Source organism: Actinocrinis sp., assembly GCF_035653575.1.
In the GTDB taxonomy this organism is placed as follows: Bacteria; Actinomycetota; Actinomycetes; order Streptomycetales; family Catenulisporaceae; genus Actinocrinis.
The window spans coordinates 1-115,343 of the sequence record NZ_DASRBQ010000078.1 but is presented as its reverse complement, the minus strand read 5'-3'; the positions used below and the strand labels follow the sequence as shown (position 1 = coordinate 115,343).

At 70.7% G+C, this 115,343-nt stretch carries 92 protein-coding genes (1 of these 92 running past the window's edge); 53 read left to right on the top strand and 39 right to left on the bottom strand.

Features of this window, described 5'->3' with window-relative positions:
* Window positions 1-356 carry the start of a YafY family protein gene (locus tag VFA06_RS11405; protein ID WP_324840461.1) on the bottom strand. It extends 607 nt beyond the left edge of the window, so 356 of the gene's 963 nt are visible here — the first part of the coding sequence; it begins with the start codon at window positions 354-356; its stop codon lies beyond the left edge, outside the window.
* Window positions 357-420: 64 nt separating this feature from the next.
* Here VFA06_RS11405 and VFA06_RS11400 point away from each other — a divergent pair, with 64 nt between their 5' ends.
* Window positions 421-1,593: an epoxide hydrolase gene (locus VFA06_RS11400; protein ID WP_324840460.1), complete on the top strand. Its 1,173-nt coding sequence runs from the start codon at window positions 421-423 to the stop codon at window positions 1,591-1,593.
* Window positions 1,594-1,662: 69 nt separating this feature from the next.
* Here the strand turns inward: VFA06_RS11400 and VFA06_RS11395 are convergent, their stop codons facing one another.
* Entirely contained in the window at window positions 1,663-2,547 is an 885-nt protein-coding gene (locus VFA06_RS11395) for an SRPBCC domain-containing protein (RefSeq protein WP_324840459.1), read from the bottom strand.
* A gap of 137 nt (window positions 2,548-2,684) precedes the next feature.
* Between VFA06_RS11395 and rfbB the strand changes: the two genes are divergently transcribed.
* Window positions 2,685-3,704: a dTDP-glucose 4,6-dehydratase gene (gene rfbB, locus VFA06_RS11390; protein ID WP_324840458.1), complete on the top strand. Its 1,020-nt coding sequence runs from the start codon at window positions 2,685-2,687 to the stop codon at window positions 3,702-3,704.
* Between the two features lie 62 nt (window positions 3,705-3,766).
* Here rfbB and VFA06_RS11385 read toward each other — a convergent pair whose 3' ends face one another.
* The 4 genes from VFA06_RS11385 to VFA06_RS11370 all read right to left on the bottom strand — a co-directional run bounded on the left by VFA06_RS11385 (window position 3,767) and on the right by VFA06_RS11370 (window position 8,023).
* A complete protein-coding gene (locus tag VFA06_RS11385; protein ID WP_324840457.1) occupies window positions 3,767-4,192 on the bottom strand; it encodes a cupin domain-containing protein in 426 nt (141 codons plus the stop codon).
* The gene (locus VFA06_RS11380) at window positions 4,189-5,304 is read right to left on the bottom strand and encodes a Gfo/Idh/MocA family oxidoreductase (RefSeq protein WP_324840456.1); all 1,116 of its coding nucleotides are present in this window, start codon (window positions 5,302-5,304) and stop codon (window positions 4,189-4,191) included. The genes VFA06_RS11385 and VFA06_RS11380 overlap by 4 nt, the downstream gene beginning before the upstream one ends.
* Before the next feature lie 31 nt (window positions 5,305-5,335).
* Window positions 5,336-6,445 (bottom strand): winged helix DNA-binding domain-containing protein, encoded by a 1,110-nt coding sequence (locus VFA06_RS11375; RefSeq protein WP_324840455.1) that lies wholly within the window; start codon window positions 6,443-6,445, stop codon window positions 5,336-5,338.
* A gap of 114 nt (window positions 6,446-6,559) precedes the next feature.
* Window positions 6,560-8,023: an alpha/beta fold hydrolase gene (locus VFA06_RS11370; RefSeq protein ID WP_324840454.1), complete on the bottom strand. Its 1,464-nt coding sequence runs from the start codon at window positions 8,021-8,023 to the stop codon at window positions 6,560-6,562.
* A 232-nt stretch (window positions 8,024-8,255) separates the two neighbouring features.
* On the opposite strand from VFA06_RS11370, the gene VFA06_RS11365 reads away from it, so the two are divergent.
* On the top strand, window positions 8,256-8,579 hold the full coding sequence (locus VFA06_RS11365; protein WP_324840453.1) for a 2Fe-2S iron-sulfur cluster-binding protein: 324 nt from the start codon (window positions 8,256-8,258) through the stop codon (window positions 8,577-8,579).
* Here VFA06_RS11365 and VFA06_RS11360 read toward each other — a convergent pair.
* The 5 genes from VFA06_RS11360 to VFA06_RS11340 form a co-directional block, all read right to left on the bottom strand.
* Window positions 8,566-8,775: a hypothetical protein gene (locus VFA06_RS11360; protein ID WP_324840452.1), complete on the bottom strand. Its 210-nt coding sequence runs from the start codon at window positions 8,773-8,775 to the stop codon at window positions 8,566-8,568. The genes VFA06_RS11365 and VFA06_RS11360 overlap by 14 nt on opposite strands.
* Entirely contained in the window at window positions 8,768-9,022 is a 255-nt protein-coding gene (locus VFA06_RS11355; protein ID WP_324840451.1) for a hypothetical protein, read from the bottom strand. Before VFA06_RS11355 ends, VFA06_RS11360 begins: the two co-directional genes overlap by 8 nt.
* A 119-nt stretch (window positions 9,023-9,141) precedes the next feature.
* Window positions 9,142-9,750: a condensation domain-containing protein gene (locus tag VFA06_RS11350; RefSeq protein WP_324840450.1), complete on the bottom strand. Its 609-nt coding sequence runs from the start codon at window positions 9,748-9,750 to the stop codon at window positions 9,142-9,144.
* Between the two features lie 94 nt (window positions 9,751-9,844).
* A complete protein-coding gene (locus VFA06_RS11345; protein ID WP_324840449.1) occupies window positions 9,845-10,612 on the bottom strand; it encodes a hypothetical protein in 768 nt (255 codons plus the stop codon).
* A 65-nt stretch (window positions 10,613-10,677) separates the two neighbouring features.
* Window positions 10,678-12,261, bottom strand: coding sequence for a sialidase family protein (locus VFA06_RS11340; protein WP_324840448.1), 1,584 nt, complete (start codon window positions 12,259-12,261; stop codon window positions 10,678-10,680).
* A gap of 255 nt (window positions 12,262-12,516) precedes the next feature.
* Between VFA06_RS11340 and VFA06_RS11335 the strand changes: the two genes are divergently transcribed.
* Both VFA06_RS11335 and VFA06_RS11330 read left to right on the top strand, forming a co-directional pair.
* Window positions 12,517-15,135, top strand: a complete 2,619-nt coding sequence (locus VFA06_RS11335; protein ID WP_324840447.1) for a fibronectin type III domain-containing protein — start codon at window positions 12,517-12,519, stop codon at window positions 15,133-15,135.
* 239 nt (window positions 15,136-15,374) lie between these two features.
* A complete protein-coding gene (locus VFA06_RS11330; RefSeq protein WP_324840446.1) occupies window positions 15,375-18,797 on the top strand; it encodes a GH92 family glycosyl hydrolase in 3,423 nt (1,140 codons plus the stop codon).
* Window positions 18,798-18,805: 8 nt separating this feature from the next.
* On the opposite strand, the gene VFA06_RS11325 is transcribed toward VFA06_RS11330, so the two are convergent.
* From VFA06_RS11325 to VFA06_RS11315, 3 genes are all read right to left on the bottom strand, one after another.
* Window positions 18,806-20,743, bottom strand: a complete 1,938-nt coding sequence (locus VFA06_RS11325; protein WP_324840445.1) for a DUF2207 family protein — start codon at window positions 20,741-20,743, stop codon at window positions 18,806-18,808.
* 11 nt (window positions 20,744-20,754) lie between these two features.
* Window positions 20,755-21,315: a LemA family protein gene (locus VFA06_RS11320; RefSeq protein WP_324840444.1), complete on the bottom strand. Its 561-nt coding sequence runs from the start codon at window positions 21,313-21,315 to the stop codon at window positions 20,755-20,757.
* Window positions 21,316-21,453: 138 nt separating this feature from the next.
* On the bottom strand, window positions 21,454-21,933 hold the full coding sequence (locus VFA06_RS11315; protein ID WP_324840443.1) for a hypothetical protein: 480 nt from the start codon (window positions 21,931-21,933) through the stop codon (window positions 21,454-21,456).
* Window positions 21,934-22,132: 199 nt separating this feature from the next.
* Here VFA06_RS11315 and VFA06_RS11310 point away from each other — a divergent pair, with 199 nt between their 5' ends.
* From VFA06_RS11310 to VFA06_RS11285, 6 genes are all read left to right on the top strand, one after another.
* Entirely contained in the window at window positions 22,133-23,791 is a 1,659-nt protein-coding gene (locus VFA06_RS11310) for an APC family permease (RefSeq protein WP_324840442.1), read from the top strand.
* 23 nt (window positions 23,792-23,814) lie between these two features.
* Window positions 23,815-24,042, top strand: a complete 228-nt coding sequence (locus VFA06_RS11305) for a hypothetical protein (protein WP_324840441.1) — start codon at window positions 23,815-23,817, stop codon at window positions 24,040-24,042.
* Window positions 24,043-24,170: 128 nt separating this feature from the next.
* Window positions 24,171-25,112 (top strand): ABC transporter ATP-binding protein, encoded by a 942-nt coding sequence (locus VFA06_RS11300; protein WP_324840440.1) that lies wholly within the window; start codon window positions 24,171-24,173, stop codon window positions 25,110-25,112.
* The gene (locus VFA06_RS11295; protein ID WP_324840439.1) at window positions 25,109-25,762 is read left to right on the top strand and encodes a hypothetical protein; all 654 of its coding nucleotides are present in this window, start codon (window positions 25,109-25,111) and stop codon (window positions 25,760-25,762) included. The genes VFA06_RS11300 and VFA06_RS11295 overlap by 4 nt, the downstream gene beginning before the upstream one ends.
* A gap of 227 nt (window positions 25,763-25,989) precedes the next feature.
* The gene (locus VFA06_RS11290; protein WP_324840438.1) at window positions 25,990-27,576 is read left to right on the top strand and encodes a rhamnogalacturonidase; all 1,587 of its coding nucleotides are present in this window, start codon (window positions 25,990-25,992) and stop codon (window positions 27,574-27,576) included.
* Between the two features lie 168 nt (window positions 27,577-27,744).
* A complete protein-coding gene (locus VFA06_RS11285) occupies window positions 27,745-28,545 on the top strand; it encodes a C1 family peptidase (protein ID WP_324840437.1) in 801 nt (266 codons plus the stop codon).
* Between the two features lie 64 nt (window positions 28,546-28,609).
* Here the strand turns inward: VFA06_RS11285 and VFA06_RS11280 are convergent, their stop codons facing one another.
* Window positions 28,610-29,146 (bottom strand): SRPBCC domain-containing protein, encoded by a 537-nt coding sequence (locus tag VFA06_RS11280; RefSeq protein ID WP_324840436.1) that lies wholly within the window; start codon window positions 29,144-29,146, stop codon window positions 28,610-28,612.
* Window positions 29,147-29,362: 216 nt separating this feature from the next.
* Here VFA06_RS11280 and VFA06_RS11275 point away from each other — a divergent pair, with 216 nt between their 5' ends.
* Window positions 29,363-29,833: a nuclear transport factor 2 family protein gene (locus tag VFA06_RS11275; RefSeq protein WP_324840435.1), complete on the top strand. Its 471-nt coding sequence runs from the start codon at window positions 29,363-29,365 to the stop codon at window positions 29,831-29,833.
* 121 nt (window positions 29,834-29,954) lie between these two features.
* Window positions 29,955-30,605 carry an FMN-dependent NADH-azoreductase gene (locus VFA06_RS11270; RefSeq protein WP_324840434.1) on the top strand — a complete coding sequence of 217 codons (651 nt, stop codon included), beginning with the start codon at window positions 29,955-29,957 and terminating at the stop codon, window positions 30,603-30,605.
* A 136-nt stretch (window positions 30,606-30,741) separates the two neighbouring features.
* Here the strand turns inward: VFA06_RS11270 and VFA06_RS11265 are convergent, their stop codons facing one another.
* Window positions 30,742-31,932 carry a winged helix DNA-binding domain-containing protein gene (locus VFA06_RS11265; protein ID WP_324840433.1) on the bottom strand — a complete coding sequence of 397 codons (1,191 nt, stop codon included), beginning with the start codon at window positions 31,930-31,932 and terminating at the stop codon, window positions 30,742-30,744.
* Window positions 31,933-32,139: 207 nt separating this feature from the next.
* Here VFA06_RS11265 and VFA06_RS11260 point away from each other — a divergent pair, with 207 nt between their 5' ends.
* Entirely contained in the window at window positions 32,140-33,285 is a 1,146-nt protein-coding gene (locus tag VFA06_RS11260) for a glycosyltransferase (protein WP_324840432.1), read from the top strand.
* Between the two features lie 95 nt (window positions 33,286-33,380).
* The gene (locus VFA06_RS11255) at window positions 33,381-34,580 is read left to right on the top strand and encodes an acyltransferase (RefSeq protein WP_324840431.1); all 1,200 of its coding nucleotides are present in this window, start codon (window positions 33,381-33,383) and stop codon (window positions 34,578-34,580) included.
* A gap of 120 nt (window positions 34,581-34,700) precedes the next feature.
* Here the strand turns inward: VFA06_RS11255 and VFA06_RS11250 are convergent, their stop codons facing one another.
* Entirely contained in the window at window positions 34,701-35,690 is a 990-nt protein-coding gene (locus VFA06_RS11250) for an NAD(P)-dependent oxidoreductase (protein ID WP_324840430.1), read from the bottom strand.
* A 193-nt stretch (window positions 35,691-35,883) separates the two neighbouring features.
* Between VFA06_RS11250 and VFA06_RS11245 the strand changes: the two genes are divergently transcribed.
* Window positions 35,884-37,413: an MFS transporter gene (locus VFA06_RS11245; protein WP_324840429.1), complete on the top strand. Its 1,530-nt coding sequence runs from the start codon at window positions 35,884-35,886 to the stop codon at window positions 37,411-37,413.
* Window positions 37,414-37,628: 215 nt separating this feature from the next.
* The gene (locus tag VFA06_RS11240) at window positions 37,629-38,858 is read left to right on the top strand and encodes an acyl-CoA dehydrogenase family protein (RefSeq protein ID WP_324840428.1); all 1,230 of its coding nucleotides are present in this window, start codon (window positions 37,629-37,631) and stop codon (window positions 38,856-38,858) included.
* A gap of 66 nt (window positions 38,859-38,924) precedes the next feature.
* On the opposite strand, the gene VFA06_RS11235 is transcribed toward VFA06_RS11240, so the two are convergent.
* The 5 genes from VFA06_RS11235 to VFA06_RS11215 form a co-directional block, all read right to left on the bottom strand.
* On the bottom strand, window positions 38,925-40,151 hold the full coding sequence (locus VFA06_RS11235; RefSeq protein WP_324840427.1) for a cytochrome P450: 1,227 nt from the start codon (window positions 40,149-40,151) through the stop codon (window positions 38,925-38,927).
* A 186-nt stretch (window positions 40,152-40,337) separates the two neighbouring features.
* Window positions 40,338-41,096, bottom strand: a complete 759-nt coding sequence (locus VFA06_RS11230; protein WP_324840426.1) for an SDR family oxidoreductase — start codon at window positions 41,094-41,096, stop codon at window positions 40,338-40,340.
* Between the two features lie 6 nt (window positions 41,097-41,102).
* Window positions 41,103-42,137 (bottom strand): NADP-dependent oxidoreductase, encoded by a 1,035-nt coding sequence (locus VFA06_RS11225; protein ID WP_324840425.1) that lies wholly within the window; start codon window positions 42,135-42,137, stop codon window positions 41,103-41,105.
* A gap of 64 nt (window positions 42,138-42,201) precedes the next feature.
* Window positions 42,202-43,449 carry a cytochrome P450 gene (locus VFA06_RS11220; RefSeq protein ID WP_324840424.1) on the bottom strand — a complete coding sequence of 416 codons (1,248 nt, stop codon included), beginning with the start codon at window positions 43,447-43,449 and terminating at the stop codon, window positions 42,202-42,204.
* 138 nt (window positions 43,450-43,587) lie between these two features.
* Window positions 43,588-44,709, bottom strand: coding sequence for an epoxide hydrolase (locus tag VFA06_RS11215; RefSeq protein WP_324840423.1), 1,122 nt, complete (start codon window positions 44,707-44,709; stop codon window positions 43,588-43,590).
* A gap of 315 nt (window positions 44,710-45,024) precedes the next feature.
* On the opposite strand from VFA06_RS11215, the gene VFA06_RS11210 reads away from it, so the two are divergent.
* The 3 genes from VFA06_RS11210 (at window position 45,025) to VFA06_RS11200 (ending at window position 49,404) form a co-directional block, all read left to right on the top strand.
* On the top strand, window positions 45,025-47,682 hold the full coding sequence (locus VFA06_RS11210) for a discoidin domain-containing protein (RefSeq protein WP_324840422.1): 2,658 nt from the start codon (window positions 45,025-45,027) through the stop codon (window positions 47,680-47,682).
* Window positions 47,683-47,798: 116 nt separating this feature from the next.
* Window positions 47,799-48,611: an SAM-dependent methyltransferase gene (locus VFA06_RS11205; RefSeq protein ID WP_324840421.1), complete on the top strand. Its 813-nt coding sequence runs from the start codon at window positions 47,799-47,801 to the stop codon at window positions 48,609-48,611.
* 115 nt (window positions 48,612-48,726) lie between these two features.
* Window positions 48,727-49,404: a DUF998 domain-containing protein gene (locus tag VFA06_RS11200; RefSeq protein WP_324840420.1), complete on the top strand. Its 678-nt coding sequence runs from the start codon at window positions 48,727-48,729 to the stop codon at window positions 49,402-49,404.
* Between the two features lie 27 nt (window positions 49,405-49,431).
* Here the strand turns inward: VFA06_RS11200 and VFA06_RS11195 are convergent, their stop codons facing one another.
* The 3 genes from VFA06_RS11195 to VFA06_RS11185 all read right to left on the bottom strand — a co-directional run bounded on the left by VFA06_RS11195 (window position 49,432) and on the right by VFA06_RS11185 (window position 53,041).
* The gene (locus VFA06_RS11195) at window positions 49,432-49,959 is read right to left on the bottom strand and encodes a hypothetical protein (protein WP_324840419.1); all 528 of its coding nucleotides are present in this window, start codon (window positions 49,957-49,959) and stop codon (window positions 49,432-49,434) included.
* Between the two features lie 208 nt (window positions 49,960-50,167).
* On the bottom strand, window positions 50,168-51,181 hold the full coding sequence (locus VFA06_RS11190; protein ID WP_324840418.1) for a hypothetical protein: 1,014 nt from the start codon (window positions 51,179-51,181) through the stop codon (window positions 50,168-50,170).
* Between the two features lie 372 nt (window positions 51,182-51,553).
* The gene (locus VFA06_RS11185; RefSeq protein ID WP_324840417.1) at window positions 51,554-53,041 is read right to left on the bottom strand and encodes a glycoside hydrolase family 6 protein; all 1,488 of its coding nucleotides are present in this window, start codon (window positions 53,039-53,041) and stop codon (window positions 51,554-51,556) included.
* Window positions 53,042-53,491: 450 nt separating this feature from the next.
* On the opposite strand from VFA06_RS11185, the gene VFA06_RS11180 reads away from it, so the two are divergent.
* Window positions 53,492-53,881 (top strand): YccF domain-containing protein, encoded by a 390-nt coding sequence (locus tag VFA06_RS11180; RefSeq protein WP_324840416.1) that lies wholly within the window; start codon window positions 53,492-53,494, stop codon window positions 53,879-53,881.
* Between the two features lie 28 nt (window positions 53,882-53,909).
* Here VFA06_RS11180 and VFA06_RS11175 read toward each other — a convergent pair whose 3' ends face one another.
* From VFA06_RS11175 to VFA06_RS11165, 3 genes are all read right to left on the bottom strand, one after another.
* The gene (locus tag VFA06_RS11175; protein ID WP_324840415.1) at window positions 53,910-54,530 is read right to left on the bottom strand and encodes a DUF5134 domain-containing protein; all 621 of its coding nucleotides are present in this window, start codon (window positions 54,528-54,530) and stop codon (window positions 53,910-53,912) included.
* Window positions 54,531-54,605: 75 nt separating this feature from the next.
* Window positions 54,606-55,346 (bottom strand): DUF899 domain-containing protein, encoded by a 741-nt coding sequence (locus VFA06_RS11170; RefSeq protein WP_324840414.1) that lies wholly within the window; start codon window positions 55,344-55,346, stop codon window positions 54,606-54,608.
* 119 nt (window positions 55,347-55,465) lie between these two features.
* Complete coding sequence (locus VFA06_RS11165) at window positions 55,466-56,458, bottom strand: sigma-70 family RNA polymerase sigma factor (RefSeq protein ID WP_324840413.1); 993 nt, start codon at window positions 56,456-56,458, stop codon at window positions 55,466-55,468.
* 64 nt (window positions 56,459-56,522) lie between these two features.
* On the opposite strand from VFA06_RS11165, the gene VFA06_RS11160 reads away from it, so the two are divergent.
* From VFA06_RS11160 to VFA06_RS11100, 13 genes are all read left to right on the top strand, one after another.
* Window positions 56,523-56,951 (top strand): protein-tyrosine phosphatase family protein, encoded by a 429-nt coding sequence (locus VFA06_RS11160; RefSeq protein ID WP_324840412.1) that lies wholly within the window; start codon window positions 56,523-56,525, stop codon window positions 56,949-56,951.
* 171 nt (window positions 56,952-57,122) lie between these two features.
* Window positions 57,123-58,430 (top strand): GAF domain-containing protein, encoded by a 1,308-nt coding sequence (locus VFA06_RS11155; protein ID WP_324840411.1) that lies wholly within the window; start codon window positions 57,123-57,125, stop codon window positions 58,428-58,430.
* Between the two features lie 135 nt (window positions 58,431-58,565).
* Window positions 58,566-60,089, top strand: coding sequence for an aldehyde dehydrogenase family protein (locus VFA06_RS11150; RefSeq protein ID WP_324840410.1), 1,524 nt, complete (start codon window positions 58,566-58,568; stop codon window positions 60,087-60,089).
* 52 nt (window positions 60,090-60,141) lie between these two features.
* Complete coding sequence (locus VFA06_RS11145; RefSeq protein ID WP_324840409.1) at window positions 60,142-60,513, top strand: DUF779 domain-containing protein; 372 nt, start codon at window positions 60,142-60,144, stop codon at window positions 60,511-60,513.
* A gap of 194 nt (window positions 60,514-60,707) precedes the next feature.
* Window positions 60,708-61,469, top strand: coding sequence for a DeoR/GlpR family DNA-binding transcription regulator (locus VFA06_RS11140; RefSeq protein ID WP_324840408.1), 762 nt, complete (start codon window positions 60,708-60,710; stop codon window positions 61,467-61,469).
* A complete protein-coding gene (gene pfkB / locus VFA06_RS11135; RefSeq protein ID WP_324840407.1) occupies window positions 61,466-62,404 on the top strand; it encodes a 1-phosphofructokinase in 939 nt (312 codons plus the stop codon). The genes VFA06_RS11140 and pfkB overlap by 4 nt, the downstream gene beginning before the upstream one ends.
* Before the next feature lie 145 nt (window positions 62,405-62,549).
* Complete coding sequence (locus tag VFA06_RS11130; protein WP_324840406.1) at window positions 62,550-63,722, top strand: PTS mannitol transporter subunit IICB; 1,173 nt, start codon at window positions 62,550-62,552, stop codon at window positions 63,720-63,722.
* Between the two features lie 3 nt (window positions 63,723-63,725).
* Entirely contained in the window at window positions 63,726-64,034 is a 309-nt protein-coding gene (locus tag VFA06_RS11125; protein WP_324840405.1) for a PTS lactose transporter subunit IIB, read from the top strand.
* Window positions 64,027-64,479: a PTS sugar transporter subunit IIA gene (locus tag VFA06_RS11120; protein WP_324840404.1), complete on the top strand. Its 453-nt coding sequence runs from the start codon at window positions 64,027-64,029 to the stop codon at window positions 64,477-64,479. The genes VFA06_RS11125 and VFA06_RS11120 overlap by 8 nt, the downstream gene beginning before the upstream one ends.
* Window positions 64,480-64,557: 78 nt before the next feature.
* A complete protein-coding gene (locus tag VFA06_RS11115; RefSeq protein ID WP_324840403.1) occupies window positions 64,558-65,598 on the top strand; it encodes a zinc-dependent dehydrogenase in 1,041 nt (346 codons plus the stop codon).
* Window positions 65,599-65,623: 25 nt separating this feature from the next.
* Entirely contained in the window at window positions 65,624-65,914 is a 291-nt protein-coding gene (locus VFA06_RS11110; RefSeq protein WP_324840402.1) for an HPr family phosphocarrier protein, read from the top strand.
* Complete coding sequence (gene ptsP, locus VFA06_RS11105) at window positions 65,907-67,562, top strand: phosphoenolpyruvate--protein phosphotransferase (RefSeq protein WP_324840401.1); 1,656 nt, start codon at window positions 65,907-65,909, stop codon at window positions 67,560-67,562. Before VFA06_RS11110 ends, ptsP begins: the two co-directional genes overlap by 8 nt.
* 122 nt (window positions 67,563-67,684) lie before the next feature.
* Entirely contained in the window at window positions 67,685-68,452 is a 768-nt protein-coding gene (locus tag VFA06_RS11100) for a G1 family glutamic endopeptidase (protein ID WP_324840400.1), read from the top strand.
* Window positions 68,453-68,459: 7 nt separating this feature from the next.
* Here VFA06_RS11100 and VFA06_RS11095 read toward each other — a convergent pair whose 3' ends face one another.
* Window positions 68,460-69,206 (bottom strand): class I SAM-dependent methyltransferase, encoded by a 747-nt coding sequence (locus tag VFA06_RS11095; protein ID WP_324840399.1) that lies wholly within the window; start codon window positions 69,204-69,206, stop codon window positions 68,460-68,462.
* Window positions 69,207-69,258: 52 nt separating this feature from the next.
* Here VFA06_RS11095 and VFA06_RS11090 point away from each other — a divergent pair, with 52 nt between their 5' ends.
* Window positions 69,259-70,020, top strand: a complete 762-nt coding sequence (locus VFA06_RS11090) for an inositol monophosphatase family protein (protein ID WP_324840398.1) — start codon at window positions 69,259-69,261, stop codon at window positions 70,018-70,020.
* A gap of 172 nt (window positions 70,021-70,192) precedes the next feature.
* On the opposite strand, the gene VFA06_RS11085 is transcribed toward VFA06_RS11090, so the two are convergent.
* Window positions 70,193-71,236: a phospholipase D-like domain-containing protein gene (locus VFA06_RS11085; RefSeq protein ID WP_324840397.1), complete on the bottom strand. Its 1,044-nt coding sequence runs from the start codon at window positions 71,234-71,236 to the stop codon at window positions 70,193-70,195.
* A gap of 353 nt (window positions 71,237-71,589) precedes the next feature.
* On the opposite strand from VFA06_RS11085, the gene VFA06_RS11080 reads away from it, so the two are divergent.
* Window positions 71,590-73,209 (top strand): serine/threonine-protein kinase, encoded by a 1,620-nt coding sequence (locus VFA06_RS11080; protein WP_324840396.1) that lies wholly within the window; start codon window positions 71,590-71,592, stop codon window positions 73,207-73,209.
* 82 nt (window positions 73,210-73,291) lie between these two features.
* Here the strand turns inward: VFA06_RS11080 and VFA06_RS11075 are convergent, their stop codons facing one another.
* Together VFA06_RS11075 and VFA06_RS11070 are read right to left on the bottom strand one after the other, a co-directional pair.
* A complete protein-coding gene (locus tag VFA06_RS11075; protein WP_324840395.1) occupies window positions 73,292-74,752 on the bottom strand; it encodes a glycoside hydrolase family 16 protein in 1,461 nt (486 codons plus the stop codon).
* Between the two features lie 264 nt (window positions 74,753-75,016).
* The gene (locus tag VFA06_RS11070) at window positions 75,017-76,312 is read right to left on the bottom strand and encodes a serine/threonine-protein kinase (protein WP_324840394.1); all 1,296 of its coding nucleotides are present in this window, start codon (window positions 76,310-76,312) and stop codon (window positions 75,017-75,019) included.
* A gap of 376 nt (window positions 76,313-76,688) precedes the next feature.
* On the opposite strand from VFA06_RS11070, the gene VFA06_RS11065 reads away from it, so the two are divergent.
* Entirely contained in the window at window positions 76,689-78,053 is a 1,365-nt protein-coding gene (locus tag VFA06_RS11065; protein ID WP_324840393.1) for a glycoside hydrolase family 6 protein, read from the top strand.
* A gap of 106 nt (window positions 78,054-78,159) precedes the next feature.
* Here the strand turns inward: VFA06_RS11065 and VFA06_RS11060 are convergent, their stop codons facing one another.
* Window positions 78,160-81,201: a glycoside hydrolase family 9 protein gene (locus tag VFA06_RS11060; RefSeq protein WP_324840392.1), complete on the bottom strand. Its 3,042-nt coding sequence runs from the start codon at window positions 81,199-81,201 to the stop codon at window positions 78,160-78,162.
* 408 nt (window positions 81,202-81,609) lie between these two features.
* Here VFA06_RS11060 and VFA06_RS11055 point away from each other — a divergent pair, with 408 nt between their 5' ends.
* The 9 genes from VFA06_RS11055 (at window position 81,610) to VFA06_RS11015 (ending at window position 91,908) form a co-directional block, all read left to right on the top strand.
* Window positions 81,610-81,942, top strand: coding sequence for a hypothetical protein (locus VFA06_RS11055; protein ID WP_324840391.1), 333 nt, complete (start codon window positions 81,610-81,612; stop codon window positions 81,940-81,942).
* 34 nt (window positions 81,943-81,976) lie between these two features.
* Entirely contained in the window at window positions 81,977-84,103 is a 2,127-nt protein-coding gene (gene glgX / locus VFA06_RS11050; RefSeq protein ID WP_324840390.1) for a glycogen debranching protein GlgX, read from the top strand.
* Window positions 84,093-86,630 carry a malto-oligosyltrehalose synthase gene (treY, locus tag VFA06_RS11045; protein ID WP_324840389.1) on the top strand — a complete coding sequence of 846 codons (2,538 nt, stop codon included), beginning with the start codon at window positions 84,093-84,095 and terminating at the stop codon, window positions 86,628-86,630. Before glgX ends, treY begins: the two co-directional genes overlap by 11 nt.
* Window positions 86,631-86,709: 79 nt before the next feature.
* On the top strand, window positions 86,710-88,506 hold the full coding sequence (treZ, locus tag VFA06_RS11040; protein ID WP_324840388.1) for a malto-oligosyltrehalose trehalohydrolase: 1,797 nt from the start codon (window positions 86,710-86,712) through the stop codon (window positions 88,504-88,506).
* Window positions 88,507-88,513: 7 nt separating this feature from the next.
* Entirely contained in the window at window positions 88,514-88,963 is a 450-nt protein-coding gene (locus VFA06_RS11035; RefSeq protein WP_324840387.1) for an SRPBCC family protein, read from the top strand.
* A 201-nt stretch (window positions 88,964-89,164) separates the two neighbouring features.
* The gene (locus VFA06_RS11030; RefSeq protein WP_324840386.1) at window positions 89,165-89,677 is read left to right on the top strand and encodes a hypothetical protein; all 513 of its coding nucleotides are present in this window, start codon (window positions 89,165-89,167) and stop codon (window positions 89,675-89,677) included.
* A 149-nt stretch (window positions 89,678-89,826) separates the two neighbouring features.
* Window positions 89,827-90,201, top strand: coding sequence for a YciI family protein (locus VFA06_RS11025; RefSeq protein WP_324840385.1), 375 nt, complete (start codon window positions 89,827-89,829; stop codon window positions 90,199-90,201).
* Window positions 90,202-90,208: 7 nt separating this feature from the next.
* Window positions 90,209-91,495 carry an RNA polymerase sigma factor gene (locus VFA06_RS11020; RefSeq protein WP_324840384.1) on the top strand — a complete coding sequence of 429 codons (1,287 nt, stop codon included), beginning with the start codon at window positions 90,209-90,211 and terminating at the stop codon, window positions 91,493-91,495.
* A gap of 158 nt (window positions 91,496-91,653) precedes the next feature.
* Window positions 91,654-91,908 (top strand): S1 RNA-binding domain-containing protein, encoded by a 255-nt coding sequence (locus tag VFA06_RS11015; RefSeq protein WP_324840383.1) that lies wholly within the window; start codon window positions 91,654-91,656, stop codon window positions 91,906-91,908.
* A gap of 67 nt (window positions 91,909-91,975) precedes the next feature.
* Here VFA06_RS11015 and VFA06_RS11010 read toward each other — a convergent pair whose 3' ends face one another.
* The 3 genes from VFA06_RS11010 to VFA06_RS11000 form a co-directional block, all read right to left on the bottom strand.
* Window positions 91,976-93,064, bottom strand: coding sequence for a Gfo/Idh/MocA family oxidoreductase (locus VFA06_RS11010; protein ID WP_324840382.1), 1,089 nt, complete (start codon window positions 93,062-93,064; stop codon window positions 91,976-91,978).
* Window positions 93,061-94,395: an MFS transporter gene (locus VFA06_RS11005; protein WP_324840381.1), complete on the bottom strand. Its 1,335-nt coding sequence runs from the start codon at window positions 94,393-94,395 to the stop codon at window positions 93,061-93,063. The genes VFA06_RS11010 and VFA06_RS11005 overlap by 4 nt, the downstream gene beginning before the upstream one ends.
* 104 nt (window positions 94,396-94,499) lie before the next feature.
* Window positions 94,500-95,360 carry an aldo/keto reductase gene (locus VFA06_RS11000; RefSeq protein ID WP_324840380.1) on the bottom strand — a complete coding sequence of 287 codons (861 nt, stop codon included), beginning with the start codon at window positions 95,358-95,360 and terminating at the stop codon, window positions 94,500-94,502.
* Window positions 95,361-95,477: 117 nt separating this feature from the next.
* On the opposite strand from VFA06_RS11000, the gene VFA06_RS10995 reads away from it, so the two are divergent.
* The 3 genes from VFA06_RS10995 (at window position 95,478) to VFA06_RS10985 (ending at window position 100,206) form a co-directional block, all read left to right on the top strand.
* Window positions 95,478-96,365, top strand: coding sequence for a LysR family transcriptional regulator (locus VFA06_RS10995; RefSeq protein ID WP_324840379.1), 888 nt, complete (start codon window positions 95,478-95,480; stop codon window positions 96,363-96,365).
* 86 nt (window positions 96,366-96,451) lie between these two features.
* Complete coding sequence (locus VFA06_RS10990; protein WP_324840378.1) at window positions 96,452-98,890, top strand: FUSC family protein; 2,439 nt, start codon at window positions 96,452-96,454, stop codon at window positions 98,888-98,890.
* Between the two features lie 110 nt (window positions 98,891-99,000).
* Window positions 99,001-100,206 carry a glycosyltransferase gene (locus tag VFA06_RS10985; protein WP_324840377.1) on the top strand — a complete coding sequence of 402 codons (1,206 nt, stop codon included), beginning with the start codon at window positions 99,001-99,003 and terminating at the stop codon, window positions 100,204-100,206.
* Window positions 100,207-100,270: 64 nt separating this feature from the next.
* Here VFA06_RS10985 and VFA06_RS10980 read toward each other — a convergent pair whose 3' ends face one another.
* From VFA06_RS10980 to VFA06_RS10970, 3 genes are all read right to left on the bottom strand, one after another.
* Window positions 100,271-102,073, bottom strand: a complete 1,803-nt coding sequence (locus tag VFA06_RS10980) for a sialidase family protein (RefSeq protein ID WP_324840376.1) — start codon at window positions 102,071-102,073, stop codon at window positions 100,271-100,273.
* A 212-nt stretch (window positions 102,074-102,285) separates the two neighbouring features.
* Entirely contained in the window at window positions 102,286-104,115 is a 1,830-nt protein-coding gene (locus tag VFA06_RS10975) for an NAD-binding protein (RefSeq protein ID WP_324840375.1), read from the bottom strand.
* Window positions 104,116-104,220: 105 nt separating this feature from the next.
* Entirely contained in the window at window positions 104,221-105,867 is a 1,647-nt protein-coding gene (locus tag VFA06_RS10970; RefSeq protein ID WP_414639872.1) for an MFS transporter, read from the bottom strand.
* Between the two features lie 287 nt (window positions 105,868-106,154).
* Here VFA06_RS10970 and VFA06_RS10965 point away from each other — a divergent pair, with 287 nt between their 5' ends.
* The 4 genes from VFA06_RS10965 to VFA06_RS10950 all read left to right on the top strand — a co-directional run bounded on the left by VFA06_RS10965 (window position 106,155) and on the right by VFA06_RS10950 (window position 115,064).
* Window positions 106,155-110,534, top strand: a complete 4,380-nt coding sequence (locus VFA06_RS10965; protein WP_324840373.1) for a HAMP domain-containing protein — start codon at window positions 106,155-106,157, stop codon at window positions 110,532-110,534.
* A gap of 59 nt (window positions 110,535-110,593) precedes the next feature.
* Window positions 110,594-113,134: a SpoIIE family protein phosphatase gene (locus tag VFA06_RS10960; RefSeq protein WP_324840372.1), complete on the top strand. Its 2,541-nt coding sequence runs from the start codon at window positions 110,594-110,596 to the stop codon at window positions 113,132-113,134.
* Between the two features lie 64 nt (window positions 113,135-113,198).
* Window positions 113,199-114,146 carry a GNAT family N-acetyltransferase gene (locus tag VFA06_RS10955; protein WP_324840371.1) on the top strand — a complete coding sequence of 316 codons (948 nt, stop codon included), beginning with the start codon at window positions 113,199-113,201 and terminating at the stop codon, window positions 114,144-114,146.
* A gap of 15 nt (window positions 114,147-114,161) precedes the next feature.
* On the top strand, window positions 114,162-115,064 hold the full coding sequence (locus tag VFA06_RS10950; protein WP_324840370.1) for an aminoglycoside phosphotransferase family protein: 903 nt from the start codon (window positions 114,162-114,164) through the stop codon (window positions 115,062-115,064).
* Window positions 115,065-115,343: the final 279 nt, after the last annotated feature.

Sequence of the window (115,343 nt, the reverse complement as noted above, 5' to 3'; positions counted from 1 at the left end):
CGTCCGCGCAGCCGGGTGGGAAGCACCTGCTGGATCTTGGCCAGGGCCCGAAGCGCCGCCTCCCCGATCCCGACGGCGCCCCCGGACGCGGCCGTGCGCAGGCTGATCACCACGGCCATGGCCTCCTCGTCGTCGAGCACCAGGGGCGGCAGCGCGGCGCCGACGCCGAGCCGGTAGCCGCCGGCGGCGCCCGGCGTCGCGCTGACCGGATAGCCCAGTCCCCGCAGCCGGTCTATGTCGCGGCGCAGGGTCCGCAGACCGACTCCGAGCCGGTCGGCCAGTTCGGCGCCGGTCCAATCCGCGCGAGACTGGAGCAGCGAGAGAAGGCGCAGCAAGCGAGCCGAGGTCTCCAACACGTCTTACATCATCTCGCCGGATTGGTGACAGTTTCTGTCACCAATGATCGATAGCGTCGGGCTCATGACCAGTGGCCCCAATTCTCGCCTGATCGAACCGCACGTGATCGACGTCGCGGAGCGCCAGCTTGAGGATCTGCGCGACCGGCTGCGCCGCACGCGCTGGGCACCGCAGCTTCCCGGCACCGGATGGGAACGCGGCGTGCCGACCGACTATCTGCGCGGGCTGGCCGAGTACTGGGCCGACGGCTTCGACTGGCGCGCCCAGGAGGCCGCGCTCAACAAAATCTCCCAGGGCGTGACGACGATCGACGGCGCGCGCGTGCACTTCCTGCACGTGCGCTCGGCCGAGCCGACGGCGACCCCGCTGATGCTCATCCACGGCTGGCCCGGCTCAGTGGTCGAATTCCAGGATCTGATCGGGCCGCTCACCGACCCGGTCGCGCACGGCGGCCAACCGTCCGGCGCCTTCCATCTCGTGATCCCGTCGCTGCCCGGCTACGGCTTCTCCGGGCCGCTGGCCGCGCCCGGTTGGACCGACGGGCGCACCGCCGCCGCGCTCGTCGAGCTGATGTCCCGGCTCGGCTATGAGCGCTACGGCGTGCAGGGCGGGGACGTCGGCGCGTTCGTCGCACCGCTGATGGCGCGGCAGGCTCCTGATCACGTCATCGGCGTGCACGTCAACGGTCTGCCCACCTTCCCGACCGACGACCCGGCGGTGATGGCGACCCTGAGCGAGGACGAGCGGCAGCTGCTGGTCAGGATGCGGCAGTGGCAGGAGAAACTCGGCGGCTACCTCCAGATCCAGGGCACCAAGCCGCAGACCATCGCCGCGGCGCTGCACGACAGCCCGGCCGGGCAGCTGGCCTGGATCGTGGAGAAGTTCCGGGACTGGACCGATCCGGCGGCCGAACTGCCCGAGGACGCGGTGGACCGCGACCGCATCCTGACCAATGTGAGCATCTACTGGTTCACCGAGACCGCGGGCTCCTCGGCGCACACGTATTACGAGCGCTTCAACGACCCCTCGATGTGGGCGCCCAAGGAACGCGGCACGGTGCCGACCGGGGTGGCGGTCTTCCCCACCGACTTCTCGGTCCGGACGCTGGCCGAGCGCAGCCACAACATCGTGCACTGGTCCCAGTTCACCCGGGGCGGTCACTTCGCCGCCATGGAGGCCCCTGATCTGCTGATCGCGGACACCCGCGCGTTCTTCCGCTCGCTGGGCCTCGGCTGACCGCCGTGCCGCGGCCATAGCTGGCCGGCGGCGCGGGAGGATGCGGCGTCCCGCGCCGCCGGCGGCTCGTCACGCCGCCTGCGCTTCGGTGCTGAAGCAGACCGAGAACAGCTTCGGGTTGGAGACGGCCAGGGCCCGCAGCGCGGCCTCGTGCTGCTGGAACTCGGGGCGCGCGACCGCCTGCCGCAGCGAGCGCTGGTCCGTCCAGCGCGCCACGTTCACGTACGCCCCAGGCTCGTCCAGCTTCTTGAGCAGCGAGTGTTCGATGAATCCGGGCTGCTGCGCGAAATAGGCCGAGGTCTCGTGGAAGGCCTTCTCGAACGCTTCGCCGGAACCGCTCACCGTGAAGCTGTTGAGCAGGGTCACCGCCGCGCCGGACGACTCGGCGCCGTTCGAATCAAGGCTCTTCGAACCAGTGCGCTCCGAATCAGCGCTGTTTGAATCAACACCATTCGAATCAGCACCGTTTGAATCAGCACTGTGGCGGCGCACCACCTCGCGGTACCGCTCCAGGGTCTCTCCCGGGTCCGGGCCGTTGAGCGCCGCGTAGATCGCGGCCGCGGCTTCGCCGTGCCGGTGCAGATCGGCGTGCGTGAGCGACACCCGGGTGGCGGACGGCCCGACCGGTTCGAAGTCGACCTTGATCAGGCTCGCCTTCTCGTCGTCGAAGACCGGCTGCCAGTTCGCGCCGACCCGCCAAGTCAGCACGATGCGGCGCGGCGGGTCCCACTCGAGCACGGTGCCCCAGGCGATCTCGGTGCCGTCGGCGCCGCGCTCGTAGTAGCGGCCACCGACCCGGGGCTCGATCGCGAGGAACACCCGGTCCTTGACGAACACGTGCGCCTCGGGGAACCACTCGAGCGGATACTCGGCGAAGACGGCGAAGGCCCGCTCGGCGGGCACCTCCACCGTCACCTTCTTGCGAACGTCGGGCACGCTGCTGGGCTCGGTCATCACCATCTCCTCGGCCATGGCGGAAAACGCCAGCCAAGGGTGCGCAGCGGCCCTCGACCACGGATGGAACCCGGGTCGAAGCAGGCCATCGACCCGCCGTCCACCTGCCGTCGAGCGCGCGCGGCGATGGTCGGGCCATGGACATCCTGGTCACCGGCGGCGCCGGTTTCATCGGCTCGCACTTCGTGCGCGGCCTGCTGAACAACGAGTTCCCGCTCGCACCGGGCGGCGCGTTCACAGACGCCGCGGTCACCGTGGTAGACAAGCTGACCTACGCCGGAAACCGGGCCAACCTGCCCGAATCCCATCCGCGGCTGCGGTTCGTGCGCGGCGACATCTGCGACAGGGAACTGATGCTAGAGCTGAGCCGCGGCCAGGACGCAGTGGTCCACTTCGCCGCGGAGTCGCACGTCGACCGGTCGCTGGTAAGCGCGGACGATTTCGTGCAGACCAACGTCGTCGGCACGCACTGCGTCCTCGAGGCGGCCATGGCGGCGCGGGTGGGGCGGGTCGTGCACGTCTCCACCGACGAGGTCTACGGCTCCATCGCGGAGGGTTCCTGGACCGAGGAATGGCCGCTGAGCCCGAACTCGCCTTACGCGGCGTCCAAGGCCGCGAGCGACCTCATCGCGCTCGCGTACGTGCGCACCCACGGCCTCGACCTGTCGATCACGCGCTGCACCAACAACTACGGACCGTATCAGCACCCGGAGAAGTTCATCCCGCTGTTCGCCACGAACCTGCTGACCGGACGGCCCGCGCCGCTGTACGGCGACGGTTCCAATCGGCGCGAGTGGCTGCACGTCTCAGACCACTGCCGCGCGATCTTCGCGGTGCTGACCAAGGGGCGCGCCGGCCACGTGTACAACGTCGGCGGCGGCACCGAGCGCAGCAACCGGCAGATCGCCGATGAGTTGCTGCGGCTGTGCGGCGCGCGGCCGGAGCTGGTCGCCAGGGTCGCGGACCGCAAGGCGCATGACCTGCGCTACGCGCTGGACGACTCGAAGATCCGCGCCGAACTGGGCTACCAGCCGCTGGTGCCGTTCGAACAGGGGCTGGCAGACACCGTGGCCTGGTACCGAGAGAACGCGGCCTGGTGGCGTGCGCTGGCCGCGGCGCGCGATGCGCAGATCTCGGACGGCGCGGCGGCGGCCTGAGTCGGCGGTGCCATCTGAAGGCTGGAAGATCACCTTCCGGTCTTCATACTCGCCTTCGCCGGTCAGAGCAAGGCGTGCGGGTAGACGTCGCTCTGCGCGTAAGGACGGGTCGCCACTTCCACCACCTGCGTGGCGGCGAGCGCGAGATAGGCGTGCACCAGCCGCGGGCGCACCCGCACCAGATCGCCCGCTTCGAGCACGAGGTCGATCCGCTCGCCCGAGTCCAAGTCTTGATAGGCCGCCTGGAGCCGACCAGAGATGACGTACAAGACCTCGGTCTTGTCCAGGTGGTAGTGATTCCCCCGGCACGGTCCGCCGGGATGGCAGTCCCAGTACACGGCGAACTGATACGTGCCGCCGTTGGCGAACCTGACCAGCTCGCCCGCGCGGGATGTGACTCTCCCGGCCTCGCCGTCTATAACGCGCTCGAAGGTCTTGAGGCGTTCGTGGTCGAGTTTGTCGGTGCGATACAGCGACGTGGCATTCATCTTCCGGCTCCGCTTCCAGTCTGCACGCGGCCATCCGCGCGGCTTAGTCCGTCGGCGGGCGGCGCCCCGATCGGCCGGCGCGCCGCGGTCGCGCGATCTGCGGCGTCGACGTCCGCAAGCAGCTGCGCGAGCGCCACAGAACGCTCCCAGTCCGTGGCGCGCGACCGTTCGCGTATCGCGGCGCTGAACGCGCGCACGGCGTTGCGCACCTGGTCGTCGGGTTCCAGGACCAGCTCCTCGGTGCCGCTCGCGAGCTCCAGTCGGATCACCGGCCGATAGTCGGCCGGCGGTGCGTATGCGCGCTCGACGGTGATCCGACCCGAACTGCCCCACAACTCGTAGGCGGCGCGGTAGCCGTGTTCCATCCCGAAGACGACCTGCGCTGTAACGCCGTCCGACGCGGCCAGCAGGATCGCGCCGCCGGTGTCGACCTGGTGCTGCGCAGGCCGGCGCAGGCTGGCGCCGCATACCCGCACCCGCGGCCCCAGGAAGTGCTGGACCGCGAACAGCGGTTGCACGGCGATGTCCAAGAGCGCGCCGCCGCCGAGATCGGGCCGGTAGCGGATGTCGCCGGGGGGCGGTGGCGGGATCGCGAAGACGGCGGTGAGATGGCGCAGCTGTCCGATGGTTCCCTGCGCGAGCAGTTCCCGCACCCGCGCATGCGCGCTGTGGTGCCGGAACATGAAGTTCTCCACGAGCACCAGGCCGCGCGCCCCGGCCAGCGCGTACAGCCGCGCGGTGGCGGCCGGCGTCGAGGTGAGCGGCTTTTCGCCGAGCACGTGTTTACCCGCCAGCAGCGCGCGTTCGATCCACTCGGCGTGCAGAGCGATGGGCAGTGGCACATACACCGCCTCCACCCGCGGATCCGCGAGCAGCCGCTCATAGCCGGTGACCGCGGCGCAGTCGTACCGGCCCGCCAGTTCCCGGGCTCGCTCGGCGTCCCGGCTGGCGATCGCCACGATCTGGCAGCCGGGCTCGGCCGCGAAGGCGGGCAGCAGGCGGCGGCGCGCGATGTCCGCGCCGCCGATGACGCCGATGCGCACCGGCTCGCGCGCGGCGGCCGGTGCGGACTCGCCGGCCATGTCGGTGCCGGGGCTGCGCTGGATGGGCAACTCGCCTCCTCGCAGTATCTGGCAAGGCGTTTCAGCCTACTGATTCGAACCGAAGGCCATGGCTCTGCGCATCAGGCGCGGCGAACCCGAGCAGTCGCTCCCCTTCCTCGGCCAGAGCGGCGCGGGTGCGCTTCGACAGTGGGGCGAACGGCTCGACGACCAGGGTGGCCGTGTCTCGGGCCCGTTCGATCCGCCACAGGCCGTGCACGAACCCGTCGACGAGGATGGTGGCGCGGATGATGCCGTTGCTGGTGAACACGCGCGGCCGGAACCGCGCCGCCATGATCCGGTCGCGATCGGCGTGAGAGAGCAGGATGTTGTCGAACTCCGGCAGGTAGCGGACCGGAACGTCGCAATCAGGGTCCGGAAGCTGCGTCTCGGCGAGGTCGTAGAGCGTCGCGCCGTGCTCGTCGCGATAGACACGCAGCATCGGCGCGAGCCTGGCGAAGGCGTCCTTCAGGCGGGTGAGGCCGGACCACTTCTGCATGTCCATCACGCTGGCGGGGCCGAACGCGGCGAGATAGCGCAGCACGTACTCGTCGATCGACGGGTCCTGCTCCAGCGGCCGGCCCAGCCACGCGGTGGCGGTGGTGTGCGCCGCCGCGGTGCTGTTGTTCCAGTAGCCGCGCGGCGGCACCTGCACCAGCGGTACCAGGTTTCGCACCGTCTGGGCGAGCGCGGCCGGGTCGCGCCCCGGCCAGTGCAGTGCCAACTGCCGGCCCAGCTCGGCGAACGTGAGCGGGCCCTGCTCGGTCAGCTTGGCGCCCAGTCGCGCGAGCTCGGCCGGGTCGATGCCCTCGGTCTGCCGGCCGAACTGACCCTTGGCAGCGCGGCTGAGCATCTCGGCCAGCAGCGGGGCGAGGTTGAGGCAGTCGCGGGCGGTGACCAGATGCAGGGTGGAGCGCATCAGCGCTACACGCACCAGGACGCGGTCGCGCAGCAGCCCGGCGAGGTCCTCGGTGGTGAACTCGGCGAGCCGGGTCCACAACCCGAGGTACGGCGGATTGACCGCCTGGGCTTGGAGACCGACCAGATGCTCGACGGCTCGCTGCGCCGGCAGCGCGGCACGCCGCGTCAGCAGCTGACGGTCCAGCAGGGCCCGATTAAGCGCCCTTACTGTGAGCTGCGGCGCCACAGTCACCACCGCCCTCCCTTCTGCACGGTCTTCAGGCAACCGTCCTTGTGCAACCGTCATTGCGCAACGGTCTCTTGCGCGGCATTCGCAGCTGATTCGCAGCCGAGCGGTGCGGTCGCCTCAGTGCGCGTCAGCGGGCACGTCCGGCCGGGGCGTGGTGGGGGCGACGACGACGTCACCGTCCGGGAGGACGCCCTCGACGAGGTAGCGGGTGCATATTTCGTCCACCGCCTTGTTGTTACCCAGCAGGTAGACCTCGTGATCGCCGGAGTCCGCCACGGTGATCAGGCGGTGGTTGAGCCGCTCGGCCATGCCCACGCCGCCCTCGTAGTTGTCCAGCGGGTCGCCCTCGGCCTGGACCACCAGCCCGGCCGGATAGCCGTCACGGACCGCTCGGACCGGCGGCTCCGACGGCTCGTACGAGCGGAAGGCGCCGATCCACGGCTGCGCGCGCAGCACGCCGTAGCCATACGGGTAGCGCTCGCGGAACACGCGCATGTCCGCGTAGTACTCCTCAAGGTCCTGCGGCCAGTAGGTCTCCAGCGTGGTGGCTTCCAGGACACCCTCGCGCAGATCCCCCTCCTGGTCGCCGGGACGCCAGGTGGAGGTTCCGGCCAGCAATCGCTTGAAGGTCGCCGCGTCGCCGGCCTGCGCCGCGGCGCGCACGTCGCGCACCAGGCCGGCCAGGTCGGCCCAACGGGCCCGGTCAGCCGCCTGGTTGCCGACCGCGCCGTCGAAGAGGGTGCGCTGTGGCACGGTCTCCTGCTGCGCTCCGAGCGCGGCCGCGACCGATTCGACCGCCTGGAGCACCTGCTCGGCTGTGCGGCCGAGGGCGAAGACCCGGTCGCGCTCGCCGGTCCACTGCGCCCAGGCCTCGACATTGTTGCGAATCGCCTCGGCCTGCTTCAGGAACAGCTGGCGCCAGGTCCAGTCGGGGTGCACGCAGGAGTCGAGGACGCTGCGGTCCAGCCGCTGCGGGAACAGCGTGCCGTAGGCCGCGCCGACGACGGTGCCGAAGGCGTAGCCGATGAAGTTGACCTTCTCCTCGCCGAGCACGGCCCGGATCAGATCGATGTCGCGGGCGGTGTTGCGGGTGTTGATGTGCGGGCGCAGGTCGCCGCCGCCCCGACGGCAGGCTTCCTCCCTGGCCCGCATGTCCTCGGCGATGGCCGGGAACAACTCGTCCGGCGGCCGCGAGTCGAACGGCACCTTGGGCATCGCGACGTATGCGAGCAGGCGGGTCGAGGCACCGCTGCCGCGCGGGTCGAAGCCGATCAGGTCGTAGACCTGCGCGAGCGCCGCGCATTCGCTCAGCTTCGCCGCGAAACCGCGGCCGAGACCGTCCACGCCGCCGGGGCCGCCGTTGACCGCGAGCAGGATGCCGCGCCGGCGCGCCGGGTCGGCCGCCTTGATCCGGGTGACCGCCAGGTCCAGGGTCCGCCAGCCCGGGTTGGCGTAGTCGGCGGGCACGCGGAAGGTAGCGTGCTCGAGCCGCGGCAGGTCGCCGTCCGCGGTCCACCGCACGTTCTGTTCGAGGAAATCGCTCAGCGCCGCCGCCGGCGCATCGTCGGTTCGGACGCTCAACTCAGGCTCTCCTTCGGTCCGCCGGGCAGGCCCGGCTTCATCCGTCCGGTCGCGGTGCGTCCGCAGCATCCCGACCGGCGCTCGAATCGGCCTGGAAGCCGTGCTGACCCGCGCCCCTCGTGCCCGGCTCAAGGTCCGTTCCACCGGCCGCTGCGACATTCGCGGCGCAAGCGAACCGGCGAAGTTTCGAAGAACCCTAAGACGCAGGCGCCGGCAGACCCTGGAGGCTCGAATGGCGAGGATCACATACGTGCAGCCGGACGGTGTGGCACGGACGATCGACGTCCCGGCTGGAAACACCGTGATGCGAGGCGCCGTCATCAACAGCGTGGACGGCATCGTCGGGCGGTGTGGCGGCGGCGCCATGTGCGGAACCTGCCATGTTTACGTGGATGAGGGTTCGACGGTTCCGCTGCCGTCGATGCACCCGGTGGAGGACGAACTGCTGTACGACACCGCGGCCCCGCGCAAGGCGAACAGCCGGCTGTCCTGCCAGCTGCCGGTGACCGACGAGATCGACGGGCTGGTCGTCAACCTTCCGATCAAGCAGCTCTAAGCTGCCGCTCCGCGCGCCGCTGCCGCGTGGTACCCGCCTCGTGCACACCGCCGGGTACGCGCTCAGCGGCGCGCGCGGCGTAAAAGGCCGTGACCAGCGCGGCGGTCTGCTCCGGCGAGACCGCCCGCCGCAGCGCGCTGATGATCTCCGCGGCTTGCGCAGCCGCCGCAGCGCCGGGCGCCTCGTGCTCAGCCATCCTGCGGTCCGTGTCCGGTGAGCTGGGCCACCAGGTGGTTCCACATCTCCTCTTCGGCGCTGCTGAGCCGGCCGCCCGACACCTGCCGGCCCACGGAGATCAGCAGCGCGGCGGGCCGCGACTGGGCCACGGCGCTGCCGGAGACGTATTCGCGGCAGGCCGCCAGCGACGGGACGTGCAGCGCGATCAGCCCCGACTCGCGCAGCCCCCGGTGCAGGAACCGCAGCACGCACTTCACCACGTTCATGCTCTGCCTCCCTGTGGCATCGCGTCCGCCTTCGGAATCAGGGGGCGACCGTACGTCGCGGCCCTCGGGTCCGGCTCGAAGAGCAGTCCCGATCCGGCGGCTTTGTGAACGGCCGCCGGCTAGGCGGCCCGCGCCGGAAGGACCCGGTCCGGGCGGTCGAGCGGGAACGGCCTGGCGTCGTGCTTGCTCAAAGTCCTGATACGAATGCCGAGGCGCGGCAGGCCGGAGCAGAACTCGTCGATCAGGGCACTCACGAATTCGCCGTGCGACCAGCTGTCCAGCAGGATCCGGTGGCTGGTCACCACCAGCCGCCGCTCGCGGTCGGCGATCCGGATCAGCAGCAGCCTGATCAGCGGTGGCGCGCCGAGCGGGAACTCCTCCGAGCGCTCGTGTTCTTCGAGCCGCTGCGCCGCGACGGCGCGGTCCGCGGAACTGAGCTCGCGCAGGTTCACCGTGCGCAGGCGCAGCGTCGCCTCGCGCGGCTGGAAGGAGATCGGCCGGCCCTCGGCGTCGTAGCCGAAGCCGGACAGCACCAGCGGATCGGCGCGCACGACGGCGTCGACGGCCCGCTGCAGCGCCGCGATGTCGACGAAGCCGATGATTTCCAGCACCGTCTGCACGTTACAGGTGAGCGCGCCGGTGCGGCTTTCACTGGCCTGCCTGGACTCGAACAGGATGGCTTCCTGCGCGGGCGGCAGCGGCCGCGCGTCCCTCTCGCGTACTGTCATCGCCGAATCCCTCCGCCTGGCGGCTGGGTCTCCTGCGCGGGACCCGTTGCGGGATCACTGTGCGCACGAGGGCTCGACGACGCCTCGACTGCGGTTAGGCGCCTGCAGCGGGGGACGCGGTGCCGCTCGGCTGGTCGTTCGGTGTCGCGATCTCGGATGCGATCACCGTGGCCACGACGGTCCCGTCAGCGTCCTTACGCAGCCGCGCGACGACCTTCGCGCCCGGCACGAGCTGCGCCCGCGTGAAAGGCCGCGCGGCGGTGCCGAACCGCGTCTCGGAGGTGATGTGTACGACTACTGTCTCGCCTCGCGTGGTGGTTGCGGTGAAGGAGTCAGAGCCCACGGACGTGACCGTGAGGCGCGCGTTGACGGCCTTGCCTGCTTTCCCCGCCTTCGGTCCGGGCGAGGCGGAGGCGCTCGCAGACGGCGTACCGGCTGCCGCCGCCGGTGCCCCTCCGGACGAACCGGTCACCGCCCAAACGCCCGCGCCCACGCCGATGACGAGCGCTGCGACGCCGCCGAACACGATTGCCGAACGCAGCCGGCGGCGCGGCGCGCGTGAGGCCGCCTCATCGAATGGAACCGGCGGCACGACTTGGGTGTACTCGTGGTACGGCGGCGGAGGCTCCGGCGGGGCGTAGGCGCCGTCATACGTTTCCGCGCTCGGTCCGATCGTCCTGGCGGGTTCGCTCGCGAGCGCCTCGGGGAACGGCGCTTGCTCCGCGCGTTCCTGCGCCCGCCGCGCTCGGAAGGCGTCGAAGGGGTCGACGGAGCCGGCTGCGTCTGGCTCGCCGGATGTGGCCGGCTCGCCGGGAGCGGCGCGCGTCTCGCCGTACGGATCGTGTTCGTCGTAGTCGGGCACGGTGGCCTTCCCGGAAATCGATGGTCCTCTCCGGCTAGTGCACCGTGCCCGACATAAAGATGACGTCAGTGCGCGGTCTTGCGCTCCGCCAGATGCGCGGCGATGCGCTGCGCGGGACTGGTCGGTCCTGCCGCGTGCGGCGTCGTGGTCCCGGGGTTCAGCTGGCTGAGCGCGAACGGGTCGCCGAAAGGCGTCTCGAAGGTGCCGCTGAACACGTTGGTCTGCGGCGCGTTCAGCGTCGTGGAGAAGAACGGCCGCACCGAGTCCAGCCCGGCGGCGGCCAGACCCTCGTAGTCGCCGAGGAAATGCCCGCCGGCGCTCGGCGCGAGCAGCCAGTCGAAGTCGGGCGCGATGCGGCGCTCGACCGCGTCCTGCTGGTGGCCGCGCGGGAAGGAGTAGAGCCACGTGGAGGTCGGCAGCGTGGTGGTGTCGCCGGGCTTCAAGTCACGCACGTCGTAGTACGTCACGCTTACGGTCCCGGTCGGGTCCACCGCGATCGACGGCGTGTACGAGGGGGCCTGCGGTCCATGGCTGATGCGGACGGGAGCGGACCAGGTGCGGCCGTGGTCCGTCGAGTGCACCAGTTCGACCTGGTCGGTCGCGCCGCCGGTGAAGGTGGTGCCCTCGAAGGCCAGGTAGAGCTCGCCGGTCACCGGGTCGATCGCCACGTTCGGCAGGCCGGCGCCGGTACGCAGGAACTTGGTCGGGTCGTTCGGGTCGACGTCGCCGACCGAGGTGTCCGCGGTGATCCTGGACGGCGCGGACCAGGTACGGCCGCCGTCCGTGGAAGTGATGAAGGCGTAGTGCGCGTCGATCACGCCGTCGGTGTTCGGATCGGTGTACGTGATCTGATCGAAGAAGTCGTATAGGCGCCCGGAGCGGCCGTCGGCCACGATGATGTTGCCGATCGTCTGCATGTTCGGCGTGCCCGAGGTGTTCACCAGCACCCGGGGCGCGGACCAGGTGCGGCCGTGGTCGTGCGTGATCGAGACGTAGGCGGGGCCGTCGAAGGAGATCGCGTGGCCGCTCGCGTCGAAGGGCTGGTCGAGCCGGTCCCAGACCTGGTACGCGGTGCCGGGCCGGCGCGGATCGGCGGTGACCGAGTTCTTGTCGTTGAAGTGCGCCGTGTCGTCGTCGGCGATCACCGGCTGGGCGAACTTCCAGGTGCGGCCGCCGTCGAAGGAGGTCGCGGCGCCCACGCCGTTGCGGTTGTCGGCGTCGTCGAACTCCAGGCCGCTGGAGTACGCGGCGCCGTCCGGGCCGAAGCTGACCCAGAGGTCTGAGACGCGCTCGTAGTCCGTGCCGCCGGGCGCGCCGCAGGTGCCGAAGGGCAGCAGCCCCTCCGCGTAGTGCACGCCGTCGCGGGTCCACACCACGCCGCCGGCGTGCGCGCCGCCGTCGGTCCACCGGTCCTGCTGGAAGACCCCGATGGCTTGGTGCGGGTTCCACGGGTTGACCGCGATGTACGGCTCCACCTCGGTGTTCGGGAAGTTGGTGCCGCTTTCCGCCCCGGCGGTGCACGCGGCGGTCGGATCCCCGGACGAGGCCTGCACCAGGCCCGAGCCGGTGTGTGCCCAGGCTGCGGTCGGCCCAAGAGCAAGCGGCGCGGCCGCCAGGATCACTGCCGTCGCGCGTCGTCGTGCTCGCATTTTCGCTCCCTTATGCCCGACAAGTTCGCTGAGGGTTCTTGCTCACCCGACCACCGTAACGGCCGATCACGGGATGGCAACCCTACGAGCTGGGTGAATCGACGAACGGCATAGATCCTACGAATTACCCTTGTTAGGGAGATTGACAATGGGGTCAGCTGCTCATACGGTCCCTACCGGCGCCACACATCCGATGTATGTCGTGATGGCTCCCGCGCGCTGTCCTGCCCGGCGCGGGCGCCGTGGAGGAAACCCATGCCCTTCTCTCGCCCCTTGACTCTCGCGGCCGCGGCGTTGCTGGCCGCGGCGGCACCGGCGTATCTATCGCCTGCCGCGAATGCGTCGACCGCCGGGACCTCGTTCCCGACGATCCTGTTCGCCTCGCCTGACGGCTCCGGCTCGTCCTGCGCCCTGTGGCACCCCTGCTCGATCAACGGCGCCCAGACCCGCGTGCGCGCCCTCGACCAGGACATGCGCGCGGATATCAGGGTTGAGCTGTTTGGTGGCACCTATCGGCTGTCGGCACCGCTGCAACTGGACGCGCGTGACTCGGGCACCAACGGTCACAGCGTCGTGTGGGCGGCGCTGCCCGGTGCGAAACCTGTGCTCAGCGGCGGCGAGCGGATCACCGGCTGGCATCAGTCCGATCCGTCGAAGAACATCTGGTCCGCGCCCGCCCCGGCCGGGCTGCAGACCCGCCAGCTCTACGTCGACGGCGCGCGCGCCGATCGCGCCAGCGGACCACTGCCGGTGCACCTGACGAAGACCACCGCGGGTTACACCGCCGACTCGGACACGATGGCGAGCTGGCGCAACCCGAGCGACATCGAGTTCGTATACAGCGGCGGCGCGCCCTACTGGTCGCTGAAGACCGGCGGCGAGGGCGCCTGGACCGAGCCGCGCTGCCCAGTCGCCGCGATCTCGGGCACCAGCATCACCATGGCGCAGCCCTGCTGGAACAACTCCACGCTGCGCATCCAGCGCACCGACGGCTCCGGCCGCAGCTACAACCTGGTGCACAACGGCAACCTCGGCAACGGCTCGATCCCCGCCTATGTCGACAACGCCTACGAACTGCTGGACCAGCCGGGCGAGTGGTACCTGGACCGGTCCGCGAACACCGTCTACTACATCCCGCGCGCCGGGGAGGACCTGCGCTGGGCCGACGTCGAGGCGCCGGTGCTGGAGCAGCTCGTGGTCGGTCAGGGCACTGCGACCGCTCCCGTGCACGACATCACGTTCTCCGGCATCCAGTTCTCGTACGCGACCTGGCTCACGCCGAACACCGGCGAGGGCTTCAACGAGATCCAAGCCAACTACACGCTCACCGGCCCGCACGGCTACGACCAGGAGGGCCTGTGCCAGTTCATCGCCGGCGGCACCTGTCCCTACGGCGCGTGGACCAGGGAGCCGGGCAATCTGAGCCTCGGCTACGACAGCGACCTGCGCTTCGAGAGCGACGCCTTCGTGCACCTCGGCGCCGCGGGCCTCGATCTCGGCGACGGCTCGCAGAACGACACCGTCGAAGGGTCCGTGTTCACCGACATCTCCGGCAACGGGCTGGAGATCGGCGGCGTGGACATGCCCGAACCCGCGACGCAGGCCGACCACACCTCGGGCGTGCAGGTGCTCGACAACCACCTCTACAGCCTGCCGGTCGAATACCACGGCGGCGTGGCGATCGACGTCGGCTATGCAGAGCACACCCTGATCAGCCACAACCAGATCGACCACACCGCGTACACCGCGATCTCGCTCGGCTGGGGCGGCTGGCCGGACAAGATCAAGGTGCAGGCCACGCCGAACTACTCGAACAACAACACCGTCTCAGACAACTACATCACCGACGCGATGCAGTTCCTCGCGGACGGCGGCGGGATCTACACCCAGGGCATCACCGGCAGCTCGATGGACACCGGCGAACACCTGACCGGCAACGTCATCACCGACACGCTGGACAACGGCCACGCGATGTATTGCGACAACGGCTGCACATACTGGACGGCCAGCGGCAACGTGCTGACCGACAACGTGTCGAACGACTGGGGCGCCCGGCACACCGATTACCGGCCCGGCGCCAGCGGCCCCGATCCCCTGCTGGTGAGCGGCAACTACTGGTGGCAGGGCGACCGCGATTCGGCGGACGGCAACGCGGTCGTCTCCGGCAACCACGTGATCCAGAGTGTTTCGCAGGCTCCTGCGTCGATCGTGCGCGATGCAGGGCTCGAGCCGCGCTACCGGTGGGTCTTGGCCGAGCGCTTCGGCGCCGGCGTGCCCGAGGCGCCGGGACAGGTAGCTGCATTCGCCGCGAACGGAACCGCGTACGTCGGCTGGAACCCGACCTTCGTCGACAACGGGCTGCCGGTCACCTCCTACACGGTCACGGCCTCTCCCGGCGGCGCGAGCGCGACGATCTCGCCGGCCGACCTCGCCAAGATCGGGTACACCACCATCAGCGGCCTGACGAACGGAACCCCGTACACGTTCACCGTCACCGCGCACAACCGGATTGGCGATAGCGTCCCGTCGCTGCCGAGCGCCGCCGTGACGCCGACGGTGACGACGACGGCCGTGCCCGGTTCGCCGACCTCCGTCAGCGCCGATCCGGGCGATGGCACGGTCAGCATCCACTTCACGCCACCGGCCGCGACCGGAGCGACACCGATCATCGGCTACACCATCACCGCACCGGGCATCGCCCCCGTGCACGTGACAGGGCACGACTTCCTGTGGGCGGGCAGCGGAAACGGCCTGTACACGGTGATCAGTGGTCTGACTAACGGCACCGCGTACACGTTCCAGATCACCGCAGACAACGCCGTCGGTTCCAGCGCCCCGGCTTCGGTCACTGCGACGCCTGGCCTGACACCGTGACGTCATAACAAAAAACGTGACACTAAAACACAGTGAGGCATCGCGGCGGTGGCACCTGACGGTTAGTGAATGACTGTCAGGAGCCACCGCCGCTTCACCAGCAGCGCGCCCGCCGCAGCGGCGGACACGAGCCGCCATTTCGATGCGTACCCTTGCGCCCGCAGCGAGTGATCCGGTACAACGTTGAAAGCTCTGACAACGTTGTCATGCTGCCGAACAACACCGGGAGGTCGTCCCGAATGCTCTTTCGCCCAGGACAGACAGGACGGCTGCGCACCGCGGTGGTGGCGGCCGCGTGCGCGGGGCTGATCGCAACAGGCGGCGGTGCAGCCCACGCGCAGACCGCGATTCAGGGTTCGGACAGCGCGGCCGGGGACGCCCTCGTCGGCGACCCCGCCGCGCTGGTCGATCCGCTCATCGGCACCGGCTCCGGGGGCGCGACCGTCGGCCAGGTGGACACCTTCCCCGGCGCCTCGGCCCCCTTCGGCATGCTGACCTTCAGCCCGGACACGCCTTCGCGGCCGGACGGCGGCGGCTACAACTACGACGACTCTTCGGTCACCGGCTTCAGCCTCACCCACATGTCCGGCCCCGGCTGCGGCGCCTTCGGCGACGTGCCGATCCTGCCGACGGTCGGGGCCATCGGAACCGACCCGGTCAACACCACCGCCGCCTTCAGCCACAGCAGCGAGCACGCGACCCCCGGTTCGTACTCTGTGACGCTGAATCCGGGCACCGCCAACGCGATCCAGTCCGACCTGGCCGCCACTGCGCGCACCGGAATCGCCAAGTTCAGCTATCCGGCGAGTACGTCCTCGAACGTGCTCTTCAAGATGGGCGACGCGCAGTCCGGCAACGTGGCGGCCCAGGTGCAGATCCTCAACGACCACCAGATCGCCGGCACCGAGACCGCCGGGCAGTTCTGCGGCTCGCCGGGCACCTATCCGCTGCATTTCGTCGCCACCTTCTCCCGCCCCTTCTCCTCCTACGGGACCTGGCACACCGCGCCCACCGGCGCGAACGTCTTCACCCAGCCGACCGGCGACCTGCCGTGGAGCTACCACGAGGTCAGCAGCGGCGGCACCGCGGCCACAATCAGCCCGACCACGACCTCGGACGGCCAGAGCGCCGTCGCCTGGCAGCAGAGCAACGCGCTGCCGAACACCTGGATCCAGGCCACTCCACCGGCCTTGACACAGGGCGCGAGCTACGAAGCCAGCGTCACGCTCCAGGGCACCGGCAACGTCTATCTCGACTTCTACAACGGGCAGGTGGACGTCGGCAGCCAGCCGGTCACCCTGAGCTCGACGCCGGTGACGCTCACCGTGGACGCCGCGGTGCCCACCGGCTCGATCCGCGACCCGCAATTCCAGGTCCGCACCGCCGGAACCGGACCGGTCGACCTCGTCGCCTCCGCGGCCTCGCTGCGCCAGGAGTCCGTGGTGGTGACCTCCGGCTCAACGCAGGCCTCTGTCAAGGTTAAGGGCTCCTCCGTGCACCGTCCGCAAATCCCGAGCACGCGGACCACCAGCCCTCAGATCACGGGCACGCAGGGGCTGCAATCCGGCGCGTGGGCCGGCTTCGACACCACCACCCGCCACGACGTGACGATGAAGGTCGCGATCTCCTACGTCAGCCAGGCCGACGCGACCGCCAACCTCAACGCCGAGGACCCGGGCTGGAGCGTCGGCGCCGTCAGCCGGCAGACCTACGCCAAGTGGAACGACCTGCTCAGCCGGATCCGCATCGGCGGCGGCACGGCCGCTCAGCGCACTGAGTTCTACTCAGCCCTTTACCACACGTTGCTCGAACCGAGCATCTTCTCCGACGTCAACGGCGACTATCTCGGATTCGACAACCAGACCCACCGCACGGCGCACGGCCAGGTCCAATACGCGAACTTCTCCGGCTGGGACGTCTACCGCTCGGAGATACCGCTGCTCGCGCTCATCGCGCCGGAGCAGACCAGCCAGATGATGACCTCGCTGCTCGACGACCAGGCACAGGGCGGCTGGCTGCCCAAGTGGGGCTTCGCCAACGACTACACGGACGTCATGAACGGCGACGCCGCGGACCCGATCCTCGCCGAGGCCTACGCCTTCGGCGCTCGTGACTTCGACGCGCGCGCCGCGCTGGCCGCGATGGTCAAGGGCGCCTCGGTCGTGCCGACGCAGAGCCAACTGGGTCAGGGCACGTACACCGAGCGGCCGCAACTGGCGGACTACCTGTCGCTCGGCTACGTGCCGAACACCACCGAAAGCTCCCTGTCCCCCACGAACAACGGCGCGTCGGAGACGATCGAATACGCCATCGCGGACTTCGGCATCGCGCAGCTGGCCAAGTCCCTCGGCCAGGACGCGACCGCCGCGACGTACCTTCAGCGCTCGCAGGACTGGACCAACCTGTTCAACGTCGACACCGGCTACATCCAGCCGCGCGACGGAAACGGTCAGTTCCCTGAGTTCGACCCGACCACCGACGGGATGGGCAGCTTTGGTCAATCCGGCTTCCAGGAGAGCAACGCGGCGCAGTACACCTGGGTGGTTCCGCAGAACCTCAATGGCCTGATCACCGCCATGGGCGGCGACGCGGCGGCGATCACCCGGCTGGACAGCTTCTTCCAGCAGCTGAACGCGGGCCCGAACCTGCCGTACGAGTGGGCCGGCAACGAGCCCTCGTTCGGCACGCCGTGGATCTACGACTACGCCGGGGCGCCGTACAGGTCCGAGGCGATCGTGCACAGATTGCTGACGGAGGTGTACGCCGACTCCCCCGGCGGCGAGCCGGGCAATGACGACCTCGGCGCGATGAGCTCCTGGTTCGTGTGGTCCGCACTCGGCATGTACCCGGAGACCCCCGGCTCACCGGCGCTGGCTCTCGGCGCGCCGATCTTCCCGAAGGCCACGATCGCGCTTCAGGGCGGCCACCAGGTCGTCGTGAGCGCTCCGGGCGCGTCGACGAGCACTTATGTGCACAAGCTGTCGGTGAACGGCAGGAGCTGGGCCCCGGTGTGGCTCGACGAGAACCAGCTCGTCGGCGCCGGCGCGCAGTCTCAGCACTCTCCCTTCAGCCGGGTCACCCGCCTCGACTACACCATGACCTCGACCCCTGACACGGCCTGGGGCGCGGCCGCGGCGGACGCGCCGCCGTCCTACCCCTCCGGCCCGCTGCGGTTCCCGCCCGGCCGCCAGCCGACGATCCTGGTGCCGACCGGGCCGAACCTGCTCGGCGACGCCCCCACCGGCCAGCTGAACTGGCAGGGTCCGGTGGAGAACGGCGTGGGCTCGGTCCCGGGCACCCTCGCCGCCGCCACCACGCCGCAAGGCGCCAGCGCCATCCACTGGACCGAGACCAATGCCGCGCCGAACACGTGGATCTGGGTCGATCCCGCGAGCCAGCTGCCGGCCGGCCAGAGCTATCAGGCCTCGGTCACCCTCCAGGGCACCGGCGTGGTCTACGTCGACTTCTGGAACGGCCAGCAGGACCTGACCAGCGCGGCGGTCCAGCTGTCCGGCACACCCCAGACGCTCACCGTGCAGGGCGTGGTGCCCTCGTCGGCCGACACCCACGTGCAGGTCCGCACCGCCAACCCCGGCCCGGTTGGCCTCTACGCCTCCGCTGCCGAACTGCAGCTGCTCACCGCGCAGCAGCAGGGCGGCTGACCGATGTCTCAAAGCCGGACTGCGGCCGCGGACGCAAGTCGGCGCGGGGCATCGTCCGCCATTGCACCTGCGACGCGGATGATCACAATGGTTTCGCCGCGTCGCAGGGCAACGGTCTGGTCCCGTGCGTATGCCTCCTCGCCCAGTCCGGGCAGTGGTTGCCCGTGGCGCGCGAAAGCGGCGAACATGCGACGGGCGACTGGGCCGGTGGCGCTCTGTACGACGACGCGACCCGAGCCGTTCGACCCGTTCGATCCGTGGCCTGTCTGGTAAACGCGAACCCTCGCGTTGAGCAACGGCACCGCCGCAGCGGCCGCCCGGGACCGATCCGTCAGCGGGACGCCTAGGATCGCCGCAGCCTCTTCGCAGGGCACGAGGTCTCCCGGATCGGGGACCGCGCTGGTGAGCAGGGCGGTCACCCCACCCGACGCGGCGGAACTCGGCATCTCGTCGTCGGCCTCGAAGACCTCACCGCGCCCTGACGCCTTGGTCACGTCGATCGAGTAGGTGTACCCCAACCAGGATCCGCGCACCGCTCTGACCGTGTCCCCCTCGTTCAGCTTCTGATACACCTCGTACCGCAGCGGCCAGGCCAGCACCCGCCGCACGCCGCCCGGGTCGATCGCAGCATGGTAGGTGCTGCTGTCCTCGCCTTGGATGTGGCGCAGCCGTACTACCTCGCCGGTGATTTCGTCGCGCACGATCAGGTCGTGCACCGCCGCGATGAGAATCAGAAGGTTGCGAACGGCGATCAGTCCCGCGATCACGCCGACGCCGAGCAGCGTGAGGGACTCGGTGGAGCGCGGGACTCCGGAAACGCTCTTGCCGTCGAGCACGATCAGGCCCTTGATGGCGGCGCTCCAGGCCGCGGTCCAGAACGCCGCGCCCACGGCGGTCCAACCCGGGCGCCGCAGCCGGCGCGCGCGCACCGGCTGATAGCGCAGACGCACCTCGTGCCAGGCTCCGCCGAAGGTGGACCAGGCCCGATGCTCGTCGCGCGGCCCGAACGGCAGCGCGGCCGAAGCCGTGCGCGCCACTCCGACGGCCGCGCCGTAAGCGAGGTAGCGGTCCCACATGGTCACGGACGCGGGCGGTAGCGTCGGAAACACCTCGTCTGCTCCGAGCCAGGCGCGCACCCCGAGCCAGTGCGCGCAGGCCGCCTTTCCGTCCGGGGTCTCACGCTGTCCCTGGAGACTGCCGACCACGGCCAGCGCGACGAAGAAGACGCCGCCTGCCGTCGCGATCGGTCCCTCGCCGTGCCCTCCGGAGGCCAGCACGGCCGCCCCCGCGAGCGCCGCCGGGCCGAGCGCCAGCAGGCCCAGCGCGAGGCGCAGTCCGGGCCGGTACCGGTCCCGCGAGAGCCCGCGCTGCTTCGCGTCGATGACCACTTGCTTCGCGAACGCCTTCCACCAAGCGCGGTCCTGTGACTCGGTGCCCTGCGCGAGTGCTCCGGCAGGCAGCACGCCGCCGCTCGTGAGCGCCTGCACGCGGTGCAGTACCCGCTGCTCGTAAGGCAGCAGCGGCGTGTCCTGGGTCGAGGCGGCCACGTCCTGCCGTACCCGGATGACAGTGCTCTTCGGGTCCGGGCCAACTTGCTGGAACTCGATCAGGTGCCGGGCGGCCAGGTCGATCAGGGTCGCCACCACGGCGCTGCGGCCCGGCTCCCACTCGCCGATGAGGAATTCCACCAATGCGGGCGGCTCAGGCCGCAGATCCATCGTGGACGGGCCGCTCTTGGGCATCGCGGGGCGGGTCGCCCACCGCGTCGCGAGGACCACGCCGTACCAGATCGCGAGCGCGGCCACCGCGGCGCCCACCCACGGCACGCTCAGTTCACGCAGGTTCCAGGCCCCCGACCGATGAGTGTTCGTATACGTCGGAATGAGGCCGGCCAGGCGGCCCGGGCCGCCGGCGGCGAAGCCGGCGAAGTTTGCGAATGCGGTCACGGCCGGCGCCGCTAGAACCGGACGCTGATCGGACCGCTCTGCCCCTCCGGAGCGCGGAAGAACTCACGCGCCCCGAAGCCGAGCATGCCCGCGATCAGCACCGTCGGGAACGTGGCGACCTTGGTGTTCAGGCCGAGTACGGCGTCGTTGTAGTACTGCCGGGCGTAGGCGGCCTTGTCCTCGGTGGTAGCCAGTTCCTGCTGGAGGGAGAGGAAGTTCGTGTTCGCCTTCAGCTCGGGGTAGGCCTCGCTGACGGCGAAGAGCGTCTTGAGCGTTCCGCCGAGGGTGGCCTCGGCCTCGGCCCGGTCGGCCGGGCCGCTCGCGCCGAGTGCGGCTGTGCGGGCACGGGTCACCGCGTCGAAGGTCTCGCGCTCATGGGCCGCGTACCCCTTGACCGTCTCGACCAGGTTCGGAATGAGATCGTGGCGCCGGGTCAACTGGACCTCGACCTGCGCCCAGGCGTTGTCCACCTGCGTGCGCCTGCGCACCAGACCGTTATACGACCCGATGAGCCATATCAGAATCACGACCACTATCGCCGCGGCGACGGCCGCGCCAATCACGAGCTGCATCCCACACCCCATAGCTTCGAGCGCCACGACCGTTCTGGCTCGAAGAATAGGGCGGCGCCGGGACCGATCCGAGGGCTCTGGCGCGGTCCTGCCCGAAGGGGCATTCAGCCGCGCCCGAACGCACGCCGGGGTCGATCCTCAGGCGGGGCCGAGCAGCACGGCCGCTGCCAGGCAGATGCCCGCCAGGGCCTCGGCCTGGCGGGCGGCCGCCTCCTCCAGCGCGCGCAGCCGGTCGCGGTCCAGCCGCGGATCGCGTTGCGCGGCGACGGAGAGCGATCGCCAGCCCTGCAGCTTGCCGAGCACGCCGAGCCGCAGCGCCTCCAACTCCACGAGGGTGCTCAGCTGCGAGCCACGCACCACTCGCCCGTTGAGCTTGAGCCGACCGAGCCGTTCGCCGAGCCGGCCGAGCCACGCGAAGCTGCGGCGCGGCGTCACACCGACCGAGTGCATGACCTCGACCAGTGCCGCGTAGTCGTCGCTGATCTGCGCGGCGATCCCATCCAACTCGCGACCAAGCGGCGTACCGCGCTGCGCGCCCGCGGTACGCAGTGCCAGCTGCACGTTCGCCGCCGCGCCCATCAGGTGGTCGTTGAGGTACACCTGAAGCCGCTTTTGCACCGCCCGACGACCACCCGCGCCGGCGAGACGCTGCACCGTATCTGCGTGAACGCGGTCGCCTCCGATCGGACCGATGCCCATGCGCAACCTCCCGCACCCAGCCGCCGACGACCGCTCGGCTCGTGTAGCCACTCCACTACTCGGTGAATGCTGATTTGAAACCCGATTGATTCCGCCGCGACGTGGTATTTCGAGGCCTATGGCCCAAGACGTCCTCCAGCCCACGTACGCTCCGGACCACCTGCTCAAACGGCATCTCGGCTTCTGGCACCTGACCGCCGCCGGATTCAGCGGCGTCATCGGGTCCGGCTGGCTGGTGGGCGCGCTGTACGCCGCCCAGGTCGCCGGGCCGGCGGCCGTGCTGACCTGGGGCATCGGCGGCATCGCGTTCCTCGTCATCGCGCTGGTGATGGCGGACCTCGGCTCGACCCACCCGGAGTCCGGGGCGCTGGTGCGCTGGCCGCTGCACACCAACGGCCGGCTCGCCGCCACCATCGTCGGCTGGGGCATCTGGATCGCGTACTGCACCAACCCGCCCAGCGAGTCGGCGGTCGTCGTGCAGTACGCCTCGCAGCACATCTCGGGCATCTACCGGAACAACCGGCTGACCTGGGCCGGAATGCTCATCGCGCTGGCGCTGATGGTCGTCTTCATGATGATCAACTGGTACGGGATCCTGCTGCTCGGCCGGGTCAACGGCGCGCTGTCCCTGATCAAGTGGCTGGTGCCGACGCTGACCATGGTCGTGCTGCTGGCGACCTCCTGGCACGGCGGGAACTTCACCGACCACGGCGGCTTCGCGCCCTACGGCTACTCGGCCGCGCTCTCCGCGATCTCGACGGCGGGCGTCATCTACGCCTACACCGGCTTCCAGGCGCCGCTCGACCTGTCCGGCGAGGCCCGCGATGCGCACCGGGACGTGCCGCGCGCGATCATCGTCGGCCTGCTGATCGCGATGGCGCTGTACATCGGCCTGCAGATCGCCTTCATCGCCGCGGTGCCCGGCTCGCATCTCGCGCACGGCTGGGGCGGCATCGACTTCACCTCGCCGTTCGCGCAGCTCGCGGTGGTGCTCAACCTCGGCTGGCTGTCCTGGGTGCTCTACGGGGACGCGATCGTCTCGCCCTCCGGCTCGGCTCTGGTCTTCACCGCGGCGATCAGCCGGGAAGCGCGGGCGATGGGCAAGAACGAGTCGATTCCGCGCTGGTTCGCGGCCATCCACCCGGGCTCGGGCGTGCCGCGCCGGGCGCTGCTGCTGAACTTCGTGCTCGGCGCGGCGTTCCTGCTGCTGCTGCCCAGCTGGCACGACATCATCAAGGCCACCAGCGAGCTGGGTCTGTTCGTGTACTCCATCACCATGGTCTGCCAGGCGGCGCTGCGCATCGCCGAGCCGTCCCGTTCCGCGGTCTGGTTCCGCGGCACCTCGGTGCTCGCGCCGATCGGCTTCGTCCTGGCCACGCTCATCCTCTACTGGGCGAAGTGGACCAACCTGCGTATCGCGCTGCCGCTGCTGGCCGTCGCGGTCGCCGTCTATCTCTGGAACACGCGCAGCAACCGGCACACGCCCGGGCAGGTACGCGTGGACGTGCGCGCCGGGGCATGGCTGGTGGTGTACGTCTGCGCGGTGCTGCTGATGTCCTGGCTCGGCAGTTTCGGCGGACGCGACTGGATCGCGCAGCCGTGGGACTCGGTCGTGGTCGGCGTCATCGGCGCCGGCGGATACATGTGGGGCGTGGCCGAGGCCGTCCGGTTCCTGCGCTCGCACCCCGCCGATTACTGGCAGCAGCCGTCCGACCTCGACGCGACAGAACCGGGCGCGGACAGCGGTATCGCGCCGGACCCGACCGAGCCCGTATGAGACCTCTTCGAAAGGAACCCGAGATGTTCGATCCGTTCACGGCCAGCGACCCGCCGGTGCTCGTCCACGAGGTGGACGGCCCCGACTTCGAACGCTCCTGGCACGGCTTCGAGCGCGCGGACGAGGGCTGGCGGTGCCCGGTGTGCGGCGAGGGCAAGCAGCGCGACCGCGGCGTGTCCGAGCACAACCAGCGCCCCTGGATCCGGTACTCGTGCGGCGACGTGGTCGCGCAGGAGATCACCGCGGGCTGACCCGCCGCCCTGATCGAGTCCTAAGCCAGGGTTAACAGAACCCTGTCATTCGCGCCGGGCCGATTCCGATGGTCACGGTTGTCTAATGACCTGTACGAAGTCGCCGGGGTTCCGGCTAGGGTGTCCGCATGCGGCTGAGCGCAGTCGGATATCGCTATGGCTGGCGGGCACCCTGGGTGCTCGGCCGAGTCGACCTCGACGTGCAACCGGGCGACCTGGTGCGCATCGGCGGATACAACGGCTCCGGCAAGTCCACCCTCATGCGGATCATCGCGGGGGCGCACCGGCCCGGCCGCGGCACGATCACCGGCCGCCCGGACCGGGTCGCGTACGTGCCCGGGCAGCTGCCGCCGCTGCCGTTCAAGGCGAACGACTATCTGCGGCATTTCGGCCGGATCCACGGGCTCTCCGGCGAGGAGGCCGAGGAGCGCGCGCTCGGCTGGCTGGAGCGGTTCGAGGCGCTGAGCTACCGCAAGCACCGGATCGGTGACCTCTCGCGCGGTACCGCGCAGAAGATCGCGATCATCCAGGCGCTGCTGGCCGAGCCGGACCTGCTGATCCTGGACGAGGCCTGGACCAGCCTTGACGCGACCGGGCAGCAGACCCTCGACGAGGTGGCCCGCGAGACGACGCGGCGCGGCGGCCGGGTGGTGTTCGTCGACCACGACCCGGAGCGGCTGGCCGACGACGCGACCGCGGCCTATGTGCTGCGCGACGGGCTGCTGCATCAGGCCTCCGCGGTCGACTTCGAGATGCCGCTGGTGCTCATCGACCTGGAGAACGCGCCGGATCCGTGGCCGGGTCCCGGACGCGGCCGGGTCCTCGCGGACGACGTGCTGCGCATCGAGGTCGAGCCGGACGGCTCGGACCGGCTTCTACACGACATCCTCACGGTGCATCGCGATGTCCACGTGCTGTCGGTGCGCACGGTGGACGGCCGGGCGGTTGAGGCGGCCAAGCAGCAGCAAAAGCAGGCCGTGCCCAAGCAGGGCGAGCGCGGCCGAACCGAGCATCAGCAGTCAGCGATGCCGAGGGCTTCGGTGCCGCAGCAGAGCAGGAGGCAGCCGTGACGACTCGTGACGCCGCCGTCGCGCGCTACTACGTCGTCCTGCTCGCCCGCTCGCAGCGCTGGCTGCCGCCCGTGCTCTTCTACGCGATCGCGCTGGCGATCGACTCGGCGGGCGGCGACAGCGCGGCGGACGCGTTCGCCTACAGCGCCGCCTTCCTGCTGCCGGTGAGCGCCTGGCTCACCCGCGCGATCCTGACCACCGAACCCGCCGAGGCCGCCGCGATCACCGCCACCGTGGCGGGTCCGGTGCGCGCCCGGCTGGCCGCCCTCTGCGCCGCGACCGGCTACGGGCTGCTGTGCGCGCTGGTCGGCGCGGTCGTCGCGGCAGCCACCGGCGCGCTGCCCGGCAGCGGCTCGACCCTGCTCACCGGCTTGAGCACGGAACTGGTCTGCGTGCTGCTCGGCACCGCGGCCGGGGTGCTGTCCGCTCCGCCGCTGGTCCCGGCCGCCGGCTGGGGCGTGCTGCTGGCCGGATTGCTCGCGCTCGGCCTGCTGGTGGCCCGCTTCTCCCCCGCCGCGATGGGGATCCGGGCCCTGACGACAGCGAACGGCGCCGCGCCGCACTACCCGCTCGCCGCGCTACCCATCGCGCTGCTCGTGGTGGCCGCGGCCTGGGCCGCCTCGACCGCCGCGGCCGTGCGCCACATCTGACGCCTGGTCAGCCGCCGTGACGGACGGCGAACGATGAAACATCCGATGTAAATGATCGTGAGCGCGCCCCGTCCGCGCCTTCTGACATCGTGGCTTCGGACTGCGGAAATACGAGCCGGGACCGCGATCGGCGCGCCCAGTCCGCGACCTTCGTCGTGGACAAGAGATCGGATCTCACCTTAAGTGGTCTGCGCACAAAGCCGTGCAGATCACCGAAGGGAGACGTCATGTCCAACCCGGTCAGCCGCCGCCGGCTCGTCGCGTTCGGCGCGGCGGGCGCGACTGGAGCCGCCCTGCCTCTCGCCGGCACGGCCGGCGCCCGCGCCGCCTCCGCCCCGGCCCCCGCGCCAGGTCTGAGCGACGTCTTCGACGTGACCGCCTTCGGCGCCATCGGGGACGGGACCACGATTGACAGCGACGCGATCAACCGCGCGATAACCGCGGCGGCGGCGCACAACAACGGCGCAGGCGGCACCGTCTACTTCCCTGCCGGAACCTACGCCAGCTACTCGATCCGCTTGGCCAGCAACGTCGCGCTCTACCTCGCCAACGGCTCGCGGATCCTGGCGGCCACGCCCACCGCGACCCAGGGCTACGATCCCGCCGAGCCCGGCGCGGGCAACCCGTATCAGGACTATGGGCACAGCCACTGGCACAACAGCCTCATCTGGGGCGAGAACCTGCAGAACGTCACCATCTGCGGCCCCGGCACCATCGACGGCAAGGGCCTGGTCAGCGGCGGCAGCAAGGAATCCGCGCCGCGGCAGGGCAACAAGGCGATCGCCCTCAAGCTGTGCCGCAACGTCGGGATCTACGACGTGACGATGGTCAACGGCGGCCACTTCTGCATCCTGCCGACCGGCGTGGACAACTTCCGCATCGACGGGCTGGTCATCGACACCAACCGGGACGGCATCGACATCGACTGCTGCAAGAACGTGCGGATCTCCAACACCGTGGTCAACTCGCCCAACGACGACGCGATCGTGCTTAAGAGCTCGTACGCGCTGAACGAGGCGCGCTCCACCGAAAACGTGTACATCGACAACTGCATGGTCAGCGGCTACGACCTGGGCACGTACGTGGACGGCACGTTCAAGGTCGGGCCGTACGGCCGCACCGGCCGGCTCAAGTTCGGCACCGAGTCCAACGGCGGCTTCCAGAACATCGCCGTCTCCAACGTCGTCTTCGAGCACTGCCGCGGCCTGGCGCTGGAGACCGTGGACGGCGCGCTGCTGCAGGACGTGACGATCAGCAACCTGACCATGCGCGGCGTGCAGACCCCGATCTTCCTGCGGCTCGGCGCGCGCATGCGCGGACCGGCCGGCCTGGCGATCGGCAGCCTGCGGCGGGTGAGCATCAGCGACGTGACCGTGATCGACGCCGACCCGAGATACCCCTCGACGATCGCCGGCATCCCGGACCACCCGATCGAGGACGTACGTATCAGTGGCCTGCGTCACATCATGGTCGGCGGCCTGACCCCGGCGGCCGCGGTCAACCCGGTGCCGGAACTCGTCAACGCCTATCCCGAGAACTACATGTTCGGCACGCTGCCCGCGTACGGGTTCTATGTGCGGCACGTGTCGAACATCGCCTTCGACGACGTGACGGTGGCGTTCGAGCAGCAGGACACCCGCCCCGCGTTCGCGCTCACCGACGTGACCGGCGCCGACTTCCACCACGTGCGCGCCGAGAAGGTGCGCGGGGTGCCGACCTTCTCCCTCAGCGGGGTCGAAGGGCTGCGCATCAGCGACAGCTGGCCGGTGGAGGACGGTCGATTCGACACGAAGATCCAAAACCGCACGCTCTGAGGTCAATCCGGCGAAACGCCTGTACCTAGCGCCACCGCGGGGTTACTCTCGGATTCAGGCGGCGTTCGGGGCCCGCGCGGGGGTGGGGAGATCCCCCGCGGTGGGGCCGGCGCGGCAGTGCGGCCGGCACACCAGGGCGCGCCGCCTTCCGAATGGGGGGAGCCATTCATGGGACGAACCGTTTCCCGCTACGGCTGGGTGCCGGACCTGCCCGACGCGCGCGACCACGTCTATTCCGCGCCGCGCCTCGGCCTGGTCAACCCGCCGCCGAGCGTCGATCTGCGCCCGCAGCTGCCCGCGGTCTACGACCAGGGCAAGATCGGCAGCTGCACCGCCAACTCCATCGCCGCCGCGGTCGAGTTCGAGCTGCTGCGCCAGCAGTTGCCGGACTTCGTGCCGTCGCGGCTGTTCATCTACTACAACGAGCGGGCGGCCGAGGGCCACGTGGAGTACGACTCCGGCGCCCAGATCCGCGACGGCATCAAGTCGATCGCCTCGCTCGGGGTGTGCCCGGAGACCGAGTGGCCTTACGACGACACGCCTCCGGCCACGGACGGCGGGGCATGGCCGCCTCAGGCGCGCGCCGGGCAGCGGCCGTCGCAGAACTGCTACGAGGACGCGCTCAAGACCAAGGCGCTCTCCTACCGCCGGGTGCTGCGCTCGATCGAACAGCTCAAGGGCTGCCTGGCCGAGGGGTTCCCGTTCGTGTTCGGCTTCACGGTCTACGAGAGCTTCGAGAGCCAGGCGGTGGCGCAGAGCGGGGACGCGCCGATGCCGAGCGCGGGCGAGCAGGCCCTCGGCGGGCACGCGGTGCTGGCGGCCGGGTACGACGACGCCACCGGGCGTTTCCTGGTGCGCAACTCCTGGGGACCGGAGTGGGGCAAGGGCGGCTACTTCACCCTGCCCTATGCGTATCTGACCGAGCCGGGCCTGGCCTCGGACTTCTGGACCGTGCGCCTGGTTTCCTAATCGCCGCACCTTGCCGCCCTGAACGGCCTCGGCGGACTTAGAACTTTGAGTCCGCCGAGGCCGTTCAGGCGTTCGCGCCCGAACCGCTGGGCGTATCGGGGGCGGCCTTGGCTACGGCCGCGGCGAATGCGCTGAGCGTTTCGCCCAATCCGGGCGCGTCGAGCGCTGCGCGCATTCCCGCGGCGTCGGCCCCGTAACGCTCGAGGCGCGTGTGCGCGACAGTGACCAGCGTGCTCGCACCGTCCTGCGCCGGAGTAAAGCCGACCTCGATCTCGCTCGCCCCGGCGTCATCCGGCAACGGCTGCCAGCGCCCGCTGATCCGCCAGGTCAGCGCGAGCCGACCTGGTGGCTCCCAAACCAGCACCGTGCCCCATTGCGCCTGCGCGCCGTCGCGGTCCTCCTCGTACCAGCGCCCGCCCACGGCGGGTTCGATCACCATGCGCGTCCTCTCGCCGGCGACCAGCCGGTGCCGGTCGGGCCACCACCGCAGCGGCCGGCCGGTGAAGAACTCGAAGGCCTGGTGCGGCGTGAGGCTGACCGTCGTCGACTTCACGACCGGCGGGCACTGCGGCTGCGCCGAGGGCGCTTGATCGGTCTGCATGCTTCGGCCTCCCTAGGCTGCGCCCTCGGTCCGGTCGGGTTTGGCGCAGAGACAGTCAGCGTGTCGGCGCGGCCTCGACGCACCGTCGAGAGCGGCCGGACGGCGGGGCCGCCGCGGCGTGTACCGCGCGGCGCGGCGCGAGTCGGCGACGACCGGACGTCAAGCGGGCTGCTGCATCGTTCGGGCACCCGCTACGCGCCGCGAAACGGAGAATCGATGTCCCGCCACGACACGCCTTGGTCCCGGGCCCAGGCCGACCTGTATGCCGAAGTCCAGCGCTTCTACGCCTATCAGATGCCACTGCTTGAGGACCGGCGCGTCGATGATTTCGCCGACACCTTCACCGGCGACGGCGTCTACGCCCACGCCAAGGACGGCTGGGAGATCACCGGGCGGGAGAAGCTGAAGGCCGAGATCGGCGCCGCGGTGCCGCATTACGGGAACAGCGTCTTCCGGCACTGGTTCGACAAGCTGTTGATCGAGCCCTGCGACGAGAACACGCTGCGCGTCCGGCTGCGCGCCCTGGTGAGCGTCACCGCCGAGGACGGTTCAGTGACCTTCGAGCCGAGCTCCACCATCGAGGACGTGCTCGTGCGCATCGACGGCCTGCTCTACACGAAGTCCCGCGTCGTGCGCCACGACATCCCGGACCCGGCCGGCTACTGGAGCGAGAAGCTCGCGGCTTAGCGCCGACGCGGGCCGCGAGGTCCGCGCGACCCGCCTTCGAGCGGCCGGCGGCAAGGTCGTCGGGGACCGTCTAACAGCGCGGCGGTCCCACGGACGGCTCTCAACCCTAAGGACGACGACAGTGGCGCATCTTCTGCACATCGACTCCTCCCCGCTGGCCACCGGTTCTACCAGTAAGGCGCTCGGCCAGATCTTCCGCCGCGTGTGGGCCGAGGAGCAGCCGCAGGACACGGTGGCCTACCGCGACCTCGGCCTGAACCCGGTGCCCTACCTCGAGGAGGCGGGCATCCACTCGCAGTTCATCCCCGAGCACGCCCGCACCCCGGAGCAGAGCGCGGCCCGCGCCCTGCGCGACGAACTGGCCGCGGAATTGGTCGCCGCGGACACCGTGCTGCTCGGCGCGCCGATCTACAACTGGACCGTGCCGGCGCAGCTGAAGACCTGGATCGACCAGGTCACGGTCGCCGGCAGCGTGCTGGCCTTCGGCGACGCGCCCAAGCCGCTGGCCGACCGGCCGGTGACCATCCTGCTCGCCTACGGCGGCGACTTCCGCCCCGGTTCCGAGGACGAGAAATACGACTACCTCGGCCCTTATCTGCGCACCCTGTTCGAGCACACGCTCGGCATGAAGGCGACCATCATCAGCGCGCACCTCACCATCGCGGGCAAGGCGCCCGGCCTCGACCACCTCGTGGACGTGGCGGCCGAGTCGCTGAAGCAGGCCGAGCAGGAGGTCGAGGAGCAGGCGCGCAAACTCGCCACGCAGTTTTGATACCGCCGCATTGTGACGTCGCCGGGTTATGACGTCACCAGGTTGTGACGTCACTGGGTTCGACGCCACCTACCCGCACAGCTGACGCACCCCGCGGACCGGGTCCGCGGGGTGCTTCCGCAGAACGCGGACAACGTCAAGCCCGCGCCGCGGCAACCTCGGTGCGCCGCGAACCGGCCTGCGGAGCGTAGAAGGCGAGCAGGGCGTCTCCCTCGGCCTCGACGGCTGCCAGGTCGCGTCGGCTCACGGTCTCGAACGGCTCGACGAAAACCGTGAACGCGTCCAGCTTCGCGTCACGCTCGATCCGCCAGGTGCCGCCCAGGTATCCGTCGAGCAGCAGCATGCCGCGCGCCACCCCGCCCCGGGCGCTGAGGAAGAAGCCGTACTTCTTCGCGCTCTGGGCGAAGCTCAGGCCGCCCGGGATGATGCGGGCGCGATCGGCGTGCGACAGGAATACGTTGTCGTATTCAGGCAGGAAACGCGGCGGGGCCGGCGTATCGGGGTCCGCGATCACACCGTCGGGCACGTCGAACAGTTCGCGACCGTGCGCGTCGCGATAGGCCACCAGGCGCGGCCGCAGTCGCTCGACTACCTCGGCCAGCTTCGTCAGGCCGCACCAGGCCTGCACGTCGGCGACGCTCGCGGGCCCGAAGGCCGCGAGATAACGCAACACCAGCGAAGGAACGTCCGCGCGATCAGGCGCCGAGCGTCCCAGCCAGTGCTCGGCCGTGGCGTGCACCGGCTGCCCCGAACCGCCCCACAGACCGCGCGGCGGGATCTGCACCAGGCCGACCAGGTTGCGCACCGCGTACGCGAGCGTCTCCGGCTTGACTTCGGGCCACTGCTCCTGGAGCCGTTTGCCGAGCTCTCCGGGGCTGCGCGGCTGCTCGTCCAAGAGCCGGCGCCCGGCATCGGCGAGCTTCGCGAGGTCCATCGTCTTGGCGGCCCGCCCGTGTGCGCTGTTACTGAGCAGGTCCCTGTCCAGCACCGGCTGGACCGCCGAGCGCAGCCGCATACAGTCATCCGCGGTAACCAGGTGGATCGTCGAACGCATCAAGGCGATGCGTACCATGGCGCGCTGCGCGACCAGCTCGGACAGCACTTCCGGGACGAAGCCGACGAGGCGGGCCCACAGCGCGAAGTAGGGGCCGGGTGGAATCTGCGCGTGCAGGCCCACCAGGTACTCGACCGCGTCGGCCACCGGCCGGTCCACCCGCGCGTCGAGCAGCTGGCGGCGCACCAGGGTCCGATTCAGCGTCCGCTCGTCGAGCACGGCTCCCGAACCGGCTCCACCGGCCTCGGCTCCGCGATCGCTGCCCACCGTCATCCCGCCACCTGTCGCCCGGTACCCGCCATCCCCGTATTCTCCCCGACCCGGCTCGAGCCCGAGTCGAGCGACGCTCCCGCGAGCCGCCTTCGATTCCGCGTGTAGTCGCTCCAGGTAGACGGGGACACGCCTGTGCCGCAGGCGCGGGCCGTCGCGCCCGGGGCGTCACCCGCGACCCCGGGCACGCAGCAGACGATGGAGGAGACCGTGAAGATAGTGATTCTCGCCGGCGGCAGCGCCGCGACGGTGTTCGCGCTGGCGCCGTTCGCCACCGCGGCCCGCAACGCAGGGCACGAAACCCTCATGGTGTCGACGGAGGAGATGGTCCCGTACATCGCCGGCATGGGCATCCCGCCGGTGGCCGTCACGGCGCTCACCCCGCCGCAGTACATGTTCACCGACCGCTCGGGGGCACCGGTGCCGCCGCCGACCGGGCCCGAGGACGAGAAGCTGTTCGCCGGCCGCGGGTTCGCCCGTCTCGCCGCCGCCAGCCTGGAGCCGCTGGACGCCCTCGTGCAGGTCTGGCGGCCGGACGTCGTCGTCGGCGGCGCGCTGTCCTACGCGGCCGGGATCTTCGCCAGGCGGGCCGGCCTGCCGTACGTCCGCCACGCCTGGGACCCCAGCGAGACGACGCACATGGACGCCGGCGCCGTTGAGGAGCTTCGCCCGGAGCTGGCGCAGCTCGGCCTTGACGACCTCCCGCGGCCCGACCTGGACATCGACATCTGCCCGCCGAGCCTGCGGCCCGAAGGCGCGCCCGTCGCGCACCTGATGCGCTGGATCTCGGTGAACAAGCAGGCGCGGCTCGAGCCGTGGATGTACACCCGGCCGGCCCGCCGCCGCGTGGTCGTCACCTCCGGCAGCCGCTCCTCGGACGGCCCGGTGCGCGAGCGGGACCTGGCGTTCCTGCGCGGCCTTATCGACGCGGTCGAGGCGCTCGACGGCGAGATCGTGGTCGCCGCGCCCGAGGGCGTCGCCGCCGACCTGCGCGCCGAGCGCCCCGAACTGCGGGCCGGCTGGATCCCGCTGGACGTGCTCATCCACACCTGCGACGCGGTGGTCAGCCACGGCGGCGGCGTGACCGTGATGACCGCGCTCAGTGCCGGGGTGCCGCAGCTGGTCATCCCGCAGCTCAGCCACTCGCTGCCGCCCGCGGTGCGGATGAGCGACTTCGGGGCGAGCATCACCCTGCCGCCGGCCCAGGCCACGGCGCAGGCCGTGCGCACCGCCGTCGGCGACCTGCTCGACAAGCCCGGTTACCGCGAGCGCGCCGGCGACCTGGCCCGCGAGATCGCCTCCCTCGCCACCCCGGCCGACACGGTGCGCGTGGTCGAGCAGCTCGTCGAGCGCTGACATAAACCCGGCTCCGGTCGTTTTCGAGCGCGCGTCCAGGACCCGCGGCCACAGTGCGCCGTCAGTGCCGAATTCCATCCTCTTGAGGAAAGGACATGCCCGTGACGCTAGATCCGTCTCAGCAGTCGAAGTCAAGACTGCCCTCGCTCACCGGAATGCGGTTCATCGCGGCCGCGCTCGTGTTCTTCTTCCACGGCGCCACCGACTTCCTGTTCAAGAGCCCGCGCATCACCAGCGACTACCTGCGCACGGTGAGCAACGCGGGCTCGCTGGGCGTGTCCTTCTTCTTCGTGCTCAGCGGCTTCGTGCTGACCTGGTCGATGCGCCCCGGCGACACCACGCTGCGGTTCTGGCGGCGCCGGGTCTTCAAGATCGTCCCCAACCACGTGGTGACCTTCAGCGTGGCGCTGATCCTCATTGCGTTCGCCGGCGAGGCGATCGCGCTGTGGCCCACGCTGATGAACCTTTTCCTGGTCGACTCGTGGGTGCCGAAGTACTCGTACATCAACAGCGCGGACGGGGTCAGCTGGTCGCTGTCCTGTGAGGCGCTGTTCTACCTCTGCTTCCCGCTGCTGATCCTCGCGATCCGCCGGATCCGCCCGGCGGCGCTCTGGGGCACGGCCGGGGCGCTGGCCGGCGTGTCGATTCTGCTGCCGTACATCTCATTGCACTTCCTGCCGAGCACCCCGGTCTGGCCGTGGGGCCCCTCGTCCTGGGCGCAGATCTGGTTCGTCTACGTCCTGCCCGCCACCCGGATGGTCGAGTTCGCGCTCGGCATCGTGATGGCGCGCATCGTGCTGACCGGAAAGTGGATCAAGCTGCCGCTGCCGGTGGCGGCGCTGCTGCTGGCCGGCGCGTACGTCGCGACGCTGTACGGGCCCTGGCACTTCCTCTACAACTACGTGGCGGTCACCATCATCCCGGTCGCGCTGCTGATCCCCGCTGCCGCAGCGGCCGACGTAAAGGGCCTGCGCACCGGTCTCAGCGGCCGGACGATGGTCTGGCTCGGCGAGATCTCCTTCGCCTTCTACCTCGTGCATTGGCTCGTGCTCTCCGAGGCGCAGCGCCTTTTCGGGGTGAAGGCGAACCCGTTGGGCCTGCTCGCCGGGCCCTCGCTCAGCACCTGGGGCGCGGTCGCGTTCCTCGCCGTCTGCTTCGTCGTCTCGATCGCGCTGGCATGGCTGCTGTACTCCAGCGTGGAGCGGCCGATGATGCGCCGGTTCGCCAATCCCAAGCGGGTGGATCAGGCCGCGGCGGCCGAGGCGGACCTGGTGCCAGCCGGGCAATTGCACTGAACGGATAAGGAAAGCAACCAAGAAGACGGTGGTTCCCCCGGTCCGGCAGCGACCGGGGGAACCACCGTTTCGCGGCTTTGATGACGAGGCCGATCATCCAGCCGGCGCAGTCCTTCACGATCATCTGACGACGTCGACGCGGTGATGCGCGGCAACCGTCTCCCGCCACAGGTCGCGCAGCGCCTCGACCGGCTCGCGTCGGGCGCGCCAGCCGAACGCCTCGTAGGCGTGGTCCGGGTCGACCTGCATCCATTCCTGCGCCGTGTGGCCGAGTCCTCGTTCGCCGGCGTCCGGCTCCCGCTCGACTATCCGCGCCGGGACCGCGCTGATCCGCACCAGCGCTTCGACCAAGTCGCGAACGGCCACCGCCTGGCCCCGGCCGACCGCCGCCACGGTGCCGCTCTGCGCGCGCGCCGCGGCGGCGACGACCGCGTCGGCGACGTCGCGCACGTCGATGTAGTCCCGCTTGGCGCGAAGCGGATCAAGCAGCACCGTGGCAGTCTCGCCCTGGTCCGCGGCTGCCAGCACGCCGGCCACCCGGCCGAACAGGCTGAGCGCGGGGGCGCCGGGACCCGCGGCGTTCGCGACCCGCAGCGCGACCGCGTCCACGGCGCCGTCCCCCGCCCGGGCCGCGACGGCTTGTGTCGCGGCGAGCTTCGCCCGCCCGTATGCGTCAGCGGGCCGAGGCTCAAGCTGCGGGCCGACCGCCGTGCCCGCGGGGACCGGCCCATATTCAAGCACCGAACCCAGGTGGATCAGCCGCGGCCGCGTGGGCTGGCACGCGACGGCGTCGAGCAGCCGAAGCACGGGATCGAGCATCGCCGGCCGCATCTGCTCCGGCGTCAGTCCCCAGATCCCGCCGGTGCAGTTGACCACGATCCGCGGCGCGAGCCTGCTCAGCAGGCCGGCCAGCTCGTCGGCGTCGACCCGGGCAAGGTCGAGTCGCAGCTGCCGATCCGGTGGCGTCGCGCCGGCCGCGACGCCGCGCGAGGCGACGAGCACGGCCCGGCCGTCCGCCTCGAACGCCGCGCGCACGTGCCGCCCGATGAAGCCCGTGCCGCCCAGGATCAGGACCCCGCCGCGGCGGTGCGCGAACTCTTCCTCCGACACGGCTGACCTCCTGTGCTTTGGCCGGATGCGGATGCTCCAGCGTCGCCGGGTCCGGTCGAGCGGGGCTCGGGCCGCCCGCCCGGCCGCCGCTCCGAGCCTGGCTCCACCGCTTCTCGAGCGCCCGGCGCCAGACTGATGCGTCCACCCTTCCGTCACGGCACACGTGTGCCCGGCATCCGGCGGAGCAAGAAAGATGACCACCACAGACGTTCCCACCACCCGGTCAGGCGCGCTCGATCCGACGCGGCGCAACCAGACCATCGCCTTGGTCACCCTGCTGGTCGCGGTGTTCATGGACATGCTCGACGGCAACCTGGTGAGCGTGGCCCTCCCATCGATCCAGCGCGACCTGAAGGCCAGTTACACCGCGGTCCAGTGGATGTCCGCCGGATACGTGTTCGCCTTCGCGCTGCTGCTGATCACCGGCGGCCGGCTCGGCGACCTGTTCGGCCGCAAGAAGGTGTTCCTCATCGGCGTCGGCGGATTCGCGGCGGCCTCCCTGCTGTGCAGCCTCTCCGTCGATCCGCAGATGCTGATCGTCTCGCGGCTCTTCCAGGGCGCCTTCGCCGGGATCATGGTGCCGCAGGTGCTGTCGATCATCCATGTGACGGTGCCCAAGGAAAAACAACCCGGCGTATTCGCGATCTACGGCACGGTCGGCGGCCTCGCGGCCACCAGCGGCCCGCTGATCGGCGGGGTGCTGGTGCAGCTCAACGTCGTCGGCCTGGACTGGCGGCCGATCTTCCTCATCAACGTGCCGGTCGGCCTGCTCGGCCTCTACTTCGGAGCGCGGCACATCAGCGAGTCGAAGGGCCCGGCGGACACCCGGCTCGACCTGGTCGGCGTGCTGCTGGCGACGGTCGGCCTGCTACTACTGCTCTACCCGCTCACCGAGGGCCGCGATCTGCACTGGCCGGCCTGGTGCTACGCGTCGATGGCGCTGGCGGTCCCGGTGCTGGCCCTCTTCGCGTGGTTCGAGCGCCGCAAGGCCGCCGCGCAGGGCTCCCCGCTGGTGCCGCCGCAGCTGTTCCGCGCGCGCAGCTTCGTCGCGGGCCAGGGGCTGCAGCTGGCAATCTTCCTGTTCACCGGCGCCTTCTTCCTGGCCTGGTACCTGTTCATGCAGATCGGCCTGAACTGGACGCCGCTGCACGCCGGCCTGACCGCGCTGGCGTTCTGCCTCGGCGCGTTCATCTCCTCGGCGCTGTCCGTGACCGCGCTGGTGCCGAAGTTCGGCCGCGCCGTGCTGCAATTCGGCGCGATCGTCCTGCTGGCCGGGCTCGGCGCGTTCCTGGCCGTGGTCGAGGCGCGGGGAGCCCGGATCGGCACCTGGGACATGGCCGGGCCGTTGCTGGTCATCGGGATCGGCTTCGGCGCGGTGGCCTCCCCGATCCCGATGTTCGCGCTGGCCGATGTGCGGCACGAGGACGCCGGATCCGCCTCCGGGCTGATCAACACGATGCAGCAGCTGGGTCTCACCCTCGGCATCGCCCTGGTGTCAGTGGTCTTCCTCACTCCGCTCGGCGGGTACGCGAACATCACTCCGGGCCCGCGCGGCCAAGCCGAGTCCGCGGCCGCGGCCGCCGCCTTCGCCTCGGCGTTCAAGCCCGCGTTGATCGCCTCGCTCGCGGTGATCGCGCTCACGTTCGCGGTGTCCTACGGGCTGCCGCGCCGGGTGGCCGGCCACGGTCCGGCGGCGCAGCCCGAGCCCGCCGCGGCCGGCTGAGCCGCCCGCCGCACCGCTCGCCTGCCCGTGACGCCGGCCCGGTCCCCGAAATGGGACCGGGCCGGCGTCGGCTTTCGCCGCGAGCCCTGGTGCAGCCCTTCTCGAGCCGGTGTCAGCACACTGGCTCGCGGCACGTCCGGTCCGCCTTCCTCGGCGCCGGGGCCCCCGGCCGGCCGCCGGGACGCGCTCGTCCATGTCAGGGTAGGAGATCATAAATGTCCGTTGTGTCTGAAGTCACCACACCCGGCGCGGGTCCTTCGCCCAGCGCGCTGGATCACACGGCGCTGGACAGCGCAGGGAACAACAGCGCCGGGCTGGACAGCGCGGCGCTGGCTCGGGCCGTGCAGATCGCCGCGCGACACGCCGCCGAGGCCGACGCGACCGGACGGCTGGCGCCGCAGGTGGTCGAGGCGCTGCGGGAGGCCGGGTTCGCACGGCACTTCGTCGGCGCGCGCTGGGGCGGCGCCGAGGGCACCTTCACCGACCTGACCGCCGGGGTGCTTGCGCTCGGCCGTGCGTGCGCCTCGGCAGCCTGGACGGCGTCGCTCAGCGCCTATTCGTCCCGCTACGCCTCCCACCTGCCGGAGGAGGGCCACGCGGCGCTGTGGGGGCCGACGCCGGACGCGTTCGTCGTCGCGGGCCTGGTCCCGGGAGGCAGCGCCGAGGCCGCGGACGGCGGCTGGCGGCTGAGCGGCAGCTGGGGCTACGTGAGCGGGGTCGAGTTCGCCGACTGGGCGTTGCTGTGCGCCCCGGCGTCGGTGTCCGGCGCCGATCCCGAGCCGTATTTCTTCGCGCTCGCGCGCGGCAGCTTCAAGATCCTGGAGACCTGGGACTCGGTGGGCATGCGGGCCACCGGCAGCCACACGGTCGTGGCCGACGACGTATTCGTGCCGGCCCATCTGGCGTTCCCGCGTTCACACATGATCACCGGGGTCAGCCCGGCCTCATCCGCGGCGTGCCACAACGTGCCGTTCCAGGCCGTCGGCGGCCTGACGTTCATCGCGCCCGCGGTTGGCGCGGCGGAGGGCGCGCTCGCGGCCGCTTCGGCGGCTCTGGCCGGCAAGCGTCGCACGCCGGGGACCGACATCGAGCTCGTACGTGCTTCCGGACAGGTCGACGTCTCCCGGCACCTGGTCGAGCAGAACGCCGCGATGCTCGACGCGGCCACGTTCACGCCGGCGCTGATGGCCCGCAACGAGCGCAACGCCGTCTTCGCGGCGGAGCTGGTCGCGCAGGCTGTGGCCGCCCTGGCGACCGCCGCCGGTACGAGCGGGTACAGCGAGTCCGCGCCATTGCAGCGCTTCTGGCGGGACGTGACGGTGATGTCGAGCCACATCGCGCTGCGGTACGAGACCGCCGCGGTACGCACCTATCCGCCGGTACTTTTCGCCGGGCACCGAGAAGGAACACAGCGAAGAAACACAACAGGAAACGAAGACAACTGAGAAGGCCGGGCCACCGACGTGGCCCGGCCTTTCAGACTTGCGCGACGTTCCAGCCGGCCCGCCCGCTCAATTACCCCACGCGACCGGAAGCGCCACGAGCGTGTGGTTGACCTCCCCGGTGTGCCATTCGAGTTCGGATTCGGGCACCGCCAACCGCAGGTCCGGGAAGCGGCGCAGCAGGCCGTCCAGGGCGATCTGCAGCTCGATGCGGGCCAGCTGCATCCCGAGACAGTGGTGGATCCCGTGGCCGAAGGCGATGTGCGGATTGGGCGTGCGAGCCAGATCGAGCCGGTCCGGGTCGTCGAAGACGGCCGGATCCCGGTTCGCCGCCGACAACACGATCATCACCGGCTCGCCCTCCCGGATGGTCTCCCCGGCGACCTCGATGTCCGCGGTCGCCACCCGCGGGAAGCCCGTGGTGTCGGTCGCGAACAGGTTGACCGCGCGCAGCAGCTCCTCCACCGCGGCCGGAACGCGGGAGCGGTCCTCGGCCAGCCACCGCCACCACTGCGGGTGGTCGGCGACAAGCGTCAGCACGCTGTTGGCCAGATGGCTCGCGGTGGTATCGAAGCCCGCGCCGATCAGGGTGAAGCCGAAGGTGACCAGCTCGGCCTCGCTGAGCCTGTCCTGCTGGTCGCGGGCCGCGATCAGCGCGGAGAGCATGTCCTGGCCCGGCTCGGCGCGCTTTCTGGCGATCAGCCCGACGATGTACTCGCTCAGCTTCGCGAGCCCCTCCTGCGCGGCCTGCCCGTCGCCGCCGACCGTCGCGAACGCGCGGGCCCAGCGGGCGAAGTCGGCCAGGTCCTCGGACGGCACGCCGAGCAGCTCGCCGATGACCGCGGAAGGCAGCGGCAGGGTGTAGCTCTCGACGAGGTCCGCCGGGGCGCCGCCGGCCGCCACGGCGTCGAGCAGCGTGTCAGACATCTGCTGTACGCGTGGGCGCAGCTCCTCCACCCGCCGCGCGGTGAACGCCCGCACGACGAGTTTGCGCAGCCGCGCGTGTTCGGGGTCGTCCAGGGAGATGATCATGTCCGGCGGCGTGAACATGGTGCCGCCCACGTGTGCGGCACCCGGGGCGCAGGCGGCGGCCCGGCTCAGCCGCGGATCCGCGGACAGCGCCCGTGCCTGCTCGTACCCTGTCACCACCCAGGTGTCCGCCCCGCCGTCGGAGGGCACGCGGGTCACCGGGCAGCGGGCGCGCATCTTCGCGTACTGCGGCGCCGGGCCGCGATAAGACGATCCGGGCAGCGGGAAGACCTCGGCCGCGGTGTCAGCGTCGTGCGGGGTGGGCAAGGGGCACCTCCGTGAGTCACCATCCCGGGCGGCTGGCCGCCGTCGGCACCGTCGGGTGAACGGGGCGCCGGCACCTCGGACGGTACGCAGCCGCCCTCGAGCGCTGGTCGCCGTGTCCTCGACGTGACGAAGCGGGGCGGGCGGCCGGCACCGGCCACCCGCCCCGCCGCCGCGTCCCGGCGGATCTCAGGCCACGTCCATGCCCCCGTCGACGGTCACGATCTGACCGGTGAGCAGATCCTCGGTGGGATCGGCGAGGCGGGTGATCCAGGAGGCGATGATCTCCGGCTCGGCGACCCGGCCGAGCGGGATCTCCTGCGTCACCGACTGGAAGAGCCCTTCGACGGCCTCCGGCGGCAGCCCGTTCGCCGCGTACGCCTCGGTCCGCACGAAGCCGGGCGCGACGGCGTTGACCCGGATACCGCGCGGCGCCAACTCCGCGGCCCAGGTGCGGGTCAGGCTGTGCGCCGCGGCCTTGCTGGCGGCGTACACGGCCGCGCCGGGCGCCGGGTTGTGCCCGGCGCGGCTGGAGACCACCACGATGGCGCCGCCCGGCGCGCGCAGCAACGGCAGGAGCTGCGCCGTCAACAGCACCGGGCCGAGAACGTTGGTTTCCAGGACCGCCCGCGCCACTGCGGCGTCCATCGCGTCGAGCGGGCTGAAGCGGAAGATCCCCGCGTTGTGCACGAGGACGTCCAGTACGCCGCCGTGCTCCCGCACCGCTGCCGCCGCGGCCTGTGCGCCCGCTTCGGTCGTCACGTCGGCGGGCACCGGCACCACGCTCGGATGCAGCCCGGCGACCTCGGCGAGGCGGTCCGGCCGGCGGCCGGTCACCAGTACCCGGTCGGCGCCGAGCGCCGCGAAGCCCAGGGCCGCGGCCCGGCCGATGCCGGTGCCACCGCCGGTGACCAGCACGGTCCGGCCCTCGAAGGTGCGATCGGCCACGGCCGCTCAGCCCCTTTCCGGTGCGACGAGGCGCGCCACCGCCGTGCCGCGCGAGCGGCCGGCCAGCAGGCCGAGGAAGGATTCCGGCAGCCCGGCGACGGAGCCCTCGAACACGGTGTGCGGGTAGACCAGCGCGCCCTGCGCCAGCAGCTCGGCGAACCGCCGGTTCCAGTCTTCGATCTGGTCGGGCGTGTGCAGGGTCGCGAACGGCCGCAGCACGGGCTCCTTCGGGAAGGCCCGCATCAGGTCCAGGCGCGGGCGCCCGCCGTCCCCGCGGCCGAACTGGCCGGCCAGCGCGCCGCACAGGGCGAACCTGGCGCCGTGGGCGGCCACGGTGAGCGCGGCCTCGAACTGCTCGCCCCCGACGTTGTCGAAGAACACGCTGATCCCGTCCGGGGCGAGTGCGGCCAGGCGCTGCGCGACCGGGCCGTCGTGGTAGTCGAACACCGCGTCGAAACCCAGGGACTTGAGATAATCGACCTTGTCCGGAGAGCCGGTGCTGCCGATCACCAGCGCCGCCCCGCGCACCTTGGCCAGCTGCCCGGCCAGCGCGCCGACGCCGCTGGTCGCGCCGGACACGAAGACGACATCGCCGTCGTGTACGTCGGCGATGTCGACCACACCGCGCCAGGCGGTAGGACCCTGCGACAGGAAGTATTCGGGGGCGGGCAGCAGGTCGCGGTCGCGCTTGAAGAACGCCTGCGCCGGGCCGAGCGCGTACTCGCGCCAGCCGAAGAAGTGCTCGACCAGGTCGCCGGGGGCCAGCAGCGGGCTGTTCGAGCGCAGCACGGTGCCGACCGTGCGGCCCCACAGCGGCTGGCCGACCTGGAAGGTGGGGATCGGCAGGTCGGTGTCGGGGTCCAGTTGGTCGCGGTAGACCGCGCCGAGCGCCATCCACTCGTTGCGGACCAGCACCTCGTTGTCGCCGGGTTCGGCGATCGGGATTTCGACTACCTCGAAGTCGTCGGCGCGTACCTGGTCGCCCGGATGGGCGCGCAGCCGCACTTCGAGGCCGGTGGCGGGGATCGTCTCGTCGGTCATCGGGGCTTCCTCTGGCTCGATTTCAGGGAGGGGAACAGGTCGGCGAGGTCGGCGAGGCCGCCGCTCAGCGGGACGCGTCGTCGAGCCCTGTGACGGGCAACGCGGCCAGGCCGTGGTTGACCTCGCCGGTGCGCCAGCGCAGCTGCCCGACGGGTACGGCGAGGCGCAGCTCGGGAAAGCGGCGGGCCAGCGTGCTGAGCGCCACGGCCAGTTCGAGCCGGGCGAGTGGCGCGCCGAGGCAGGAGTGCGGGCCGTGGCCGAAGGCGAGGTGGCCGCCCTGGGCCGCGGGCAGCCCGCCGGAGGGAAAGCGGCCGAAATCCAGCCGCTGCGGTTGCGCGAATACCTCCGGATCCCGGTTAGCGCAGGTCAACCCCAGGAAGACGGCCTCGCCCGTTGGGATGACCGCACCGCCGATGGCGACGTCCTGAGTCGCGATCCGGTGCAGGCCGGAGGTGTCCGTCGCGTTGAGGTTGACCGCGCGCAGCAGCTCCTCGACGATCGGGCCCGCCGCGCCGGGATCGGCGCCGAGCCGCCTCCACGCCTCCCTGTGGTCGCTCAGCAGCGCGAGGACGCAGTTCGCGATCTGCGACGCCGTCGAGTCGTAGCCGGCTCCGAGCAGGGTGTATCCGAACACGACCAGTTCGCCGCCGTCGAGCGCGTCTGCGCCGCGGCGCGCCGTGATCAGCGCGCTGAGTACGTCGTCGCCCGGGTCGTCGCGCTTCGCGTCGATCAGCTTCGTCATGTAGCCGTCAAGCTGCCGCTGTGCCTGCGCCGCGGCTTCGGGCCTGGTCACGTCCGCCATCTGGCGGACCCAGCCGTCGAACACGGCCCGGTCCTCGGCCGGCACACCGAGCAGCTCGCAGATCGTCCTGAGCGCCAGCGGCGCCGCGTAGCCGGCGGCGAGGTCGGCGGGCGCCCCGTGCTCGAGCAGCGAGTCGGCCAGTTCGCCTGCCGCCCGCTCGATCCGCGGGCGCAGCGCGGCGACCCGCGCGGGAGTCAGGGCCTGCTCGGCGAAGTCCCGCAGCCGCGTGTGCTCGGGCGGATCGACGGAGATGATCATACCGGGCGGAGCTTGGAAGAATCCGGAGAAGCGCACCGCGCCGGGGAGGTAGCACGCGGCGCGGCTCAGTCGTGGATCCTCCAGCGCCGCCCGTACGTCTTCGTGCCTGGAGACGATCCAGGCATGACCGCCGCCGGCCACCGGTACCCGTGCGACTGGGCACTCGGCCAGCAGCCGCGCGCTGTGCGGCGCGGGGCCGCGCCAGCTCGATCCCGGGAACGGGAACTCGGGTGACGAGGAGTTCTCGGGCACGGCGCGGCCCCTTTCTGCTCCGGCGGTCCGCGTCGCGTCGGCGGGCCGTTCGCCTGGACGGTAGGCAAGCCGCCTCGGCGCGGGCTCGACCGGCACTGGACCCGGGGCCGTGCGGACGCGGACGCGCGACCGCCTCACTCAGCGCAGCGGGCGGAAGAAGGCGCGCAGTTCCTCGGAGAGCCGCTGTGGATCCTCCAGCGCCGGGAAGTGGCCGCCTTCTTCGTGGTCGATCCACTCGCGCAGGTCGGTGAACCGCCGCTCGCACCACGGCTTGGGCATCCGCCCGTCCTTCGGATAGGTGGAGCAGCCCGCCGGAACGCGCACCGGGTCGAACCGCATGGCGTTGTGGCTTTCCCAGTAGATCCGCGCCGAGGACGCAGCCGTGCGCGCGAACCAGTTCACGCTCACCGCGTCGAGCACCCGATCGCGGGGGATCGCCTTGTCAAGATCGCCGTCGTGGTCGCTCCACGCCCAGTACTTCTCCAGCGCCCAGGCCAGTTGGCCGGCCGGCGAGTCGGTCAGCGCGTAGCCGATCGTCTGCGGCCGGGTGGCCTGGATCGCCGAGTAGCCGCCCTCGTGCTTCTGGAACTCCTTGAGGGCCGCCAGCCCGTCGAGGTCGCGCTGGGACAGCTCGACCGGCTCGCTCGGCGCGGACGCGAACGGCATCGCGATCTGGATGCCGACCAGGTGCGCCGGGTCCGCGGTACCGAGGGCCGCGGTGACGAAGGAGCCCCAGTCTGTGCCGTGCGCGCCGTAGCGGCCGTAGCCGAGATCCGCCATCAGCTTCGCCCAGGCCTCGGCGATCCGCTCCACGTTCCAGCCGGGCGTCGACGGCTTGTCGCTGTATCCGTAACCGGGCAGGGAGGGCAGCACGAGATGGAACGCATCCGCCGGGTCGGCCGGGTTGGTCAATGGCTCGACCAGATCGAGCAGGTCCGTGATCGAACCGGGCCATCCGTGCGTCACAAGCAGCGGCAATGCATCAGGGTGCGGCGACCGCACATGAATGTAATGCACTCGGATGCCGTCGATCTCGATGAGGAACTGACTGAGCTCGGCCAGTCGCCGCTCGGTGGCCCTCCAGTCGTATCCGGTGCGCCAGTACTCGGCGATCTCGCGGAGGTAGTCGAGCGGGACGCCTTGCGACCAGTCGTCGACGGTCTGCGGCTCGGGCCAGCGGGTGCGCGCGAGGCGGTCGCGCAGATCGTCGAGTTCGCTCTGCGGCACTTCATGCCGGAAAGGGATGGGCACAGCGCTCATCGGCGCAAACCTCCGGGACGCGGTGGGCTGACCCGGCGCAGGCTAAGGGCGGCCGGTCGGGAGCCGCCCGCGCGCCACTTGAACCCCGCAACAGACACGGACCGAAAAGCACGGCCGATCCGAAGCCGCATTCGCCCCGCTCGAACCCTGAAACACGCAGGAACCGGACCCTGGTCGTCGGACGGGCTCTGTTCCGGAACTGTGCGAGCCCCTTGACACGCGCGAAACCCGGGCGCGACTATCCCCTTCGGAGAGCGCTCTCCGAACCTATCCGCCTTCCGAACACCCACACTCCCGGTGAAGCTGGAGACGTCAATGAAGGCACGCTCCTCCGGCGCGTTAGCGCCTCGCAAACAACTACCGCGCTGGGCGCGGGCCGCCGCCGCAGTGGCCGCGGCCCTGAGCCTGGCCGTGTACGCGCTGGTCGCGGGCACCACGGCGGCGAACGCCGCGCCGACCCTGCTCTCGCAGGGCAAGCCGACCACCGCCTCGTCGCTGGAGAGCGCCGCGTATCCGGCCTCGAACGCCACCGACGGCAACACCGGCACCCGCTGGTCCTCCGCGTTCAGCGACCCGCAGTGGCTGCAAGTCGACCTCGGCCAGAGCGCGTCGATCAGCCAGGTCGTGCTCCAGTGGGAGGCCGCCTACGCCACCGGATTCCAGATACAGACCTCGAACGACGCGAGCACCTGGACCTCGATCTACTCCACCACCACCGGAACCGGCGGTACCCAGACCCTCAACATCACGGGCTCCGGTCGCTATGTCCGCATGTACGGCACGACGCGGGCGACGCAATACGGCTACTCGCTCTGGGAGTTCCAGGTTTACGGAACCCTCGGCGCAGGCGGCGGTTGCAGCACCGCCGACGCTGCGCTGGGCAAGCCGGCGACCGCCTCCTCGCTGGAGAACTCGACCTTCCCCGCCTCCAACGCCGTGGACGGCAATACCGGCACTCGCTGGTCCTCCGCGTTCAGCGACCCGCAGTGGCTCCAGGTCGACCTGGGCAGCACGCAGTCCATCTGCCAGGTCTCGCTGAACTGGGAGGCCGCGTACGCGACCGCGTTCCAGATCCAGACCTCGAACGACGCGGCGAACTGGACCTCGATCTACTCCACCACCACCGGAACCGGCGGCATCCAGACTCTCAACGTCACCGGATCAGGCCGCTACATCCGCATGTACGGCACCACGCGCGCGACCCCGTACGGCTACTCGCTCTGGGAGTTCGGCGTGTTCACCGGCAGCGGCACCGGCAGCCCCTCGCCCTCTCCCTCCTCCAGCAGCACCGGGGGCCCGCCGCCCGGCTGCACCGGCCAGTCCAACACCCCGAACTTCGGCCCGAACGTGGACATCTTCGACCCGAGCATGTCCTCAAGCAGCATCCAGTCCACGCTGGACTCGGTGTTCAACACCCAGAAGCTCAACCAGTTCGGCACCCAGCGCTACGCCCTGCTGTTCAAGCCGGGCACCTACAGCGCCGAGGCCAACATCGGCTACTACACCTCGATCCAGGGCCTGGGTCAGAACCCTGACGACGTGACCATCAACGGCGACGTCACCGTGGACGCCTTCGACGGCACCGGCAACGCCACGCAGAACTTCTGGCGCTCGGCGGAGAACCTGGCCATCAACCCCTCGGCCGGCAGCGACCGCTGGGCGGTGGCGCAGGCCGGTCCGTTCCGCCGGGTCGACGTGCACGGCGGCCTTGAGCTGTACCCGGCCAGCTACGGCTACGCCAGCGGCGGCTACATCGCCGACTCCAAGGTCTCCGGCCAGGCCTCCAGCGTGTCGCAGCAGCAGTGGTACACCCAGGACAGCAACCTGGGCAGCTGGAGCGGCTCGGTGTGGAACATGGTGTTCTCCGGCGTGAACGGCGCCCCGGCGCAGAGCTTCCCGAGTCCGCCGATGACCACGCTGGCCACCACCCCGGTCTCGCGCGACGTGCCGTATCTGTACGTTGACTCGTCGGGCAACTACCACGTGTTCCTGCCCTCGCTGCGCACCAACGCCTCGGGTCCGAGCTGGAACAGCGGCCCGACGCCGGGCACCTCGGTGCCGATGAGCCAGTTCTTCGTGGTGACCCCGTCGAACACCGCGGCGCAGATGAACGCGGCGCTCGCCCAGGGCTGCAACCTGTTCTTCACCCCCGGCGTGTACAACATCGACCAGACGCTCCAGGTCAACAACCCCAACACCGTGGTGATGGGCCTCGGCTTCCCGACCCTGATCCCGGTGAACGGCGTCGACACGATCCACGTGGCCGACGTTGACGGCGTGCGCCTCAACGGCCTGCTGCTGGACGCCGGCACCGCCAACTCCAACGCGCTGCTGACCGTCGGGACGCAGGGCTCGACCGTGAGCCACGCGGCCAACCCCGACTCGATCCAGGACGTGTTCTTCCGGATCGGCGGCGACATCGCCGGCAAGGCCACCAACAGCCTGATCGTCAACGCCGACAACACCCTGATCAACGACATCTGGGCCTGGCGGGCCGACCACGGCAACGGCGGCACGGTCGGCTGGACCACGAACACCGCGGCGCACGGACTGGTCGTGAACGGCGACAACGTGCTGGCTACCGGCCTGTTCGTCGAGCACTACCAGAACTACGAGGTGCAGTGGAACGGCAACGGCGGCGAGACGATCTTCTTCCAGAACGAGAACCCGTACGACCCGCCGAACCAGGCCGCCTGGATGAACGGCTCGACCAACGGCTACGCGGCCTATGAGGTCGCGCCCGGGGTCACCAGCCACCAGGCCTACGGCATGGGCAGCTACTGCTACTTCAACGTCAACCCGGCGGTGGTCAACGACCACGCCTTCGAGGCGCCGTCCACCTCCGGCGTGCAGTTCCACGACCTGCTGACCGTCTCGCTCGGCGGGGTCGGCGTGATCGAGCACGTCATCAACGGCACGGGAGGCGCCACACCGTCCAACACCACCCCGGTCGACGTGACCAGCTATCCCTGATAAGGGCCGCTTCGAAGTCTGACCCCGTTTTGGCATAGAGCTGCCGCGTTCCCCGCCTCGGGGAGCGCGGCAGCGCTAGCATCGGGACCACAGTGCGGAACGAAGGGAGGACCGTCATGTCCGAGCGGGGCCTGACGGCCGACCAGATCGACACCAGCGTCGCCCATCCGGCGCGGATGTACGACTACTACCTCGGCGGCCGGGACAACTACGAGGTCGATCGCGAGGCCGCCCAGCGCATCATCAGCGCTCTGCCGTCGATCGTCGCGGGCGCCCGCGCGAACCGGGCGTTCCTGCACCGGGCGGTGCGCACGCTCGTGGCCGAGCACGGGGTGCGGCAGATCATCGACATCGGAACCGGCATCCCCACCTCGCCGAACACGCACGAGATCGCGCAGTCCGTGGACCCGGCGGCCCGCGTCGTGTACGTCGACAACGACCCGATCGTGGCCGTCCACGCGCAGGCGAGGCTCACCGGCGTCGGCAACACCGCCTTCATCCCCGGCGACGCGCGCCGGCTCGACGAGATCCTGGAGCGCGCGCGGGAACACGGCCAGATCGACTTCGGCCAGCCGATCGGCGTGCTGCTGGTGGCGCTGCTGCACTTCGTCAGCGACGCCGAGGACCCGGCCGGGCTGGTGGCCCGCCTCTACCACGCGCTGCCGGCCGGCAGCTACCTGGTGATCAGCCACGCCACCCGGGACCGGGAGACCGCGGAGAACTTCGAGCCGCTCGCCGAGCTGCTCGACGTGTACCGGCACGCCACCGCCTCGCTGACGCTGCGCACCCACGCGCAGGTGCTCGGCTTCTTCGAGGGCTTCGACCTGCTGGAGCCGGGCCTGGTCTCGGTCTCCTCCTGGCGGCCGGCGCCGGACTCGACCGAGCCGCCGTGGATCGGGATCTACGGCGGCGTCGGCCGCAAGCGCTAGGCGTTACTCCGAACGGGCGACGTGCCCGTGATCAGGCACGATCACGGTTTGTTAACTCCGGGTTAGGGGACCATCACGGAAGGGAGTTTCGTCCCGGCTGCCAAGGGGGGCTGCCATGACACCGGATCAAGACGTAAGAACCGTGCAGCGGCTGCGTTTCGGGATCGGCGCGATCGGGCTGCTGCTGCCGATCGTCCTGCCGTTCGGCAATTGGATCTTCGTGCAGTTCGGCCATCACACCGAGATCATGCCGAGCTCGATGAGCAGTTCGTACTACACCAGCACACGCAACATCTTCGTCGGGGGCCTGTGTGCGCTCGGCGTGTTCCTGGTCGGTTACCGGTACAACGCGCGCGACGACAAGTGGAGTACCGTCGCCGGGATCTTCGCGATCGCGGTCGCGCTGTGCCCGACTGCGCCTAAGGTGCCGACGCCGTATCAGTCCGCGATCGGTTACGCACACCTGAGCTTCGCGGGGGTGCTGCTGACGGCCCTGGCGATGTTCTGCATCTGGTCGTTCCGGGATCCGGCCGTCGAGGAGCGCCGCAGGGTCAACCACGCCTACCTGACCGCCGGGATCCTCATCCTGGCCTTCCTCGCCATCGCGGTGATCGCCGGCGCGGTGCACTGGGGCGACCACTGGACGGTGACCCCGCTGTACGCCTGCGAAAGCCTGTCGGTCTGGGCCTTCGGCGCCGCCTGGATCGGAGCGGCCCTTGAGCTCGGTGCGCTCCAGCCGCGGGTGCCTCCGGCGACTCCGCCGGTGCCGACGACCGGCGCCCTGCAGCCCTGACCGAGCGAATCCGCACCGGCCGGTCCGTCAGTCCAGATCCGGACCGGCGTCCCGCACCTCTTCCACCTTCTGCATCGCGTCGCGCAGGTCGGACAGCCAGCTCTCGGCTCGCTGGCCGACCTGCCGCACGCACCAGGCCAGCGCGTCGCTGCGGCTGCGTGCCACGCCCGCGTCCACGAGCGTGTCGAGCAGCTGCCGATCGGTCTGCTTCAGCCGCGTCATCACCGGCACCGACAGCGTGGTGAACGGCTGCGTGGTCTCACCGCAGCGCACCCACCACGACACCTTGCGCCGGAACTCGTGCTCCGCCTCCCGCGCGACCCGCATCCGCGCGGACCGGGTGCGCTCGCGGAATTCCTTGATCCGCCCGGCGACCGCGGCCGCCTTCTCCGCCGCCGAGGCGCCCTCGGCCGTCTCCGGCTCGGGGATGCGCCCGATCACGGTGATCTCCTCGCGGTCGACGGTCACCTCGGGCGGTCCGTCGAACAAGCCTTCCGGCAGCCGGCCGGTGAACCAGCCGCGCAGCGTCTCGGTGGTTTCCTGATGAGTAGCCATGCAACGATGATTACACGATTACAGAATTACACGAGTGCGGGGCCGTACGCCATCAGCGAACGCGAAAACTGCCTGGCACGGGCCGGATAGGGCTCGTGCCAGGCAGGCGGTCAGACGGGCCGGACGCGCTAGGACCAGCCCGTCGGTGCGTTAATGCACACGACCATCAACAACTTGCGGTTCGGTGGAGTCCGGCTGGAGGCGGAGCTCAGCCGGAGGTGGCGCAGCCGCCCGCGTTGTTGCTCCAGGTCGGCTGGATCGCGTAGGTGCCGGTGGACAGGCTCAGGGTGGTCAGCCCCTGCCAGGCGCACAGGTCGCCGTTCTCCTCGCCGTCGGAGGCCACCCAGCCGCTGGAGGGCTCGGGGTCGGTGACGGCCTCGGCGTATTCGTGCCCGCCGACGATGCTGAACCCGTCGAGCTGGTTCTGCACCGAGTCCGCGCCGCAGCCGGAGCCGGCGTCCAGGACGTACGGCATGTTCGTGTACGCGGTCGTGCCGTTCCAGTCGTGCCAGGCGCAGAAGCCGGAGTTCGGGAAGCCGTCGGGGCTGGTGCCGCTCGGGCTGACCACGAACACGTCCGCGTCGGGCCCGGACACGCCGAAGTGCTGCGCGCCGACCTGGGCCTCGGCCGCGATGTCGGACTGCGAGGCGTTGGCCGGGGCGGAGCCGGAGTCGTCGACCCAGGTGCCGCCGAGCACCGAGCCGTTGAAGGACGGGCCGGCGCCGCTGCTGTCGGTGTACTGGGTCATGATCGTGGACCAGTTGTCGCCGGAGCCGCCGAGTCCGCCGAAGAAGCCCTGCAGGTACTGCTGCACGCCGTTGCCGTCGCTGTCCCACTGGTTGCCCCAGAAGACCAGGTAGACGGTGGGGTTGTGCTCGACCGGGCCGCCGTTGTAGATCAGGTCGCCGCCGGCCTGCGGCCGGACCTTGGCCTGGGACCGCGCGCCGTGCTGGGCGACCACGCCGTAGCGGCCGTGGGTCTCGACGCGCAGGGTGCGGCCGTGCGTGTGCACGTAGTGGACGGTGCCGCCGGCGGCAGCGGCGCTGTTGTGGGTGGGGGTGTTGGTCGCGGCATCGGAGACGACGTGCGCGGATGCGGCTCCCGCGGACATCGAGGCGCCGAAGGCGACCAGGGCTATGGTGCAGAGTCCGGCCACGGTCCGGCGCGACCGCGGCGTGGTGCGTCCGGCTCGGGTGTTACCCGCGCCGTTGTGGTTCAGCATGGGATCTTTTCTCCTCGCGCAGTTCCCCGCGCGGCCGATTCGGCCGCGGTGGGTTTTTCGGGGTTGTCGCAGGATGCAGACGTGCAGGTACGAACCGAGTGCTTGCCCTCGGATCACGACGAGCTGTAGTCGGCCCGGACCGCCTGCAACCCGTACGCATTTGACACCGGATCATCGCGGTTGTCCGCAAAGTAAGCTGAAAATAACCTTAAAGCTATTTCCAGGTATCCTGAAACCGCAGATGAGAGCACTTATTCGGCGAAGCCTAAGGCCTTTGATTCGGGCGTCCGTTCCCGCCCACACGCGGACGGCCGGTCCGTCGCCGGACCGGCCGTCTTCCCCGTCCCCGTTATCCCGGGCAGCGGCTGCGGCTCAGGAGCAGGCCGCTCCGTTGAGCGTGAAGTTGCTCGGGGCCGCGTTGCTCGACGTCCACGTGCCCTGCATCCCGACCCCGGTCAGCGTTCCGCCGGGAGCGATCGATCCGTCATAGGACACGTTGGTGAGGGTCACGGTCGCCCCGCTCTGCGACGCGGTGGCGCCCCAGGCGTTGGTCACCTTCTGGTCGCCGTTGTAGCGGAACGTCACCGTCCAGCCGTTGATCGGTGCGGTGCCGGTGTTGTTGATCGTGACGCTCGCGGTGAAGCCGCCCGGCCAGGTGCTCGAGTTCGCGTAGGTCACGTGGCACGGTCCCGACCCCACGCTGGCCGAAGGCGAACTCGACGGGCTCTGGCTCGGGCTCTGCGAGGGCGAGGCGGACGCGGACGGCGAATTGCTCGGCGAGGCGGACGGGCTGGCGCTGGTCGCAGACGGCGTCGGCGAGGAGCTGCGCGTAGGCCCGTTGACGATCAGCGCGTACGCCAGCGCGGGGTCGAAGGTGCCCGCGGCGTCGGCGCAGCCGTCCGATTCGCCCGGAGGCTTGACCCACAGGTAGGCGTCCACCGCCGGGTCGCCGGTGTTGGCGGTCGGCGGCTGGCCCAGCGCGCGGCCGCTCGGGTCGCACCACGGGTTGCCGGGCGCGGGACCGTTGCCGTTGCGGCTGGTGTCCACCACGATGTGCAGGTTCGACGGGTTGCCGAGCGCGGAGAGCACCTGCTTGTCGTAGTTCACCTCGTCCGAGGTGTTCATGAAGTTCGAGACGTTGGAGAAGATGCCGTCGGCGCTGGTCTTCACGCTCGCCGCGTTGAGTGCCGCGGCTTGCGCCGAGGGCGAGTTCCAGCTCGAGTGCCCGGCGTCCATGTAGACCTTGGCGGCCGGGTCCGCGGCGTGGATCGCCTGGCCGGCGAAGGCGAGGGCCGCGTCGCGGTCCGCGGCCTGCGACGAGGACAGGCAGGTCTGCAGGGCGAGCGAGTCCGGTTCCAGGATCACGATGACCTGGTGCGTGCCCAGTCCGTTGGCGAAGCTCTGCACGTAGCTCTTGTAGCTGGCGGTGTCGGGCGCGCCGCCCGTCGAGGCGCCGCCGCAGTCGCGGTTCGGGATGTTGTACATCACCAGCACCGGGGTCTTGCCCGCGGCGGCGGCCGCGCTGGTGATCGCCGAGGCGTCGGACTGCACCGTGGACGGATTGTAGTTGGCGAACCAGATGCCCTGCGGCTGCGAGGCGATCTGGGAGGCGATGGCCGGCTCGCGCGAGTCGCCGGGGTTCGCGGCGTCCCACTTCATCACGGCCGAGTTCGGGTAGACGTAGAACTGCGTGCCGCTCGCGATGCTGCCGGCGGCGGCGACCCCGGTCAGCTGGGTGACGGCGGCGAGCGTCAGCATGGCCACGGCGGACGCGCCGACGGCGACGGCGCCTCGGCGCCTGCGGGCGGGATCGGGGCGCGCCGAGGCGCCCCTCCGATCGAAGAGGTCTGGTACGCGCATCCCGAAGCAATCCCTTCCCGGTGAGCGGCGGCCTGCGCCGGTGCGGGCCGCGCGGATCGCCGGGCCGCCCGCGGGTCCCGGCGCGCCGGAAAACTAGCGGGGCGCGGCGGTGCTGGTAAATGCCGGGTAACCAAACCCGCGCGAGACCGAGCGGCTCCGGCCGGTGCCTTGCCCGGCAAACCGGACGTTCAGCAGCGGCTTTACTCGCCGGTGCGGCGCGGCGCCGGCTTCGGGGTGCAGGAAGTTGACAACCCCCGACCCTGAAACTTGCACGTGCCTCACGGCGCGTCGGCGTTTCGGCGCGACGCCGGGCAACGCCGCGACGTGTGTCGAACGTCGGATCGATGGCCGCAGCCGGAAGCCGTAACTTTCGCGGCGCGGACCGGGCGCCCCGACCGCGGGCGTCCGGCGCAGGTGCATTGAACGGCGCGATGCGGTGAGCTTGTAAGTATGAGACTCATCCTGAACGTCATCTGGTTCGTGCTGTGCGGACTGTGGCTGGCGATCGGTTATGCGCTGGCCGGATTGCTGTGCTTCGTCCTGATCATCACGATTCCGTTCGGGTTCGCCGCGTTCCGTATCGCCAACTACGCGCTGTGGCCCTTCGGCCGCTCGATCCTGCCGCGCCAGACGGCGGGAGTGGCCTCGGTGATCGGCAACGTGCTCTGGATCCTGCTGTTCGGCTGGTGGCTGGCGATCGGGCACCTGGTCACCGGGGCGGTGCTGTGCCTGACGGTCATCGGCATCCCGCTCGGCCTGGCCAACTTCAAGCTGATCCCGATCTCGCTGGTCCCGCTGGGCGTGCAGATCGTGCCCAGCGGCACGCCCGGCTCGATCTGACTGGGCTCGATCTGACCGGCGCGGTCGTTCAGATCATGGGCAGCAGCATGACCGCGGTGCTGATCAGCATCGTGATCTCGCAGCCGCGGCCGAGCGGATCGGCGGCGCATCGACGCGAGGAGTCGGACTTGCCGTAGCCCGCGAAGGCCGACATCCGACACACGAATACGCACGCCGATGCGGCCGCGTAGCAGAATGCGGCGATCAGGAGCAGCGAGGCACCGGACCCAGCGGACGACATCGCCATCCGCATCGTCCCGGCGTGCATGGGCCCGCCGGTTGGCATTGTGTGGGCTGGTGACGCGTCGATAGACGACGCGTTGATGGACACTGGCGTCCGTTCGCCATGCATCATCAGCGTCATGATTCCAGCCATCACCGCGTGATGCAGCCGGCCTCGCGCGATCAGCACGACTGCCGCGGCACCGAAACCGATCGCCGGCGCCACCGGGATCTTCATCGCCATCGGCTCGCCGTGCGGCAGCAGCATGGCCGCCATGCCCAGCGCCATGAACAGATGCAGGGTCGAATCCGTACGCTGACGCGCCGCGGCCGGGCGCGCCGGCGGCCGGGTGAGCCGCCAGACCGCGACGGAGGCGACTATGGCCAGGGCCGCACCGAGCCCCCAGCTCACGGCCGTACCGGTCATAGTCGCCTCCGTACCCCCGTTGCATGTCCCCCGTGCGCTTTGCCCCTGCCCTGCGGTTGCGGTCGGGGCGAGGGATCAGTCGGAGAAGCTGGGGTCGGCGCCGTGCGGCTTCTCGACCCGGCCCTTGGGTTCCTCCCAGGCCTCCTGGCGGCCGAGCGCGGTCATGTCCAGCACCGCGTACGAGCCGCCGAGCTGCTCGGTGCCGCGGGCGAAGGTCGAGTAGGTGTGGAAGACCTGGTCGCCGTCGCGCAGGAAGCAGCTCATGCCGGGCTGCTCCGACGTGCCCTCCAGGATCCAGGTCAGCCCGGCCCCGGCCAGCTCGTGCTCGTCGCGGTAGTTGAACTCGACCGGGGCGACCGAGCGGTCCAGGGTGACGTGGAAGTCGTAGTTGAAGTCGCTGCCGAAGGAGGAGTACCAGGGCAGCGTCCAGCCCCGGCTCGCGGCGTACGCCTGGAGCTTCTCCAGCGGCGCGCGGGAGACCAGCGCGTACGTGGTGTCGCGCGAGTGCAGGTGCGCCAGCAGGCCGGGCGACAGCTCGTCGACCCCCGCAGTGCAGCCCTTGCAGGCTCCGTCCCAGTCCGGATCGAACATCACGTGCTGCACCACCAGCTGGCGGCGGCCCTCGAACAGGTCGGCCAGCGAGGCCGGCCCGTCCGGGCCCTGGAAGGTGTACGGCTTGTCGATCCGGACCATCGGCAGCCGCCGGCGGTCGGCGTTGAGCGCGTCGCGCGCCCGGGTCAGCTCCTTCTCCCGCAGCAGCAGCTGCTTGCGGGCCTCGGTCCACTCCTCGCGCGAGACGACCTGCGGAAGGCTCATCTTCGGTCCCCTTCGGTTCCGGTGCGATGGTTCGCTTTCACCGGCTTGGACGATCCGGTTCGGCGAAACTCATCGCCGCGGCGCCAATGGGTTCGAAGGGCGATCGGTTCGAAGGGCGGTCAGAGGGTCAAGGACAGGCCGAAGAGCGGGAACAGCAGCTCGGGCATGAGGAAGCTGTGGATCTCGGCGATCCGGTCGCCGTCGACGCGAATGAGCTGGAGCGCGAACGGCGTGAAGCCGCCGTGCCCGTCGCTGCGGTACTGCCCGAACGCGACCGCGCCGTTCGCGGTGCCGGCCGGCAGCAGCCGCGAGCCGCGGCATTCCGCGCCGGGACCGAGCATCCAGCGGCCGATCTCCGCCGCACCGCACAGCCAGAGCTCGTAGGGCGGCATCGCCTGCACCGCGTCGTCGTGCAGCAGCGTGGTGAGCCGGCCGACGTCGTAGCGTTCGAAGGCGTCCACGAACTCGGCGAGCAGGTCGCGCTGCGCCGGGTCCTCGGCCGTCGAAGCGTCGAGTGGCTGCGCGGCGAGGGTGGCCCGGGCCCGTTGCAGCGCGCTGTTCACCGCGGCGACGCTGCTGTCGAGCAGATCGGCGACCTCGGCCGCGGACCAGTCGAGCACCTCGCGCAAAAGCAGTACCGAACGCTGGCGCGGCGGCAGGTGCTGCAGCGCGGCTATGAACGCCAGCCGGACGCTGTCGCGCTGCGCGGTCAGCTGCGCCGGATCCGCGTGCTCGGGCAGGACTCGGGAATCGGGCACCGGCAGCACCCAGCTGCCCTCGCCGATCTCCGGGCCGATGTCACCGGTCCGCATCACCTCCGCGGCGGTGGTCGACGGGACCAGGCCCATCGGCAGCGCGCGCCGCTTGCGCCCGCGCAGCATGTCCAGGCACACGTTGGTGGCCACCCGGTGCAGCCAGGTCCGCAACGAGGAGCGGCCCTCGAAGCCGCCCTGCGCCTTCCACGCGCGGATCAGCGTCTCCTGGACCGCATCCTCCGCCTCGGCGAACGAGCCGAGCATGCGGTAGCAGTACCCGGTCAGCTCGCGGCGGTGCAGTTCGAGCTGCTCCGGCTCGAACCCCTCGACTGCGACAGCGGCGGTGATAGCGGACATAAGAGCGATCGTAGGCGGCGGCGCCGACAGAGGCAGGCCGAAGCGGGTCGGTTACGCTCGCCCGATGACCGCCGTGTGGGAGCCGGGGACCGCGGGGCTGCTGACCCTGCCTTCCGGCCGGCGCGTCCGGGGCCGTGGCCTGCGCAGGGCGCTTCCGGACGGCCAGGAGCCGACCTTCGCGTTGTATCTGCTCGGCAAGGAACCGCCCGCTGTTCCCTGGGAGTCACGCTGGCTGCGGTGGCCGGACTTCCGGCTGCCGGCTGAGCCTTCGGCTGCCGTGGACGCGCTGCACGACGCGTGGGCCCGGGCAGCCACCGAGCGAGTCGAGATCGCGTGCGGGGGCGGCATCGGCCGCACCGGTACTGCGCTTTCGTGCCTGGCCGTGCTCGACGGCCTCGCGCCGCGCGACGCAATCGCATACGTGCGCGAATGTTATGCGCGACGCGCCGTGGAAACGCCCTGGCAACGCCGCTTCGTCGAACGCTTCCATTGACGTCCATGGGCGGACGAGTCAGTGCACGTATAACCGAGTGCGCCGTATTCCCTTATCCCGCAAGAGTGAATCGCGGCACCAGTCTGCTCAACTCCAGCACGCTCCGTTGCCTTACCGTGCAGGATAGGTGACGATGGCGTCGGGAACGGCCCTCGCCATGGAGGAGCGCTGGTGGGCAATCCCTGGCTGGCATTGGAGATCGGCGCCGACCCGCGACGGCGGGCCGGGCAGCTGCGCAGAGCGCACGAGGCGTTCGTGACGGGCTCGTCGATCGCGGGGCCGGTACGCCCCGTGGTCGCCGATTCCTGGCGCAGATCGGCCGGCGCGCAGGTGGCGCCGGACGCCCTCGCTCCCGTCGATCTGGTGGACGAGGCGCTGGAGGAGTACCGCCGTTCGCATCCCCTGGCCACGGTGATGCCGTTGCTGCGCGACCTGCTGGGCGCGGTCGCCGACGACGGCGAGCACGTCCTCGCGGTCTGCGACGCCGTCGGCCGGCTGCTGTGGGTGGAAGGGCACGCCGGGGTGCTGCGCAAGGCCGAGGCGATGAACTTCGTGCCCGGTGCCAGCTGGGACGAGGGGCACGCCGGGACCAACGCCCCCGGCGTCGCGACCGCCGTCGACCACGCGGTGCAGATCTTCGCCGCCGAGCATTACAGCAGCCTGGTTCAGCCGTGGACCTGCGCGGCGGCGCCGATCCACGACCCGCGCACCGGCGTGCTGCTCGGCGCGGTGGACATCACCGGCGGCGATCATCTGGCCAGCCCGCAGAGCCTCGCGTTGGTGCAGGCCACGGCCCGCGCCGCGGAAGCGCACCTGGCCGGCTCGCTGCCGCCGCTGAGTCCGGTGCTCGGGACTGCCGTGCCCGCGGTGCTTCAGGCGCTCGGCCGGGACGAGGCGCTGTTGACCGTCGGTCCGCAGTCGCTGCGGCTCGGCCGCAGGCACAGCGAGATCGTCGTGCTGCTGGCCCGCCACGGCGACGGGCTGACGGGCGATCAGCTCTGCCTGGAGCTGTACGGCGAGCGCACGGTCAATCCGGTCACGCTGCGGGCCGAACTGTCGCGGCTTCGGCACCTGCTCGGCCCAAAGCTGCTCGACTCGCGGCCGTACCGGCTGCGCGTCCCGGTCGAAGCAGACTTCCTCGAGGTGGCCCAAGCGCTGGAGCTCGGCGCGGTCTCGGAAGCCGCACGTGCGTATCGCGGTCCGTTGCTGCCCGAATCGGACGCACCCGGCGTCGCGCGGATGCGTGACCGTCTTGCCAACCAACTGCGCGCCGCGCTGCTGACCCGCCGCGATCCCGGCCTGCTCGACACGTGGACCCGAACCGCCTGGGGCGACGACGACCTTCAGGCCTGGGAAGCGCTGCTGGCTTCGCTGCCCGAATCCTCGCCGCGACGCGCGATGGCGGCCGTACGGGTCGGGCAGCTGCGACGTGAGTACGGACTGCCGGTGCTACCCAGGAGCGGCAACGACCCCTGGTAACGCATCCGTCGGCTGCGCGACCGAGCGCAGAAGCCGGCCGCAGCATGCAACGTGGTTGCAACGTAGCCGAACTTAACGTGCCGACATGTGTTCGCCCGCGCGGGAGCGGGCGGCGAAGGTGCGGAAGGCAGTGCAATGGCGCGCTACGCGGCCCCGGGACAGTCCGAGGCGAAGATGAGTTACCAGTCCCGCTACGACCACTGGATCGGCGGCGAGTACGTCACGCCGCACCGTGGTCAGTACTTCGAGAACCCGAGCCCGGTGACCGGGCAGACCTTCACCGAGATCGCCCGCGGCACCGCCGAGGATGTCGAGCGCGCCCTCGACGCGGCGCACGGCGCGGCGCCCGCGTGGGGCCGCACCCCGGTGGCGCAGCGCGCCGAGGTACTCAACAAGATCGCCGACCGGATGCAGGAACACCTGGAGGCGCTCGCGGTCGCCGAGACCTGGGAGAACGGCAAGCCGATCCGGGAGACTCTGGCCGCCGACCTGCCGCTGGCGATCGACCACTTCCGCTACTTCGCCGGCGCGATCCGGGCGCAGGAGGGCAGCCTCGCCGAGCTGGACGACGACACCGTCGCGTACCACTTCCACGAGCCGCTCGGCGTGGTCGGCCAGATCATCCCGTGGAACTTCCCGATCCTGATGGCCACCTGGAAGCTGGCCCCGGCGCTGGCCGCGGGCAACGCCGTGGTGCTCAAGCCGGCCGAGCAGACCCCGGCCTCGATCCACTACCTGATGAGCCTGATCGCGGACCTGCTGCCGCCGGGCGTGGTCAACATCGTCAACGGCTTCGGCGTCGAGGCGGGCCGGCCGCTGGCCTCCAGCGCGCGGGTGGCGAAGGTCGCCTTCACCGGGGAGACCACCACCGGCCGGCTGATCATGCAGTACGCCAGCGAGAACCTCAAGCCGGTGACCCTGGAGCTGGGCGGCAAGAGCCCGAACATCTTCTTCGACGACGTGAGCGCCGCGGACGACGAGTTCTTCGACAAGGCGCTCGAGGGCTTCACCATGTTCGCCCTCAACCAGGGCGAGGTGTGCACCTGCCCGTCCCGCGCGCTGATCCAGATCGGGCACTACCGGCGCTTCCTCGACGCGGCGATCGCGCGCACCGAGAAGATCGTGCAGGGCCATCCGCTGGACACCGAGACGATGATCGGAGCGCAGGCCTCCAACGACCAGCTGGAGAAGATCCTGGCGTATCTGGAGATCGGCCGGCAGGAGGGCGCCAAGGTGCTGACCGGCGGCCACCGGGCCGAGCTGGAGGGCGAGCTGGCCGGCGGCTACTACGTGCAGCCGACCATTTTCCAGGGTTCGAACCACATGCGGATCTTCCAGGAGGAGATCTTCGGTCCGGTGGTCTCGGTGGCCCCGTTCAGCGACTTCGACGAGGCGATCAAGATCGCGAACGACAGCCTGTACGGCCTCGGCGCCGGCGTGTGGACCCGTGACATCAACACCGCGTACCGCGCCGGGCGCTCCATTCAGGCCGGCCGGGTGTGGACCAACTGCTACCACGCCTACCCCGCACACGCGGCGTTCGGCGGCTACAAGCAATCCGGGATCGGGCGCGAGAACCACAAGATGATGCTCGACCACTACCAGCAGACCAAGAACCTGCTGGTGAGCTACTCGCCGAAGAAGCTCGGCTTCTTCTAGGCCGCGCGCTGTGAATCCGACTCGGCCATCGAGTGAGCCCGCCTATGCGCGGGTGGATGTGACCGAGGCCGCCGCGCGGATCCTGCGGGATCTGCGCGCGGCCCACGGTCCGCTGATGTTCCACCAGTCCGGGGGCTGCTGCGACGGCAGTTCCCCGATGTGTTTTCCGCAAGGCCAGTTCCGTACCGGAGCCTCGGATGCGTTGCTCGCCGAGTTGCAGGTCGAGGGCGTGCCTGAACCGATCGGCTTCTGGATGTCGGCCGCGCAGTTCGAGTTGTGGCGGCATACGCACCTGACGGTCGACGTCGTCCCTGGTCGAGGCAGCGGATTCTCGCTGGAGGCACCGGAGGGAGTTCGATTCCTGACCCGCTCGCGGCTGCTGACCGACGAGGAGGACGAGGTACTCAACAAGACAGGGCGCTGAAGGCGCGCTCAGGCATACGCGCGGCGGGCGGGAGACTGGTCCAGTCTCCCGCCCGCCGCCGTGTCGGATTCTTCGTTTGTGTTGTTTTTGGTTCGCGCAGCCTTCCAGCTCACTCGCGAGACCAGCCATTGACGGACCACAGACTCGGGTGTAAACAATGCAAAGACAACATTGATTGGCGGTGAACCAACATCATGTACGCCGAGGAGCGCCAGCAGGCCATCCTGGCGAAGGCCCGCGCCCACGGCCGGGTCGACGTCGTCGGGCTGGCCAACGAGCTCGCGGTGACCACTGAGACGGTGCGGCGCGATCTGACCGTGCTCGAGCGCGCCGGAGTGGTGCGCCGGGTGCACGGCGGGGCGATCCCCGTCGAGCGCCTGGGCTTCGAGCCCGCGGTCGCCACCCGCGACGCGGTGATGACGGCGGAGAAGGAGCGCATCGCGAAGGCCGCGCTGGCCGAACTGCCGCAGGAGGGCTCGGTCATCATCGACGCGGGCACCACCACGGGACGCCTGGTCGAGGCGCTGCCGGCCGACCGGGAGCTGACCGTCGTGGTCAACTCCCCAGCGCTGGCCACCAGCCTGGCCACCCGGGCCAACCTCACCGTCCTGCTGCTCGGCGGCCGGGTGCGCGGGCGCACGCTCGCCACCGTCGACGACTGGTCGCTCGCGCCGCTCTCGCAGCTGTGCGTGGACGTGGCGTTCATGGCCACCAACGGGGTCTCCACGGCGCACGGCCTGACCACCCCGGACCTGGCCGAGGCCGCGGTCAAGCGCGCGATGATCGGCGCGGCGCGGCGCACCGTGCTGCTCGCCGACCACACCAAGTTCGGCAACGACTGCCTGGCCAGGTTCGCCGGCCTGGCCGACCTCGACGCGCTGATCACCGACTCGGGGCTGGACGACGAGACGGCCGGCGAGTTCGAGCAGTGCGGCGTGCGGGTGGTGCGCGCATGATCGTCACGCTCACCCTCAACCCGAGCCTGGACCGCACCCTTGAGGTGGACGCGCTGCGCCGCGGTGAGGTGCTGCGCGCCGCCTCGGTGCACCTGGACCCGGGCGGCAAGGGCGTGAACGTGGCGCGGGCGCTGCTGGCCAATGGCGTCGGCTCGCGCGCGGTGATCCCGTGCGGCGGGGCCGAGGGCGAGCAGCTGGTGCTGCTGCTGGCCGAGGAATCGGTGCACACGGTCGCCGTTCCGATCGCCAGCCGCACCCGGTCCAACGTCACGCTGGTCGAGGCGGACGGCGCGGTCACGAAGGTGAACGAGCCGGGCGCGCCGCTGACCGCGGCCGAGTTCGACGCGGTCGCGGCCGCGGTGCTCGGCTGCGCGGGCACCGCCGACTGGGTCGTGATGTGCGGCAGCCTGCCGCCGGACGTGCCGGTCGACGTGTACGCCGGGCTCACCGCGCAGTTCGCCGCGGCAGGGATCCGCGTCGCCGTGGACACCAGCGGCCCGGCGCTGCTCTCGGCCGTGGCGGCCGGACCCGATCTGGTCAAGCCGAACCGGGACGAGCTGGCCGAGGCGGTCGGCGCGCCGCTGACCGAAGTCGGCGAGGTCATCGAGGCCGCACAGACGCTGCGCGAGCGCGGCGCCGGCGCGGTCCTGGCCAGCCTGGGCGCGGACGGCGCGCTGCTCGTCGACGACGACGGCGTGCTGCTGGCTCAAGGCACGCAGATCGAACCGCGCAGCACGGTCGGCGCCGGCGACGCGCTGCTGGCCGGATTCCTGGCCGGCGGCGCACGCGGCGAGAAGGCGCTGGTGGAGGCGGTGGCCTGGGGCGGAGCGGCGGTCGGCTTGCCCGGCAGCCGGATGCCCGGCCCCGCGGACATCCGCCGCGAAGGCATCGTCGTCGTCGATCTCACCCGAGAACCGGGCCTTCCGGTCTCCTAGCCCGACATCCACGCCCTGGCTCGAACCGGATTCCCGTCTCAAGTCAGGCTACTTACTCGCACCGCTCACCTCCCGCACCCCCGCTCCACGTTCCGCGAGGCTCGACACCCACGACTGAAGGCCGTCTGTCAAGGAGGACGACGCCATGGCCATGGCTTACACCCCGCAGCCCACCGGCACCGGGCTGCGCGCGTCAGTGCAGCGTTTCGGCAGCTTCCTCGCCTCGATGGTGATGCCGAACATCGGCGCGTTCATCGCCTGGGGCCTGATCACCGCCCTGTTCATCCCGACCGGCTGGCTGCCGAACGCGCGGTTCGGCGCGCTGGTCAGCCCGATGATCACCTACCTGCTGCCCATCCTGATCGGCTACACCGGCGGCCGGGCCATCCACGGCCAGCGCGGCGCGGTGGTCGGCGCGATCGCCACGACGGGCGTCGTGGTCGGCTCCAGCGTGCCGATGTTCCTCGGCGCGATGATCGCCGGACCGCTGGCCGCGTACGTGCTCAAGCAGTTCGACCGGCTGATCGAGGACCGGGTGCGTACGGGCTTTGAGATGCTGGTGGACAACTTCTCGCTCGGCATCATCGGCGGCGCGTTCGCCCTGCTCGGCGTCTGGGGCATCGGGCCGGTGGTCAACCATGTGACCACCTGGGCCGGCAACGGCGTGCAGTCGCTGGTCAACCATCACCTGCTGCCGCTGGCCTCGGTCGTGATCGAGCCGGCGAAGGTGCTGTTCCTCAACAACGCGATCAACCACGGCGTGCTCGACCCGCTGGGCGTGACCCAGGCGCTGCACAGCGGCAAGTCGATCCTGTTCATGCTGGAGAGCAACCCCGGCCCCGGCCTCGGCATCCTGGTCGCCTACCTGCTGTTCGGCCCGCGCAGGCTGCGCCCGAGCGTGCCCGGCGCGATCATCATCCAGTTCCTCGGCGGGATCCACGAGATCTACTTCCCGTACATCCTGATGAAGCCGCGCCTGATCCTCGCCACGATCGCCGGCGGCATGGCGGGCATCGGCTGGTTCGAGGCCACCGGCGCGGGCCTGGTCGCCTCCCCCTCCCCCGGCAGCATCTTCGCCTACGCGGCGGAGACCCCGCGCGGCGGCTACTTCCCGGTGTTCGCGGGCGTGCTCATCGCGGCAGCCGTGTCCTTCGCGGTCGCCTCGGTGCTGCTCGGCTTCGGCCGCGGCGAGAAGCCGCAGGAGGCGGAAAGCCCCGAGTCCGTGCAGTCCGGCGAGGCGACGGCTGCTGACGCCGCGCCGCAGGAACGACCCGCCGACCCGGTCCTCGCCCGCGACATCGCGGCCAGGGAGGCGTGACCGATGACCGCGATCAGCGCAGCCGACGTGCACAAGATCATCGTGGCCTGCGACGCCGGGATGGGCAGCAGCGTGATGCTGGCCGCGCAGCTTCGCAAGTCCCTGAAGAAGTATCCGGTCACCGTCGAGCACTCCCCGGTCAGCCAGATCCCGGCGGACGCGGACCTGGTGGTCTGCCACGCCGGGCTGGCCGAACGGGCCAAGGCCGCGGCCGGGAGCAAGCCGGTGATCCCGTTCCAGATCTTCCTCGGCGACCCGGCCGTCGAGGCGATCCTCAAGGCCATCAAGGAAGGCGGCGTCATCAATGTCTGATGCCGCGACGACCGGACTGCTCAGCCCCGAAGCGGTGCGGCTGGGCGAACCCGCGGCCGACCGGACCGACGCCGTGCGCCGCTGCGGCGCGGTCCTGGTCGAGATCGGCGCGGTCGAGCCCGCGTACATCGACGCGATGCTCGAACGCGAACGCGACATCCCGACCTACGTCGGCGAGGGCGTGGCCATCCCGCACGCGACCCTTGCCGGCAAGCAGGCCGTGCTGCGTGACGCGCTCGCCGTGGTCAAGCTCGCCGAGCCGGTGGACTGGGACGGCAACCCGGTGACCGTCTGCGTGGCGATCGCGGCACGCGGAGACGGTCACCTGGCGATCCTCTCCGAGCTCGCCGAGATCCTGCTCGACCCCGATCGCGCCCGCGCCCTGCGCGAGGCTCAGGACCCGGACGAAGTCGTCCGGCTGCTCCAGCCGGCCGCGGTTTCCTGACGCGCCCCATCTGACACAGCCCTATTCGACACAGCCCCATTCGACACAGCGCTACTCGAAGACCGGAAGGCTCTGATCATGAAGGTGACCCGCTTCTACGCCCCCGGGGACGTACGCGTCGAGGAGGCGCCGGAACCCGAGGCCGGACCCGGCGAGGTGAAGATCAGGGTGCGAAACTGCTCCACCTGCGGCACCGACCTGAAGATCTACCGCTACGGGCACCACCGCATCGACCCGCCGCGGGTCATGGGCCACGAGATCGCGGGCGAGGTGGTGCAGGTGGGCGCGGGCGTCGGCGGATGGTCCGCGGGCGACCGGGCGCAGGTGATCGCGGCGATCCCGTGCGGGCAGTGCGCGGAGTGCCGGCACGACCGGATGACCGTCTGCCCGAATCAGGAGTCGATGGGGTACCAGTACGACGGCGGGTTCGCCGAGTACATGATCGTCCCGGCGAAGGTGCTGGCGGTCGGCGGGCTCAATCCGATTCCCGCGGGCGTGGGCTTCGACGAGGCGTCCGTAGCCGAGCCGCTGGCCTGCGTGCTCAACGGCCAGGAACTCGCGCGGGTCGGCGCGGGCGATGACGTGGTGGTGGTCGGGTCCGGGCCGATCGGGTGCCTGCACGTGCGCCTGGCCCGCTCACGCGGCGCGGCGCGGGTGTTCCTGGTCGAACTCAACCGCGAGCGGCTGGAGCGCGCGGCGGCGCTGGTCGCCCCGGACGAGGCGCTCTCCCCCGAGGACGGCGACATCGCCGAGCAGATCCTCAAGCTGACCGAGGGCCGCGGCGCCGACGTGGTGATCACGGCCGCCGCCTCCGGAAAGGCGCAGGAGCAGGCGCTGCGGTACACCGCGCGGCAGGGCCGGATCAGCTTCTTCGGCGGGCTGCCGCAGGACGCGCCGACGATCACCCTGGACTCGAATCTGGTGCACTACCGCGAGCTGACCATCGTCGGCGCGAACGGCTCGAGCCCCGAGCACAACGCCCGCGCGCTGGACTTGATCGCCACCGGAGCCGTGCCCGTCAAGGATCTGATCACGCACCGGCTGCCGCTCGACGGCACCCTCGAAGCCCTGGACATCGTCAGCCGCGGCGAAGCCATCAAGGTCACCATCGAACCCTGATCCGCTCGATCTCTTGGAGCCCCCCATGCCTGAGCGCACCGTCACCGTCGCCTCCAGCAGCGGCTTGCATGCCCGGCCAGCCGCGATGTTCGTCAAGGCCGCGGCCGCGCAGCCGGTACCGGTCAAGCTGCGGATCGGAGACGGCCCGGCCGCCGACGCGCGCAGCATCCTGGCCGTGCTCGCGTTGCGCGTCGAACACGGCACGGCGGTGACGCTCAGCACGGGCGCCGAGGACGGACCCGCGGCGCACGAGGCGCTGAACACGCTGGCCGACCTGCTCTCCCGCGACCTCGACGCGGAGCCGGCCAATGGCTGACGTCCTGCGGGGACTCGGCGTGAGCGCGGGGGCCGCGGCCGGCCCGGCGCTGCGCATGGGCCGCGTCCCGCGACTGCCGGCACCCCGCACGGTGACCGACCAGGCCGCGGAACGCGCGGCCGCCCGCGAAGCGCTCGACCAGGTGGGCCGGGAACTGGCCGAGCGCGCCGCGCGGGCGGCCGACCCGGCGGCCCGCGCCATCCTTGAGGCCCAGGCGCTGATCGCGAAGGATCCGATGCTCGCAGAGTCCTGCGACGGCGCGATCGGCGCGGGACTCGACGCGGCCCACGCCGTGCACACCGCGTTCACCCAGCAAGCGGACGGCCTGCGCGCCGCCGGCGGCTACCTCGCCGAACGCGCCGCAGACCTCGAAGACCTGCGCGACCGCGCGGTGGCCTGGCTGCTGGGTGAGCCCATGCCCGGCATCCCCGACCCCGGCCATCCGTTCGTGCTCATCGCCGACGACCTCGCCCCGGCCGACACCGCCACCCTCGATCCCCGGCGCGTCCTCGCGCTGGTGACCGCGCGCGGCGGACCGACCAGCCACACCGCGATCCTCGCCCGCGCCCTCGGCCTGCCCGCCGTGGTCGCCTGCCAGGAGGCCCTCGCCGTCGAAGACGGAACCCTGATTCACATCGACGGCGACACGGGAGCCGTCACCCTCCATGTCACGGCCGCCGTCATCGCCGAAACCGCCGCCGAAACCGCCGGTTCGCCCGCCGAGAGCTTCGCCGGCCCCGGTCGCACCGCCGACGGGCACCGCGTGCCGCTCCTGCTGAACATCGGCTCCGCCGACGACCTGCCGGCCGACGCCGCGACCGACGTCGAGGGCGTCGAAGGCGTCGGACTGCTGCGCACCGAACTGCTCTTCCTCGGCCGCCACGACGCGCCGGGCCTCGACGAGCAGCGCGAAGCGTACACGCGGGTCTTTCGCGCCCTGCCAGGCCGCCGCGTCGTCCTGCGCACGCTGGACGCGGGCGCCGACAAGCCGCTGCCGTTCCTTTCCCTCGCCGACGAGCCGAACCCCGCGCTCGGCATCAGGGGTCTGCGGACGTCGCGGACGCGGCCGGAGGTCCTCGAGACGCAACTGGCCGCCGTGGCCGAGGCGGCGGCAGCCGCCGATGCCGACGTGTGGGTCATGGCCCCCATGGTCTCCACGGCCCGGGAGGCGGCCGACTTCGCCGCGCGGGTACGCGCCCACGGCCTGTCGAAGGTCGGCGCGATGATCGAAGTCCCGGCGGCAGCGCTGCGTGCGGCGCAGATCCTCGAGCATGTCGACTTCCTGAGCATCGGCACCAACGATCTCGGCCAGTACACGATGGCCGCGGACCGCCAGTGCGGAGAACTCGCCGACCTGCTCGATCCCTGGCAACCCGCGCTACTGGACCTCATCGCGTCGTGCGCTCGGGCCGGGAAGGCGGCGGGCAAGCCGGTCGGCGTATGCGGCGAGGCGGCCTCGGATCCGTGGCTCGCCTGCGTCCTCGTCGGCCTCGGAATCAGCAGCCTGTCAATGTCGCGCGCCGCCGTCGCCCGCGTCGGGGCGCGGCTGAGCCGGTACTCCTACGGCGATTGCGTCCGCCTCGCCGAATCCGCCCTGGCGGCGGCCGACGCCGCCGCCGCTCGTGCCGCCGTGACGAGCGCATCCTGACTCTTCAGAGAAGGCAGGGACTTTCCTTCTCCGGTCGATGGGTCTTAACTCGGATGTGGGCGTGAACCCACGAAGTTCGCGTCTACCGCGTCATACCCACGGACAGGCACTGGAGGATAACCGTGTCCCCATTCCACCGTTCGCTGCGCGCCGCAGCCGCCGCGGCGCTCGCCGCCGCACCGCTGGCCGGGTCCGCCGCCGTCGCCGCGCCGCTCGCGCAGGCGCCGATGCACCACGCCAGCACCGGCACCCCGTTCTTCATCAGCCACGGCGGACCGGCGCACACCACGACCACCAGCACCAACTGGTCCGGATACGCCGCCACCGGCTCGAAGTTCAGCAGTGTGACGACGACGTTCACCCAGCCCGCGGTCGACTGCTCGAAGGGCGACGGATACTCCAGCTTCTGGGTCGGCCTCGACGGCTACAACTCGAACACGGTCGAGCAGACCGGCACTGAGGCGGACTGCTCTGGCGGCGCGGCCTCCTACTCGGCCTGGTACGAGATGTACCCGAAGTTCCCGGTGACCTACAGCAATACGGTCCGCCCCGGCGACTCGATCACCGAGAGCGTCAGCTTCGGCGGCTCCAGCAGCTTCACGCTCACCCTCAGCGATTCCACCCAGGGCTGGAGCCGGACGGTCACCAAGAAGCTCACCAACGCCAAGCGCTCCTCGGCGGAGGTCATCGCCGAGGCCCCCTACAGCGGCGGAGTGCTCCCGCTGGCGGACTTCGGCAAGGTCAGCTTCAGCGGCTCGACGGTCAACGGCTCCACGCTGAGCAACTTCAACCCCGTCGGGATCGACATGGTCTCCTCCTCCGGGACGCCGGAGGCCACCGTCTCCTCGCTGTCCGGCGGCTCGTTCTCGATCACCTGGAACAGCCTGTGACGCAGGCCTAAGGCGCCTGCAGAACGAAGAACAGGAAGCAGACGAACTCCCCCGAGGCTCTTTTCGCGAAGACCTCGGGGAAGAGTTCGCGGGCCTGCGGCGCGGGCGGCGGTTCGCTGATGACGGCAATCCGGAACCCGGCCGCGGTGAACTCGTCGGTCACCGTGTGCAGCGGCCGGTGCCAATGGGACAGCACGACGCTCTGGCCGCCGAAGGTGTACTCCTCGAAGAACTCGTGGGTCGCGAAGTAATCGCCGCCGGGATGGATCACCGTGTAGGCGAAGGGATGGTTGACCGCCACGATGAGCCGCCCGCCGGGCGCCAGCACGCGCCGAAGTTCGGCCAGCGGCGCCTTCCAGTCCTCCAGATAGTGCAGCACCAGGCACGCGATGACGTCGTCGAACGCGCCGTCGGGGAACGGCAGCGGGCCCCCGCCCAGACCGGCCTGATGCAGTTCCACGCCCTCGCCGAGCCGCCGCCTGGCCAGCTCAAGCATTCCCGCGCTGGGCTCGACGCCGGTGACGACCGCGCCGCGGTCGCGCAACGCCTCGAGCAACGGACCGGCGCCGCAACCAACGTCGAGGATCCGCCGCCCGGCCACGTCTCCGGCCAGGTCGAGAATCGCAGGCCGGGCGTAGTAGCCGTTGATGAGGTTGGATTCGGTCTCGGCGGCGTACGCCTCGGCGAAATCGTCGTAGTCGTCGGCCACAGCCTGACTCTCGGGGCCGACCGGATTCTCGAGAGCGGAAGACATGCGGGCCATCCTGGCACGGCCGGCCGTTCAATTAGGCGGTAAGAGTTGAGGCATGGCGCATTCGGCAAACCTGGCCTTGGCACACCACCTGGCCGACCTGGCCGCGGAAATCGCGCAACGCCACCGCACCGCCGGACCCCCGGCCGCGCGCATCAAGGACGACGGAGGCCCGGTCACCGACGCCGACCACGAGGTCGAACACACGCTGCGCTCCCGTATCCGGCAGGAGCATCCCGACGATGAATTCCTCGGCGAGGAATCGGGCGGCAGCGAAACGGCGCACCGCCGCTGGATCATCGACGGCATCGACGTAACCGCCAACTATCTGGCGGGCGAGCCGGAGTGGAGCACCCTGATCGCGCTGGAGGAACGAGACGAGATCACGCTGGGCATGGTCTCCGCCCCCGCCTTGGACCGCCGCTGGTGGGCGCTCCCGGATCACGGCTCGTGGACGGCGCCGCAGTCCACCCGCTCCGGGTCACCCGCGCGGCGGCTCTCGATCGCCGAGGGCAGCAGCCTGCGCGACGCCGTGATCGGCATCTGGCCGCCCGCGCCTCGGCTCAGCCCGGCGCAGCGAGCCCTCGCCGCGACCCTGGCCGCGCGCGCCGCACACACCCGCCCCGCGCTCGACTGGTCCGGCGTCGATCCCGCCGCGCGCGCGGCCCCTCCGGCGAAGCCGTCCGCCGGAACCGGCACCTGCCACGGCGGCCTCCGGGCGGCGACCGGCCAACTCGACGCCTTCCTGCTCATGACCGCCGGGCCGTGGGATATCGCCGCTCTGATACCCGTCGTCCAGGAAGCCGGCGGCGTCTAGGCCGTGGGTAAGAAGTAGCGTCGCCCCGGCGATACTTCTTACCCACGGCCTACAGCGATCTCGCCGGGCAGCAGCGCATCGACACCGGAACCGCACTTTTCGCGAAACGCGGCCTGCACGGGCGAATTCTGGAGGCCGTCGCCGCAACCGGATGAATATCCGCCGGCTGCGCTCACTGCGGCGCAGCGCCGGCGAAGTCGGAGGAGAACTGCGCGTCGATCGAGCGGCAGGCGTTCGCGTCGTCCAGCACGATGCCTAGCTCGCGGTTGCGGCTGAGCGAGGTCGAGGTGAGGTTCATCGAGCCGAGTTCCATGCGCGCGTCCGACTGGCCGGCGTCCGCGATGACCGCCTTGGCGTGGATGTAGAGGCCGGTGCTGGACGAATAACCGGAAACTTTTCCACCCGCCGCGAGGACTTTGGCTATTTCGCTTCGGTAGGAGGACGGCGATTCGACCATGACGCGCACCGCGACCCCTGCCTTCGCGCGGGCCGCGATGGCGTCGACCACCGAGCTGTCGCTGAATTCCTCGCCCTCCACGTCGAGGGTCTTGGTCGCGTGGTCGATCACGTCGAGAATGCGCGAGCGGGCCGTCGTCGGCGACCAGAGCAGGCCGTCGGCGTCGTCGGGGTTCGTACTTGCATGGCTGTAGTCGGCGTCGAATACGCTGACTACTGAGGCGACGTCGCGCGGGTCGGTGTCGAAGGCTCCGTAGTCGCGGCCGGTCGGATAGTAATTGGACGTCAGATTCCCGGTCAGGATCAGGGATTCGCGCTGGTCTACCGTGATCGTCTTCTGGTGTGTGTAGGCGAAGGACGGGGAGGACCAGACGACGCCGATTCCGGCCGCCTTGAGCGTGTCGTACGCGGCTTGGTCGGTGGATTTCTCGGCCTGGTCGAGGATGACGCGCACGTTGACGCCTGCCCTGTGCCTCGCGACCAGGTCGTTGACCGCGGTGGTGTCGGAGAGCTCGTACATGGTCATCTCGAGGCTCTTGGTCGCGGAATTGATGAAGTCGTCGATTCTCGGCTGCTCGGCGCCGTTGGAGAAAACGAACACGGTGGCGGAGCCGGAGTTCTGCGCCGGCGGGATCTGCCCGCTCGGCTGAGCACTGGCGCCCGGCTTCGTCTGCTGCTTGAACAGGTCACCGTGGCTGTTGAAGTAGGCGTATCCGGCCGCGATGGCGATGGCGGCGACCAGCGCCGTCTGAAAACGCATCGGGCGGCCGCGCGAACGACGGCTGCGGCTTCTTCCGTAACGGGTTCTGCTCCTGCGGCGCGCCACTGGCGAACACTCCTCGGGACCCTCGGCGCGGGCGGCGGCGCCGGCACAGGGCTCTGATGCTCTCGGGTGGTCGCCGCTCTAGTGCTCGCAAGGCCCCGGCTCAAACGCGTGATCTAGGCGGCGGCCGAACCTTTGTACCGGTTCTTCTCGTGCGCACGCTGCAGGTTGCGGACAATTTCGCAGGTAACACGGCTGGCGCGGGGACCGATTGATATAGTCGAAGCTCGACTTCGAAACCCCGGTACGTGAGGTGGGTTGTGCACGCTCCCCCCGGGATGTTCGATCCCATGCGCGACCAGGATCCCGTTCAGATCGGGCGCTACCGGCTGCGCGCCCGGCTCGGCGGCGGCGGCATGGGCGAGGTCTTCCTCTCCTTCGACGAGATCGGGCAGCCGGTGGCGGTGAAGGTGCTGCGCCGGGAATTCGCCGACGACCGCACGTTCCGCTCCCGGTTCGGCCACGAGGTGCGCGCGGCCCGGCAGGTGTCCGGGCCCGGGATCGCCCCGCTGCTGGACGCCGACCCGGATGCCGAGGCGCCGTGGCTGGCCACCGAGTACGTCGCCGGGCCGACGCTGGCCGACGCGGTCGAACTGTACGGGCCGCTGCCGGTGTCCGCGGTCATCGTGCTGATGTCCGGCATCGCGGCCTCCTTGCAGGCCATCCACGAGACCGGGATCGTGCACCGCGACCTCAAGCCGGCGAACGTGGTGCTCGGCGCGGACGGCCTGCGCGTGATCGACTTCGGGATCGCGCGCGCCGCCGACGCCACGCCGCTCACCCTCACCGGCATGATGATCGGCTCGCCGCAGTACGTCGCGCCGGAACAGGTCCTCGGCGAGCCGCCGGCGCCGGCCGGGGACGTCTTCTCGCTCGGCGCACTGGCGCACTACGCGGCCACCGGGCGGCCCGCGTTCGGCGAGGGCCCGAAGTTCGGGGTGGTCTACCGGATCGTCAACGAGCGCCCGGACCTGGCCGGCTGCCCGCGCCAGATCAGGTCCCTCGTCGAGTCCTGCCTCGCGAAGAACCCGGCCGACCGGCCCACCACGGCCGAGATCCTGGAGACGTGCACTCCCGACGAGCCGCCGGGCAGCGCGGCGGACTGGCTGCCCGAACCGGTCGTCTTCGCCATCGGTTCGTACCGCGCCGCGCTCGCCGAGCTCACCGCGGGAGGTATCGGCGACCCGGTCGACGCCGTCGAGGGACCTTCCACACACATAGGGCAGCGGGCCGACAGACCTGATTACAATCGCCACTCTCCGCGGCGACAGCGCATCCTCATCGGAATCGCCGCGGCGCTCGCCGTCGTCGGCACGGCCGCGGGCGTCGCCCTCCTCGTCTCACCGAGTGGCAGTCCGTCCACCACGCTCGCCTCCGGCTCCTCGTCATCGAGCGCGGACCAGCGCTGTCCTGCGCCGCCGCGCAGTAGTCAGGCCACGCAGCAGTCCGACGGCGGCCTGCCACCAGGACCCGGGCCCGGCGAGGGCGTCCCTCCGCCGGGATGCGACGGCCACCCGCCGCCGCCGGTGGACGCCGTGGTGTGGAGCGGGAACATCAAGTTCACCGACCTCGGCATGTGGCTCGACCCGAGGCCGCCAGCGCCCGCCACCGGCGAGATCCACGGGGACATCCGCGAGGCGTCCCCGGCGCCGGCGGCCGAGGTCACCAGCAACAGCCCGCACGTGCAGAACCTCGCCCTGTGGACGGGCACCGGCACTCCCACCGGCACCCAGTGCCGCGACTTCGCGTTCACGCACGGGACCTGGCAGCTGCAGCACGTCTCGGTCGGCGAGATCATCTGCGCGCTGACCGCCTACCGGCAGGTCGCCGTGCTGCGGATCACCGGCTTCCCGACGGACGATTCCGGGGTCACCGCGGCCGCCACCGTGTGGGGCGCCGGCGGGCAGTGACCCCGGCTCCGTGCCGGTTCAGCCGGCCACTTGGTCAACAGGTCAACAGGTCAGCAGGGCAGCTGGTCAATGAGCCCATTGCTCAGCTGGTCGGGAAGTTGAAGTAGTGCAGGCTGACGAACGGCGGATTGCCTCCGGCGCCGGACTGGAACTCCAGGTACACATTGTGCGTGCCGGTGGTCTTGGCGATGTTCGCCGGGATGGTCCGCCAGCTCGACCAGCCGCCGGTGTTGCCGACCGCGAAGTTGCCGATCGGCGCGTTGGCGGGATTGTCGAGCACCACGTTCACCAGGCCGCTGACGCCGCCCGCGGCCCCGGAGGCGACCCTGGCGTCGAACTGGGTCGAACCGGTGCTGCCGAAGTTGACGTTGTTGTATTCCAGATACTCGCCGTTGGTCAGCTGCGGTACCTGGTTGCCGTCGACGCCGGACGGATTGGTGTCGCCGCTCGCCGCGCTCACCGTCACCGCGCCCTGCGCCGCGTTGTAGCAGTCCGCTGAGATGTTCGACGTGGCCGTGGTGGTGCAGGAGGTTCCGCCGCCGCTGCCGCCGGTGGACGACGGGCTGGCCGAGGGCGAGGCGGAGGGCGAGGAGGTCGAACCGCTGGTCTGGTAGACCGCTACGTAGTCCACGCTCATCCCGGCCCCGGAGCTGGTGGCCGAATTCGGCGAGGTGCAGCCGCAGATCGCGTTGGGGTACGCGCCGCCGATCGCCACGTTCAGGATGATGAAGAAGCCGTGGTCGACGGCGTTGGCCCAGGTGGTCGCGTCCATCTGGCTCTGATTGACGGTCAGCTGCAGCGCGCCGTCGGTGTAGAAGCGCAGCTGCTCGGCGCCGGCCGTGCGCCGGTCCACGATCACCGAGTACGTGTGGTAACCGGTCTGGCAGCCGCTACAGGCGAGCAGGCCGCTGCCGATGCCGGTGGTCTCGTTGCACGGGCCGCCGGGGTCCACGCCGCAGTGCAGCGTGTGCGAGACCTCGCTCAGGGCGTTGACGTCCTCCATGACGTCGAGTTCGCCGATGCTCGGCCAGTTGGTCGCGCCCACCGGCCGCGCGGCCGCGCCCAGCGCCCAGAACGCCGGCCAGTAGCCGACACCGGCGGCCGGGTTCGGCTGCTCGATCGAGGCGGTGATCTCCATTTCGCCGCCGGCCGGGGCGGCGAAGTCGGTGCGCTGGGTCTCCACCCGGCCCGAGGTCCACGAGCCGCCGCTCTGAATCGGCTTGATCACCAGGTGGCCCGCGCCGTCCTGGTAGACGTTCGCGGTGGAGTTGGTCTCGCTCTCCACCTCGCCGGTGCCCCAGTTCGCGGCGCCGCCCGGATAGCTGGTGCCGAGGTCGTAGAGCCAGTTGGCGGTGTTCAGGCCGGTCCCGGCAGCCCCGTTGAAGTCGTCGCTGAACACGGTGGTCCAGCCGGAGGGCGGGGCGGGCACGGCGGCCGAAGCGGCGCCGGGCAACACCAGCACCGCGGTGGCCGCGGCGATCGGGGCGAGCGCGGCGGCGATGGCCAGGGCGACGCGGCGGCGTCTGAGTGCAGGTCGAAGCATCCTTGCTCCTGCGCGAGAGATAAGCACTGCGGGTGGGTGGGGGTGACGCCGCGGGCCGGACGCGCAGCGGTGCGTGGCCGGCCTGACCGCGACGTGATTTCACGCCGCCGGGTGGGTTCTGCGATGGCGGCGCGTACGGAGGTTCCGGAAACGTTTCCGGAACAGGCAACTGGGAGTATGCGACCTGTTTTCCCGCGCGTCAACAGGTGGCGGTGAGGCGGCTGTTCGCCGGGCGCGAAAATTACATCCCCGAGGCGGGCGTGATCAGTCGTGGCCCTTGTGCTTGCCGTGCGCCGGCCCGCCACCGTCCCCCGCGTCGCCTCCGCCCGCGCCGCCCTTCTTCGCGGGCGCGCCGCCCTTCGGCTGAACCGGGACGGAGTGCGCCACGGGAGCGGACGAGTGACTCGGCGGTACGACGGCCGAGACCACGTGCGCGGAGCCGGGACCGGTGGAGGTCGGGCTGGCCGAATGCGTGATCGTGTTCGGCTGCGTCGTACCAGCAGCGGCCTGGTTGCCGAATCCCGCCACGAGCCACGCGGTGCAGCCGACCGTCGCCATCGTCGCTACCGATGCGGCGGCGACCACTGCCTTCGCCTGCCGTCCCACGCGCTGCCCGGCACCGGTCCGCAGCATGGATACCAGAGCCTTGCCACGCTCGGCGGCGGGGAAGCGCTGCGGCCAGAGCCGCTCCGGGTGCTCGACGTCGAGCGCGCGCAGCTCCGCCGCGGCCGCCGCACCGGAGGGCGGCCGGTCCGCCGGATCACGCGCCATCAGGCGCAAGCACAGCTCGGCGACCGGCGGCGGTATGTCGGCGGGCAGCGGCGCCGCACGGCCGTCGGCGTGCGCGCACAGCACCGCGATCGGTTCGCTGGCCTCGAAGGGCAGACGCCCGGAAAGCAGCTGGTAGAACAGCACCCCGAGCGAGTAGAGATCGGCGGCCGGGCTGTCGGGCGCGCCGGAGATGCGCTCGGGCGCGAGGTAGGCGATGGTGCCGACGATGTTCCCCGTCATCGTCTCGGTTTCGATATCCACCGCGTCCTGCGCGCGGGGATTGCGGCTGGGCGCCGGACGAGTGCGTGCGGCGATGCCGAAGTCGACGATCTTGATGTCCTGCGCCGGGCTGCCGTCCTGCGCCGCGCCCCGGGACCCGGTGAGCATGATGTTGGACGGCTTCACGTCGCGGTGCACGACCCCTGCGCGGTGCGCGGCGTGCAGTGCCTCCGCGCACTCGGCGACGATCCACACCGCCTCGGCCAGCGGCAGCCGGCCCTCACGCTTGATCCGCGCGGACAGGCTCTCGCCGTGCACCAGCTCCATCACGATGAACGAGCCGTCGTCGGTCTCGAAGTAGTCGTAGACCCTGGCCAACCGACGTTCCGTCAGACTGCCGATGACCATCGCCTCGCGCCGCAGCCGCCGCTCGGCCGAACCGCGCCCCGCCCCGGCGCGGTCGGTCAGCTTGATCGCCACCTGCCGGCCCAGCACCAGATCCCGCGCCCGCCACACGCTGCCCATGCCGCCGCGCCCGAGCCGGGCCTCGAGCAGATACCGATCGACCAACGTCGTACCGTCAGTAGCCCACACTATTTCTCACCAACTCCGGCCCGATTCCGGCCCTCCTCTTTGCCACTCGGGCCGGATGCATTCGTGACGGGCCGGAAATGAAACTTTCACGGCGAGCCGGATCGCTCGCCTGGGCGCGCCGGCCGGGTGCGGCTGGTCGCGCGGGAAGCGGCCGAAATCGCTGTCTGAGCGCTCAATCATCCGGCGTTGACTTGCCGCGGCCAGTGCGTAGCTTCAGGCCGCTACCTAGTTCGAACCGCCTTTCGGCCGCCGTTGGACACGCACGCGCGCCGACCGCGTGCGGTGCCGATCGCGCGAACGCACCGCCGACAGGCCGTCCGGTCTTCATCCATTTGTTCAAAGGGGAGTCGTCTTGTTCCCACGAACTGGCCGCCGCGCGTGGCACGGGCTCACCGCCCTCGCGCTGGGCGCCGCGAGCGTGGCCGCCGCACCAGGGCTCGCCGCCGCCGACACCACGGTTTCGGCCTCGACCGCAGTCCCGTCGTCCGCGTCCGGGCACAGCCTGTCGGCGGACACCCGGTTCTTCATCCCGCCGCCTTCCGCAGGCGCCGTCACGCAGATCAAGCAGCTGCTGCGCGACGGAGACTGGCGGGACGCCGCGCTGCTGGCCCGGATGGCCACCACGCCGCAGGCCGTCTGGTTCACCAGCGGCACGCCCGCGGACGTCCAGAAGCAGGCGCACGACACGATCCGGCAGGCAGCGCTGCAGCGCGCGGTGCCGGTCCTGGTCGCCTACGACATCCCGGGCCGCGACTGTTCGCAGTACTCCGCGGGCGGTGCGCTTGACCAGGCCGCCTATCAGGCCTGGATCGACGGTCTGGCCGCCGGGATCGGCCACGCGCGGGCCGTGGTGATCCTGGAGCCGGACGCGCTGGGCAACATGCCGTCCAACTGCGGCCTGCCCTCCACCACCTATCCCTTCACCGACGCCGAGCGCATCGCCGAGATCGACTACGCGGTGACGGCTCTGGAGAAGGACCCCGGCGCCAGCGTGTACCTCGACGGCACGCACAGCGCGTGGCAGTCGGTCGGCACCATGGCGCAACGGCTGCTGGCCGGGGACGTGCAGCAGGCGCAGGGCTTCTTCCTCAACGTCTCCAACTACCAGGCGGACCCGCAGCTGCTCGACTACGGCACCTGGATCTCGGACTGCATCGCCATGGTCACCGATCCGAACAACTGGTCCTACAACCAGCCGAGCAACTGCGCGAGCCAGTACTACCCGGCGAACCCGAACGACTTCAGCACCTGGAACCTGACGACCCAGTGGTACGCGCAGAACATGGGCGACGCGGTGGCCAGCACGCACTTCGTCATCGACACCAGCCGCAACGGCAAGGGCCCGAACAACATGCAGGCCTACGCCGCCGCGCCGTACAACCAGCCGGCCAGCGTGGTCTCCAAGCTGGCCGCCGGCAACTGGTGCAACCCGCCCGCGTCGGGGCTCGGACTGCGCCCGACCGCGCGGACCGGCGTCCCGCTGCTGGACGCGTACCTGTGGGTGAAGATCCCGGGCCAGTCGGACGGTCAGTGCGACGCGGCGGGCGGTGTGCGCGCGTGGGACTACACCGCGTACACGCAGCCGGGCTGGCCGACCGACGCGGCGAGCCAGCAGCTCTTCGACCCGCTGTGGGGCCTGAACGACCCGGCCGCGGGCGCGTGGTTCCCGCAGCAGGCGCTGCAGCTGGCTCAGGAGGCTCAGCCGGCGCTGTTCTAACGCCGCGCCGCAGGTAAGAACTCTGTACCCCGCGTGAAGGTACAACCTCGAGGGCCGCTCCCGACGCTGGTCGGGAACGGCCCTCGTGTGGGTTATCGGAGAGGGACTACGGACATCCGGCGCCGTTCACGGTGAACGAGGTCGGCGATGCATCGCTGTTGGTGTAACTGCCGGTGAAGCCGAAGTTCACCGAGCTTCCGGGAGCGATCGTCCCGTTGTAGGAGAGGTTGGTCGCGGTGACTTGCTCTCCGGTCTGCGTGTATCCGGCGCTCCATATCTGGCCGATCTTCTGGTCGCCGGGGAAGGTCCACGTGATCGTCCAGCCGTTGATGGCCGCGCTGCCGTTGTTGGCGATCGTGACCGAGGCCTGGAAGCCGCCGGGCCAACTGCTGACCAGGGTGTAGGTCGCGACGCACTTCCCGCCGCCCGAACCGGTCGAGCTGGCGGAAGGCGACGCGGACGGGGACGGGCTGGCCGACGGGGACTGCGAGGGCGAGGCCGACGGGCTGGCTGACGCGGAAGCGGTCGGGCTGGCGCTGGCCGAGGCGCTCGGCGAGGGGCTGGCCCCGGACGCGAGCGTGGTGAACGCCGCCGCCTGCAGTACCGGCGAGATCCGGCCCGCCGCGTCGAGCGCGGCCACTTCGTATGCGTATTCGGTCCCGGCGGCCAGGCCGGTGAGCGAGTACGAAGTCGCCGTCGCGGCCGTGGTGGCGACCAGCTTCGGCGTCGGCGAGAGCTGATACACGTCGTACCCGGACACCGCGCTGCTGCCCGGCGTCGAGGCGGACCAGGTCAGCGTCGCGCCGCTGCTGCCGACCGAGGAGGCCAGCAGCGTGCCCGGAGCCGAGGGCGCGGTGCTCGCCGAGGCCGTCAGCGAGGTGTTGCCGGAGGTGATGAACTGCGCGACGTTCGAGGCCGCCGAGCTCTCGCCCTGCGTGTCGACGGCCGTGACGAAGTAGCCGTAGGGCGCGGTGCGGTTCGGGTTGAGACCGGTCACCTTGTACGAGGTCGTCGACGCGTTGACGGTCGCGACCAGGGTGCCGGCCGAGGTGTACACGTCATACCCGGCCAGCGCGTTGCCGCCTGCGGTCGACGCCGTCCAGCTGAGCGTCGCGCCGGTCGAGGTGACGGCGCCCGCAGTCAGCGCCCCGGGCGTGCCGGGCCGCGTCGTGCTGCTCGGCGCGCTGCCCCATACCAGCGTGTTGCCGGAGTAGAGCGGGATGTCCCCGACGGTGACCGGTGTGGCGTTGGTCGTGGTCGGGATGCCTTGGAAGGACCAGTCCTCGGCCGGGTTGTGCGCGGCGGGGAAGGTCAGCCTGAACTGCACCTGCGCCTGGTAGTCGATGTTGGTGTAGTCGGCCTCGCCGTCCGGTTCGAGGTCGAGGTTCGAGCAGGAGATCGTGATGTAGTAGGTGCTGCCGGAGTACTGCGTCGGCGCGCTGGGCGCCTGGCACTGGTTGTACGAGGACTGCAACGTGACCTGGGAGGCGGATTCGCCGGCGTCGAGCGTGAAGTAGTAGCGGAAGCTGGCGTTCGGCATCGGCCTGGCCGGCCAGGCCGACTGGTTGTTGATCAGTGCCTTGATCTCGATGAAGTTCGAGCCCTGGTTGTTGATCGCGGCCTGGATGTACTCCTGCGGGCCGTCCGGAAGCTCGGCCTTCGGGAAGTTGGCGGCTACCGTGCCGCCGTACTGCTGGGTGAGCCTGGCCAGCGCGCCGGAGAACAGCGCGTTGTAGTCCAGCGCTCCTTCAGTGTACTGATACTGCGTGCGGTCGTCGGTGAACGCGTCGTTCGCGCTCGTCGGGCCGCCGACCAGCAGGCCGTAGGCCAGGTGCCGGGTCTGCGCCGGGGTGCTCAGGTTGTTGGACCACGGGTCGTGCGCGGTGGAGTGGTGCGGGAACTGCGGCCATTTGCTGTTGGCGCCGCCGTTGGTGAAGCCGACCTCGTAGCTCTCGTGGTTGGGGTTGTCGCCGAGGATGTAGTTGATCTGTCCGACGGCGAAGCTGTGGTAGGTGGCGGCGCGGGTCGCGTCGAGGCCGTTCGAGGTCAGATAGTCGCTGAATTCGAGGGCTGCGAACGCGGCGTTGGCGGAGTACCGCAGCGAGCCCCACTGGTCCAGGAAGGCCTCGCCGCCGGGCGAGTAGCTGACCTTCGAGCCGTTCACGCCGGTGGTCCACCAGTCCAGGAAGCGCTCGGCGTCGCCGACGTACTGCGCCTGGCCGGTGAGCTCGGCCAGCAGGATGTAGTCGGCGTAGCTGACGTCGTCCCAGTTGATCGTCCAGCTGTACTCGTGCAGCGTGGACTGGCTGGCCAGCGGCAGGTTCGCGTAGTCGGTCTCGGCGGTGTTCAGCCAGCTGGCGGTTCCGGTCGCGCGATACAGCCAGATGGCGCCCTGCACGATCTCGTCCCAGTAGCCGCTGTACGAGGTGTAGTAGCTTTGCGCGCCGGTAATGCAGTCGCTGTACTTGCCGCGGTAGTTGTTCGCGAAGCTCCACAGGCTCTGCGCCTGGGTGACCAGCTGCGCGGAGTACTTCGGGTCTGCGGTCTTGAACGCGACCGAGGAGGCGGCCAGCGCGGAGGCAGCTTCACCGGCCAGGTCGGCGCCCGCGCAGGAGGCGGTGATGGCGTAGGAGGGCCGGGTGTTCGGGTTGGTCTCGGCCGGGCCCCAGTAGGAGTGGTCGGTGCTCGCGTCGCCGACCTGGCCGTAGAAGGTGGTCGGTCCGGTGAAGGCGGAGAGGATGTAGTCGTCGCCCCAGCGCAGGTTGGACAGCGCCGCCTGGGTCTGGCCGGCCGCGGCGTAGCCCTGGCCGTAATCGACCAGTCCCCACGCGAGCATGGTCATCGAGTAGGCCTCGGGCAGGCCGAACTTCACCAGGTCGCCGGCGTCGTGGTAGCCGCCGGTGAGGTTGACGCCGTGGTCCGCGCCGTCGGACAGGTCGGAGTCGCCGCGCCAGTCCACCGGGTTGTCCGGCGGCAGCTGCCCGGAGCGCTGGATGTCGTAGAACAGCATCGAGTCCTGCAGTGCCTCGGCGTAGTCGAACTCGCCGTTCGTCGAGAGGGCGCGCGCGGAGGGCACCAGCGCCAGCGCGGTGACCGCGGCCGTGGCGGTGGCGGTGACCCCGGCGACCAGGGTGCGCAGCAGCGGCACGCGGCGAGAGCCGATCCGGACCGTCCGGCCGGGCCCCGCCCGCCTGGATCCGGCCGCGATTCTGTGCCGCCCCGACATATGTGCTCGCATGACTCCTCCGACCGCCGTCACCGGCTCGCTCACCGCGCCTAGCGCGCGGCCGTGCCGCCGTGAGAGTCACGAACCCGGTTTCGTACGTCAACGGCGGTATGCCGATCCCACTCCAGGCGGATATCCCGGCAGGCCTGCTCATCAGCGGCGTTCGCGTCCCCGGCGCGGCGCGCGGCCGCGGCGCGCCGGGAAAGTTGCACGCCGCCGAGACCGTTTCCGCCGCGCCGGCCCGGGTATGCGGCTTCACCTTCTCGGCGTGGCCCATCGAGCCGCAGCTCCACGGGAACAGCCGAGCGACAGGACGGAGCACAAGCGCCCATGGTCGGCACCATCGGCAAGGACACCCTCGTCCTCACCTCGACCACCGATCCGCCCGGACTGAGCGTTTCCGGCGTACTGGACCTATCCGACGTCGACGCCTTCGCCCGCGCCCTCGACCAGGCCGCCGCGCGCGTGCAGGGCAACGTCTCGGTGAACCTCGGCGGACTGCGCGCCGCCTGCCCCGAAGGCCTGCTCGCGATGGTCCGCGCGGCCCGCCGGCTCGCCGCGCAGGACCGCAAGCTGATCGCCCGCTCGTTGGCGGTCCCCCAGCGCCAGCTGCTCAAGCTGGCCGGCTGGGACCGTACGCCCGGCCTCGTGGTCGCCGAATAGCCAACCCGAGAACGAGGGAAAGGGGGGCTTCGGCGTGACTCAGATCTGGCCGGGCTTCGGTTATCCGCTCGGCGCCGTCTACGACGGCGCGGGCACCAATTTCGCGGTCTTCTCCGAGACGGCGGACCGTGTCGAGCTGTGCCTTTTCGACGACAAGGGCGAGGAGGAACGCGTCCGGCTGCGCGAGGTGGACGCCTTCGTGCACCACGCCTACCTGCCGGGGGTCGGCCCCGGCCAGCGCTACGGCTACCGGATGCACGGACCGCACCGGCCCCGCGCCGGCCTGCGCTTCAACTCGAACAAGCTGCTGCTCGACCCGTACGCGCGCGCCTTCGACGGCGAGGTGGAGTGGAACGAGGCGCTGTTCGGCTACCGCTTCGGCCATCCCGACTCGCGCAACGACGCGGACTCGGCGCCGTACACGATGCGCTCGGTCGTGGTGAATCCGTACTTCGACTGGGACGGCGGCATGGGCTACGAGCGCAGGCCGCGCACGCCGTACCACGAGACGGTCATCTACGAGGCCCACGTGAAGGGCCTGACGATGCGCCACCCGGACATCCCCGAGGAGCTGCGCGGCACTTACGCGGGACTCGGGCATCCGGTCATCGTCGACCACCTGCTCGCGCTCGGGGTCACCGCCGTGGAGCTGATGCCAGTGCACCAGTTCGTGCACGACGAGCGGCTGGTGTCCTCCGGATTGCGCAATTACTGGGGCTATAACACCATCGGTTTCTTCGCCCCGCACAACGGCTACGCGGCCACCGGGCGGCGCGGCGAACAGGTACAGGAGTTCAAGGCGATGGTGCGCTCGCTGCACCAGGCCGGCATCGAAGTCATCCTCGACGTGGTCTACAACCACACCGCCGAGGGCAACCACCTGGGCCCGACCCTCTCCTTCCGCGGCATCGACAACGCGGCTTACTACCGGCTGGCGGAGAACGACCGGCGTTACTACGTGGACACCACCGGCACCGGCAACAGCCTGCTGATGCGCCATCCGCACGTGCTGCAGCTGATCATGGACTCGCTGCGGTACTGGGTCACCGAGATGCACGTCGACGGCTTCCGCTTCGACCTGGCCGCGACGCTGGCCCGGCAGTTCCACGAGGTGGACCGGCTCTCCGCCTTCTTCGACCTGGTGCAGCAGGACCCGGTGGTCTCCCGGGTCAAGCTGATCGCCGAGCCCTGGGACCTGGGCGAGGGCGGCTACCAGGTGGGCGGCTTCCCGCCGCTGTGGACCGAGTGGAACGGCCGCTACCGGGACACCGTGCGCGACTTCTGGCGCGGCGAGCCGGCCACCCTGGCCGAGTTCGCCTCCCGGCTGACCGGCTCCTCCGACCTGTACCAGGACGACGGCCGGCGGCCGATCGCCTCGATCAACTTCGTGACCGCGCACGACGGGTTCACGCTGCACGACCTGGTCTCCTACAACGACAAGCACAACGAGGCCAACGGCGAGGACAACCGGGACGGCGAGTCGCACAACCGCTCCTGGAACTGCGGGACCGAGGGCCCGACCGAGGACCTGGAGGTGCTGGCGCTGCGGGAGCGGCAGAAGCGCAACTTCATCGCCACGCTGCTGCTGTCCCAGGGCGTGCCGATGATCCTGCACGGCGACGAGCTCGGCCGCACCCAGCACGGCAACAACAACGCCTACTGCCAGGACAACGAGCTGAGCTGGGTGGACTGGGAAGGGGCGCGCGAGCACGAGACGCTGCTTGAGTTCACCCGGAAGGTGGCCAAGCTGCGGGCGGCGCACCCGGTCTTTCGCCGCCGCCGGTTCTTCCAGGGCGGGATCCTCAAGCACACCGGCAGCACCCTGCCGGACATCCAGTGGTTTACGCCGTTCGGCGTGGTGATGACGGCGCGTCATTGGGAGACCGGCTACGCCAAGACGATGACCGTGTTCCTCAACGGCAACGCCATCGCAGAACCAGACACGCGCGGCGAGCAGGTGCGCGACGATTCCTTCCTGCTGCTGTTCAACGCGCATCACGAGCCGCTGCCGTTTACGCTGCCGCCTGTGGACTATGGCGAGCTTTGGGAGAGCGTGCTGGACACCGCGATGCCGGTATACAGCGACCGGCCGCTGCTCAAGCCCGGCTCGACCACGATGATCGAGTCTCGCTCGGTGACGGTGCTGCGACGTGTCAGCTGACAGCACGACATTCGGCAATAGCGCGACACCGGTCAGCACGTATCGGCTACAGCTGTCTCCGGCGTTCACGTTCAACGACGCGGTAGCCGTGGTGCCTTACCTGCATCGGCTCGGCGTTACGCATGCGTACCTTTCGCCGATCCTCCAGGCCGCGCCCGGCTCAACGCACGGTTATGACGTGGTCGACCACACCACGATCAACACCGAGCTGGGCGGCGAGGAGGGCCTGCGCCGCCTGGTCGCCGAGCTGCACCGGCACGGCATGGGCGCCATCGCGGACATCGTGCCGAACCACATGGGGATGCCGGTGCCCGAGTCGGGCAACCGGGCGCTGTGGTCGGTGCTGCGCGACGGCTCCGACTCGCCGTTCGCCAGCTGGTTCGACATCGACTGGTCAGCACAGGGCGGTGCGGTGCTGCTGCCGGTGCTCGGCCACCGCATCGGCGAGTGCCTGCATGCCGGCGAGCTGAAGATCGATCCGGCCGGCGACCCGGCAGTGCCCGAATCCGCGCCGGTGCTGCGCTACTACGACCACGTGTTCCCGCTGCGTCCGGGTACCGAGAAACTTCCGCTGGCCGAGCTGGTGACGGCGCAGCACTACCGGCTCGCATACTGGCGGGTGGCGGTGGAGGAGCCCGGATATCGCCGCTTCTTCGACATCAGTACCCTCATCGCGCTGCGGGTGGAGGATCCGGCGGTCTTCGACGCGACGCACCGGCTGCTGCTCGACCTGCTGGAGCACGGCGTGCTCGACGGGCTGCGCATCGACCACGTGGACGGGCTGGCCGACCCGCGCGGCTACCTGCGCCGGCTCGCGGCGGCCGCTCCGGGCAAATGGATCGTCGCGGAGAAGATCCTCGCTCCGGACGAGACCATGCCCGAGGACTGGCCGTGCGCGGGCAGCACCGGATACGACGCGCTGCGGGCCCTGACCGCGGTGCTCACCGACGCCGCCGGCGCATCCCGGCTCACTGCGCTGCACGCCGGGCTGACCAACATGCCGGAGGACTTCGCCGCGGTGGTCGCGCAGTCCAAGGCGCACGTGCTGGACCAGGTGCTCCACGCCGAACTCGACCGGCTCACCGAACTGCTCGCCGCGATCTGCCGCACCGACATCGACCTCTACGACCACACGCACTCCGCGCTGCGCGATTCGGCCATGGCGCTGCTCGCCGCGTTGCCCGTGTACCGCGCGTACGTCGTGCCCGGCGAACCGGCACCCGCCGAGTCGATCAAGCTGCTGGAGGCCGCGGCTGCGCAGGCCGCTGCGACGCTGCCCGAGGACCGGTACGACACGCTCGCCGTGGTGCGGGACCTGGCACTCGGCCGGATCGGGCCGCGCGATCAACTGCGCGACGAGTTCCAGGTCAGGTTCCAACAGGTCTGCGGCGCGGTCGCGGCCAAGGGTGTGGAGGACACCGCGACGTACCGCTGGAGCGCGCTGCCGATGGCCGCGGACGTGGGCGCCGACCCGGCCAGCCCGGCCCTCTCCCCCGCCGATTTCCATCTGTTCTGCGCGCTGCGCCAGACGCGGCACCCGACCGCGATGACCACGCTGAGCACGCACGACACCAAGCGTTCCGAGGACGTGCGCGCCCGCCTCGCGGTGCTGTCCGAGCTGCCGGAGGAGTGGGCGGCGGCAGTGGCCGGCTGGCAGGCGCGCGCGGACGAACTCGCCCGCGCCAGCGCTTCCGAAGATCTGGCCGCGAGCGACGAACAATACCCTGACGCTGAGCTTAAATACCTGCTCTGGCAAACCTTGGTCGCGTGCTGGCCGATCGGCGAAGACAGGCTGCTGCCTTACCTGGCGAAGGCGGTACGCGAGGCGAAGGTGCACACGTCGTGGACCGCGCCGAACGAGCCCTACGAGACGGCCGTGCTGGACTTCACCAGGCTGGTCTTGAACGACGAGGAGCTACGCGGCGAGATCGAGCGCTTCGCCGGGCGCGTGACGCAGTACGCCGCGGCGAACTGCCTCGCGCAGAAGCTGCTCCAGCTCACCATGACCGGCGTGCCCGACGTGTATCAGGGCTCAGAGATCGACTTCCAAGCACTGGTGGATCCGGACAACCGCCGCCCGGTCGACTTCTCCGGCCTGGCCTCACGCCTCGACGCCCTGAACGCCCTGGACGCCCTGGACGCGGGCGAATCGGTCACCACGGAGACGCTTTCGGACGCGAAGCTGCTGGTCGTCAGCCGTGCCCTCCGGTCGCGGCGCGACCATCCGCAGTGGTTCGGCGCCCGGGCGAATCAGACCCCGCTCTTCTCGACGGGACCGGCCGCCGACCACGTGCTCGCCTTTCTGCGCGGGGACCGGGTAGCCGCGATCGCTACCAGGCTGCCGGCGACCCTGGACCGGCTCGGCGGCTGGCGCGGCACGGCCCTCGCGCTTCCGGCCGGCACCTGGCGGTGCGCATTGACGGGGCAGACCTACGAGATGGGCAGCGCGCTCGGCGACGAGCTGCCGCTTGAGCGGCTTACCGCCGCGCTGCCGGTGGCCTTGCTGGTCCGGCAGGACGAGGAGTGATGTGTTCGAGCTATGACAGTGTTCGCGCTATGACGGTTACGAGCTGTGACGGTGTTCGAGCTATGACAGTGTTTGAGCTATGACACGGTTCGAGGTCTGGGCGCCGCACGCCAAGCAGGTTGACCTGCTCATCGACGACGATCGCCTAGCCATGACGCGCCGCTCCCCGCTACCGCCGCGCGGCCAGGACGACCCGGACGGGCCGACCGAGCACGACGGTTGGTGGGAACTCGACGCGCCGTCCGCCGGACCAGGCACCGACTACGCGTTCTCGCTCGACGGCGGCCCGGCTCGGCCCGACCCGCGCTCACCGCACCAGCCACACGGCGTGCACGGCCCGAGCCGTGTGGTCGATCCGCAGGGCTTCGCGTGGACCGACACGGCGTGGACCGGCCGCACGGCTCCCGGCTCGGTGATCTACGAGCTGCACATCGGCACGTTCACCCCGGAAGGCACGTTCGACGGCGCGATCGCGAGGCTCGACCACCTCGCGCAGCTCGGCGTGGACTACATCGAGCTGATGCCGGTCGCCGCATTCCCCGGCGATCACGGCTGGGGCTACGACGGCGTCGCACTCTGGGCGGTGCACGAGCCGTACGGCGGCCCCGCCGGACTGGCCCGCTTCGTCGACGCCTGTCACGCGCGCGGCATCGGCGTCCTGCTCGACGTCGTCTACAACCATCTCGGACCGAGCGGCAACTACCTCGCCGAATTCGGACCCTACTTCACCGAGAAGCACCACACGCCCTGGGGCGCCGCGGTCAATCTGGACGACGCCGGATCGGACGAGGTGCGCGCGTTCATCATCGGCAACGCCCTGCACTGGCTGCGCGACTACCACCTCGACGGCCTGCGGCTCGACGCGGTGCACGCGCTGGCCGACACCCGCGCCGTGCACATCCTCGAAGCGCTCGCGATCGAAGTCGACATCCTCGCCGCGCAACTAGGCCGGCGGCTGTTCCTGATCGCCGAGACGGACCTGAACGATCCGCGCATCATCACGCCGCGATCGCACAACGGCTACGGGGTCCACGCGCAGTGGGACGACGACTTCCATCACGCGCTGCACGCGTTGCTCACCGGAGAGCGCCACGGATACTACGCGGACTTCGGCTCGCTCGGCGGCCTGGCCAAAACCCTGACCGGCGCGTACTTCCACGACGGCGGCTGGTCCTCGTTCCGCGGCCGCAGCCACGGCCGCCCGGTGGACACCACCCTGCTCGGCGGCGACCGCTTCGTCGCCTTCCTCCAGGATCACGACCAGATCGGCAACCGCGCGACCGGCGACCGGATCACCGCGGCCCTCTCCCCCGCGCTGCTGCGCGTCGGCGCGGCGCTCCTGCTCACCGCTCCCTTCACGCCGATGCTGTTCATGGGCGAGGAGTGGGGCGCCGCGACGCCGTGGCAGTACTTCACCGACCATCAGGAGCCTGAGCTGGGGGCCGCGGTGCGCGACGGGCGCCGCCGCGAGTTCTCCCGGCACGGCTGGGACGCCGAATCGGTGCCCGATCCGCAGGACCCTGACACGTTCGCCCGCTCCAAGCTGGACTGGGCGGAAATCGCCGACGAAGGACACCGGGCGCTGCTGGACTGGTACCGGCGGCTGATCTCGCTGCGGCACAGCGAACCGGACCTGCACGATCCGCAGCTCGCGCAGGTGCGCGTCGCGTTCGACGAACGTGCGCGCTGGCTGGTCGTCACGCGCGGCGCGGTACGGATCGCGGTGAACCTCGCTTCCAGCGCTCAGACCGTCGACCTCGACGGACCGATCGAGTCCGTGCTGCTCGCCTCCGACGAGGCGGTCCGCGTCGAAGCGGCACACGACGGCGCGAGCCGGGTTCACCTTCCCGCCGAGTCCGTCGCCGTCGTGAGATGATCCGGTCATGGCCACCGCTCACCTCTCCGTCAGCGTGCTGGTGTCCGCCCCGGTGCAAGAGGTCTGGGACGCGACGACCGACTGGGAGCGGCAGAGCGGGTGGATGCTCGGGACCCGGGTCCGCGGCACCGCGCAGGGCGGGCGCGGGGTCGGCGGCGGGATCGAGGCGTGGACCGGCATCGGCCCGATCGGCTTCCTGGACACCATGGTGATCACGGCCTGGGAGCCGCCGCATCGCTGCCTAGTCGAGCACACCGGCCGGCTGCTCAAGGGCAGCGGGGCGTTCGAGGTGGCGGACGCCGGCGACGGTGTCAGCAGGCTGACCTGGACCGAGGACATCAAGCTGCCGCTCGGGGTGCTCGGCCGGATCGGCTGGCCGCTGGTGCGCCCGGTGGTCCGGCTCGGCATCGCGCACTCGCTCGGCAAGCTCGCCGCGGCGGTTTCACGTCGAGACTGATCGATCGCATTGCCCCATGCTGCTCGGGCGTGGCCGTGCGGTCCGCGCGTGGCCGAGCGTTGACACTAAGTCAGTGGTCTCCTACGATCCGCGCTGGCGGTTCGGGGTAAAAACCCTGACTCGTCACGCAATACCCTTACCCATGCGCGTTTGCACCCCTTGGTTCGCAATTTCTTCCTCGCTGCACCGAAGGAGTCGCTCATGACCGCACGTATGCGCGCGCTGATACCCACGCTCGCCGCACTCGCCCTGGCCGGGCTGGCCGCGCCGGCCGCCTCCGCCGACCCGGTTCAGGACCCGATCCCGGTCGGCCCGAACATGTACTTCACCGCCGCCGTCAACCCGCAGGCCGCCGCCACCGGCACGGCGCCCGTCATCAAGGTGATCTGCCCCGGCCCGTACCAGCCCGGACAGACCGGTCACCCGATCTCCGGCCAGTACGTCGAGGCGTACGCGGTCGTCCCGCCGACCTCGAGCCTCGTCGGCTACACCGGCTCGGCCGCCGACCAGATCGACGCGCTGTTCAGCGGCGCGGTCGCCTCCACCGTCAACCCGCCCGTCGCGATCAAGAACTTCTTCGTCGAGGTGCCCATCCCGACCACGCTGAACCTGCCCTGCGGCGGCACCGGCACCGTCTCGTTCGTGCCGATCCCGACCAGTCCCACCGCGCAGGGCTACGCGGTGAAGGTGTACTACGCGAACATCGCCGTCTGAGCCGCGCCCGGCTCGCGTCTCGGGGCCGGTCGGCCGAGAATCGGAGAAAAATCTCGGGCACCGGTGTCGATCCGGCCGCCGGCCGTTCGTATAGAGGGTGAAGGCCGGCCGGAAGGCGGCCGCCAACCCGAGACGACATGGAGCTTCCCATGAACAAGTACCTGCTCAGCATCTACACCCCCGAGGGCCCCGTGCCGCCGCCCGAGGTGCTCGGCCCGATCATGAAGGGCGTCGCCGACGTGATCCAGGAGGCCAAAGACGCCGGCGCGTGGGTGTTCAACGGCGGCCTGCACGCCCCGAGCACGGCCACGGTCCTGCGGCGCAAGGACGGCGAGGTCCTGATGACCGACGGCCCGTTCATCGAGGGCAAGGAGTACCTGGGCGGGTTCACCATCGTCCAGGCGGCCGACCTGGACGGGGCGCTGGAGTGGGGCCGCAAGCTGGCCCAGGTGATCGGCCTGCCGATCGAGGTGCGGCCGTTCGTCGACGACTCCGAGCGCTTCGACGAGCCGACCGGGCGCTGAGCGCGGCGTGACGGCACCGGATCAGGAGGCCGGCTCGGCGATCGAGCGGGTCTTCCGCGAGCAGTACGGCCGCGCGGTGGCTGTCCTGGTCCGCTCCTTCGGCGACATCGAGCTCGCCGAGGAGGCGGTCCAGGACGCCTTCGCGGTCGCGGCGGAGCGCTGGCCGGCCGACGGCGCTCCGCCGAGCCCGGCCGGATGGATCATCACCACCGCCCGCAACCGCGCGATCGACCGGCTGCGCCGGGAGTCCTCGCGAGAGGAGCGCCAGACCAGGGCCGCGCTGCTGCTCGGTGACTACGGGGGAACCGCCGGCACCGCGGGAATCGGCGGCGCGGTAGGAATCACCGGCACCGACGACAGCGCGGAGGAGGACGGCCCCGTGCACGACGACCGGCTGCGGCTGATCTTCACCTGCTGCCACCCGGCCCTCTCTCCCGAGGCGCGGGTCGCCCTGACGCTGCGTCTGCTCTGCGGCCTGAGCACGGCCGAGATCGCCCACGCCTTCCTCGTCCCGGAGCCGACGATGGCGCAGCGGCTGGTGCGCGCGAAGGGCAAGATCCGCGCCGCGCGCATCCCGTACCGGGTACCGAAGGAGGCTGATCTGCCGGACCGGCTGCGCGCCGTTCTGGCGGTGGTCTATCTGATCTTCAACGAGGGCTACACGGCCAGCTCCGGAGAGCGGCTGGTGCGCGACGATCTGTGCGCGGAGGCGGTACGGCTCGGCCGGCTGGTGGTCGAGCTGATGCCGGACGAGCCGGAGGCGCTCGGCCTGCTCGCGCTCATGCTGCTCACGCAGGCGCGCCGGTCCGCGCGCACCGGCCCGGACGGGAGCCTGGTGCCGCTGACCGACCAGGACCGCGAGCTGTGGGACCGGGCGCTGATCGCCGAGGGGCAGGAACTGGTGCGCCGCTGCCTGAAGCGCGACCGGCCGGGCCCGTACCAACTCCAGGCCGCGATCAACGCGGTGCACTGCGACGCGCCGATCGCCGCCGCCACCGACTGGTCGCAGATCCTGCGCCTCTACGATCATTTGATGGAGATCGCGCCTACTCCGGTCACGGCGCTCAACCGCGCGGTCGCGGTGGCGGAGATCGACGGTCCGCAGGTGGCGCTTGGGCTCGTCGATTCGCTCGGGCTCGATGGATTCCACGTGTACCACGTCGTGCGCGCGGACCTGCTGCGCCGGCTGGGGCGTGCGAAGGAGGCGGCCCTGGCTTATCAGAGCGCGATCGAGCTGACGCAGAACTCTGCCGAGCGGGGATTCCTGCGGCGCAAGCAACGCGAGCTGAGCTAAAATCGGCCCCGTGACTGCCGGGTTGGTTCTTCGCCGCGTGCGAATGGACCGCGAGCGGAACGGTTACCCGGCTATCGCTTGATCACCGCGCGGGCCCGAGGCCCGCCCCCTGCGCCGATCCCGCATAGGCGGAGATTGCAGGGAGAGGAGGTGATCGCATGACCCGCCCGAAGCACAGTGCCGAACCAGCCGTCTGGAACGAATTCGTCGCTCGCCACGCGAGCGGCGGCGTCATCGACGGCACGGTGGTCAGCGTCGTTCCGTTCGGCGCGTTCATCGACGTCGGTGACGGCGTCCACGGCCTGCTGCACGAGTCGGCCTGGGGCACTCGGCCCGAACCGGGGTCGCGTGTCGCGGTGCGGATTCTCGCGCTCGACGTCGAGAACCGTCGCGTGAGCCTGACTCCCGCGTAACGCGGGTGTAGGCGGTGCGGGGACGGGCACTGAGCCCGTCCCCGCGTCCCTCGCTCTCGCCCGGCCCTCAGTGCGCCCAGGCCTCGATCCCGGTGGTCACTCTCTCGCCGGTCTCAGCGGCCTGATCGAACGCGAGCGCGATGAGGTGGTCCTGGCAGGCCTGCGCGAGCGGGTACGGTTCCGGCCCCTCGTCGTGTACCCAGGCCGCGGTAGCGGTGAGAATGCTCGCGATCGCGATCTCCTCGTCCATCAGCCGCAGGCCGAGGAACGGGTTGCGGTACACCACCTCTCCGTCGAAGGAGAAGTGCTCGGTGTCGTGACCGTCGAGGTTGAGGTCCTGGCCGAGTTGCGAGCGCACGAGGTGCGATTTCAGGACGGTGCGCGGTCCGGCCCAGCGCACGACCGTGTCGTCGGCGAGTTCGCCGTGGCTGCCGCGGATCACGATGCGGCGCAGGCGCAGCCGGTTGTGCCACTGGTTGCTGGTGAAGTCGTAGAGCCCTGACGCGCCGTTTCCGAAGTCGAGGGTCGCGAGCGTCGTCTGGGCGTCCTTGGCCGACTCGTCGCCGGTCCAGCCGTCGCGGGTCAGCGGGTCGAGCAGCGGCGCGGTGAATCGCGACGCCGTCACCCGCGCCGGCTCGAAGTCCACGCCCAGCAGACCCCTGATCATCGAGACCGCGTGGTATCCGTGCGTCGAGGAGACCTGCACGGAGGTAGGCCGGCCGATCGTGCCGCGCTCGACGAGTTCGCGCCGGGCCGCGTGGCCGGGCATGAGCAGGTACTGCTCGGCGACCTGCACCATCCGCCGCTCGCCGACCCGGGCCCACAGCGCGCGCAGGCCGTCGGCGTCCGGCGCGGGCGGGGTCTCGGCCAGCACCTTGACCCCGGCCTCGACCGCCACGGCGATGACCTCCGGATTGGCCGGCCAGCTGACGCTGGTGACGACGAAGTCGGGGTTCTGCTTGGAGATCAGCTCCTGCGGCGAGAGGTACGCCGGAACCCGCCAGTCCGAGGTGATGCGCTCCGCGGTCTGCGTGCGGCGCGCGGCGACCCCGACCAGCGTGAGCCGGTCGGGCAGGAGGGCGGCGAGCCGCACGAAGAACTCCGCGCGCCAGCCGCTGCCGATGATGCCGAAGGTGGTGGGCGTCGGTGAGGTCACGCGGCGATCCTTTCGGGCGCTGCCTTTTCACGCCGCGTCATTTCGCGGTCCTCCGCAGTATTCGACGTCTCTGCATTCAACGTCTCTGCATTCAACGTCTCTGCCGTGCGCCCGGTTCGGTGACGCTCGACGCGCACCGCAGTGACCGCCAGGGCGAGGCCGACGGCGCCGAGCGCCGCGGCGACCGCGTTCGGCGAGCCGAATCCGAACCCTGCCGCGATGGCAAGGCCGCCGAAGTAGGCGCCGATGGAGTTGGCGATGTTGAAGGCCGCCTGGATGGACGCGGCGGCAAGGTTCGGCGCGCCACCCGCCAGCGCGATGATCCGTCCCTGCAGCGTGGGCAGCCCGGCCAGCGAGCAGAGCGGGAACAGGAAGATCGCCGCGGCGGCGGTGACCCGGTTGTGGTCGGCGGCCAGGAACGCGATCGAGACGGCGATCTGCGCGCCGAGCGAGCACAGCAGCGTGCGCGCGGGCCAGCGGTCCGAGAGCGGCGCGCCGACCAGGTTGCCGATCGTCATGCCGAGGCCGAACAGGGCGAGCAGCCAGGTCATGCTGGAATCGGCGTAGTGGGCGACGTTCGTCATCATCGGGGTGATGTAGCTGAAGGTGGCGAACAACCCGCCGCCGCCGATCATCGCCACGCCGAGCACCAGCCACACCTCCGGCTTGGCGAAGGCGCGCAGCTCGCCGCGCAGCGAGGACTGGGAGGCGCCGGCGGCCTCTGGCGCGGAAGCAGAGCCCTGTTCGTCAGCGCCCTGTTTCGTGAGGCCGGCTTCGGCGGGCACGGCCAGCGCGACCGCGATCACGGCGAGCACCGCGATGAGACCGACGATCGCGTAGACCAGCCGCCAGCCGGCGTGCTGGCCGAGGATCGTGGTGAGCGGTACGCCGACGATGTTCGCCACGGTCAGCCCGGCGAACATCACCGCCATCGCGCTGTTGCTGCGCGTCTTGTCCACCAGCGAGCCGGCCACCACCGCGCCGGCGCCGAAGAAAGCGCCGTGCGGCAGTCCGGTGGCGAACCGGGCGAGCAGCACCAGGCCGAAGCTGGGCGCCAGCGCCGAGAGCAGGTTGCCGGCCGCGAACCAGCTCATCAGCACCAGCAGCACCGGCTTGCGCCGGTACCGCACCGAGGCGGCGGTGAGCAGCGGCGCGCCCACCACCACCCCGAGTGCGTAAGCGGAGATCAGCTCCCCGGCCCGCGGGATCGAGACGGAGAGGTCGGAGGCGACCTGCGGCAGCAGGCCCATCACGACGAACTCCCCGGTGCCGATGGCGAATCCGCCGACGGCGAGAGAGAGCAGGGCACGGCGTACAGCGCCGGAAAGCATGTCGCTGCCAACTTCCTTGTGTCGGGACGGCGACGGCGCTGTCAGCCCCACCCAGTGAGTTCAGTTGTTACCAAGGGTACCGGCCGGCCGGGCGCGCGAAGGAATCACGCGGCGTCGAGCCGGGCCACTTCCTCCGCGGACAGCTTCAGGTCCACGGCCCGCGCCGAGTCCTGGATCGTCTCAGGTCGCGAGGAGCCGGGGATCGGGATGACCACCGGCGCCTTGGCCAGCATCCAGGCCAGGCAGACCTGCTGCGGGCTGACCCCGTGCGCCTTCCCGACCTCGGCGAAGGCACCGAACCTGGAGCCGAGCTCGCCGGCGCTCGAGATGCCGCCGAGCGGGCTCCACGGCAGGAACGCGATGCCGAGCCGGGCGCACAGCTCGAGCTCCGGCTCGCTGGAGCGGAACGAGGGCGAGAACTGGTTCTGCACGCTGACGAGGCGGCCGCCGAGGATCTCGTTGGCCTGCTGGATCTGCTGCGGGTTCGCGTTGGAGATGCCGGCCATCCGGATCTTGCCGGCGTCGAGCAGGTCGCGGATCGCGCCGACCGAGTCGGCGTAGGGCACGCGCGGGTCCGGGCGGTGGAACTGGTACAGCCCGATCGCCTCGACGCCGAGGCGCTTGAGCGAGGCGTCGCAGGCCTGCTTGAGGTATTCCGGCGAGCCGTTGACCGTCCAGGTGCCGTCCCCGGGGCGCAGGTGGCCGCCCTTGGTCGCGATCAGCACGTCCGAGGTGTCGCCGCCGTAGCTGGCCACCGCGCGGGCGATCAGGGACTCGTTGTGCCCGACCTCGTTCGCGTGCAGGTGATAGGCGTCCGCGGTGTCGATCAGGGTGATTCCGGCGTCCAGCGCGGCGTGGATCGTGGCGATCGACCGCTGCTCGTCCGGCCGTCCCTCGATCGACATCGGCATGCCGCCGAGACCGATGGCGCCGACCTGGACGTCGCCGATGCGGCGAGTCTGCATGGGGGTTCCTCCCGTATCTGACAAGTACAGTCCCAGCCTCCCTGCCCAGGATTAAGCTGTCCAACAGAGAAATCTGATGCCGCTTAGCACGGCGGCTGCTCAATAGGGGTGAGGGACGTGGAACTGCGCCAGCTGGAGCACTTCGTCGCGGTCGCGCAGGAGTGCCACTTCACCCGGGCGGCCAAGCGGCTGCACATCGCCCAGTCGGGTCTGTCCGCCTCGATCCGCTCGCTGGAGCGCGAACTGGGCGCGCCGCTGTTCCTGCGCAGCACGCGGCAGGTCCAGCTCACGCCGGCCGGTCAGGCGCTGCTCGGCGAGGCGCTGCGCGCGCTCTCCGCGAGCAACGCGGCGAAGGACGCGGTCGCCGCCGTGCAGGGCCTGCTGCGCGGCCGGCTCTCGATCGGCTCGCTGCAGTGCCTGCACGCGGTGCACGTGCCGACGCTGCTGGCCGGGTTCCTCTCCGAGCATCCCGGGCTGGAGATCCAGCTGCGGCAGGGCGGCTCGGACGAGCTGATCGAGCTGGTGCGCACCGGCCGGCTCGACGTGGCGTTCGTCTCAAGGCCGGGTTCCGGACGCTGCCCCGACGACGTGGTCATCCAGGCGCTCGACCGCGAACCGCTGGCGCTGGCCTGCGCGCTCGGCCACCCGCTGGCGGGCAACGGGCAGGTCAAGCTGGCCGATCTGGCCGAGGAGCAGTTCGTCGACTTCCCGGCGGACTGGGGCACCCGCGACCTGGCCGACCGGGTGCTGACCGCGGCCGGGATCGAGCGGCGGGTCGCCCTCGAGGTCACCGACGTGCACTCGCTGCTGGACCTGGTGGCGTACGGACTGGGCGTGGCGCTGGTGCCGCGGTCCTACTCGGTGAAGACTGACCGGGTGCGGTTCATCGAGCTGGCCGGCGAGGTGCCCGCGTGGGAGACGGTCAGCGTCACCACCGACCCGACCAGCGCGGCCGCGGCCGCGCTGCTGCGCGAGGTGGACCGGGTGAAGGCGGCGGCCGGTTAATCCGCTTGTCAGCCAACGAAATTTCGGATACGCACCGTGCTAGACGGCTCTTCGAAGAGCGCGAAACAAGTCCCACGGAGGGGCCGATGCGGGGCATAGGGCAACTGAGGCGAAGACTCTGGAACTGGCTGACCACGCACGACCGCGGGCTGCTCGCGCTGCGCCGCGCGGGCCGGGCGGCGATCGTGATGCCGGTGCTGTTCGCGTTCTGCGCGAAGGTGCTCGACAACGGCGACATCGCGACCTACGCCGCCTTCGGCTCCTTCGCGATGCTGATGCTGGTCGACTTCGGCGGCTCGATGCGGGACCGGCTGCAGGCTCAGCTGACTCTCGCGGTCGCCAGCGCGGTGCTGGTCTGCCTGGGCACCCTGGCCTCGCGCGAGCAGTGGCTGGCGGCCGCGGCGATGACCCTGGTCGGCTTCGGCGCGCTGTTCGTCGGCGTGGTCAGCTCGGTGCTCGCGGGCGCGACCACCGCGCTGCTGCTCTCGTTCATCCTCCCGGTCTCGCTGGCCAGCAGGCCCGGGGTGATCCCGGACCGGCTGGCCGGCTGGGGCATCGCCACGGTCGCCGCGCTGCTCGCGGTCTCGCTGCTGTGGCCGGCGCCGGCCAGCGACCCGCTGCGCGGCAGGGCGGCGGCTGCGTGCCGGGCCATCGCGACCAGGCTGTACGTCTCGGTCTCGCTGCACCGCGCCGGGGCCGATGTGAAGTCCGCGCCGGAGTACCAGGCGGCGGTAACCGCGTCCGAGACCGCGATGGCCGATCTGAACCGCGTCTTCCTCGCCACGCCCAACCGGCCTACCGGGTTGAGCACCTCGGCGCGCGCCGTGGTGCGGCTGGTGGACGAGCTGAGCTGGCTCAGCGCGATCCTGGCGCAGTCGCGCTCGCTCAACTGCGCCATGCCTAATCCGGCCGCGTGCAAGGTCAAGAACGCCGCCGCGGCGGTGCTGGAACGCGGCGCCGAACTCCTGGAATCCCCGCGCGCGAGCTTGGACGGCCTGCACGACGCCCTCACCGCGCTGCGCGAGGCGCTGACCAAGCTGGAACGCGACGCCATCGGCCAGCTGCCCATGCAATCGACGGTGTTCGAGGGCGCCGCGTTCGAAGGCGCCGCGTTCGAGGGCGCCGCGGTATCCGGGGCGGCGGCCTCGGATCCGGACGGCGGGCCGCCCCCTCCGCAGCAGCTGCGCCGGGCCGAGTCGATCATGCTGGACGAGCACGTCAGCGAGGTCATCGACGCGCTCGACCCGAGCTTCCGGGCGCAGGAGATCAGCTTCGTGGCCTCCCTGATCGGCCGCAACATCGAACTGGCGGCGCGGGCCGAGCGGCGCTCGTGGCTCGACCGGCTGCTCGGCCGCCAGCCCGAGGGCCTGCCCGGCACCTTGACGGCGGCTCAGGAACGCGCGGCGGCGCACGTCGAGCGGCACTCGGTCTGGCTGCACAACAGCGTGCGCGGCGCGGTCGGCCTCGGCCTCGCCGTGCTGGTCGCGAACCTGACGGGCGTTCAGCACTCCTTCTGGGTGGTGCTCGGAACCCTCTCCGTGCTGCGCTCGAGCGCGCTGAACACCGGGCTCAACGCGTTTCGCGCGGTACTGGGCACCACCGCCGGCTTCGTCATCGGCGCGCTGCTGCTGTTCCCGATCGGCCACTCGACCGGGCTGCTGTGGTTCCTGCTGCCGCCCGCCATCGTGCTGGCCGGCATCGCCCCGGCGGCGATCTCCTTCGCCGCCGGGCAGGCCGGCTTCACCCTCGTCCTGGTCATCCTGTTCAACATCATCCAGCCGACCGGCTGGCGGGTCGGGCTGCTGCGGGTCGAGGACATCGCGATCGGCGCGGGCGTGAGTCTCGCGGTCGGCGTGCTGTTCTGGCCGCGGGGAGCGGCGGCGGCGCTGAGCAAAGCACTGTCTGAGGCTTACGCCGACAGCGCGCGTTACCTCGCCGCGGCCGTCGAGTACGGGATGCTGCGCTTCGACATCACGGGAGCCGAGGCGGCCGGAACCGGCTCCTCGGTGGATGCCGCCACCCTCGTCCCGACCCAGCAGGCGATCCGGGCCGCCGCGGCCGCGCGCCGCATGGACGACGCGTTCCGCGAATACCTGGTCGAGCGCGGCGCGAAGACGGTGCCGCTGGCCGAGATCACCCGACTGGTCAGCGGCGTGACCGCGCTGCGCCTCGCCGCCGACGCCGTACTCGATCTCTGGCAGCGCGACGAGGACCCCGTCTCCGACGACCGCGCGTCGGCCCGGATGGAGCTGCTGCGCAGCGTCGAACTCATCCGCAACTGGTACGACGACCTGGCGGGCAGCCTCGACGGGGAGCGGACCATCCCGCCCACCCTCGAGCGCGATCCGGAGGCGGACAACCGCCTGGTGCGCGCCGTGCAGCACGACCTGCGCGACGAGGACGGAAAGGCCACCGCCACCGCGGTCCGGATGATCTGGACCGGGGACCATCTCGAGGCGGTACGCCGGCTCCAGCCCAGCCTGCTGCAACCGGCGCTCGCGGCCAGGTCGGCCTCCTTCAGGTGAGCTCGCCCGTTCCCGGGCGGACGTGCGCCGCTCGGGAATGAGCAGGAAAGTTCACACGGAGTTTTCCCCGATATCCACGGTTACCAGCGTGGAAAGACCATGATGAACTGGTGTCTCACGAAATCGGGGTGCTCTCCCTTTATGAGGGCTTCTTCCGCGGCGGCGCCCGGATCCTCCACACCGACGTGCTCGCGGGCCTGCACGGCCGTGGCCAACGTCACCGCGTACTCAGCATCCACGAGAACGTTTACCGGGAGGCGACGTTCCAGCGGATGCGAGATGACGCCTGCTATCAGCGACTCGTCGCGGCGGGAATCCCGGTCACCGCGCTGCGCGGGGCGGAACGCGGAGCCGCCGACCGGGAGTCGGCGCGCTTCGACGAACGGGAACTGGCGCTCTTCGAGCGGGAGGCCGCCGCGACGCGGGTGGTGCTCACGCTCAAGGAACAGCCGCTGCGGCTGGTGAACCAGGCCGGCTGGCGCGGGCCGCTGGTCACCTGCCTGCACCGCTCGGACCCGGAGAATCAGGGCTCCGCGCTCGCCGAACTGCGCGCCGCGGTGGCCGCCGGACGCGTCACGGCGCTGGTGTGCTGCGCGGATTCGACGAAGGCGGCCTACCGGGCCGCGGGCGTTCCCGACAGCCTGCTGCACGTGATCCCCAACGGCGTCGATCTGCGCCGCTTCCGGCCCGATCGCCTCGCCCGCGCGCGGCTGCGCCGCTCGCTGGCCATCCCCGACGAGGCCCCGTTGGTCGCGTTCGCGGCGCGCTACGACGGCATGAAGAACGTGCCGCTGTTCCTTGCCGCCGCCGCGCGCTTCCTGGCCCGCCGGCCGACCGCCCATGTGCTCATGTGCGGAACCGGCATGACGCGGGAGAACGAGCAACTGCTCACCGACCTGCGCATTACAGGACTCGATGAATCCGGTCGCCTTCACCTGCTCGGCCCGCGAGACGACCCGCAGGCGCTGTTCGCCGCGGCCGACGTGGTCGCGCTCACGTCCGTCTTCGGCGAGGCGGCGCCGCTGTGCCTGATCGAGGGGCTGCTGTGCGGCGCGATCCCGGTGGCGACCGACGTCGGCGACTGCGCCGCGATCGTCGCCGGCCGGGGGCTGCTCACCCCGCCTGACCCCGACGCGATCGCCGCGGCGTGGGGCGAGGCGCTGGCCCGGCGAAGCGAGTTCGTCCCGGCGCTGCTGGCCGCCAGGGAGCAGTTCGGGCGCCGCCGGATGCTCGCCGCCTACGCGGCGCTGATCTGGCGGGCCGGCGGGCAGGGCACCCGGCGCCGGGTGCGGCGGGTGCTCGAGCCGGTCGGCTGAAAGCGCAAGCCCGCCCCGCGCAGACCTGCGCGGGGCGGGCTTCGCCGGCTAGATCAGAACTCTGTTACCGGAAGATGTTCACCGACTGCGTGACGACGTCCTGGTTCGGGTCGTCCACCCCGGGGTTGCCGCGGAAGTCGGTCCAGACCGGGTGCGCCTGGAAGTCCGGCCCCATCGCGACCGCGGTGTAGTCGCCGATGAACACGCCCTGCAGCACGTTGCCGGAGACCAGGCCGATCGAGACGAACTGCACCTGCGGGTTCTCGGTCTGCTTGGTCAGCCGCCGCTGCGGGTTGTGCCCGACCGACCAGCGGTCGCCGGAGACCATCGCGAAGTCCTCGCCGATGCCCGCCGGGTCGTAGTAACGGGTGTAGTAGCTGACCGCGATGTGCCCGTTGTACGCCGCGACGGCCGGGAACACCTCGTCGGTCCCGGCGCCCACGGTCTGCGGGGCCGACCAGGACAGCGCGCCATGGCTGTGCGCCTCCGCCGAGATCAACAGCGCGTTGCCGTTGGTGCGCACCGAGACGCCGGAGGAGTTGTACAGGCCGTTGCGGTCGTCCGCCCAGGTGGCGTACAGCCGGTTCTGGACCCGGTCGTAGGTCAGCTGCGGGAAGGAGTTGATCCGGAAGTTCTCCCCGGTCAGCGAGCTGTTGCCGATGTCCGCGTTGAACGGGAAGTCGAAGTCCTGCGCCGCCTCCTGGTTGGTGAAGCTCTTGCCGCCGTCCTTCGAGGTCGCGATGATCACGGCGTCGTGGTCGGTCGGCGCGTTGCAGGCCGCGGTCTGGCAGACCGAGTCCTCATAGGCGACGTACAGCGTGCCGTCGTTCGCCACCACCGGGTTGGTGCCGGTGCCGAACGGAGTGATGCCGGTCTTGAAGCTGGCCAGCGTCGGCGAGATGCCGACCGGGGCGGAGAAGTGCTTGCCGCCGTCGGTGGACCTGGCCTCGACGGTCGGCGAGGAGAGGTAGTTGCCGGCCGAGTCGAAGTTGAACTGGGTCCAGGTGACGTAGACCGCGCCGGTGTGCTGGTCGACGGCGATCCATTCCTTGTCGTTGAAGATGTCGGTCGGGCCCTCGGTCCCGTTCGCGTTGAAGCCGTCCAGGTGCACGATGGTCGGCTCGCCGAAGGTCTTGCCGCCGTCGTGGGAGACCGAGACGGTCACGCCGCTGGCCGACTGCGAGCCGCCGTTGGCGGGCGCGGAGCGGGAGAAGACCAGGTTGGCGTAGTAGACGGTGTTGTTCGGGCCGAAGGCGAGGGACGGGTCGCCGGCCGAGTCGGCCAGGGAGAGCGGGGCGCTCGCGCCGGTCTGGAAGGTCAGGTGCGGCGCGAGGACGTTCTTCCAAGTCTTGCCGCCGTCAAAGGTCGTATACGCCCAGCCGGAGGCGTCGTTGCGGTTCTCGCGGCTGTTGAAGACGCGGTAGTCGTTGGAGCCGGCCACCAGGTTGTCCGGGTTCCACGGGTTCTGCGTGACCGTCGTCTCGTTCTGCGCGGCGTCGCAGCCGGTCTGGCTGCCGACCGGGACGACCGTGTCGCCCTTGATCACGTCGACGTTCGGGGCGAGCGCGGCGTAGGGGTTCGGCTGGCCGAGGAAGGACGCGCACAGCGCCGAGACGCTCGGCGCTTCCGCCATCTCGTCGGTGCCGGAGATGAACTGCTCCTTGAGCAGCGGGTTGGGTGTCGTGTGGGTGCGGGCCGCGGCGCTGGCGTGGGCTCGCTGGGCCACCTTCGCGGATTCCAGCGGGGCCGGATGGTCCCCGCCCGGCGAGCCGGCGGCCGCCGCGCTGGCGAAGCCCGGGCTCACGGCGACGAGCGCGGCCGAGGCCGCGGCGATGAGCACGCCCTGAACTGGGCGTATGCGGTGCATGAGTTGGTCTCTCCCTCCCTTACGCCGCGGCCGGTCCGGCGCGGCGCGTTCGAGACACGGTTCCGCGTGATTCGCGGATCCGGCGACTTTCGAACGCTATGCGGGTGGCTGACCGATGGCAATACTCTGCTGAGGCAGTGACCCATCAGGCCTACCCATACAACGCTTTACGTACTAACCGGGCGCGAAACAGCGTATTGATGGCGTCGGCCTCAGCGGGTGGAGCGCGGAGTCACGCCGCGGGGTGCGGCCGCCTCGGGCGCGAGGAGCGTCGGCGGTGTCACTTGGCCCGGCGAGAGGGAGTCGCGGCGCAGCAGCTGGAGCAGCTCCTCGTAGGGGCCGATGACGTAGGCCTGGTCGCCGGCTCGGAATCGGGTTCCCCGCCGCGGCGGATACTCCAGCCCACTGCCGGGGTCGCCGTCCGCGCGGCCGATGGCCACCACGCGGGTGCGCGCGGACAGCGAGCCCATCGCGAGCCCGTCCAGACCCCCGCCGGGCGCGACGGTCAGCCGGCCGACCAACATCGGCTGGTGCCCGACGTAGAAGGTGCCGAGCACGTCGAGACCGAGCGCGGCGCCGACGAACCAGGGGGCGGCGAGCGCGGCGGTGGAGCGGACTGAGCCGAAGCCGAAGCTGCGCTCCACGGTCTGGCCCAGCTGCTCGTCGAAGAGCCGCAGCACCACGGGAACCTGCGCCCAGCGCGCGCCGAGCTGGTCGCGCACCGCCAGGCCGGTCTCCAGGTTCACCAGGTCGTCGCTCGTGAGCACCGCCACCGCCCGCGCGTCGGCGAGATTGACCGCGCGCAGCGCTTGCGGCTGCGTGGCGTCCGCGATGACTACCGGAACTCCCAGCGCACGCATCTGCGCCAGGTACCGGTTGTCCTGGTTCTGTTCGACCACCACCACCCGCGCCTGCTCGGCCACCAGCCGCTCGGCCACCCGCGCGCCGACCGACCCGAGGCCGACCACCACGACGTGCCCGCGCAGCCCGGTCAGCCGCCCGCGCCCGAGCGCCTCCTCGATCCGGCGGCTGATCAGCAGGTTGGTGAGCATCGCGAAGAACACCGCGACCAGCATGGTGCCGACGATCATCAACCCGATCGCGTAGACGCGCAGCCAGGCGGGCTGGTCGTGGAAGGAGAAGTCGCCGTAGCCGATGGTGGTGACCGTCTCTACGTTGAAGTAGAGCGCGTCGACGATGGTCATCCCACGTCCGTCCGAGCCGCGATATCCCATGCGCAGCACGGCGGTGGAGACGATGACGAGGGCGAAAAGCCCGGCGAACGGGAGCAGCAGGCGGCGGTCGGCCGCCGCGAAGAAGGAGCCGAACGCGGTGCGGATACGGCTCGGCAATCCCGGGCCGGAAGGGTGCGGCGAGGGCACCATGCGATCGTGCGTCGGCGCGGGAACCAGCTCGGGCGTGCCGAGCAGGGTGACCGCGTCGCCCTCGTTCACCAGGTGGTCGCGGCCCGGACAGACCACAACCCGCGTGCCGCCGGCCGGGACGACCGCCACGGGAGCGAGGTCACCGTAGAGGGAACGCAGCGTCGCCTTTCTGCCTGCGGTCACTGTCACCGCGACGAACCGCTCCCCCGCGAGCTCGATCTCGTGCACAGCTGAGCGAAGGCAGGCCTCGACGACCGAGGGCGCGGACAGCCCGGCGACGTCGAGCACCGCGACGCCGATCCCGGCCATCGCCCGCCCGACCGCCGGATTGCGCAACAGCACGACCACACGCAGGTCGGGCCGCTGTTCGCGGGCGAGCAGCGCGGTCTCCAAGGTGTGCAGGTCGTCCTCCTGCACGCACACGATCGCCGACGCGCCGGCCAGGCCGACCGATTCCAGCGCGCCGAGCCGCGCGCTGCCGAAGACGTGCGGGACGCCCCAGCCGCGCACGATCGAGGTCATGCGTGGATCGGGATCCTCGTCGAGGACGACCACGCGCACGCCGGCGAAACGCAGCTGCTCGACGGCGCGCAGCCCGACGCCGCGCAGGCCGCAGACGATGACGTGGCCGGTCCAGTCGTGACAACCGTCGGTCATCGGGTCATTGTCGCCGCCGCCCATAACCGTAAGTATCGCCGTTCTTTACCGAACGGTGCCGTCTTACGCACTCTTCACTGAGAGACGGGAGCGGTGAGATGGGGGCTATGAGATGGGTGGCTGCGAGCTGGCGCGCTGCGGCTTGCCGCGCGAAAGCGAGGCGACTGCCGCGATCAAGGCCATGGCTGCGGCAGTGCCGAACACGATCGTCAGCCCGTGATGGAAGGGGCCTGAGATGAGCTGCGGGAAGAAGCGGTTTCCGGTGAGGGCCGCGGCGTTGTGCGCCGGAAGGGTGTGCAGCACGCCAGAGGGGGCCAGCAGGTGCGCGATCGGGTTCTGCCCGAGGAAGGCGGCGAACAGCGTGGCGACCGGCGGGAGCGTCGCGACGCCGGCGGCCACCGGCGCCGGCACGCCCTGAGCCTGGAGCCCGGCGCTCAGCGTGCGCGGCAGGCTCGACGCCAGCCCGATGATCATCAGGGAGAAGAACACCCCGATGGACAGCGAGGTGCCCGAGTTCTGGAAGGTCGCGCGCATCCCGGAGGCGACGCCGCGCCGCTCCGGCGGCACCGCGCCCATGATCGAGGAGGTGTTCGGCGCCGAGAACATGCCCTGTCCGACGCCACTGACGAAGACCAGCACCGCGAACGCCGCGTAGGGGAAGTCCACCGGCAGAAGCAGCAGCCCTAGGAACGCCCCCGCCATCAACACCAGGCCGCTGGTGGCGAACAGGCGCGCGCCGAAACGGTCGGAGAGGAATCCGCACAGCGGCCCGGCCACGAGGAACCCCGCCGTGAGCGGCAGCATGCTGATACCCGCCCACAGCGGCGTGTCCGCGAAGTCGTAGCCGTGCAGCGGCAGCCAGATACCCTGCAGCCAGATGATCAGCATGAACTGCAGGCCGCCGCGGGCTATCGCGGTCAGCAGCGCGGCGGCGTTCCCGGCCGCGAAGGCGCGGATGCGGAACAGGCCGAGTTGGAACATCGGCTCGGCGACCCGGGTCTCGATCACGCCGAACAAGAGCAGCAGGCACACCCCGCCGGAAAGCAGGCCGAGCACGAGCGGGTTGGTCCAGCCGGTGGACGCGCCGCCGTAGGGCTGGATGCCGTAGGTGATCGCGGCCAGCAGCGCGAGCGCGCCGCAGGTGAAGGTGAGGTTTCCCGGCCAGTCGATCCGCGCGGCCTTCGAGGTGCCGATCTCGCGCAGCGTGCGGTAGGACCAGATGGTGCCGGCGAAGCCGATCGGCACATTGATCCAGAAGACCGCGCGCCAGTCGATGGTCACCAACACCCCGCCGGCGACCAGGCCGAGGAACTGCCCGGCCAGCGCCGAGATCTGATTCACGCCCAGCGCCATGCCGCGCTGGTGCGCCGGGAAGGCGTCGGTGAGGATCGCCGCGGAGTTGGCCATCAGCATCGCGCCGCCGACTGCCTGCGCGATGCGGAACCCGATCAGCCAGAGCGCGCCGCTCTGGCCGTGCAGCGGATCGAGGGAGAGCGCCAGCGAGGCGGCGCTGAACACCGCGAAACCCAGGTTGTAGATGCGCACCCGGCCGTAGATGTCGCCGAGCCGGCCGAGCGCCACCACCAGCACCGCGGTGACCAGCAGGTAGCCCATGATCATCCACAGCAGGTAGCCGATGTTCCCGGCGGCGAGCGGGTCGAGCCCGATGCCGCGGAAGATGGCCGGCAGCGCGATGATCACGATCGAGCCGTCGAGCACCGCCATGAACACCCCGAGCGTGGTGTTCGACAGCGCGACCCACTTGTAGCGCGGCCCCGGCTCTCCCTGTCGCGCCGGGTGGTGGCGCGGGGGCGGGGCCGAGGCGTCGAGGCGCTGCTGAGTAGAGCTCACAATCGACCACCTTACGAAAGCTTAGTTAGGGTAAGCAAGGTCTAGGGCGGAGGACTCAGTGAACGGCGGCGCGCTCCTCGATCGGCCCGAAGATTCTCGAAATCGGCTCGCATGGAACCGGTGATCACGGGTATCCGGGCCGTTCGCGTTGTGGGTCGCCTAACGGCGAAGAGGGATAGGGACGCTTCATGGCCGGCAGGTCTGGTGGCGATACGGTCACGAGGGTTCGGGGCACGGCCGCGAACTCGGCGAAGATCGCGGAGGGGGCCGAGGCGGCGGGGCTACGCCAGCTGCTGGCCGGGCTGACCGCGGTGCGGGACGGAGACTTCGGCACGCAGCTGCCCGAGAACGACGACGGGGTCCTGGGCGAGATCGCGACCGTGTTCAACGGCATGGTCGCGCAGCTGTCCTTGTTCACCTCCGAGGTCACCCGCGTCGCCCGCGAGGTGGGCACGGAAGGGCGACTTGGCGGGCAGGCCGAGGTGCCCGGCGTGTCGGGCACCTGGAAGGACCTGACCGATTCGGTGAACGCGATGGCCGGCAACCTGACCACCCAGGTGCGCGACATCGCGCAGGTGGCCACGGCGGTGGCCAAGGGCGACTTGACCCAGAAGATCGACGTCGCGGCCCGCGGCGAGATCCTGGAGCTGAAGAACACCCTCAACACGATGGTCGACCAGCTTTCGTCCTTCGCGGCGGAGGTCACGCGTGTTGCGCGCGAAGTCGGCACCGAGGGCAACCTCGGCGGCCAGGCGCAGGTCCCCGGCGTCGCCGGAACCTGGCGCGACCTGACCGACTCGGTGAACTTCATGGCCGGCAACCTGACCGCCCAGGTGCGGTCCATCGCCGCGGTCGCCACCGCGGTCGCCAAGGGTGACCTGACCCAAAAGATCGACGTCGCCGCCCGCGGCGAGATCCTGGAGCTGAAGAACACCCTCAACACGATGGTCGACCAGCTCTCCTCCTTCGCGGCCGAGGTCACCCGCGTCGCCCGCGAGGTGGGCACGGAAGGCCGGCTGGGCGGCCAGGCGGACGTGAAGGGCGTCTCAGGGACCTGGAAGGACCTGACCGAGTCGGTCAACGTCATGGCCGACAACCTCACCGCGCAGGTGCGCTCGATCGCCGAGGTCACCACCGCGGTCGCCAAGGGCGACCTGACCCAGAAGATCCGCGTCGACGCGCGCGGCGAGATCCTGGAGCTGAAGGAGACCATCAACACGATGGTCGACCAGCTCTCCGCGTTCGCGGACGAGGTCACCCGCGTGGCCCGCGAGGTCGGCACCGAGGGAAACCTCGGCGGCCAGGCCACCGTGCGCGGCGTATCAGGAACCTGGGAGAACCTGACCGACAACGTCAACGTCATGGCCTCCAACCTGACCAACCAGGTGCGCTCCATCGCCCAGGTCGCCGAGGCGGTGGCCAAGGGCGACCTGACCCGCAAGATCACGGTCGAGGCCAAGGGCGAGGTCGCGGCGCTGGCCGACGTCATCAACACGATGGTCGACACGCTCTCGGCGTTCGCGGACGAGGTCACCCGCGTGGCCCGCGAGGTCGGCACCGAGGGAAACCTCGGCGGCCAGGCCACCGTGCGCGGCGTATCAGGAACCTGGAAGGACCTGACCGACAACGTCAACGTCATGGCGAACAACCTGACCAGCCAGGTGCGGTCGATCGCCCAGGTCACCACCGCGGTCGCCCAGGGCGACCTGACCAAGAAGATCGACGTCGACGCGCGCGGCGAGATCCTCGCGCTCAAGACCACCATCAACACGATGGTCGACCAGCTCTCCTCCTTCGCCGCCGAGGTCACCCGCGTGGCCCGCGAGGTCGGCAGCGAGGGTCGTCTCGGCGGACAGGCCGAGGTCGAGGGCGTGTCGGGGACCTGGAAGCGGCTGACCGAGAACGTCAACGAGCTGGCCGGGAACCTGACCCGGCAGGTGCGCGCGATCGCCGAGGTCACCAGCGCGGTCGCGGAGGGCGACCTGACCCGCTCGATCACGGTCGAGGCCAAGGGCGAGGTCTCCGAGCTCAAGGACAACATCAACGCCATGGTGGAGTCGCTGCGCGAGACCACCCGGGCGAACCGGGACCAGGACTGGCTCAAGTCCAACCTGGCCGGGATCAGCGGCCTGATGCAGGGCCAGCGGGACCTGGCGGTGGTCGCCGAGCTGATCATGGACGAGCTGGCCCCGCTGGTCGGCGCGCAGTACGGCGCCTTCTTCCTGGCCGAGGACGCGCCGAGCGGCACCGAGCTGCGGCTGATCGGCTCGTACGGCGATCCGGGCGGCCGGCCCACCCGGTTCCGGCTCGGGCAGTCGCTCGTCGGGCAGGCGGCGCGCAGCCGGCGGATCATCGCGGTCGACAACGTGCCGCCCGGCTACGTGGCGATCAGCTCCGGGCTCGGCGAGACCGCGCCGTCCAACCTCGTGGTGCTGCCGATCGTGGTCGAGGAGCAGGTGCTCGGCGTGATCGAGCTGGCCTCGGTGCACGCGTTCACCCCGGTGCACCGGGCGTTCCTCGAGCAGCTGATGGAGAACATCGGCGTCAACGTCAACACGATCGTGGCCAACGCCCGTACCGACGAGCTGCTCGTCGAGTCGCAGCGCCTGGCCGCCGAGCTGCAGGCCCGCTCCGAGGAGCTGCAGGTGCGGCAGGAGGAGCTGCAGAGCTCGAACGCCGAACTGGAGGAGAAGGCCGCGCTGCTGGCAACGCAGAACCGCGACATCGAGGCCAAGAACCTGGAGATCGAGAACGCCAGGCAGGAGCTCGAGGCGCGCGCCCAGCAGCTCGCGCTGGCCTCCAAGTACAAGTCCGAGTTCCTGGCCAACATGAGCCACGAGCTGCGCACCCCGCTCAACAGCCTGCTGATCCTCGCGCAGCTGCTGGCGCAGAACCCCACCCGGAACCTGACGCCCAAGCAGGTCGAGTACGCCGGGGTGATCCACTCCGCGGGCTCGGATCTGCTGCAGCTGATCAACGACATCCTGGACCTGTCCAAGGTCGAGGCGGGCAAGATGGACGTGGACCCGGAGCGGGTCTCGCTGCGCCGGCTGCTGGACTACGTCGAGGCCACCTTCCACCCGCTGACCACGCAGAAGGGCCTGGAGTTCCGGGTGCGCACGGCCAGCGACGTGCCTGGCGAGCTGCTGACCGACGACTCGCGGCTGCGGCAGGTGCTGCGCAACCTGCTGTCCAACGCGGTGAAGTTCACCGAGGCCGGCAGCGTCGAACTGAGCATCGAGCCGGCCTCAGAGCAGGAACTGCCGCCGGCCGCGCGGCGCAACGGCCCGGCGCTGGCGTTCCGGGTCCGCGACACCGGTATCGGCATCCCGGAGCAGCAGCTGGAGACCATCTTCGGCGCGTTCCAGCAGGCCGACGGCACCACCAGCCGCAAATACGGCGGCACCGGCCTTGGCCTGTCCATCAGCCGGGAGATCGCACAGCTGCTCGGCGGCGCGATCACCGCGCAGAGCGCGGTCGGCGAGGGAAGCACCTTCACGCTGTACCTTCCGATCGCGCACCCGGACTGGGCCTCGCTCCCGCTCCAGCCGGCCGCGGCGCAGCCGCAGGCCGAGGCGGTGTCCGTGGTCGAATCCGAGGCGGCAGGCCGGCGCGACCGCGCGCGGCGGCCGGCCGGCGACGCGTCCGCGTCCGCGGCGGTAACGGTCACCTCGGTTCCGCAGGACCCTGATGACAGCCCGGCCCCCGGCGCGCGCCGGCTGCTGGTGATCGAGGACCGGCCGCGCGGACTGCTCTCGCTGGTCGCCGAGAGCGCCGTCGCGGATCTCGCGGACAGCAGGCCGCTGCTGGACGGGCGCGGCCCGGTGCAGATCCGTACCGCGGTGGGCGCGCAGGAGGCCGCGGCGGCGCTGGCGACCGAGCCGTACCACTGCGTGGTCCTGGAACTGAACATGGCCGACGACGGCGCGGCGCGGTTCCTGCAGGCCCGCAGCGACGATCCGGCGCTGCACGCGATCCCGGTCCTGGCGCACCACAACCGGCGGCTCGACGCGGAGCAGGAGCAGCTGATCCAGGCGCATGCCCAGGACTATCCGCTGGAGCTGCTGCCCAGCCTGGACGAGCTGCGCGAGCGGATCGCGCTGCACCTGACCGCGGAGCGCCCCGCGGACGTGGTGCCGCTGGCGAGGCCGGAGAGCCGGCAGCCTGCCGAACTGCCGGAGAGCGACAGCCGGCTGGCCGGGCGCACGGTCCTGGTCGTGGACGACGACGCGCGCAACGTGTTCGCGCTGACCGGGATGCTGGAATTCCACGGCATGCGGGTGCTCAACGCGGAGAACGGTGTCAAGGGCATCGAGGTGCTGCGCAGCGATCCGAGCATCGAGCTGATCCTGATGGACGTGATGATGCCGGAGATGGACGGTTACGAGGCGACGGCGCGGATCCGGTCCATGCCGGAGCGGGCGGACCTGCCGATCATCGCGGTGACCGCCAAGGCCATGCAGGGCGACCGGGAGAAGAGCCTGGCCGCCGGCGCCAGTGACTACGTGACCAAGCCGGTGGACGCGGCCGTGCTCATCGATTGCATCCGCCGCGCCCTGAAGCTGTGAGGCCCGGCGCCTTGAGAGTCCGACCGCAGAACCGACAGAGGGCGAACCGGCACTGAATCATGACCCTTACCCCTACTCCCCCACTCGATGGCGATTCGGCGGCTGAGCCCGGCGAGGCCGCCGATACCGCCAAGGCCGCCGAGCAGAGCGAGGAGGCCGCGCCGGGCATCGGCCGGCTGGCCGCCACCGTCGACCGGCTGCGCGTGCAGCTGCAGAACGCTGAGACGACGGCGGACGCCCGGGCCCTGGTCGAGCTGGCCAAAGGCATCCTGATGGAGCGGCTGCGCTGCGGCCAGGCCGACGCGGCGAAGCAGCTCGACGTGCTGGCCGAGCGCAGCGGGCTGCCGGCGCTTGAGCTGGCCGCGGACCTGGTCAACGAGATCTCCAACGACCCGCTCACCCGCATCGCCCGCGAGCACGCAGGCTCCGTCGCCGCCGCCGCGCTTGCCCGGCGGGACTCGGACCTCGACTCCGCGATCGCGGCGTTCTCCGGCTCCCCCGCCGTCGAGCTCCCGGAGCCCGAAGCCAGCCCGGGCGCGCGGCTTCGCACCGCCGAGTCCGGCGTGATCAGCGCCACCGACGCGCAGGCCGCGGCCCAGTCCCTCAAGCAGCACGCGCTCGGGCCGCTGGGCGCGCAGGCCGTGGCCATTTGGGAGCTGGGCACCGACGGTTCCCTCGTGCTGGCCGGGTACGCGGGTTTCAGCGCCTCGGAGGCGCAGCGCTGGCGGCACGTTCCGCCGCACGTCGCCACGCTGGCCCGCCGGGCCGTCGTCGAACGCCGCCTGCAGATCATCGCGGACACGGCGGACTGCGACGTGCCCAGCATCGGGGCTAACCGGCGCGACGACGAAGGAGGCCGGGTGGCCCTGCCCGCCGAGCTCGGCGGCCGGGTGCTCGGCGTGTTGGAGGTCTGCTGGCCGCACTCCATAGGCGACCTACAGCCGGTGGTGATCAAGCAGCTGGAGGCCCTCGCCGAACTGTGCGCCTACACCCTCGACGGCGGCCAGCAGATCGCCGCGCACACCACCCTGCGCGCCGGTGCATCTGCGACGGCGAAGGGCCAAGCCGTCGACCCGCAGCTCACCGACCTCGTCGACACCCTGCTCGACCCGGCGCTCATTCTCTGTCCCCTGCATGACGCGGAGGGCCGGCTGGTCGACTTCGTCATCGAATATACGAATGAGAATTTCGTGGATCCGGCCGGCCGGCCGCGGGCGGTGGTGACCGGCCTTCCGCTGCTTGAGGCCTATCCGCTGGCCGCGGAGCCCGGCGCGCTCTTCGACAAGGTCGAGCACGTATACGCGACCGGCGAACCGTTCAGCACCGAGCAGCTGGTGCTCAACGCGCGCATCGACCAGGTGCCGGTGTCCTCCGTCGCGGCGGTCGGCATCAGCCGGCTCGGTCGCAGCGTGCTGCTGAACTGGCGGCTGCAGGACGAGGCGGCCAGGCTCGCGACACTGCTGCAGCACGCGCAGCGGCTGGGCCGGATCGGCGGCTTCGAGGAGAACCTGGTCACCGGCGAGACGACGTGGAACGCCCAGCTGTTCGACCTCTACGGCCTGCCGCCCACCGCGCAGCCGATCCCGCTCAGCCGGCTGGAGAACCACGCGCACCCGGACGACGCGGACGCGCTGGGCCGCTTCCTTCGTGCCCTGATGCACCGCCACGCGGCCGCGTCGGCCGCCTTCAGGCTCCAGCGCCCGGACGGCGTGCTGCGCTACATCCGGATCGTCGCCGAGCCCGTCGTGGACGACGCCGGCCTGCTGATCGCAGTGCGCGGCGCGTGTCAGGACATTTCATCGCAGCACTGGACCGAGATCGCGCTGGCGGCCACCCGGGACCAGCTGGCGCACACGGAACAGGAGGCGGCCGAACGCAACCGGCTCGCGCTGCGCCTGCAGCGGGCCATCATGCCCTCGGCGCCGCGACCCGTCGACGCGGCCGGCCTGGACATCGCGGTGCGCTACCGTCCGGCCGAGACAGACCACCTAGTCGGCGGCGACTGGTACGACGCGGTCGTGCTGCCCACGGAGCAGGTCCTGCTGGCCGTCGGCGACGTGGCCGGCCACGGCATCGACGCGGCCACCGACATGGTGGCGCTGCGCAACGCCCTGCGCGGCCTCGCGGCCACCGGGGCCGGCCCGGCGCAGCTGCTCAGCTGGCTCAACACGGTCGCCCACCACCTGACCGACCACGTCACCGCGACCGCCGTGTGCGGCATCTACGACCCGAGCAGCCAGACGCTGCGCTGGGCGCGCGCGGGTCACCCGCCGCCCCTGCTGATCCGCGACGGCCGCGCCACCGCGCTGCCCCTGCCGACCGGCATGCTGCTCGGCGCGACCGGCGAGGCCCATTACGGCGAGCAGGAGCTCACCCTGCATCCCGGCGACACGCTGATGATGTACACGGACGGACTGATCGAGCGGAAAGACGCCTCGCTGGACCAGTCGCTGGAACACCTGCGCGCGGCGGCCCAGGTCGCGGTTCCCGCGCTCGGCGAGCAGCTGGATTACCTGCTCAGCCACAGCAATGCGGATACGGATGACGACACCTGCCTGATCGGTATTCGGCTGCGGGAAGAAGCCGCCGCGAGTGCGTAGGCGCCGTGGGCGGAAGCGGAAAATGGTTCGACGGCTTCGCGCGGCCCTGGCACAGTGGCGCACCATGAGCGATGCCGATCTTGTGACCGCTACGGACGTGCGGCTCATGCAGGGCTTGGCGCAGCGGGTCACGGCCGCGCGGCTCGACCTGGTCAACAGCGACGCGTCGTATGGCGAGCTGGCCTGGATCTGGGGTAAGGGCCACGCCTCCGTCGGCGCGAGCTGGCGGCGGCGGCTGTGGTTCTCCGGCGACGATCTGGTCGGCTGGGGCTGGGTCACGCTGCCGCACCGGGTGCGGCGCAACGACGGCTCGGTGAAGGACGTCACCGGCGCCTATCTGGCATATCAGGTTCATCCCGACCACAGCGAGCTGGTCGACGAGGTGATCGACTGGTACGACGGCACCACGGTCGGACTTGAGCGCACGGTGGTCGCGCAGGCCGCTGACAAGTTCGCCTTGGAGCGATGGGCCGCGCACGGCTATGAGCCCGATTCGGACGCGCTCGGTGACACCGGCTCGTGGACTCAGCTCAATGTGCGGGATCTGGACGACGTGGAGCAGCCGGTGCTGCCGGAGGGGTTTCGATTCCGCACCGCGGACGAGGCCGGGCCGCAGGCCGTGGTCCAGGCGCACTTGGACGCTTGGGCTCCGTCGCCGTATACGGTCGAAGCCTACGAAGGGGTGCGCAGAACGCCGCCCTATCGCGGCGACCTGCACGTGCTGGTCGAGTCGCCGGACGGAATCATGGCTGCCTCGGCGATCATGTGGCTCGACGAGGCGAACCGGACCGCCGAGTTCGAGCCGGTCGGGACGCATCCGCACTACCGGCGGCGCGGCGTCGGCCGGGCGCTGCTGCTGCACGGCATGCAGCGGGCGCAAGCTGCCGGGGCCGCTCACATGACGGTCGCCTGCCTTGGCGCGCCGGGGCATCGCGCGGCGCGTGGGCTGTACTACAGCGTCGGGTTCCGGCAGTTCTCCCGGGACGTGCCGCTCATCAAGACCGGGGGCTGAGGCGTGCCGGGAACCATGCATGCCGATCAGCTGACCATCACGCCGGACATGGTGCGCGACCTGGTGCGCGACCAGTTCCCCGCGTGGCGCGACTATCCGATTCGAGAGGTCGCATCGCAGGGTACGGTCAACGCGATCTTCCGCATCGGCGACGATCAGGCGGCCCGGTTCCCCCTCAAGCCCGACGACGTCGAAGCCACGCGGCGTTCAATGGAGCGCGAGGCGCAGGCCGCAAGCGAACTCGCCGGCCGTACGCGATTCCCCACGCCCGAACCCGTCGCGGTCGGCGAGCCTGGTCGCGGCTACCCGCTTCCCTGGTCGGTGCAGACCTGGATTCCGGGCGACGTCGCCACCCCGACGGATCTGGCCGACTCCATCGCCTTCGCGCATGACCTGGCCGAGTTCATCCGCGGCGTGCGCGCGATCGACCCGCGGGGACGCAAGTTCAGCGGAGAAGGCCGCGGCGGCGATCTAGAGCAGCACGACCCGTGGATCGAGATCTGCCTCGAGAAGTGCGAGGGCTTCCTCGACGTGCCACGACTGCGGCAGATCTGGTCGCAGCTGCGGCTACTGCCACGCGCACCCGAAGACGTGATGACGCACGGCGACCTGATCCCCGGCAACGTGCTCGTCGCAGGGGACCGACTCGTCGGCGTGCTGGACGTCGGCGGCTTCGGCCCGGCGGACCCCGCCCTCGACCTGGTCTGCGCGTGGCACCTGCTGGACGCCGCCGCGCGCCGACAGCTGCGTGAGGACCTGGCCTGCGACGACCTGCAGTGGCAGCGCGGCAAGGCGTGGGCGTTCCACCAGGCGATCGGCGCGGCCTGGTACTACCGCGTGACCAACCCGGCGATGAGCCACCTGGGCCAGGTCACCCTCAGCCGCCTGATGGCAGACGAACTGCCTGCTGCGGCCTGACCGCCCCCCGGCAACCCGGCGGCGCCGGCCTCGCGTGAGGCAACCACCGAGTATCAACCGCATGCCCGCCACCACAGCGCCGACCCCACCGCCATCAGTTCTCAGCGTGCTGTGACAACGACGCGGCATCTCCCGTTGGGCTCGTGGTTGCTTTGGCCCACCTGCCCGCCCCGCTCCGCGCCCTCGCCTAGCGGCTCGCCCGCTCCACGGACTCAGGGCGCTGCCGCGCACGGGCTGCGCCCTGAACGCTGCGCTGTCCCTCCGGGCCGCTCCGCTAGC

Bases quoted from the DNA above. Each gene is read 5' to 3' on its own strand.
- VFA06_RS11090 (WP_324840398.1), top strand. From the start codon at position 69,259: ATGGCGCATTCGGCAAACCTGGCCTTGGCACACCACCTGGCCGACCTG.
- VFA06_RS11305 (WP_324840441.1), top strand. From the start codon at position 23,815: ATGTTCGATCCGTTCACGGCCAGCGACCCGCCGGTGCTCGTCCACGAG.
- VFA06_RS11200 (WP_324840420.1), top strand. From the start codon at position 48,727: ATGACACCGGATCAAGACGTAAGAACCGTGCAGCGGCTGCGTTTCGGG.
- VFA06_RS11075 (WP_324840395.1), bottom strand. From the start codon at position 74,752: ATGCTTCGACCTGCACTCAGACGCCGCCGCGTCGCCCTGGCCATCGCC.
- VFA06_RS11125 (WP_324840405.1), top strand. From the start codon at position 63,726: ATGACCGCGATCAGCGCAGCCGACGTGCACAAGATCATCGTGGCCTGC.
- VFA06_RS11205 (WP_324840421.1), top strand. From the start codon at position 47,799: ATGTCCGAGCGGGGCCTGACGGCCGACCAGATCGACACCAGCGTCGCC.
- VFA06_RS11055 (WP_324840391.1), top strand. From the start codon at position 81,610: ATGGTCGGCACCATCGGCAAGGACACCCTCGTCCTCACCTCGACCACC.
- VFA06_RS11335 (WP_324840447.1), top strand. From the start codon at position 12,517: ATGCCCTTCTCTCGCCCCTTGACTCTCGCGGCCGCGGCGTTGCTGGCC.
- VFA06_RS11290 (WP_324840438.1), top strand. From the start codon at position 25,990: ATGTCCAACCCGGTCAGCCGCCGCCGGCTCGTCGCGTTCGGCGCGGCG.
- VFA06_RS10975 (WP_324840375.1), bottom strand. From the start codon at position 104,115: ATGACCGACGGTTGTCACGACTGGACCGGCCACGTCATCGTCTGCGGC.
- VFA06_RS11340 (WP_324840448.1), bottom strand. From the start codon at position 12,261: ATGCGAGCACGACGACGCGCGACGGCAGTGATCCTGGCGGCCGCGCCG.
- VFA06_RS11120 (WP_324840404.1), top strand. From the start codon at position 64,027: ATGTCTGATGCCGCGACGACCGGACTGCTCAGCCCCGAAGCGGTGCGG.
- VFA06_RS11140 (WP_324840408.1), top strand. From the start codon at position 60,708: ATGTACGCCGAGGAGCGCCAGCAGGCCATCCTGGCGAAGGCCCGCGCC.
- VFA06_RS11195 (WP_324840419.1), bottom strand. From the start codon at position 49,959: ATGGCTACTCATCAGGAAACCACCGAGACGCTGCGCGGCTGGTTCACC.
- VFA06_RS11160 (WP_324840412.1), top strand. From the start codon at position 56,523: ATGACCGCCGTGTGGGAGCCGGGGACCGCGGGGCTGCTGACCCTGCCT.
- VFA06_RS11350 (WP_324840450.1), bottom strand. From the start codon at position 9,750: ATGACAGTACGCGAGAGGGACGCGCGGCCGCTGCCGCCCGCGCAGGAA.
- VFA06_RS11225 (WP_324840425.1), bottom strand. From the start codon at position 42,137: ATGACCGACGAGACGATCCCCGCCACCGGCCTCGAAGTGCGGCTGCGC.
- VFA06_RS11330 (WP_324840446.1), top strand. From the start codon at position 15,375: ATGCTCTTTCGCCCAGGACAGACAGGACGGCTGCGCACCGCGGTGGTG.
- rfbB (WP_324840458.1), top strand. From the start codon at position 2,685: ATGGACATCCTGGTCACCGGCGGCGCCGGTTTCATCGGCTCGCACTTC.
- VFA06_RS11300 (WP_324840440.1), top strand. From the start codon at position 24,171: ATGCGGCTGAGCGCAGTCGGATATCGCTATGGCTGGCGGGCACCCTGG.
- pfkB (WP_324840407.1), top strand. From the start codon at position 61,466: ATGATCGTCACGCTCACCCTCAACCCGAGCCTGGACCGCACCCTTGAG.
- VFA06_RS11085 (WP_324840397.1), bottom strand. From the start codon at position 71,236: ATGCGTTTTCAGACGGCGCTGGTCGCCGCCATCGCCATCGCGGCCGGA.
- ptsP (WP_324840401.1), top strand. From the start codon at position 65,907: ATGGCTGACGTCCTGCGGGGACTCGGCGTGAGCGCGGGGGCCGCGGCC.
- VFA06_RS11110 (WP_324840402.1), top strand. From the start codon at position 65,624: ATGCCTGAGCGCACCGTCACCGTCGCCTCCAGCAGCGGCTTGCATGCC.
- VFA06_RS11030 (WP_324840386.1), top strand. From the start codon at position 89,165: ATGACCGCACGTATGCGCGCGCTGATACCCACGCTCGCCGCACTCGCC.
- VFA06_RS11255 (WP_324840431.1), top strand. From the start codon at position 33,381: ATGCCCGTGACGCTAGATCCGTCTCAGCAGTCGAAGTCAAGACTGCCC.
- VFA06_RS11215 (WP_324840423.1), bottom strand. From the start codon at position 44,709: ATGAGCGCTGTGCCCATCCCTTTCCGGCATGAAGTGCCGCAGAGCGAA.
- VFA06_RS11175 (WP_324840415.1), bottom strand. From the start codon at position 54,530: ATGACCGGTACGGCCGTGAGCTGGGGGCTCGGTGCGGCCCTGGCCATA.
- VFA06_RS11310 (WP_324840442.1), top strand. From the start codon at position 22,133: ATGGCCCAAGACGTCCTCCAGCCCACGTACGCTCCGGACCACCTGCTC.
- VFA06_RS11245 (WP_324840429.1), top strand. From the start codon at position 35,884: ATGACCACCACAGACGTTCCCACCACCCGGTCAGGCGCGCTCGATCCG.
- VFA06_RS11130 (WP_324840406.1), top strand. From the start codon at position 62,550: ATGGCCATGGCTTACACCCCGCAGCCCACCGGCACCGGGCTGCGCGCG.
- VFA06_RS11280 (WP_324840436.1), bottom strand. From the start codon at position 29,146: ATGCAGACCGATCAAGCGCCCTCGGCGCAGCCGCAGTGCCCGCCGGTC.
- VFA06_RS11240 (WP_324840428.1), top strand. From the start codon at position 37,629: ATGTCCGTTGTGTCTGAAGTCACCACACCCGGCGCGGGTCCTTCGCCC.
- VFA06_RS11000 (WP_324840380.1), bottom strand. From the start codon at position 95,360: ATGCAGACTCGCCGCATCGGCGACGTCCAGGTCGGCGCCATCGGTCTC.
- VFA06_RS11035 (WP_324840387.1), top strand. From the start codon at position 88,514: ATGGCCACCGCTCACCTCTCCGTCAGCGTGCTGGTGTCCGCCCCGGTG.
- VFA06_RS10955 (WP_324840371.1), top strand. From the start codon at position 113,199: ATGAGCGATGCCGATCTTGTGACCGCTACGGACGTGCGGCTCATGCAG.
- VFA06_RS11360 (WP_324840452.1), bottom strand. From the start codon at position 8,775: ATGGCTGAGCACGAGGCGCCCGGCGCTGCGGCGGCTGCGCAAGCCGCG.
- VFA06_RS10950 (WP_324840370.1), top strand. From the start codon at position 114,162: ATGCATGCCGATCAGCTGACCATCACGCCGGACATGGTGCGCGACCTG.
- VFA06_RS11150 (WP_324840410.1), top strand. From the start codon at position 58,566: ATGGCGCGCTACGCGGCCCCGGGACAGTCCGAGGCGAAGATGAGTTAC.
- VFA06_RS11275 (WP_324840435.1), top strand. From the start codon at position 29,363: ATGTCCCGCCACGACACGCCTTGGTCCCGGGCCCAGGCCGACCTGTAT.
- VFA06_RS11095 (WP_324840399.1), bottom strand. From the start codon at position 69,206: ATGTCTTCCGCTCTCGAGAATCCGGTCGGCCCCGAGAGTCAGGCTGTG.
- VFA06_RS11180 (WP_324840416.1), top strand. From the start codon at position 53,492: ATGAGACTCATCCTGAACGTCATCTGGTTCGTGCTGTGCGGACTGTGG.
- VFA06_RS11285 (WP_324840437.1), top strand. From the start codon at position 27,745: ATGGGACGAACCGTTTCCCGCTACGGCTGGGTGCCGGACCTGCCCGAC.
- VFA06_RS11190 (WP_324840418.1), bottom strand. From the start codon at position 51,181: ATGCTGAACCACAACGGCGCGGGTAACACCCGAGCCGGACGCACCACG.
- VFA06_RS11165 (WP_324840413.1), bottom strand. From the start codon at position 56,458: ATGTCCGCTATCACCGCCGCTGTCGCAGTCGAGGGGTTCGAGCCGGAG.
- VFA06_RS11385 (WP_324840457.1), bottom strand. From the start codon at position 4,192: ATGAATGCCACGTCGCTGTATCGCACCGACAAACTCGACCACGAACGC.
- VFA06_RS11015 (WP_324840383.1), top strand. From the start codon at position 91,654: ATGACCCGCCCGAAGCACAGTGCCGAACCAGCCGTCTGGAACGAATTC.
- VFA06_RS11355 (WP_324840451.1), bottom strand. From the start codon at position 9,022: ATGAACGTGGTGAAGTGCGTGCTGCGGTTCCTGCACCGGGGGCTGCGC.
- VFA06_RS10990 (WP_324840378.1), top strand. From the start codon at position 96,452: ATGCGGGGCATAGGGCAACTGAGGCGAAGACTCTGGAACTGGCTGACC.
- VFA06_RS11080 (WP_324840396.1), top strand. From the start codon at position 71,590: ATGCGCGACCAGGATCCCGTTCAGATCGGGCGCTACCGGCTGCGCGCC.
- VFA06_RS11400 (WP_324840460.1), top strand. From the start codon at position 421: ATGACCAGTGGCCCCAATTCTCGCCTGATCGAACCGCACGTGATCGAC.
- VFA06_RS11210 (WP_324840422.1), top strand. From the start codon at position 45,025: ATGAAGGCACGCTCCTCCGGCGCGTTAGCGCCTCGCAAACAACTACCG.
- VFA06_RS11395 (WP_324840459.1), bottom strand. From the start codon at position 2,547: ATGACCGAGCCCAGCAGCGTGCCCGACGTTCGCAAGAAGGTGACGGTG.
- VFA06_RS11025 (WP_324840385.1), top strand. From the start codon at position 89,827: ATGAACAAGTACCTGCTCAGCATCTACACCCCCGAGGGCCCCGTGCCG.
- VFA06_RS11005 (WP_324840381.1), bottom strand. From the start codon at position 94,395: ATGCTTTCCGGCGCTGTACGCCGTGCCCTGCTCTCTCTCGCCGTCGGC.
- VFA06_RS10980 (WP_324840376.1), bottom strand. From the start codon at position 102,073: ATGCACCGCATACGCCCAGTTCAGGGCGTGCTCATCGCCGCGGCCTCG.
- VFA06_RS11320 (WP_324840444.1), bottom strand. From the start codon at position 21,315: ATGCAGCTCGTGATTGGCGCGGCCGTCGCCGCGGCGATAGTGGTCGTG.
- VFA06_RS10965 (WP_324840373.1), top strand. From the start codon at position 106,155: ATGGCCGGCAGGTCTGGTGGCGATACGGTCACGAGGGTTCGGGGCACG.
- VFA06_RS11170 (WP_324840414.1), bottom strand. From the start codon at position 55,346: ATGAGCCTTCCGCAGGTCGTCTCGCGCGAGGAGTGGACCGAGGCCCGC.
- VFA06_RS11265 (WP_324840433.1), bottom strand. From the start codon at position 31,932: ATGACGGTGGGCAGCGATCGCGGAGCCGAGGCCGGTGGAGCCGGTTCG.
- treZ (WP_324840388.1), top strand. From the start codon at position 86,710: ATGACACGGTTCGAGGTCTGGGCGCCGCACGCCAAGCAGGTTGACCTG.
- VFA06_RS11185 (WP_324840417.1), bottom strand. From the start codon at position 53,041: ATGCGCGTACCAGACCTCTTCGATCGGAGGGGCGCCTCGGCGCGCCCC.
- VFA06_RS11115 (WP_324840403.1), top strand. From the start codon at position 64,558: ATGAAGGTGACCCGCTTCTACGCCCCCGGGGACGTACGCGTCGAGGAG.
- VFA06_RS11365 (WP_324840453.1), top strand. From the start codon at position 8,256: ATGGCGAGGATCACATACGTGCAGCCGGACGGTGTGGCACGGACGATC.
- VFA06_RS10960 (WP_324840372.1), top strand. From the start codon at position 110,594: ATGACCCTTACCCCTACTCCCCCACTCGATGGCGATTCGGCGGCTGAG.